Raw genomic sequence first — 115343 nt, 5'->3', positions numbered from 1 at the left:
CGACACGTGGATCGTCCGGCTCCGCCTCGGCGAGCGCGTCGAGCAGCGCGTACGCCTCATGGGCCCGCGCCACGGCCTCGGGACTCCCCAGGGCCTCACCCAACGACGACACGAGCTGCTCCCGTGCCTCGTCCGGCATGGCCGTCTCCAGGAAGGCCATGATCTCGCGATCCTTGGCGGCCATGGGCGAGTCCGACAGCTGCGCCGACCCGGCGAACAACGCCGCCAGCTCCGGCGACACCGGCCCTTCATCCGGCAACCCGCCCTCCGCCTCCAGCAGGATCCGCAACCGCCCCCGCCGCTCCCGGATGGCCTCCTCCTGCCGCGCCAGATCCTCGTCCAGCTCGGTCAGCACCTCGACCAGGTCCTTCCCGGCCTCGTCCGCCAGCACGTCCCGCACCTCGGCGAGCCCGAGCCCCAGCTCGGTCAGCCGCCGGATCCGCGCCAGCACGACGGCGTGCCGCAGCCCGTACTCCCGATATCCGTTGGCCCGCCGCTCCGGTTCGGGCAGCAGGCCCAGCTGGTGGTAATGCCGCACAGCCCGCGTGGTGACGCCGACGGCGCCGGCGAGTTCTCCGATCCGCATGGGACCAGTGAAGACGTTGACGTTGCGGCAAGGTCAAGCTCATGAGCCCTGGACACCGCCGACTTCCTCTGCTCCCCTGTGAGCCGGGGGGTACGAAGTGAGCACACGGCAACGGATACGGGAACAGGCCCGCTGGACCAGAGCACACCTGGGCCGCTCCGGCCCACCCCTGGACCTGCTCACCGCCCACTTCGACCAGCACGTCTACGCGCCGCACGCTCACACCGAATTCACCATCGGCGTCACGGTCGGCGGCTCGGAGGTCATCGCGTACCGAGGGGGCCGCATCCACTCCTACCCCGGCTCGATCGTCGTCCTGGAGCCCGGCGAGATGCACACCGGCGGCCCGGCCGCCTCCGACGGATACGCCTACCAGGCCCTCTACGCCGAGCCGTCCCTGCTCACCGACGGCACCCTCGGCGGCCTCCCGCACTTCCGTGACGCCGTCCTCCACGACCCGGAACTGGCCACCGCCCTCCGCGCCGCCCACACGGACATCAGCGTCTGCCCCGACCCGCTGGAAGCCGAGTCCCGGCTGCCCTGGCTGCTCACGGCCCTGGCCCGCCGCCACTCCACGGCGAGGGCGAGCACCGACGCGATTGCCGGCGCCGACCACATCGCCAGGTCCGTACGCGACCGCCTCGCCGACGAACTGCTGGACCCTCCCTCCCTGGCCGCCCTCGCCACCGACCTCGGCCTCTCCCGCTACCAGCTGCTGCGCGCCTTCCGCACGACGATGGGCGTACCGCCGTACGCCTGGCTCGCCCAGCACCGGGTCGCCAGGGCCCGCGGGCTCCTGGAAACCGGCCTGCGCCCCGCCGAGGTCGCCGGCCTCGTCGGCTTCGCCGACCAGGCACACCTCACCCGCTGGTTCCGCCGGGTCCTGGGGGTGACCCCGGCGGCGTACCGCAACAGCGTTCAAGACACGGCGGGGTGAGACGGCCGAGACTCGCCGCATGACTGCACGCGGCTGGTTCCTGTTCTCCCTGATGGGAGTCGTCTGGGGTGTCCCCTACCTGATGATCAAGGTGGCGGTGGACGAGCTGTCCCCGTCCATGGTGGTGTTCACGCGCTGCGCGCTGGGCGCCGCGCTCCTGCTCCCCTTCGCGATACGCCAGGGCGGCCTGCCCGGCATCGTGCGGACCCACTGGCGCCCGATGCTGGCCTTCGCGTGCATCGAGATCATCGGCCCTTGGTGGACCCTGACCGACGCGGAACGCCACCTCTCCAGCTCGACGGCGGGCCTGCTGATCGCGGGCGTACCGATCGTGGGCGTGGCCTTGGCCCGCTTCTTCGGCGAGACGGAGAAGCTGGGGGTGAGGCGGATGACCGGACTCGGCCTGGGCCTGGCCGGCGTAGGGGTCCTCACGGTCCCGCACCTGACGGGCGGCGACGCGAAGTCGCTGGCCGAGGTACTGGTGACGGTGGTGGGCTACGCGACGGCGCCCCTGATTGCGGCCCGCCATCTGAAGAACGTCCCGACCCTCCAGCTCATCGCCCCCTGCCTGGCCCTCGCGGCGCTGGTCTATGCCCCGGCGGCGGCGATGACCTGGCCGTCGTCCATGCCCTCCCTCACGGTCCTGGCCGCGCTGGCGGCCCTCGGCGTGCTCTGCACGGCGATCGCCTTCGTGGCCTTCCTGGAGCTGATCAAGGAGGCGGGCCCGACCAGGGCGACGGTCTTCACGTACGTCAATCCGGCGGTCGCGGTGGCGGCGGGCGCGATCTTCCTGGACGAGCAGCTGACGGCGGGCATCGTGGCGGCGTTCACGCTGATCCTGGCGGGCTCGATCCTCGCCACCGCCGCCGGTCCACGCCCCCGCTCACGCCCGGTACCATGGTCGACACGGCAGACGAGCCGGGCGGACGGCCGCGTGGAGTCCCCCTGACGGGGAGCTTCCCGAGGAACGTCCGGGCTCCACAGGGCAGGGTGGTGGCTAACGGCCACCCGGGGTGACCCGCGGGACAGTGCCACAGAAAGCAAACCGCCCAGCGCTCAGGTGCTGGGTAAGGGTGAAACGGTGGTGTAAGAGACCACCAGTGCCCAGGGTGACCTGGGCAGCTAGGTAAACCCCACCCGGAGCAAGGTCAAGAGGGGCCGCCTTTTCGGAGGTGTCCCTGCGCGGACGATCGAGGGCTGCCCGCCCGAGTCCGCGGGTAGACCGCACGAGGCCGGCGGCAACGCCGGCCCTAGATGGATGGCCGTCGCCCGGGGCTCCGCGAGGAGCTCCGGGAACAGAACCCGGCGTATAGCCCGACTCGTCTGCCGCTCTCTATTTCCGCAGCTCAGAGACCCGCTTTCTCTGAATACCCGGGCCTCCTGAGGACGGCACCCTCCGGATCACCCCCACGGAATCGCAGCGCCGTGGCCCGCTTGGTGGGCACCCCATGGGACGGCTCCCGGCGGCCGGTGCGGCTGAAGGGCCTCGCCGCCGCTCTGGGCGATCACGGGTGACCGTACGGGAGTTCTTGGGGAGTGCGGCGGGTGTAGAAAACCGTGGGCGTGCGGTGTGACGGATGTCATCCCTAGTCTGGGATCCTCAACCTTCCCTTGCACGATGACGCTCCCGCCGCGCGGTGGAGCGAGGCCGCCCGTGGCGAGCCTCTGTGGCTGTCGCTACGCTCTCTCACCGGCACCTGGTCAGTCCCCCGGCCATGAGGATCTTGGTCTGTGAGAACTCCTTGGAGCCGCCACCGACGAACCCGGCTCGACGTGCCCCGTGTTGATCTGTCCGGACGGAGTGCTTCCAACGCGACGCTCGATCTGCTGGCGGGAATCGCCGCTACCACCGACGAGGTCTCTGTCCTAGCCGCATCGATGACGCCGGATTCGGCGTGGTCCGCCAACTCCTGTCCGTGGCCCCGGCCGAGAGGAGTTGACGCTACGACGTCGATACCTACCTTGTTCACCTCGGCCTGACGAGCAAGTGTCCCTGGAGATCGGCGAGTAGAAGTGGACGCATTCTGCGGCCTCTACGCGGAGCACCGCACCCCGCTCCACGAGTAGGCGCTGCTCACCGACCTGCTCGACGGCCTCTCCCGCCACGCAACTGGCTGACCAGGGCGACGCGCGGACGGCGACTTCCGCAACCACTGCAGGCATGTCGAGTATCAACAGCCGTTATTCGTATGAAAATCTGATCACCATGGGGACTGGTTACGGCACCGAGGACACGGTTCAATGGATCTTGCAGCCGCGCGGCGGGCCTGCCAAGCGAGGCCCTCGGAACTTCGAGCACTCGGTGCGCAAGGGAATCCGACTCGCGGAGTACGAACACGTCCTCGGGAGATACGCGGAGCTGCTGAATCGTATCTTTCCCGACGGAGTGGCGCGGCTGTGGGGAGCGACTCCGGCAGCAGTGCCATGGCACACCAAGGCTGCTGCCATTCGGAATCAGAAGGTCGACGACGAAGTCCTCTTCTACGCCGAAGGGAGATTCATCGCCAAGGCCCGCATCCTCGGACTGATGCACAGCCCCGAGCTGGCTGCAGCCGTATGGGGAGCTGACGAGGGCCAGAAGACTTGGGAGCACATCGTGGCTCTGGGCGACGTAGTGGAGATCGACATACCAGCGGCTCCGCTGCTCACCAAATTGGTCAATCGGCCGGACTTGCGCAGCCTCACCTGCATACCGGCTGACGTACGTCAGCAGCATCTGGCCTTGCTGAACAGTCTGCTGGACGGGCTGACACCTCAGGCGGAGCATCAGCCCTCTGGAGAGAAGTCGACTGCCTCCGTTCCGAGAATGCGGCGCGAAGAGTTGCTGCACGCCCTCGGGACCCTGAATGCCGACACCTCGGACGAACAGCACACACGCGACGCGTCGCTCACGTTTCTGTGGGCTCTCGGCCGACTCGTGTCCGGGCCGAGCGGTCTGGCGCCCCGGGACCTCTACACTAAGGAAGTTGGCCCCCTTCTTCTGGACTTCGGTGCCCAAGACGTGCAGTTCACGTTGGAGTACGCCTTCCGGCATCTTCAGGACTCAGGTCTCTGGCAGACCGAGGGCACGGGCGACGGTGCCACGGTGGGCCTGCAGCAGGACGTCATGAGGCTCCTGCAAAAGCCTCTCGCGCGTGCCGAGGCGGTCGGTCTGCTGTGCAGCTCCTATTTCCAGGATGTCGACCAGGAAGCCCTGCTGGAGCGACTGGGCCTCGCCGGGTACGCGAACGCCGAAGGAGCCGTGGACGGCGCGAACGGGGAACCGACGAAGGGCGGCGAGGCGTCTTCGGCAGGCAGAGGACGCCGACAGGTGAACGGTTCGCGCCCCGACCGCGACCCGCACCTCGCGGAGCAGATCAAGCTGATCTACGGACACCGGTGCCAGGTGTGCGGGGAACGCCTGGAGACACGTTTCAGCCACTACAGCGAGGCGGCGCACATCCAAGGGGTCGGAAGACCGCATGAGGGGCCGGACAAGCTGTCGAACATGCTGTGCCTCTGCCCCAACCACCATGTCCAGTTCGACAAGCTCTTCTTCTTCATCGACGAGGACTGGAACGTGCGCCGAAGCAGGGACGAGAAGCTGATCGGCGCCTTGATACGCCATCCCCAGCACGTCATCGACGAGGAGTGCGTTGAGTACCACCGCGGGCTGTGCGGCCGTAGCCGCTACTGAACCGATCAGGTCACTGTGATCCGACCATGAACTCCGCGATCGCCGCCATTCAGGCCAGGAGGTCCACCGGTTCTCGATCCAGTTCCAGGGCGTGCTGAGTGATGACGACTCCGGCACGCCGCACGTGGTGAGAACCCCGAGGCGAGCGGCCCTTCGCGTACACCAGATGGCCGGATGAAAGACCGAGCGAGGCGCAGTAAGCCAGCATCTGGTAGAGGTCGGAACTCGGAAACCCCTCCTTGTCCTTCTCCGCCTTGTACTTGGCGTCGGCGACCCCGATCGGCCGTCCGGCGTCGTCGTACCAGACCAGATCCGGCTTGAGCAGGACCGCCTCTGCCTCGTCCAGGTGGTGGTGTGCCTGAAACTGACAGCGCCCGCCATACGGCCGCAAGGCTTGCCGTAGAGCCACCGACACGAAGTCCTCGAAGACCTTCGCGAGGTCGAGCAGGAAACCGCTCACCGGCACAGGGGCAAACGCGTCAGAGGTACGGCGGCCGCATTGGCGGCGATGGCGGCGCTCACCGCGTCGCAGGCGCCGGGGGGCGTCCCGGCGCGGGCAGCCGCACCGGCGCCAGGTCGGGCACCTGTCGGGGACGGACCCAGCGTGTCCGGCGACGCGCCGTACAGGACCGAGCTGCCGCCGCTGCGGAGCGTGAAGCGCGCGGGCGGCGGGGCGGCGGCGGAGGTGGGCGGCGCGCTGCCGGCGAGCGTGTTCGCCGCCTACCGGAGGGCCGAGGACCGGCTCGCGCGTGAGGCGCCCGGCTGTCGGCTGCGCTGGCAGCTGCTGGCGGCGATCGGGCAGGTGGAGTCGGGGCAGGCGCGGGGCGGCAGGGTGACGTCGGACGGTACGACCGTGGCGCCGATCCTCGGGCCGCGGCTGGACGGCGTGGCCTTCGCGCTGATCCGGGACACCGACGGAGGTGTCCACGACGGGGACACGGCGTACGACCGCGCGGTCGGGCCGATGCAGTTCATCCCGTCGACCTGGGCCCGCTGGGGTGCGGACGGCAACGGCGACGGGCGTACGGATCCGAACAACGTCTTCGACGCGGCACTCGCCGCCGGAGGGTATCTGTGTGCCGGTGGCCGGGACCTCTCCGTCCCCGCCCAGCTGGACCGGGCGATCCTCGGCTACAACCACTCGACGGATTATCTGCGCACGGTCAGGGCCTGGTACACGTACTTCATGGAAGGGCACCGGGTGGTGCCGGACGGCTCCGCCGGGTCCTCCTCCGCGCGCCCGGAGCCGTCGCGGCCGGCCGCCACACCGAAGCCGTCGCGAACCCCCTCCGCCCGGCCGAGTGCCCCGCCGTCCCGTACTCCGTCGGCCCCCGTCTCCCCGGCCCCGGCCGGAACCGGCCCGGCCACCGAACCCGAGAAGCCGGACGAGCCGCAACTCCCCGTCCCCGAGCCGGACATGGTGCTCCCCGGCGAGAACCTGCTGCCCAGCGGCGCCCCGCTCACCCGTAACAGCGCGGACTCGATGACCGCCGCCCCCTCCACAACCGCCGATACTGGGCGGTAATGTCGCCCCCCGCCGGACAGCAGGAGACCGGTGGGTGAGCGCGAAGGGGCCCCTCATGGCGACGGACATGCCTGCGGACATGCCTGCGGACATGCCCGCAGGGACACCTGCGGAGGTGACCGCGGTCGATGAGCGGTGGCGGCGTATGTGGAGCCACCGCGAGCACCTGCTCAAGGTGGCCCGGCGCAGGTCGATGAGCCCGGAGGACGCCGAGGACGCGGTGCACGAGGCGATGCTGCGCGCCGCCGAGCGGCCCGATCTGGACGAGGAACGGCTCGCGGCCTGGCTGACGACGGTGACGATGCGGCTGTGCGTCGACCGGTACCGGCAGGTGAACCGCGAGGCCGAGGTGCGTACCAGCCCGACGCTCATCGCCCCCGGTCCGGTGCCCGTCGAGGAGGCGGTGTGCGACCGGGCCGAGGCGAAGTGGCTGGCGGTGCGCAGTGGTGAGCTGCCCGCGCGGCAGGCCGAGGCGCTGCGGCTGAAGTCGGAGGACCTGGACGTCGGCCAGGTCGCCGTCCGGATGGGGCTGAGCTATCGGACCGTCGAGTCGCTGCTGGCCCGGGCCCGGCGGACGCTGCGGCAGTCGCTGGCCGCCACGCTCGGGTTCGCGCTGTTCCTGATCGGGTGGGGACGGCCGCGCGGAGTCGGCAGGGCACAGGCCGTGGCGGTCGCCTCGACGGCGGCGTCCCTGGCGGTGGCGGGGTTCGTGCTGCCCTACGCCCTCGACGGCGGTGGAGGTGGGGGCGGGGGTGGTAGGCCGCCTCGGCCCGCCGTTGCCTCTCCGGGTGCCGAGGCGGTGCGGCCGGACGGTGGTGGCGGGGATCGTACGCCTCGGGGGGAGGGCCCCACAGCTGCGGCAGCCGAGCGCGGAGCGGCCGAGTCTCCCGTGGGCGAATCGTTCCTTCCGCTGTCCGTGCCGTCGGTGCCGTCACTGCCGGAGGTCCCGGACGTTCCTGAGGTCCCGGTGTCGCCGCTGCCCGCGTTGTCCGCGCCGGAGGTTCCGCAGATGCCCGACGTCCCGGAGCCCGATGTTCCCGACCTGCCGGTGGAGCCCTCCGACGTGCTGACGGACACGGCGGTCCCGACGGGCACGGAAGCGCCGGAGACTGCGCTCACACCGTCCGCCTCGCTCCCCGAGCCCAGCGTGCGCCCGCTCCCGTAGCGCCCGGAGATCCCACCCGGAAACCCGCCCGAAAAAAATCCGCCACTTGAGCGACGGACCCCCCGCCCCTCCCCGTAGAGCAGATGTCAGAGCTGCTCCAGGGGCACTGCTCCACGGGCTGAAGGGTGGACCGGATGGGTGTCGAGATCTGTGTGGAAGGGCTGACCAAGTCCTTCGGTCACCAGGTCATCTGGCAGGACGTCTCGCTGACGCTGCCCGCCGGGGAGGTCTCGGTCATGCTCGGCCCCTCCGGCACGGGCAAGTCGGTGTTCCTCAAGACGCTCGTCGGACTGCTGAAGCCGGAACGCGGCTCCATCACGATCCAGGGCCGGGACATCACCAAGCTCCGCGAGCACGACCTGTACGAGGTGCGCAAGCTGTTCGGCGTGCTGTTCCAGGACGGCGCGCTCTTCGGCTCGATGAACCTGTACGACAACATCGCCTTCCCGCTGCGCGAGCACACCCGTGAGTCCGAGAGCGAGATCCGGCGCATCGTGCTGGAGAAGATGGACATGGTCGGGCTGATCGGTGCGGAGGGGAAGCTGCCCGGCGAGATCTCCGGCGGGATGCGTAAGCGGGCGGGGTTGGCGCGGGCCCTGGTGCTCGACCCGGAGATCATCCTCTTCGACGAACCCGACTCGGGCCTCGACCCGGTCCGCGTCGCCTACCTCAACCAGCTCATCGTCGATCTCAACGCCCAGATCGACGCGACCTTCCTGATCGTCACGCACGACATCGCCTCGGCCCGCCAGGTGCCGGACAACATCGGGCTGCTGTTCCGCCGCGAGCTGGTGATGTTCGGGCCGCGCGAGGAGCTGCTGGCCAGCGACGAGCCCGTCGTACGGCAGTTCCTGAACGGCCGGATGCAGGGTCCGATCGGTATGGCGGAGGAGAAGGACGCGGCGCAGGTCGAGCAGGAGCTCGCGCAGATCGACGACAGCGCGCGCGTTCACGAGCCGCCGGCTCCACGCCTGCTGCCGGGGCCGGGCATCTCCCGATCACCCCGCTGGGAGGTCATCGCCCGGCGCGAGGCCGCGTTGCACGAGAAGGAGGTGGCCGGCGCGTGAGCCTGTCACCGGTGGGAGCGCTGCGGCACTCGGGCAGCCTCTTCGCGATGGCGCTGGACGTCGTCCGCACGATCCCCCGACGGCCCTTCCAGGCGCGGGAGTTCATCCAGCAGACGTGGTTCGTCGCGAGCGTCACCATCCTGCCGACGGCCCTGGTGTCGATCCCCTTCGGAGCGGTGATCGCGCTGCAGATCGGCAGCCTGACACGGCAGCTCGGCGCCCAGTCTTTCTCCGGGGCCGCCTCCGTCCTCGCCGTGCTGCGCGAGGCCTCGCCGATCGTCACCGCGCTGCTGATCGCGGGTGCCGGAGGCACGGCGATCTGCGCCGACCTCGGAGCGCGGAAGATCCGCGACGAGATCGACGCGATGCAGGTGCTGGGCATCGACCCCATCCACCGGCTGGTCGTTCCCCGCGTGCTGGCGTCGATGCTGGTGGCGGTGCTGCTCAACGGCCTGGTGTCGGTGGTCGGCGTGGCGGGCGGCTACTTCTTCAACGTCGTCCTCCAGAACGGCACTCCCGGCGCCTACCTGGCCTCCTTCACCACGCTCGCCCAGCTCTCCGACCTGTGGGCGGCCGAGGTCAAGGCGCTGGTGTTCGGGGCGATCGCCGGGATCGTCGCCTCCTACAAGGGGCTGACCGCCAAGGGCGGGCCCAAGGGCGTGGGCGACGCGGTGAACCAGTCGGTGGTGATCACCTTCATGTTGCTGTTCGTGACGAACTTCGTGATGACCGCCGTGCACTTCCAAGTCGTTCCCCAGAGGGGCTGAGGCATGGCGCTGTTGAAAGGCCTGGAGGAGCTGGGTGCCCAGCTGTCCTTCTACGGGCGGTCACTGGCCTGGACCGGCCGCACCCTGCGCCGCTACAAGAAGGAGATCCTGCGGCTGCTGGCCGAGGTGAGCTTCGGCCGGGGCGCGCTCGCCGTCGTGGGCGGCACGGTCGGGGTGATCGCCTTCCTGTCGTTCTTCACCGGCACGGAAGTGGGGTTGCAGGGCTACGCCGCGCTCAACCAGCTCGGCACCTCCAACTTCGTGGCGTTCCTCTCGGCGTACTTCAACACCCGGGAGATCGCCCCGCTGGTGGCCGGGCTCGCGCTCTCCGCGACCGTCGGCGCCGGGTTCACCGCGCAGCTCGGCGCGATGCGGATCAGCGAGGAGACCGACGCGCTGGAGGTCATGGGCGTGCCCTCGCTGCCGTTCCTCGTGACGACGCGGATGATCGCCGGGTTCGTGGCCGTCATCCCGCTGTACGTGATCGGCCTGCTGTCCTCGTACCTGGCCGCCCGCACCATCACCACCGGCTACTACGGCCAGTCCACGGGCACGTACGACCACTACTTCCAGCAGTACCTGCCCCCGGTGGACGTCCTGTGGTCCTTCGGGAAGGTGCTGGTCTTCGCCGTCCTGATCATCCTGGTGCACTGCTTCTACGGCTACTACGCGAGCGGCGGCCCGGCGGGCGTCGGCGTCGCGGTGGGCCGCGCGGTGCGGACCTCGATCGTCGCGATCAACGTCCTGGACTTCTTCCTGTCGCTGGCGATCTGGGGCGCCAGCACGACCGTGCGGATCGCGGGGTGAGCCGCCGTATGCGGGTGCTGAGACTGCGGTTGTACGGCGTCGTCTTCATCGCCGTGCTCGCACTGCTGCTGTCCCTGTCCGTCGCCGTCTACCGCCAGGCGTTCACGCCGGTCGTGCGGATCACGCTGGAGGCCGACCGCCTCGGCAACCAGCTCGATCCGCGCGCCGACGTCAAGCTGCGCGGGCTGCTGGTCGGCGAGGTGCGCGAGGTGCGGGCCGACGGGTCGAAGGCGACGCTCGGCATCGCGCTGAAGCCGGAGCACGTCGCCCACATCCCGTCGGACGTGCACGCGCGCCTGCTGCCCAAGACGCTGTTCGGCGAGAAGTACGTCGACCTGGTCCCGCCCGAGCGGTCCTCGGCCCGGCCCATCAGGGCCGGTGACGTCATCGCCCAGGACCGCACCCGCGTCGGCATCGAGGTCCAGCAGCTGATGAACGACCTGCTGCCCCTGCTCCGGACGGTCCAGCCCGGCAAGCTCAACGCCACGCTCTCCGCGTTCGCCACCGCCCTCGACGGCCGCGGCGACCGGATCGGCGACAACCTCACGCGAGTGGAGGCCTACCTGCGCCGCCTCAATCCCCACCTGCCGTCCCTGAAAGAGGACATCGCACGCTTCGCCGACGTCGCCGAGGTCTACGGCGACGCCGCGCCCGACCTGATGGAGATCCTGCGCAACACCGTCACCACCAGCCGCACGATCGTCGAGGAGAAGGACCGGCTGGCCGCGGCGCTGAAGAGCACGGCCACCGTCGCGGGCACCGCCGAGGACTTCCTCGACGCCAACGGCGACCGGCTGATCACCCTCGGCCGGGTCTCCCGCCCCACGCTGGAGCTGTTCGCCCGCTACTCACCCCAGTACCCCTGCCTGCTGGCCGGCCTGGTCCGGCAGGAGAAGGCCTCCGAGGAGGCGTTCCGGGGCGGCAAGATGCACATCACGCTGGAAGTCGTACGGGCGCAGGGTGCGTACGTACCGGGTGAGGAACCGCGCTACGGCGAGCGGTCGGGCCCGGACTGCCGTGATCTGCCGCACCCTCCGGTGCCGGCGCCCGGCGCCCACCTCAACGACGGTTCCAGGAAGGCGGGTTCGGCATCGGGCGGCCCGCACGGCGTCTCCGCCACCCGGGCGGAGCAGCGAGCCGTCGGCTCACTCGTGGCCCCGGTACTGGGCGTGCCCGCGGACGAGGTGCCGCCGGTCGCGACCCTGCTGTTCGGGCCGATGGCGCGCGGGACGGCGGTGAGCGTCGCGTGAGCAGCACAGGAGCCCGGCAGACCGCCGCCCCGCTCATCAAGTTCAGTCTCTTCGCGCTGGTGACGGTGGTGGCCACGGCCCTGCTCGCCGCCACCATCGTGAACATCTCCTTCACCCCCGAGCACGAGTACCGCGCGGTCTTCAGCGACGTCACCGGCCTGGAGGAGGGCGACGACATCCGGGTGGCCGGGGTGCGGGTCGGCGAGGTCGAGGGCATCCGGATCAAGGACCGGACGCTGGCCGAGGTCACCTTCACGGCCAGCCAGGACCGGCCGCTGCTCACCAGCACGGGCGCGGTCATCCGCTACCGCAACCTGGTCGGGCAGCGGTACGTCGCGCTGACCGAGGGCGCCGGCGACGGCACCCGGCTGCGCCCCGGCGGCACGATCCCGCTCGCGCGCACCCAGCCCGCCCTCGACCTGAACGCGCTGCTGAACGGCTTCAAGCCGCTGTTCGCCGCGCTCAGCCCGAAGGACGTCAACCAGCTCGCCACCGAGATCATCAAGACCCTCCAGGGCGAGGGCGGCACCGTCAACAGCCTGCTGACGCACACGGCGTCGCTCACCACGACGCTGGCCGGCCGCGACAAGCTGATCGGCTCGGTGATCGACAACCTCAACACCGTGCTGGAGACGCTCGACAAGCGCGGCGCCCGCTTCTCCGGACTGCTCAAGCAGCTGCGCCGGGTCATCTCGGGCCTGTCCGCCGACCGCAAGCCCATCGGGAAGTCGCTGGTGAGCATCGGCGATCTGACGGAGGCCACGTCGGGCCTGCTGAAGGACGCGCGTCCCCCGCTCAAGGACGACATCGCGGAACTGACCGACCTCACCGGGACGCTGAACGACAACGAGAAGACCGTGGAGGGCGTGCTGAAGCGGCTGCCGAACAAGCTGGGCGAGCTGACGGGGACGGCGTCCTACGGCTCGTGGTTCAACTTCTACCTGTGCGACTTCGACGGCCGGATCGTGCTGCCGAAGACGAAGCAGGTGCTCACGCCCGAGATGCACGTGGCGAGGGCGAGGTGTGGGGCATGAGCCGCAAGCGCCGCCCGGAGCCGCTGGTCAAGGTGCGGGTGGAGCCGCCGAAGCTGCCGCGCGTGCGCCTGCCGGAGGTACGGCTCCTGCCGCGCCGCAGGCCGAGTCCGCAGCCGCTGGTCAAGGTCCGTGTCGAGCCGCCGAAGCTGCCGAAGATACGGCTCCGCCGCCCGCGCCTCGGCCCCTTCCGCGAGCGGAACCCCATCGTCATCGGCGCCGTCGGACTCACCGTCCTCGCGCTGCTGACCGTGGCCGCGTTCAACGCCGACCGGCTGCCGGTGATCGGCGACGGCGAGACGTACAGCGCCGCCTTCGCCGAGGCGGGCGGTCTCAAGCCGGGCGACGAGGTGCGGATCGCCGGGGTCAAGGTCGGCAAGGTCGAGGAGGTCGACCTGGACGGCGACCACGTCAAGGTCACCTTCAAGATCAAGGGGGAGCCGGGGTTCGGCACCGGGACCGGCGCGTCGATCCGGGTCAAGACGATCCTCGGCGCCAAGTACCTCGCCCTGCACCCCAAGGGGCCGGGCCGGTTGGAGCCCGGCAGTGAGATCCCGCTGCGGCGGACCGTGCCCGCGTACGACGTCGTGCAGGCGTTCAGTGATCTCACCACCACGACGGAGAGGGTCGACACCGACCAGCTGGCGAAGGCCCTGGACACCATCTCGACGACCTTCGAGGACTCACCGGAAGAGGTACGGGCGTCCATCAAGGGCCTGTCCAAGATCTCCCGGACGGTGGCCTCGCGCGACAAGGCCCTCAGGGAGCTCCTCGACCACGCGAAGGGCGTGACGGGCGTACTCGCCGACCGGTCGGGCGACTTCACCGCCCTGGTCGAGGACGGCGACAAGCTGTTCAAGGAGATCAGCAAGCGGCGTGCGGCGATCCACAAGCTGCTGAAGACCTCCGCCGCGCTCGGCATCCAGCTCTCCGGCCTGGTCCAGGACAACGAGAAGGAGATCGGGCCCGCGCTCAAGGGTCTCAACACCGTGGTGAAGATGCTCGAACGGAACCAATCAAGCCTGGACCGGAGCATCAAGCTCCTGGCCCCCTACGTGCGGGTCTTCACCAACACCCTCGGCAACGGCCGCTGGTTCGACTCCTACGTCCAGAACCTGGTCGCCGCCCCGGTGGTGCCGCGGACGCGGACGGGAGGCGCGCAGTGAGCAACCGTTGGAAGAAGGGCGCGGCCCTGCTGATCACCCTGACCCTGGTCGCCGCGCTCACCCACGTCCTGTGGCCGCGGACCGAGCCGGCCCGCGTCACGGCGTACTTCCCGCGCACCGTCGGCATCTACCCCGGCTCGGACGTCCGCGTGCTGGGCGTGCGGATCGGCGAGGTCAAGAAGATCACGCCGGAGGGCGGCCGGGTGCGGGTGGAGCTGGAGTACGACGCGGACCGCAAGGTCCCGGCGGACGCGCAGGCCGCGATCATCAACTCCTCGGTGGTCAGCGACCGTTACGTGCAGCTGCTGCCGGTGTACCGGAGCGGTCCGGTGCTGCGGGACGGGGACGAGATCCCCGAGTCGCGTACGGCCGTACCGGTCGAACTGGACCGCGTTTTCGACAGCCTGCACACCACGGCCGAGGCGCTCGGCCCCGAGGGCGCCAACAAGGACGGCGCCCTGTCACGGCTGCTCGGCGTCAGCGCCGACAACCTCGACGGCCAGGGCGCAAACCTCCACCGGACCGTCGAGGACTTGTCGGAGGCCGTCACGACCCTGTCCGACGGCCGTACGGATCTCTTCGGCACGGTCCGCAACCTTCAGGTGTTCACGGCGGCGCTGGCGGCGGACGACAAGAGCGTGCGGTCGTTCAACAGCAGCCTCGCCAAGGTCGCCGAGCAACTCGCGGGCGAGCGCGAGGACCTGGCGGCCGCACTGAAACACCTCGGCACGGCGCTCGGTGACGTGTCCGCCTTCGTGAAGAAGAACAAGAAGTCCCTGACGTCGAACGTGGAGGGCCTGAGCAAGGTGACCAAGGTGCTCGTCACCCAACGGGCGGCACTGGAGGAGCTGCTGGAGGTCGCGCCGACGGGCATGTCGAACCTGAACAACGCCTACAACCCCTCCGCCGGCACCCTCGACACCCGCAACAACCCCGGCCATCCGCAGGATCCGGCGTCCCTGCTGTGCTCGATCCTGAAGACGACCGGGGAGAAGACCGACTGCGGGGACCTGAAGGACCTCTTCGACTCGCTGCCCGAAGTGCCCGAAGTGCCCGACGGCACCGCTGTCACCGGCACGGTCGACCGCACCCTCGGCGGAATCCTGGGGGCGAGCGCATGAGGCCACTGCGCAAGGGCGGTGCCGTCGCCTGGGCGGCCGTCGGGACACTGCTCCTGTCCGGCTGCGAGGTCAACGGCTGGTACGACGTCCCGCTCCCCGGCGGAGCCGCCGCCGACGGCCACGCCTACCGCGTCACCGTCGAGTTCCGCGACGTCCTCGACCTGGTGCCGCAGTCGGCGGTCAAGGTCGACAACGTCACCGTGGGCGCGGTGGAGAAGGTCGAGCTGGAGGGCTGGCACGCGAGGGTCCGCCTCCGGGTCGCCGACTCGGTGAAGCTGCCCGACAACGCCGTCGCCGAACTGCGGCAGACCAGCATGCTCGGCGAGAAGTACGTGGCGCTGTCACGGCCGCCCGAAAGCACACCGGTCGGGCGGCTCCGCGACGGTGATGTGATCCCCCTGTCCCGCAGCGGCCGCAACCCGGAGGTCGAGGAGGTGCTGTCCGCGCTGTCCGCCCTGCTCAACGGCGGCGGCGTCGCCCAGCTCAAGACGATCACCACGGAGCTGAACAAGGCCCTGGCGGGCCGGGAGAACCGGGTCAAGTCCCTGCTCAAGGAGCTCGACACGTTCATCGGCGGCCTGGACGACCAGCGTCAGGACATCGTCCGCGCGCTGAAGGCCGTGGACCGGCTGGCCAAACGGCTGGGCAAGGAGAAGACGACGATCGCCGAGGCCGTCGACGCCATGCCGCCCGCCCTGAAGGTCCTGGCCGACCAGCGCCGTGACCTGACCAGGATGCTCACCGCCCTGTCCAAGCTGGGCAAGACCGGCACCAAGGTGGTCAACGCCTCGCACGACGACACGGTCGCCAACCTCAAGCAGCTGCGGCCGATCCTGCGACAGCTCGACAAGGCGGGCAGCGACCTGCCCAACTCCCTCGAGCTGCTGACGACGTACCCGTTCCCGCGCAACGTGGTGGACGCCATCAAGGGCGACTACGTCAACCTGCACATCACGGCGGACCTCGATCTGGCCGGGATCTACGGCAACCTGACGGGCAAGCCGGGCGGCGGGAACGGCGGAGACACCGGGCCCGGGCTCCCCGAGCCCCCGGACCTGCCGGACGTACCGGACCTCCCGGACGTGCCGGAGCTCCCGGACGTGCCGCGCGTGCCGAAGCCCACCGCGCTGCCGAGCGGTCCGAGCGTGCCGTCGTCCCCGTCGGCCCCCGACAGCGGCGGCGACCCGCTGTGCCCGCCGGTGTGCACCGCCGGATACGGCTCCCACGGATACGGCTCCCACGGCTACCGCACCGGGGGCGACTGGCCCGAGGGGATCGACCTCGAACTCGCCGAGCTGATGCTGAAGGGGGTCCAGCCGTGATCACCCGTACGGTCAAGGCGCAACTGCTCGCCTTCGCCACCCTCACCGCCGTGGGTGTGTCGTACGTCGGCGCCGAGTACACGGGCCTGGTGGACGAGGTCCTGGACCGCGGCTACACCGTGAAGGCCGACTTCGCCGACTCCGGGGGCGTCTTCCCCGGCGCCGAGGTCACGTATCGCGGGGTGCCGGTGGGCAAGGTCGGCGCACTGCGCCTGGCCGGCCCGGACGGGGTCTCGGTCACGCTCGACATCGAGGACGGGGCGCCGCGCATCCCGGCGGACACGCTGGCCGTGGTGGCGAACCGTTCGGCGGTGGGCGAGCAGTACGTCGACCTCCAGCCCCGTACCTCCCACGGCCCGTACCTGCTGGACGGCAGCACGATCCCGCGCGGGAGCACGCGGGTGCCGCTGTCGACGACGGACATGGTCCTCAGCCTGGACCGCCTGGTGAACTCGGTCGGCAAGGACGACCTGCGGGTCACGGTCGACGAGTTGGGCCAGGCCTTCACCGGCACCGGCCCGAACCTGAGCCGCCTGGTGGACTCGGGCAACACCCTGGTCGAGTCGGCGTCCGAGGCGCTGCCGGAGACGATCGCCCTGATCGAGGACTCGCGGAAGGTCCTGAAGACGCAGGCCGACCAGGGCTCGTCGATCAAATCGTTCGCGCGTGATCTGGCGGCGCTCTCGGCTCAGTTGAAGACCAGCGACGGGGATCTGCGCAAGCTGATCGGCAACGCCCGGCCGGCGGGACAGGAGCTGAACTCGCTGCTGAAGTCGACCGGGCCGGAGCTGTCGGTGCTGCTGGCCAACCTGATCAGCGGCGGCCAGGTGACGCTGGCCCGCCTCCCCGGCGTGGAACAGGCCCTGGTCACCTTCCCGCTGATGGTCGCGGGCAGCTACACGGTCGTCCCGGGCGACGGCACCACCCACTTCGGCCTGGTGCTGAACGCCGACGACCCGCCGGCCTGCACCCAGGGCTACGGCACGGCACGCCGCGACCCCGCGGACACCAGCACGCGCGAGGCGAACACCGGCGCCCGCTGCACGCTCCCGCGTGGCAGCCAGTCGTCGGTACGGGGCGCGCAGAACGCCCCGGGCGCGTCGAGCACCGACGGCGGCGCGAACCAGGCGACCTACGTCACCCCGTACGACCCGGAGACCGGCACCACCACCGGCCCGGACGGAAAGAACGTCGAGATCGGCTCGACGGGCGGCCAGCAGGCCGTGTTCGGAAAGGAATCGTGGCAATGGCTGCTCGTCGGCCCCATGGCATGAAGCCGGTGCGACCCACAGTGCTGACGGCGGGACTCGTCGCGGCGACCGTCCTCACCACAGCACTGACACTCTGGCTGGCCCTCACCCTCTACGAACAGCGCGAGGCGGACCACCGACGCCAGGGCATCCTGGCCGCGGCCCGCCAGTCGGCGCTGAACTTCACGTCCCTCGACTACCGGCACTACGACCGCGACAGCGCGAACGTACTGGCGGGCGCGACCGGCGACTTCAAGAAGCAGTTCACCGCACAGACGGACCAGTTGACGCAGCTGGTGGCCCAGAACAAGTCCGTGTCGCAAGGCCAGGTCCTGGAGGCGGGCATCGTCCGCTCCGACGAGGACTCGGCCCGTGTGCTGGTGGTCGCCGACAGCAAGGTGACCAACACCGCCGCGCCCGAGGGGGAGGCGCGCACGTACCGGCTCCAGCTCGACCTCGTACACAAGGACGGCCGCTGGCTGACGTCCGACGTCGAGTTCGTCGGCTGATCCACGGGCCGATCCGCCGACCGACAAGCACCGACGAGGAGTACCACCATGCCGAAGACGACCACCGGCCGCGCCCCCGGTCCCGGCACCCGCCGCACCATGACGGCGGCCGCCCGCGCGGCCGCCAAGCGCGCGGAGCGCGGCCACCGCGCAGCGGGCGCGGCGACGGCCACGGCCACGGCCACCGGCGAGGAGTCCCCGGACCGGGCCGAGCTGCCACTCGCCGGACGCACCGTCCTCATCGAGGCCCCGAAGGACGGCTGGGACGACCCGCCGGAGCCGTCGCCGGAGTCGTTCGAGGAGGACGGCCCGCACGACCGGAGCGAGCGCGGCCCCGGCGGCCGTAGGAGGCTGCTCACCTCGGTCCTGGCCGTCCTGCTCGTCGTCGGCCTGGTCGCGCTCGCCGCCCTGGGATGGCAGTACCGCGACGGCCGCCTGACGGAGACCGCCCGGACCGAGGCGCTCGCGGCCGCGCGGAAAGCGGCGCCGATCGTCCTGTCGTACGACTACCGCCACCTGGACCAGGACTTCTCGACGGCCCGCGCCCACCTGACCGGCGACTTCCGCGACGAGTACGGCAAGACCACGAGGACCGTGGTCGCCCCGACGGCTGAGAAGTACCACGGCGTGGTGAAGGCCACGGTCGCCGCTCCCGCCTCCGGCGCCGCCCCGGCCGCCTCCGTCGTCTCGGCCTCCCCCGACAAGGTCGTGGTCCTGCTCTTCGTCAACCAGGTCACCGAGAGCACCCAGGTCTCGGGGTCCCGAGTGGACCTGAACCGGGTGCGGATGACGATGGAACGTACGGACGAGGGGTGGAAGGTGAGCGCGGTGGACGCCTTGTGAAGGCGGCTCCGACACCTCAGCGAAGGGCAACCCTGCATCCGTTGCGACAGCGCCCCATCAGGGCCCGGCGTCCACCGCCGACCTCAGTGCCTCGGTGAAGGACCTCGCCCAAGCCTCGACGCTCTCGCCGGTGAACAGGTCAGTCGAGTACTCGAAGGTGACCGTGATGCGGTCGGCCTCCGGGGCGATCACCACGTACAGCTCGTTTCGGGCCACGCCATGGACGGGGAGGGCCTGTACGGAAGCCGACACGCCCTGGAGGTCCAGGGCCGGTGGCTCCGTGGTGATCACCGTGAACAGGACCGTCGGGAACAGGCCGCCCTTCAGGTCGGGTGACACCAGGGACACCACGTCCGTCAGGGGGAGTTCCTGGTGGTCGAGGGCCGTGAAGAGGGAGGATCCCAGTTGCGCGACCAGGTCGGCGAAGGTCCCGGCCTCGCCGAGTCGGGCCCGCAGCAACACGGCATCACCCAGGAGGCCCACGATCTCCGAACGGTCGCGCCGCACACGGTTCGCGCTCGACGCCGCCAGGACGATGTCGTTCCCCTCGCCGCACAGGTCGCCCAGCCACCTGGCGAACAGGGCCGCGAGGACCGTGTACGTGGTGGTGCCCAGGCGGGTCGCCGTGTCGGCCAGGAGGGCGGGGGTGTCGTCGGCGATGACCCAGGTGTGCAGGGCGCCCCGGCCGGACAGCGTGCCGGGGTGCGGGTGGTCGTAGGGGAGGGACGGGCGCAGGGGGATGCCTTCGAGTTCCGTGCGCCAGAAGCGTTCCAGGGTCGTTCTGCGTTCGTCCGGGAGTCCGTATTCAGACCGGGCGAAGTCGGTGAACTGAGACACCTCGCCAGGTAGTTGAGGGACCCTTCCCGCCCGCTGGGCGTTGTACAGCTCCGCCAGGTCGCGCCGGATGACGCCCAGGGACCAGCCGTCGCAGACCGCGTGGTGGAAGACCGTCACCAGGATCCAGTGGTCCGGGGCGACCCTCGCCAGGCGGAAGCGGTGCAGCGGGGCCCGGTCCATCGCGAAGGGAGCGGACACCTGCTCCTCGCACCAGCGGTCCACCGTGTCCGCCGACGCCCCGGTGAGGTCGGTGATCGGCAGCGGGACCGGGACCTCCGCCAGGACCTCCACCACGTACTCCCCGTCCTGCCGCCGGACGGAGCGGCTGCGCAGGGCGTGATGACGGGCCACCAGGCCGGTGAGGGCCCGGTGCAGGGTGCCGGGGTCCACCTCGCCGCGCAGGTCCATGCGGTGGGCGATGTTGTAGACGCTCGGGTCGGTGCGCGCGTGGTGGCGGCGCCACAGCCGGCGCAGGGTGGACGGCATCGGTGCGGTGTCCACGACACGGCCACGTGTCGCGTCGCCGCGTGTCGAGATGCCGCGGATGGTCGGATCCAGGAAGAAGCCGGCCATCGTCAGGTCCACGCCGGCCTCGTCCCGCATGCGGTTCAGCAGCCTGATCGCGCTCAGGGAGTGGCCGCCGAGTTCGAAGAACGACGTGGTGACCGGGACCGGGTCCGTGTCCAGCTCCTCGCACCACAGGTCGTGCAGCGTTTTCTCCAGGGCCGTGGCCGGCGTGGCGTCCGGGTCCTCGCCGGAGCCGTCGCCCGGCTCGGGCAGGGCCGTCCGGTCCAGCTTGCCCGAGGCGTTCACCGGGAGGCGGTCCAGGGGCACCCAGCGGCGGGGCACCAGGTGGTCGGGGAGGACGGCTGCCAGTGCCGTTCGTACGGAGTGGCAGGAGGCCTCTTGAACCAGGACCACGTACGCGACCAGTTCCATGTCGCCGTGACGGTCGCGGCGGGCGAGGACCGCCGCGTCCCGGACGGCCGGCAGCGCCGTCAACGCCGCCTGGATCTCGCCGGGTTCGACCCGGTAGCCGCGGATCTTGACCTGGTCGTCCGCCCGGCCCAGGTAGTCCATGGTGCCGTCCGTACGCAGACGGCCCAGGTCGCCCGTGCGGTACAGCACCCCGCCCGTGCCGTCGTCGAGGAAGGCCGCGGCGGTCTCGGCGGGGCGGTCGTGGTAGCCGTACGCCACCGGCGTCCCGCCCACATGGATCTCGCCGACCGCCCCCACCGGCACCGGCCGGCCCGTGCCGTCCAGCAGCAGGACGCGTGCTCCCGGCACCGGGGTGCCGATCGGCGGCCATTCCTCGCCGTCCGGGTCGACGCGGTGCGAGGTGACGATGACCGAGGTCTCCGTGGGGCCGTACTGGTTGTACAGCGCGCAATGCGGGTGCGCGGCGAGGAAGCGGCGGAACGCGGCCGTGAGCTGGAGCGCCTCACCGGCCGAGAACAGCTCGCGCAGGGACGGCAGTTCGGGGGCGGTCTCCATCAGGTACTTCAGCGGGGTGCAGGGCATGAACATCCGCTGCACCTCATGGCGGCGCACCGCCTCGGCCACCGCCGCCGGGTCGTGCCGTACGGCGTCGTCGACGAGGACCAGTGCGGCACCCGAGGCCAGCGTCGTGAAGATCTCCTGCACGCTGACGTCGAACGCCGGTGACGTCCACTGCAGGGTGCGGAGGGCCGGGTGGCGGCTCAGGTGCCCCTGGATCAGGTTCGCCGGGCCCCGGTGGGGGACTATGACGCCCTTCGGGCGGCCGGTCGAGCCCGAGGTGTGGATGCAGTACGCCGGGTCCTCAGGGCGGGCTCCCTCCGGTACGGGCCCGGTGGAGTTGGTGTCGTCCACCAGGGTGTCGTCCACCTGCTCCACCCGCTGGACGGGCAGCCCTGTCGCCAGATCCGGGTGTGCGGTGAGGGCGGCCTCGGAGGTGAGCAGGAGGACAGGGGTGGCGTCGGTGAGCAGCAGTGAGAGACGGGGGGCGGGGAGGGACGGGTCGAGGGGGAGGTACGCCGCCCCGCTCTTGAGCACCGCGAGCAGCGCTGTGATCAGGTGCGGGCCGCGGGGCAGGAGCACCGCCACCCGTTCCCCGCGTGCCGCGCCCCGGGCCCGGAGCTGCCGGGCGAGGCGGTCGGCTGCCGCGTCCAGGTCCGCGTAGGAGAGCCGCTGATCCCCGCTGATCAGCGCCACGGCGTCCGGGGTGTGGCGGGCCTGCCGCTCGAACAGGCCGTGCAGGGTGCCCGGGGACGCCGCGTCGGCCACGCCGGGCGGCTGCTCCCAGCGGGCCAGGGTCTCGCGGTCGGCGGCGGTGAGGGCGGTCAGTTCGGGCAGGGGCGCCTCGGGCGCGGCCAGGGCGCGGCGCAGCACCTGCTCGACGTAGTCCACGAAACGGCGCACCGTGGCCTCGTCGAAGAGGGCCGTGTCGTACTCGACCATGAACCGGACGCCGCCCGCGTAATGGGTGAGGTAGACGCTGAGGTCGAACGGGGCGCGGGCGCTCGGCACGTCGAGCAGCGTGGCCGTCAGACTCGGCGGGTCGAAGAGGGCCTCGCCCTCGTTCTCGTACTCCACCATCACCTGGAACAGCGGATTGCGGCCCGGGTCGCGACGCGGGTTGAGCGCTCCCACCAGCTCGTCGAAGGGGACGCCACTGTGTTCGTACGCCGAGGTGCTGCTCTCGCGGACCCGGTGCAGCAGGGCCGGGAAGTCCGGGTCCCCGGTGAGGTCCAGGCGCAGCGGCACGGTGTCGAGGAACAGGCCCACATGGTCCTCGGCCCCGGCAGGACGCGCGGCGACCGCGGTGCCGATCACCACGTCACGCTGACCGCTGAACCGGCCAAGAACCGCGCCGATCGCGCCGGTCAGCGTCATGAAGAGAGTGGCGCGGTGGCGGGCGGCGAATGTCCGCAGACCGCCTACGAGTTCCCCGTCGAGAGAGTGTGTGAGGCTCGCACCCGCTCCCGACCTGACCGGCGGACGGGGCCGGTCGGTGGGCAGGGCCAGCTCCGGTGCGCCGCCGAGGCGCTGCCGCCAGAAGTCGAGCGAGGCGGGATCCGGCCCGGCGGCCGCCGGCGGTTCGGGCAGCGACCCCGGTGCGGAACCTCCGCCCCGCCGGGCGCGGTAGTACGCGGCCAGGTCGCGGGCCAGTACGGCCGTGGACGACGAGTCGAAGACGATGTGGTGCGCCATGAGGAAGAGCAGGTGGTGGTCCGGGGACAGCCGGAGCAGCCGGGCCGTGACCAGAGGGCCCGAGGCGAGGTCGAGTCCGTGGTCCGCCGCGAGCGTCGCCCGCAGGGCCTCCTCCTGCGTCGATCCCGTGTGGTCCTCCACCGGGCAGTCGAGCGGCATACGGTCGCGTATCTCCTGGTACGGGACACCGGCCGTGTCCCCGAAGACCGTGCGCAGCGCCGGGTGCCGGTCGGCTACGCGGTCCAGCGCCCAGCGCAGCGCCGGTACGTCCAGCGGGCCGTCAAGACGGATCGCCTTGGGCTCGTGGTACATGGCGGTGCCCGGGTGCAGTTGCTCCAGGAACCAGATACGGCGCTGGGCCGGGGTGAGAGGGGTGCGGGGCGTACGGCGGGGCTCGGGCAGGCGGGGCTCGGGCAGGGCCCGCGCCGCCGTCCTGGGCGTGGTCCGCCTCACCCGGTCCAGCACCGGCAGCGCCGCCAGCACCTTCTCCCTCGGTACGCCGAAGTCCACGAAGCAGGCGATCTCGTCCGCTCCGGCCGCCAGCAGCCGCCCCACGGTCTCCGCCGCCGTCCGCTCGTCGCCGATCAGCGCGCGGGAGTCGCAGTAACGCTCGTAGGCGCGCCCGAGGAGGAACTCCACGTCCTCCTCCGGGGTGTTCTCCAGGTCCACCTGGAAGCCGAGACTGTTGGTGACCTGGTCGAAGAGGGAGAGGGAGGACCGCAGATACGACAGGAACGGCCGGTACGCCTCGGCCCGCGCCCGTTCCGCGTCGTCCTCCAGATACGTGTGCACGAGCACCACGACCCGCCCGGCCGCCGGGTCCAGACCGTGCTCGGCACGGCAGCGCCGGTACAGCGCGATGTTCTCGGCCAGTTGCTCCACCGTCTGCGTCATCAGATTGGTGACCACGCCGAGGTCCTCGGCGGCCGCCCGGCGGTAGCTGTCCGGGTTCCCGACGACTGCCACGTACATCGGCGGCCGTTCCTGCACGGGGCGCGGATGCAGGCGGACCTCCACCGGGGTGCCGTCGCCCGCCGTCGTTCGCATCGGCTGCCCCGACCACAGGTGCCGTACGGCCGCCAGGTGCTCGTACATCACCTCACGGTGCCGGCCGAAGTGCTGCGGGGCGAGCGCGAAGTCGGTGGCGTGCCAGCCGCTCGCGAAGCACAGGCCCGTCCGGCCGCCGGAGATGTTGTCGACGACCGACCACTCCTCGGCGACCCGGGCGGGATGGTGCAGCGGCAGCACGACGGAACCGGCGTGCAGCCGGACCCGGCTGGTCCGGGCGGCGAGGGCCGCGGCCAGCACGGAGGGGTTGGGGAAGAGCGCGCCGAAGGAGTTGAAGTGCCGCTCGGGGAACCACAGGGCGTGGAAGCCGTGCTGGTCGGCGAAGTCGGCGGCGGCCATGATCAGGCCGTATTTGTCGTGGTCGGTGTGCTCGGGGTAGTCGCCGAAGAAGTAGAGGCTGAAGTCGAACGTTTCCGAGTGCGAGGGGGAGAGGGAGGGGGCCAGGATGGGCTCGGCCACGGGTACCGGCGGCTGGGCAGGTGCCGTCGTGGTGACGGGCGCCGCCGCGAGTACGTCCAGCTGGCGGGAGATCATGTCGCCGACCTGGTCCACGAGTTGCTCTGCCAGCCGTAGCTGCTGACCGAACAGGGCGTGGAGGTCCGGGGAGACCTCCTGGGGAGCGGCGGGCGCCGCCGGTGGGTCCTCGGCCACAGGCTCCTGTACCGGGGGCGTGTCGCCTCGCAGTCGCGCGACCCGTTCGGCCAGCCGGCGCGGTGTGTCGGCCGAGTCGAACACCTCCCGGACCGGGACGCGGACGCCGTACCGCTGTTCCAGCTCCGTCGTCATGCTCATCAGGGAGAGCGAGTCGGCGCCGAGTTCGAAGAAGGAACTGTCGGGGGTGACGTCGGCGGTCGAGCGGCCCAGCTTGTCCGCCGTCAACTGCCGAATGGCGTCTACGACTTCACCGACTTCACCGACTTCATGGGCTTCATGGGCTTCATCGGCGCGCGGCTCGGGCCTCTCGGGTACTGCCACCGGCGTCTCGGACCGATACGGCACCCTGCTCCGCCGCAGGGGATGCCCGGGGAGCGGTACCCGGCCGGCGTCGTCCCCGAGGAGCGCCCGCCAGTCCAGGTCGGCGCCCCTGCGGTACAGCGAGCCGAGCGCCGTCAGGAAACCGTGCGCCTGTTCGGCGGCCCCGTCCCCTTCGCCCTGTCCGCTCAGCCAGCGACTGTCGGGAACGCAGTGCCGGCCGAGCCCGGTGAGGGTGCGCCCGGCGCCGATCTCCACGAAGTCCCGGAACCCCTGCTCGACGGCCGTGTCCATCGCGAGGTCGAAGCGGACCGGCTGCCGGGCCTGCCGGCAGAGGTAGTCCACGTCGACCGTCCAGCCCGCCGGGCGCGTCTCGCCGTCGGCCGTGGTCACCAAGGGGGTGTGCAGCGGCCGGTACCTCACGTCGCGCGCACGGGTCCGGAACTCGTCCAGGGCGCTGTCGATGTCAGCGGAGTGGAACGCCCGGTCGACGGGCAGCGCACGCCAGCGCAGGCCGTCCAGGTCGAACAGTCGTGCCGCCTCCCTCAGGGCCTGCGGCGGGCCCGAGAGCACCTGGGCGCGCGGGCCGTTGACGGCGGCGAGTTCCGCACCGGCGGTGTCCGCGACCCGTCGGGCGGTGGCCCGGTCGGCCCGGACGGCGAGCATGCCCCCGGCCGGACAGCGGGCCTGCATGAGGCGCCCCCGCCAGGCGGTGAGCCGCAGCCCGTCCTTCAAGGTCAGCGCGCCGGCGGCGTACAGGGCGGCGTACTCGCCGACGCTGTGGCCGAGCAGCAGCCCGGGGCGTATTCCGGCAGCCCGCCAGGCGTCCGCCAGCGCCGCCTGATGGGCGAAGAGGGCGGCCTGCGCGGTCTCGGTGGGCCAGCTGCCGTCTTCCACAGAGGGACCCACGAGAGCGCTGCGACCGGCGAGACCGGGGGCGGACAGCAGGGGTTCCAGCAGACTCCCGCCGAAATCCCCCGCGTACAGCTTCTCGCAGCGGTCGAGCGTGTCCCGCGTGGCCGGGTGCGTGGCGTACAGGCCGCTCGCCATGCCGCGGCGGGCGCTGCCCTGGCCCGCGAAGGCGAAGGCGACCGGAGCGGGACGGGAGGCCTCGGAGATCTCGGGTCGGTCGTCCTCCTCCAGCGCGCGGGCGAGTTCGCCGGCCGTACGGCCGACCACCGCGGTGCGTGCCGCGCGATGCGGCCGGCCGAGCGCCAGGGTGGCGGCCACATCGGCGGCCGGGAGGTCGGGCCGGGCCAGCAGCCGCTCGCGGAGTCCGGCCGTGAGCTCGGCGAGGGCCTCGGTGTCGCGAGCCGACACGGGGACCAGGACCGGCAGTTCCTCGGCGGAACGGGGACGAGCGGGCGGGGCCTCCTCCAGCACCACATGGGCGTTGGTGCCGCCGACGCCCAGCGCGCTGACCCCGGCCCGGCGGGGCACACCGTCCGGCACCGTCCAGGGCCGCAGCTCCGTGGCCAGCGTCAACGGGCTGCCGGCCAGCGGGAGCTCCGGGTTGGGCCGGTTCAGATGCGGTGTCGGCACCAGGGTGCGGTGGCGCAGCATCAGGACCGTCTTGATGAGCCCGGCCATTCCGGCGCAGCTGTCGAGGTGCCCGATGTTCGGCTTCACCGAGCCGACGGCACAACCGCCGGAACGACCCGAGCGCCCCGCGTCCTCGCCCAGCACCCGGGCCAGCGCGGTGAGTTCCACCGGGTCGCCCAGCCGTGTTCCCGTGCCGTGCGCCTCCACGTACGAGATCGTCCCGGCGGGTACGTCGGCCCTGCGCAGGGCCTGCCGTACGACGTCGGCCTGTCCCTCGACCCCGGGGGCGCTGAAGCCGACCTTGGCGGCGCCGTCGTTGTTGACCGCTGAGCCCAGGATCACCGCGTGCACGGTGTCGCCGTCGGCCAGCGCCCGGTCGAGGCGCTTGAGCAGGACGGCGGCCACGCCGTTGCCGCCGACCGTGCCGTCGGCCTCCGCGTCGAAGGCACGGCAGCGTCCGGTGGGGGACAGGATGGAGCCGGGGTGGCTGTGATAGCCGGTCTCCTGGGGCAGATGCACGGCCGCCGCGCCCGCCAGCGCCAGGTCCGTCTCGCCGGTCAGCAGCGCCTGGGCCGCCAGGTGCACCGCGACCAGAGATGTGGAACAGGCCGTCTGCACACCGATGGCCGGGCCGGTGAGACCGAGCCGGTAGGCGACCCGGGTGGCGAGGAAGTCGGGCTCCTGCCCGATGGCCGTCTGCATTCCGGCGGCCGGGTCGGCCGGGTCGTACGGCGAGCCGGTGACGGACGGCTGCTGGTGGTCGTAGAGGTGCATGCCCGAGCCGGCGAACACCCCGATTCTGACGCCCGGCGCGGTCGCCGCGTGGCCGCCGTCCTCCAGCGCCTGGTGGCAGCACTCCAGGAACAGCCGGTGCGCGGGATGCGTGAGCCCGGCCTCCTTGGGGCTCAGCCCGAAGAAGTCCGGGTCGAACTCCTCGACGCCGTCGAGGACTCCGGCGACGGGCACGTGGCCGGATGCCATGGGCTGCGGCGCGCCGAACACCCGGACGCTGTCCACGCCGTCCCGCAGATTGGCCCAGAACTCCTCCGCCGAGTTCGCGCCGGGGAAGCGCAGCGACAGTCCGATGACGGCGATCCGCTGGTCCGGGGAGTCCGGGGAGCCAGGCTTCGTCCTCGGGGCGGCCGCTGCCTGCAAACCGCCCGCGAGATGCGTCCCGAGCGCCCTGGCCGTCGGGTGCTCGAAGAACGCGGTCTGCGCGATCGCAGACCCGAGGCGCTCCGACAGCCGGTTGCGCAGGCGCACCAGCAGTACGGACGTCAGACCGAGTTCGTAGAACGGAACGTCGGCGTCGGCCGGGTGGCCCAGCACCGCGGCCAGTTCCTCCCGCACCGCCCGGGTCACCGCCTCGGTGTCGGGGGCCGCGCTGAAGCCCCCGCCCAGCAGCCGGCTCTGGAGCTCCGCGCGGCGCACCTTGCCCGCCGGGGTGCGCGGGAACTCGTCCGCCGGTACGGGAAGGACGTACGCGGCGGTGAGTCTGAGGCGGGTGAACAGTGCCGCCTTCAGCTCCGCGGTGATCCGCTTGTCCTCGGGGGCGCCGCGGCTGACGAAGAACACGGCGAGTTCCTCCGTGCCCCGCTCCGGGTGCGGGATGCCGCAGGCGGCGATCTCGCCCTGCCGGACGCCGTCGACGGCGGTCGCGGTCTCCTCCACCTCGTGGCAGTACACGTTGTGGCCGTTGAGGATGATCAGGTCCTTGCGCCGGCCCGTGATGACGACCTGGCCGCCGTCGAGGAAGGCCAGATCGCCCGTGTCCAGCCAGTCCCGCCCGGCGGGGTAGGCCGCGGCGTCGGCCTCGGGGTTGTCGACGTAGCCGGGGGTGAGCCGCGCGGGGGAGTGGACCTGCAGCCGGCCGATGCGGCCCGGCGGGGCGAGGTCGCCGTGGTCGTCGACGATGCGCAGGGTGACGCCATGCGCGGGTGAGCCGGAGGCGACGAAGGTGACGCAGTCGGCGTCCGGTGCGTCCGCACCGGCGGGGACCAGGTCCCCGCCCAGGCTGCTCTTGAGCAGGCGGTGCACGGTCCCCGGCCGGTCGAGCCGGCCGTAGGTGACGGCCGTGACCGTCTCGGCCATGCCCCACACCGGGGCGATGTGCTCCTCGCGCACCCCGTACGGGGCCGTGGCGTCGAGGAAGCGGCGCAGCACCGGCAGCACGACCCGCTCGCCCCCGCACAGCAGGGACTTGAGGCCGCTCAGGTCCCAGTGGCCGTCGGGCCGCTCGGCGAGCGCGTCCGCGACCAGCCGGTAGGCGAAGGTGGGCGCCCAGCTGTGCCGCGCCCGGTGTTCGTGCAGGAGGTCCAGCCAGCGCAGCGGGTCGGTGAGCACGTGCTCGGTGGGCGCGTGGACGTTGGTGCAGCCGGTGAAGACCGCGAGCAGGTGGTAGAGCAGGAAGGCGCCGCTGTGGTCGACCGGCAGCCAGTTCACCATGGTGTCGTCCGGGCGGACGTCGAGGATCCGCCGGCTGCTCGCCGCGAAGTCGGCGAGCCCGGCGTGCGTCAGCCGCGCCGCCTTCGGTACGCCGGTGCTGCCCGAGGACAGCATCAGCAGGGCGGTGTCGGACGGGTCCGGCTCGAGAGGGTCGTCGTCGGCGTCCCTGGCCGGGGCGTTCAGGCAGTCCCCGGCGAGGGCGACGCGCGGTGCGTGCGTGGCGTGGGCGAGCACCGCGGCGCCGGGCGCGTCGGTCAGGACCAGCGGCCGGTCGAGTAACGCACAGGCCTGCCGCATGCGTTCGAAGGCCGGGGAGCCCGGCGCGGGATGCTCGGCGATGGCCACCGGCAGGGCACCGCCCAGCACACAGGCCCAGAAGGCGGGGAAGAACTCGGCCAGGGGCAGCCCGCACAGCACCACCGTGTCGCCGCGCCGCAGCCCGTGGGCGCGCAGACCGGCGAGCATACGGCGGGCCGCGTCCAGCAGTTCGGGATACGACCGCGAGGTCGTCGTGCCGTCGGCGGCGACGGTGACGACGGCTCCGCCGGAAGCGGAGCGGGCGGCGCTCAGCAGGGCCCGCACGGCGTCGACCGGATCGGCCTCGGTGCGCTCGGGCTCAGGGCCCCGGCAGAGGGCGTGCCCCTGTAGACGTTCCATGCGTGTCCTCTTCCTTTTCCCCGCTGGTGGACGATCGGTCGGAGTGGTCCTGGTCTCTACGCGCGTCGCGCCGCCGGACGGTGAGCAGCAGCAGGATCAGCGCCCCGCACGCCGCCGCCCCGTGGAAGACGCCCACGACGGCGAGCGCGGGCAGGGCCTCGAGCGCGGCCGCGGCGGCGATGGTGCCCAGGGCGAACCCGGACTGCTCGGCGGTGGCGGACAGTCCGAACAGCCGGCCGCGCTGCCGGTCGGGGGCCGCCTGGAGGCGCGAGGTGTAGACGATCTCGGTCCAGCCGTCCGCGAACCCGGCCGCCACGGCCGCCGCGATCAGGGCCGGGGCGGGCGGTCCGGTGAACGCGGCCACGAAGCACAACGACATCGCGCAGGTGCCGACGGCGAACGCGCGCTCGCCCCAGGACGTCCCGTGCGACCGCCGTTTGAGGACCTGGTGGGCGAGGAGGGTGCCCACCGCCCACGCCGCCCAGAACCGGGCCATGAACACCGCCGGATCGGACGGCTCGGCCGCGTGCGCCGCCAGTGGCAGGGCGACGTTGTGCGACGCGGACGCCAGCGCGTCGAGTCCCCGCAGCGCGATCAGGCCGAGCAACGGGCCCGCGAGGCCCGCCACTCGGCGCCGCAGCCGCCTGCCGGCGCCGGGGGACTGCGGTTCCCCCGACTGCGAATCCCTCGAGAACGAGTCTCTGGAGGGCGAGTCCCCGGAGGGCGGGTCCCCCGAGGGCGGGTCGCCCTCCGCAGGGTCGTCCGTACGCGGCCTCAGCGCCAGCACAGCGACCGCCGACACCGCGAAGCTTGCCGCGTTGACCCCGAACGCGACGCCGAAACCGCCGAGGGAGATGACCGGCGCGGCCGACGCGAAGCCCAGCACCGTGGCGGCGGACCGGGCCGTGACCAGCACCCCGTTCGCCCGGGCGCGGTCGTGCTGCCCGACCATGACCGGAACCGCGCTGCGCAGGGCGACGTTGAAGTAGGTGTTCCCCGCGCCCAGCACGACCACCGCCCCGAGCAGCACCCACAGCGGCGTGCGCGACGCCCAGAGGGCGAGCAGCACCATGGCGAGGGTCTGGGCGAGGTCCGTCGCCACCATGAGGGTCCGGCGCGTGAGCCCGGCGGTCACGGCCCCGGCGGTGAGACCGGCCGTGACACCGGCCAGCAGCCGCACCGCCATCACCGCGCCCACGCCCAGGGCACTACCGGTGACCTCGTACGAGAACAGGCTGAGCGCGATCAGATTCAGGTAGGTCCCGTAGGCCGACACGGCGTGCGCGACCACCAGGGACCGGAACCTTAAGTCCACCCCCGTCACCAACTCCTCAACCCGGCAGTGCCAGGATTCGGCCGCTCGGCATATTCGTTCGAAGCGTAGCCCGACGAAGCGGCGGGGGCGGGGTGTTGTGGAGTATCGGGTGATCAGCCCGGCGAGGCCAGGGACCGCTCCCTCACCCGCTCCAGATGCCGTCCGAACACCTCCCGCGCGTCCGGCGTCAGCGTCCGCAGGGCCATCAGTGCCGTGATGACGACGTCACACAGCTCCGCCTGCACGTCGTCCCACGTGTGCGTGACGCCCTTGCGCGGGTTCTGACCCGTCGCGCCGATCACCGCCTCCGAGACCTCCCCGACCTCCTCGGAGAGCTTCAGGATGCGCAGGAGTACGCCCTCGCGGCCCTCGGCGGGGCGGTTGGTGTCGAGCCACTCCGACAGGGTGTCGATGGTGGCCCACAGGTCGGGCCCGGGCGGTGTCTGGTCACTCATGGGCGCAGCCTGCCACGAGGGTCTGACAACGCCCGGAGTCGTCGCCCTACTCCAGGTACTCCTCGTCGAACAGCGGATCCTGCTCGCCTTCCTGCGCCTTGCGCAGCCGCCTGGTCCGTGCCCCCACGACCAGTGCGGTTCCCGCCGCCGTCGCGGCGAAGGCCGCCGGGATCATCCAGCCGCGGTTCACCGCGTGCCCGAGCGCGTGGTCCAGGGAGAGCCGGCCCGGGCCGGTGACGGCCAGGCCCGCGGCCGTCAGGCCCAGTGTTGCCGCGTACTCGTAGCCGCCGCCCTGGTTGAAGAAGCCGTTCGGGGCGTGCACCGCTGCCGCGCCGGCCATCGCGCCGGCCGCCGCCGCACCTGCGGCGGGCGTGGCCAGGCCCAGGGCCAGCAGCGCGCCGCCGCCGGTCTCCGCGATACCCGCCGCCGTGGCGCTCGCCTTGCCGGGGACGTAGCCGACGGACTCCATGAAGTGGCCGGTTCCCTCGATGCCCCCACCGCCGAACCAGCCGAACAGCTTCTGTGTGCCGTGAGCCGCGAGGGTGCCGCCCATCCCCAGCCGGAGCAGCAGCAGTCCCAGGTCACGTCGGTTGCGCAGCGTCACGTCGTCATCTCCTGGAGCCGGCAGCGGAAACACTCGGAAACTTCCCTTCGTGTTTCCACCGTGGCATCGCTGACCTCCCGCGACACCCGGCGGAGCCGTCCGGGACGCCGTTCGGGTGGCACGGGTGGCGACGTCCGCCGGCCGGTACGAGGCTGACTGGCATGACGATTCAGACCACGCGCCTGAGTGACCCGGCCGTCCGCGCCTTCGTGACCGCCGTGAACAACCACGACCGCGAGGGCTTCATGGAGCTCCTCGCGCCGGGCGCGACCATGGCGGACGACGGCTCCGACCGCGACCTCGCCGACTGGGTGGACCGGGAGATCTTCCTCTCCCACGGCCATATGCGGGTCGACAGCGAGTCCAACGACGGTCGATCCCTCGTCGCCCACTACAACAACGACACCTGGGGCGAGATGCGCACCCGGTGGAGCTTCACGGTCGACGACGACGGCAGGATCTCCCGCTTCGAGACCGGTCAGGCCTGAAGGACATCGCCCCGTTCTTCGCGCCGCGCGCTGTGCGGCAGTCGTTCCACGTACCGGTGCGTACCCCGCGGTCCCACGCGGGGTCCACCCCCACCCGGTGCCGTGGAACGACTGCCGACTCCCCCCTGGATGTGGTCGATGGGTCTGACCTACGGAAGCCTTCTGCTCCAAGTGTGAAGCTTTGGTGTAGAAGAGTTGAGCATAAGCGCCCGACCGGCCGCAATAGTGCGGACGTTGAAATTCCGTTTGTGTAGGTTGACGAGTTGACGACCTCGGGACCGGCGTTCAGCCGCGCCCGATGTACGGCATCGCCGTAGCGAGTACGGTCGCGAACTGCACATTTGCCTCCAGCGGCAGCTCCGCCATGTGCCGCACCGTGCGGGCCACATCGGCTACGTTCATCACCGGCTCCGGCGCCACCTCACCGTTCGCCTGCAGCGCTCCCGTCTGCATACGGGACGTCATGTCGGTCGCCGCGTTGCCGATGTCGATCTGCCCCACCGCGATCCCGTACGGCCGCCCGTCCAGCGACAGCGCCTTGGTCAGGCCGGTCAGCGCGTGCTTCGTCGCCGTGTAGGCCACCGAGTGCGGCCGGGGCGTGTGCGCCGAGATGGACCCGTTGTTGATGATCCGCCCGCCCCGCGGGTCCTGCTCCTTCATCTGCCGGTACGCCGCCTGCGCGCACAGGAACGCCCCGTTGAGGTTGGTGTCCACCACGTGCCGCCAGGCGTCGTAGGGCAGCTCCTCGACCGGCACGCCGCCGGGCCCGAACGTGCCCGCGTTGTTGAACAGCAGGTCGATCCTCCCGAAGCGCCCGACGGTGCCGGCGAACAGGGCGGCCACGTCCTCGGGCCGTGAGACGTCGGTCCGTACGGCGAGAGCCGCGCCCTCGGGCGCCAGGGCCGCCGTCTCCTCCAGCGTCTCGGCGCGCCGGCCCGCCAGCGCCACCGACCAGCCCGCGCGGAGCAGTTCCACGGCGACCGCCCGGCCGATACCGGAACCCGCCCCGGTCACCACCGCGACTGCATTTTCCTTGGCATTCATGGGCCCGCAGCGTACGGGAGGCCCCGCCATCCGGAACTCATCCGTCCGTCACGTGAGTGCGGTGTACACGTCGACCAGGTGTCGACCCCGGCCACTCCAATGCCCCGTGCAGCCATTCGCCAGGGGAGGACCGGATGACACCCGCAGCACGCCCGTCCCAGCACGCCCCCGAACTCCGCGCGGCCGCCCGGCACATCGGACGCCGCGGCTTCCTCACCACCACCGGGGCCGCCGCCGCGCTGGCCTTCGCGACCAATCTGCCCTCGGCCGGAGTCGCGGCCGCCGCCGAACTCGACGCCGCGCGGATCACCAAGGACCCGTTCACGCTGGGCGTCGGCTCCGGCGACCCGCTGCCCGGCTCCGTGATCCTGTGGACCCGCCTCGCACCCGCCCCGTTCCAGGCCGACAGCGGACTGCCCGCCGAACGCGTCACCGTCCAGTGGGAACTGGCCCACGACGAGCGGTTCCGCCGTATCGCCCGGCGCGGCACCGTCACCGCGCACCCCGAGTTCCACCACACCGCCCACGTCGAGGTGAGCGGCCTGGAGGCCGGCCGCGGCTACTACTACCGCTTCCGCGTCGGCCGTTGGGTCAGCCCGGCCGGCCGCACCCGCACCGCCCCGGACCCCGGCAGCCGCGTCCCGGGACTCACCCTCGCCGCCGTCTCCTGCCAGGCCTACCACGACGGCTACTACACGCCGTACGCCCATCTCGCCGCCGACGACGTCGACCTCGTCTTCCACCTCGGCGACTACCTCTACGAGTACGCCGTCAACTCCGCAGGCGGCCAGCGCAAGTACACCGACCGCACCCTGCCCGACCTGTTCAACCGCGAGACGCTGACCCTGGACGACTACCGCCTGCGGTACGCCCTCTACAAGTCCGACCCGGACCTGAGCGCCGCACATGCCGCGCACCCCTTCATCGTCACCTGGGACGACCACGAGACCGAGAACAACTACGCCGACGAGATCCCAGAGAACGACGTCCCGCCGGAGGAGTTCCTGCTGCGCCGCGCCGCCGCCTACCGCGCCTACTGGGAGAATCAGCCGCTGCGCAGCCCGCAGCGCCCCGCCGGACCGGACATGCGGCTCTACCGGCGCCTGACCTGGGGCCGGCTCGCCCAGTTCGACGTCCTGGACACCCGCCAGTACCGCTCCGACCAGGCCTACGGCGACCAGGCGCACGTCCCGGGACCCGAGTCCGACGACCCGGCGCGCACCATGACCGGCGCGACGCAGGAACGGTGGCTGCTCGACGGCTGGCGCTCCTCGCGGGCGCTGTGGAACGTCGTACCGCAGCAGGTCATGTTCGCCCGGCGGCACATGGACGCCACCACCCCGTCACGGGTGTCGATGGACGCCTGGGACGGCTACAGCGCCTCACGCCGGCGCGTCCTCGACGGCGCCAAGGCCGCAGGCGTCGAGAACCTGATGGTGCTCAGCGGCGACGTCCACTCGGCGTACGCCTTCGACATCAAGGACGACTTCGCCGACCAGACCTCGGCCACGCTCGGCACGGAGATCGTGGCCACCTCGATCTCCAGCGGCCGGGACGGCGCCGACAAGCCCCCGACCTGGGACACCTACATGGGCGCCAACCCGCACCTGAAGTTCTTCAACGGGCGGCGCGGCTATGTGACGGTCGCGCTGGGGCAGGAGTCGGCGCGGGCCGACTTCAAGACCGTGCCGTACGTGACCACGCAGGGGGCGCCGATCACTACGGCCGCGTCCTTCGTGACCGAGGTGGGGGAGCAGGGGCTCAAGCCGGCGTGAGGCGCGGCTCGCCCGTCTCATCGGGGGACTCGCCCGTCTCGCCGGGGTAGCGGACGCCGACGCGGTCCCGGATCGCGTCGAGCGTCCGCATCACCGCGAGCGTGCCGTCGAGCGGGACGAGCGGCGACTCGGTCTCACCGGCGCGCAGGGCGCGCATCACCTCGGTGGCCTCGTGGCGCAGGCTGTTGCGCGGCCCGTCCGCCGGATCGGCCGTGAACTCCTCGGCGTCACGGCCGTCCCGGTGCAGCACGAAACGGTCCGGGAAGAAGAAGCCGTCCGGAATGTCGATACGGCCCTGCGAGCCGGTGACCGAGGCGGAGGTCGCCGTACCGCCGACGATGGAGCAGTGCACCGAACCGAGAGCGCCGCTCTCCCAGGAGAGCAGGGCTCCCGTCTGGAGATCGACGCCCTCCTCCGAGAGCACCGCTCGCGCGGCGATGTCCGACGGCTCCCCGAGCAGCAGCTGCGCGAACGACACCGGATACACGCCGAGATCGAGCAGCGCGCCCCCGCCCAGTTCCGGATTCCGCAGCCGGTGCGAGGGCGGGAAAGGACCGGCCAGCCCGAAATCGGCCTGCACACTGCGCACTTCGCCGATGGCGCCGTCGTCCACCAGCGACTTCAGCCGCCGCACCAGCGGATTGCAGTACATCCACATGGCCTCCATCAGGAAGCGCCCGTGCTCCCGCGCCAGCGCGACGAGCTCCTGCGCCTCACCGGCATTCAGCGTGAACGGCTTCTCGCACAGCACGTTCCGCCCGGCCGCCAGACACAGACCGGCGGCGGTCCGGTGCGCGGTGTGCGGCGTGGCGACGTAGACGACATCGATGTCCTCGTCCCGCGCGAGCGCGTTCCAGTCGCCGTACGCCCGGGGTATCCCGAACCGCTCCGCGAACGCCTTCGCCGACTCCTCGGACCGCGACGCCACCGCCACGACCTCCGCGTCCGGCAGGTCGATCAGATCCGCCGTGAAAGCGGCCGCGATCCCACCGGTCGCCAGGATGCCCCACCGCACCGTGTCCGCCGTCATTCCCGCCCCGCCTTCACCTTGTGACCCCGAGCAGTCCGTACGAGCTGAGAGCATAGGGGGCGATCGAATCGAACAGGGAGGGACTCATGCCCGAGGGTGGGGCGTCCATATCGAACACCGCGCAGGGGGCCGCAGCCGGGGCGGAGCGGCCCGACCTCACATCGCACCGTCGCACCGGGCTCCTCGTCACCTTCCTCCTCGGCAGCCTGACGGCCGTACCGCCGCTGGCGATGGACATGTACCTCCCGTCGCTGCCGGAGGTCACCCGCTCCCTGCACGCGCCCGCCGCGACCGTCCAGCTCACGCTCACCGCCTGTCTGGCCGGCATGGCGCTCGGCCAGCTCGTGGTCGGGCCGATGAGCGACCGCTGGGGCCGCCGCCGCCCGCTGCTCGCCGGGCTCGCCGTCTTCGTCGTCGCCACCGTCCTGTGCGCCCTCGCCCCCACCGTCGAACTCCTGGTCGCCTTCCGGCTGGCCCAGGGCCTCGCGGGCGCCGCCGCGATCGTCATCGCCCGGGCCGTCGTCCGCGACCTCTACGACGGCATGGCCATGGCCCGCTTCTTCTCCACCCTCATGCTGATCTCCGGAGTCGCCCCCATCGTGGCGCCGCTGATCGGCGGACAGGTCCTGCGCGTGACGGACTGGCGTGGCGTGTTCGTCGTCCTCACCGGCATCGGCATCGCGATCGGCGTCCTGGTCTGGACGAGGCTGCCCGAGACCCTGCCGCCCGCCGAGCGCCACAGCGGCGGTGTCGGCGAGGCCCTGCGCGCGATGCGCGGCCTGCTCGCCGACCGCTCCTTCGCCGGCTACACCCTCACCGGCGGCTTCGCCTTCGCCTCGCTCTTCGCCTACATCTCGGCGTCCCCGTTCGTCATCCAGGAGATCTACGGCGCCTCCCCGCAGACGTTCAGCCTGCTGTTCGGCGTCAACTCCGTCGGTCTGGTCCTCGTCGGCCAGATCAACGGCAAGATCCTGGTCGGCCGGGTCAGCCTGGACCGGGTGCTGGGCATCGGCCTGACGATCGTCATCACCGCCGCGACCGCGCTGCTGCTGATGTCCACGGGCGTCTTCGGCGAGGTCGGTCTCGCGCCCGTCGCCGCCGCGCTCTTCGTGCTGATGTCCGCGATGGGCATCACGCTGCCCAACACCCAGGCCCTCGCGCTGATGCGCACCAAGCACAACGCGGGCTCCGCGAGCGCCCTGCTCGGCACGTCGTCGTTCCTCATCGGCGCCATCGCCTCCCCGCTCGTCGGCGTCGCCGGCGAGGACACCGCCGTCCCGATGGCCGTCGTCCAACTGGCCGCCGCACTGGTGGCAGTGGCCTGCTTCGTGGGAATGTGCCGACCTTGGAAGGCCTCGAAGGCCGAGAAGGACTCGACGACGCAGAGCACGCGCGTGAGCGTGGAGGGAGAAGAGAGCTGAGCGCACCGAGACTGCGCGACGGCACGCCGGAACGGGCCGGACTCGACCCCGCGGAACTGCGTCAGCTTGTCCGGGAGGTCCACGTCCTCACCACCGGGCGGCGCCCCTGGGCACCGGGCGCGGTCCTGGTCGTCGGGCGCGGTCCCGTGATCGCGGTGGAGGAGGCGACGGGCTGGGCCGTGCGGTACGCGGCCTACGACGAGGACGCCGACGCCGGTGTGGAGCTGCCCGCCGAGGACCGGGTCCCGATGACCGTCGGCACACCCTTCGACCTGGCGTCCCTGACGAAACTGTTCACGTCCGTGGCCGCCGTGCAGCAGATCGAGCGCGGCACGCTGGGCATCGACGCGAAGGTGGGGGCGTACCTGCCCGACTTCACGGCGGCGGCCCGGCACGGTCTCACCGTGCGGCAACTGCTCACCCACACCTCCGGGCTGCGGCCCGAACTTCCGCTGTACGACTGCGCCGACGCCGCGCACCGGCTGGCGATGCTCCAGGCGGAGCCGCCGGTCGGCGTGCCCGGCACGTACTGCTACTCCGACCTGAACATGCTCCTTCTCCAGTACGTCCTGGAACGCGTCACGGGCCGCACCCTCGACGTCCTCGTCCGCGACGGCATCACCCGGCCGCTGGGCATGACGGCGACGGAGTTCGGGCCGTGCCCCGGGGCGGCGGCCACGGAGGACCAGCGGCGGCCGTGGGCCAAGGCGGACCGGGGCATGCTGCGGGGCGAGGTCCACGACGAGAACGCCTGGGCGCTGGGCGGTGTGGCGGGCCACGCGGGCCTGTTCTCCACGGGCCGGGACCTCGCGGTGTTCTGCCGCACCCTCCTGGCCGGCGGCTCCTACGGCCCCGCCCGCATCCTCGGCCCCGACTTCGTCGACCTCCTCTTCACCCCGCCCGGCCTCGGCTTCTCCCTGGACCAGCCATGGTTCATGGGCGACCTGGCCGGCCGGGGCGGGGCGGGCCACACGGGCTTCACCGGCACCTCCCTCGTCCTCGACCCGGCGACGGACACGTTCCTGATCTTCCTGACGAACGCGGTCCACCCACGGCGCCGCCGCCCGGACAACGCACCGAGGGCGGCGGCGGGGACCCGGGTGGCACGAGCGGTGCGGGGGATCTGAGAGCACTGCTCTCTCCCGACCGCTCGGGGCCCTCGTAGAATCGCCGGGTGAACGCCCCCGCAGCCCCGGCCGCCGAAATCCTCCGCACCGCTCTCGCCGGTCTGCTCGACGGGCTGCCGGCCCGGCAGGCCTCGCGGGCGGTCGAGCGGCTGATCGCCAGTTATCGCGGGGCCACGCCCACCGACGCTCCCATCCTCCGGGACCGGGCCGATGTGGCCGCCTACGCGGCCTACCGGATGCCCGCGACCTTCGAGGCGGTGCGGTCCGCGCTGGAGGCGTTCGCGGACGCCGTGCCCGGGTGGGCGCCCGAGGGGCATCTGGACGTCGGCGGAGGCACCGGCGCCGCGGCCTGGGCCGTGGCCTCGACCTGGGACGGGGAGCGGCCCGTCACCGTGCTCGACTGGGCCGAGCCCGCGCTGGCCCTCGGCCGGGAGATCGCCGCGGCCAACCCGGCCCTGAGGGACGTGCGGTGGCAGCGCTCCCGGATCGGAGCGGCGCTCACCCTCGAGAGCACTGATCTCGTCACCGTCTCCTATGTCCTCAACGAGCTGACCGCCCCCGACCGCACCGCCCTCGTCGACGCCGCCGCGGACGCCGCCCGAGCCGTCGTGATCGTCGAACCCGGCACCCCCGACGGCTACGCCCGTGTCATCGAGGCCCGCGACCGGCTGATCGCCGCCGGCTTCCGCATCGCCGCCCCCTGCCCGCACAGCGCGGCCTGCCCCATCGTCCCGGGCACGGACTGGTGCCACTTCTCCGCCCGGGTCAGCCGTTCCTCCCTGCACCGCCAGGTCAAGGGCGGCTCCCTCCCCTACGAGGACGAGAAGTTCAGCTACGTCGCCGCCGCCCGCTTCCCCGTGGAACCGGCTCCCGCACGCGTCGTCCGCAAGCCCCAGACCCGCAAGGGCCAGGTCCTCCTCGACCTCTGCGAGACGGAACCGTCCCTGAACCGCGCCACCGTCACCAAGCGCCACGGCGACCTGTACAAGGCCGCACGCGACGCGGACTGGGGCGACGCCTGGCCGCCCTGCTGAGCCGCTGTCAGAGGTCCTCCTGACCGGCCCAGCGGTACAGCGCCTCCTCCGCCGACGCCCGGTCGGCGGGGGGCAGGTTCGCGATGTCGACGCTGTGATTGCCGCCCGGTACCCACAGGAGCCGCGAGTCGGCACCCCCGGGCCGGAAGTACTCGGCCACGGCCGGGTCCTGGGCGCCGTTGACGAACAGCAGCCGGCTGCCGCGGCGGCGGACCCAGCGGTCGATGTCCGGCATGGCGGCCGTGTCGAACACCATGGGGATGTCCCGGGGGACGAAGTTGCGCGCCGCGATGCCGTCCGGATGGCGCAGCAGGTCCGCCACGTGGGCGGTGGGGATGTCGCCGTATCCCAGCTGCGTGCCGATCTGGTACCAGTACGGGATGTACCGCTGGGCCGCGGTGTCGGCGTACAGGGACAGCCCTGCCCAGTTGTCCAGCCATGCGTACAGCTCGTCGGTCGTCGCCTCCGGGCCGGGGATCCCGGCGACATCGGCCGGCGTCGCGCGCTGCCAGAACATGAACAGCACCCGCAGCACGGCGATTTCGAACGCCTTGTCCGCGCTGCCGATGATCCGGAAGGTGTCGCCGGTGGTGGAGGCCCAGGCCGCGTAGCGGGCGACCAACTCGGTCCGGTGCTCCAGCATCCGGCGCTGGGCGGCCTTGACGGCCTCGCGGCCGGGGGCGGTGCCGACCGTCTCCAGGAAGCGCAGATAGGCGGAGTCCTCGTGGTCGTCGACGTTGTTCGGGGCCGAGTAGACCACCGTGCCGTCCACGTCACCGGGGTGGAAGCGGCGGTGGTAGAGGCTCGCCAGGCCGCCCTTGCTGCCGCCGGTGGAAAGCCATGCGCCGGGGTAGATCCGGCGGAAGAGTCGGACGACGCGGTGATGGTCGTCGGCGGCCTGGCGGATGGTGAGGTGGGCATAGCCGGGTCCGGCCGGGCGGGAGGTGCCGAAGTAACGGTGTTCGACCTGGAGTTGGTTGGCGCCCAGCAGTGTCGCCGGTTCCGTCCGCCGGGGGGTGAGGACCGCGTGGTAGCCGGTGCTGAACAGCACCGTGGGCCGGTCTGCGGCGGTGTGCAGCAGGGTGAGGCGCTGCTCGAAGGTGCCGGCCGCGGGGTCGGTGTGGTCCACCGGCTGGCGCAGGCCCAGGACGAAATGCCGGTAGCCCGGCTCGGCGTCCTGCCGCTCCTCGATCAGCCGCACTCCGGGCAGTGCCCGCAGGGTGTCCGCGATGTCGGCGTCCCCCGGCCGGGGCCTTGCGCCCGCCGCCCGCGCGGGTACGGCCGCCGTGGCGGCGAGGCCCGCCGCCGAGACCGCCGAGGTGAGCAGCCGTCGTCTCGTCCACACGCCCATCGTGTTTCCTCCCGGGTGTCCGTCGGTCGCCGTTTCGGCCGTGGTGTCACGACCGCTTCAGTACATCCGCCGGACGTCCCGGGAGGATCCCGCGCGCGAGGGGACGGTCTCCCCCGGGCGGGGGAGGCTCACGACGACCGGTCGGTCGTACCGCCCTCCTGTCCTTCGCGCTGTTGCTGTCGCTTCTCCTGAAGCTTGCGCAGCAGCTCGCGCTTCTGGGCCTGCGGGTCGAGACCGCCGCCTATCCGGCCGTCCCGGCCGCCGCCGCGCAGCGCCTTGCGGCCGAGGTTCTTGCGCGATCCGCCGACACCCAGCATGTTTCCGGCTCCGCCTCGGGTCATGTCGAGGCTCCTCTCCTGAATGCGATTCCTGAATGCGATGATGCGACGAGACGTTTCGTCTCGCACTGACCTCAACACTGTCCGACGAGACGCACCGTCTTGTCAACCTGATAAATTCGAGCCATGAGCCTGAAGAAGTCCGCGCAGCCCGCCCCCGACTCCACCCGGCGCAGCGAGAGGTCCCGCCGCGCCATCTACGACGCCGCCCTCACGCTGGTCGCGGAGGTCGGCTACCCCAAGACCACCATCGAGGGCATCGCCGCCCGGGCCGGTGTCGGCAAGCAGACGATCTACCGGTGGTGGTCCTCCAAGGCCGACGTCCTGCTGGAGGCCTTCCTCGACCTGAGCGAACAGGCGTCCCGGGACGCGGGCCCGGAGTACGAGTTCGCCATCCCGGACACCGGCGACCTCGCCGCCGACCTCAAGACCGTCCTGCGCCTCACCGTCGACCAGCTCCGGGACCCCCGCTTCGAGGGGCCGTCCCGCGCCCTGGCCGCCGAGGGCGTGGTCGACGAGCAGCTGGGCCGCGTCATGGTGGGCAAGCTCCTCGAACCGTCGCTCCAGATGTACGCCGACCGGGTCCGCTCCGCGCAGGAGTCCGGCCAGGTCCGCCCGGACGTCGACCCGCGCATCGCCCTCGAACTCTGGGTCTCCCCCCTCGCCCAGCGCTGGCTCCAGCACACCGGCCCGATCTCCTACGAGTACACCGACACCCTCGTCGACTACGCCCTTCACGGCCTCGTGCCCCGCTGAAGGGCCCTCCGCGCGTCCCGCTGGGCGTAGTCCCGGGCCTCCCGGGTCTGCCAGGCCTGCCGCTCGGCGATGCGCGCCAGCCGCCCCGGCGCGTCCGTGATCACCCCGGTGCACCCCAGCTCCAGCACCCGGTCCCGCTGCGCGTCCGTCACCACCGTGTGCGCCCACACCCGCGCGATCCCCGAGTTCACCGCCCGCACCAGGTCCGCGTCGCGCGCCCGGTGGTCCACGTCCAGCAGATCGACGTACGACCGCCAGCGCTCCGGGCGGTCCGTGCGCAGTTGCCGCGCCGAGCGCCACACCTGTGTGAGCAGGCCGAGGCGGTGGGCGCGCCGGGCCACGCCGGGGTCGTTGGAGTTCACGAAGACCGAGCGGGTCAGGCCACGGGCCCGGATCAGGCCGGCCAGCCGGTCCAGACTCCGCGGATCCTTCGCCTCCAGCATCAGCACGATCCGCCCGCCGAAACGGTCCAGGACCTCCGCCACCGTCGGCGGCCGCTCCGACCGCCAGCTCCCGGGCAGCACGTCCCTCGGGCGCAGCCGTACGCCCTGCCACTCCCCGGCGTCCAGGCCGCGGACCGCGCCGCCCAGGTAGGTGGTGCGGTTCAGGGTCTCGTCGTGGAACACCACCGGCGTGCCGTCGCGCAGCAGCCGTGTGTCGAAGTCCAGCACCTGCGCCGTACCGCGCCGGTAGGCGGTCATCAGCCCCGACATGCTGTTCTCGGGGACCTCGTGGGCGCCGCCGCGGTGTGCGACGTACGTGATCCGGGGGAGTGCCGCCACCGTCAGCGGGCCGGTGCCCCACTCCAGCGGCATCGGGGCGGTGCCGTGTCCCGCGAGGGTCAGCGCGGCCACGGAAGCCGCGGTGGCCAGGCCCGTCAGCGCGATCGTTGTGACCATGGCGATACGGTAGGGCGCCATATCGGGTCAAAGCCGTCAATGACACCGATCTTGGTGTGGCATATGCCTCGCTCGCCCCACCGGTACCTGTCTCATAGCTCCTGCCCCGGATGTGGGCACTGGCCCCCCGGTGCGCGGGAAGATGGGACCATAGGGCATGCTGTTCCGCACGACGGCGAGGCGAGGGGATAGATGAGCGCGGAGTTCGGCGGCCGGACCGGCCTGCAGGGCAAACTCACCCAGTGGCTGCGCGCCGGGCGCCGGCCGAAGGAGACCGCCGGGGACGGCGGCCGTGAGGCCCTGCTGCTCGCCGCCGCCGGCGCGGGACTGCCCCTGGCGCCCGCCGCCCACCCGGCCGGCTACCGCTGCTCCTGCGACCGCGTCGGCTGTCCCACCCCGGCCCGGCACCCCGTGTCCTTCGCCTGGCAGACGCAGTCCACCACCGACCGCGCCCAGATCGAGCGCTGGGCCCGCCATCAGCCCGAAGCCAACTTCATCACCGCGACCGGCATGGTGCACGACGTCCTCGACGTGCCCCTGGATGCCGGTCGCGACGCGTTGGAGCGGCTGCTCGCGCAGGGGGTCGAGGTCGGGCCGGTCGCCGAGAGCGACGACGGCCGCATGCTCTTCTTCACCCTCACCCGCGGTACGCCCGAGGACGAGGACGAGTGGTGGCCGTGCGAACTGGACTGCCACCCCGAGACGGCGGACGAGCACCCCGGGCTGCGCTGGCACTGCCGGGGTTCCTACGTCCTCGTGCCGCCGGCCCGGCTGCCCGGCGACGGCCGGGCGGTGCGGTGGGTGCGCGGGCCCGAGCACGCGCTGCCGGACCCGTTGAGCCTGCTGGAGGTGCTCACCGAGGTCGGCGGCCGGTACGCCGACGCCGACTCCTCGGGGTCGGCGTGGCCCTCGCGGCGCTGAGGCCCTGAGCCGGCCGAGGCCTGAGCCGGCCGAGGCCTGAGCTACGAGCCCTCCGCCGAGGTCATTCCCTGGATCCGGCCCAGGATCGTCACCTTGCCCTGGCCCTTCGGATCCAGCGCCACCTCGTTGGAGACGAACTCCAGCGTGAGGGACTGCTTGATCTCGCCCTTCGTCAGGGCGAGCACGTCCTTGTTGGGGGCCGGGAACGTGGTGCCCGCGTAGGCCGTCTGCTTCTCGTAGTGCCGGGTGGTGAAGAACACCAGCGCACCGCCGTCCGCCGTGCGCAGCGCCAGCGGCCCGTAGTCGCCGTTCGTCAGCGGCTCGTCGATGTACTGGGTGACCAGGCCCGGCCTCTTGGTGTTCTTCTCGCGCAGGGCACGCCACTGGCTGGTGTGCGCGCCGTCCGCGAAGACGGTCCCGCCGTTCTTCAGATACGCCGTGTAGGTCTGGCTCAGGTCGCCGGGGTTCGCCGCCAGGCCGGTCGAGTTCACCGGGACCGCCTCGGCCCAGCCGTCCGCGTCCTTCTTGAACTCCGGGACCTTGCCGGGGGCGACGAGGGTCAGGTACGCGACCTGGAACGGGTCGTCGAGGCTGCTGCGGGTGAACACGAGCAGCCAGCGTGCCGTGCCGCCCTTGTTGCCGGCGGCGTCGACGACGAACCAGCGGGGCCAGCCGGCCTTCTTCGGGATCGTGAACTTCGCGTCCGTCAGCTTCAGCGGCGTGTGGTTCGGGTTGCCGCCCGGGTTGTTCTTCTGGCCGGCCTTCAGACGGGCCGAGTCGATGTCGGCGAGGGCGCCGGTGGTGTGCTCGGCGTCCAGGGAGGCGTCGTAGGCCTTGTCGGCGTCGTTGTACGCGGTCGTGAACTCCTGGAGGGCCTTGGCGGCTTCGGCGCGGGTGGTCGACGGGAGGATCTCCCGTTCGCCGTGCACGACGACGCATCCGCTCGCCGTCAACGACAAAGCGGTCACCGAGGCCGATATGAGGGTCCTCCGGCCAAGCGTGCGGAGTGTTCGAGGGTCGCGATCCCTGATCATCGGGTGCCTTCACCTTCCCCTTTCCGGAGGCGAACCCTACCGGGTGCCTCCGGCGGTCGGGGCGGGGTGGGTGCGCCTCAGCTGTCCCGGGCCGGGGCAGTCGTCGTCCGGCGTTGGCCGAGGCCGGCCGGTGCCAGGAACAGGGCCAGCGTCGGGATCAGGTACAGCAGCCACACCGTCACCTGGAGGACCGTCGGGTCGGGCTGGAAGTTGAAGACGCCCTTGAGGAGGGTGCCGTACCAGCTGTCCGGAGGGATCGTGCCGGAGATGTCGAAGGCCTTGTCCGTGAGGCCGGGCAGGAAGTCGGCCTCCTGGAGGTCGTGGAAGCCGTACGCCAGGACGCCCGCGGCCACGACCACGAGCATGCCGCCGGTCCAGGTGAAGAACCTGGCCAGGTTGATGCGCAGCGCGCCACGATAGAACAGCCAGCCCAGAGCGACCGCTGTCGCCAGACCCAGACCCACGCCCACCAGAGGCCGCGGTGTGCCGTCGCTCGCCGCGTGGACCGAGGCCCAGACGAACAGGGCCGTCTCCAGGCCCTCCCGGCCCACGGCCAGGAACGCCGTGGCGACCAGCGCCCCCGTGCCCATCGCCAGTGCCGCGTCCAGCCTGCCGTGCAGCTCCGCCTTGAGATGGCGGGCGGTGCGGCGCATCCAGAACACCATCCACGTCACCAGGCCGACCGCGACGATCGACAGGGAGCCGCCGAGCGCCTCCTGGGCCTGGAACGTCAGCTCCTGGGAGCCGAATTCGAGCGCGCAGCCGAAGCCGAGCGCGAGGGCCACCGCCACGCCGATGCCGATCCAGATCGGCTTCAGGGCGTCCCTGCGGTCCGTCTTGACCAGGTAGGCGATGAGGATGCAGACGACCAGGCTCGCCTCCAGGCCCTCGCGCAGACCGATCAGGTAGTTGGAGAACATCGGGTCTACGCCTCCCCGGAGAACAGCGTCCGGCCCCACCAGTCGTCCTTGTCACGGACGCCCGGCGGGATCGCGAAGAGCGCCGAACCCACGTGCTGGATGTACTCGTTGAGCGCGTCCGTCGCCAGATTGCGCTGGATCGGGATGAAGCCCTCGCGGACGTCCCGCTGGTAGGCCAGGAAGAACAGGCCCGCGTCCAGGCGGCCCAGGCCGTCCGTGCCGTCGGTGAAGGAGTAGCCGCGGCGCAGGATCGTCGCTCCCCGGTTGGAGTCGGGGTGCGCCAGCCGGACGTGCGCGTCGGGCTTCATCGCCTTCAGGAACGGCTCGTCGCGTTCCTTGGCCTTGCCGACCGGGGCGCCCTCGCCCTTGTCGCGGCCGAAGATGTCCTCCTGCTCCTGGAGCGAGGTGCGGTCCCAGGGCTCGATGTGCATGCGGATGCGCCGGGCGACGAGGTAGGAGCCGCCCGTCATCCAGGCCGGGCCGCCGTCCTTCCCGTCCACCCATACGAACTTCCGCAGGCGGTCCGTCTCCGTGCCCGCGATGTTGCGCGTGCCGTCCTTGAAGCCCATCAGGTTGCGCGGGGTCTGCGCCTCGGGCGTCGTCGAGGACGTCTTGCCGAAGCCGAGCTGCGACCAGCGGATTACCACGGTGCCCATGCCGATGCGGGCCAGGTTGCGGATCGCGTGCACGGCGACCTGGGGGTCGTCCGCGCAGGCCTGGACGCACAGGTCGCCGCCGCTACGGGCCTCGTCCAGGTTGTCGCCGGCGAACTTCGGCAGGTCGACCAGGGCTTCGGGCCGGTGGTCCGCGAGGCCGAACCTCTCGAACAGGGCCGGGCCGAAGCCGACCGTGAGCGTCAGGCGGGAGGGCTTGAGGCCCAGGGCCTCGCCCGTGTCGTCCGGGGGCGCCTCGGGCAGGCCACCGAAGGCGCCCTCGCCCACCGGGTGCCCGGCCGTCATCCGCCGGGCGGCCTGCGTCCAGTCCTTCAGCAACCGGACGAGCTGCGCGCGGTCCTCCGTCGTCACGTCGAAGGCGGCGAAGTGCAGGCGGTCCTGTACCGGGGTGGCGATGCCGGCCTGGTGCGCGCCGTGGAAGGGAACCGCGGCTCCGGCGCCGGCCGGGGCTTCGTCGTCGCCGCGGGCCATCGCGACCGCTCCGCCGGCCGCGGCGGCGCCGAGGGCCAGGCCCGCGCCGCCCCAGCCGAGCAGGGAACGCCGGGAGGGAGAGCGTGTCTCGTCGTCCGTCATGGGCGCTTCCCCCTACTTCGCGACGGCGGCGGCGAGCTTGGACAGCGGCTCCGCCAGGGCGTTCACCGCGTCCGAGAGCTCCTTGCGGTCCGCCTTGCCGACCTTGTCGTACGAGGTGAAGTCGTACGACGTGGTGTTCGGGCGGTACTTGTCGAGCAGGGTGTTCAACGCCGTGAACTGCTTGTCCAGTTCGGTGACGAGGGCCGCGTCGTTCTCCTTCGCGACCGGCTTCAGCAGCTCGTACGACTGCTGCGCGCCCTCGACGTTGGCCTTGAAGTCGACCAGGTCGGTGTGCGAGTAGCGCTCCTCCTCGCCGGTGACCTTGCCGGTGGCGACCTCGTCGAGGAGTTCCTTGGCGCCGTTGGCCATGGAGGTGGGGGTGATCTCGGCCTTGCCGACCCGCTTCTGCCAGTCCTTCAGGTCGGTGATGAGCGTGCCGGCGAGTTCCTTCTCGCGGTCGCCGATCTTCTTGTCCTGCCAGAGGGCCTTCTCCAGGCGGTGCCAGCCGGTCCAGTCGGTGGCCGGATCCTGACCGTCCTCCAGGCCGTCCTCACGGACATCGACCTTCGGGTCGATGTCGCCGAAGGACTCGGCGACCGGCTCGGTGCGCTCCCAGCCGATGCGGGAGGGGGCGTAGGCCTTCTTCGCGGCTTCGAGGTCACCGTCCTTGACGGCCTGGGCGAACGTCTCGGCCTTGGGCAACGTCTCGTCGGCCTGGGCCTGGACGTAGGCGCGGTAGGCCGCCACCGCCTTGTCCAGGCGCGGGTCGCGCTGGACGGCCTTGCCGCCGGTGACCTTGACGGCCTGGCGGATGCCCTTGCCCTTCATGCCCGGCTTGCAGGCGATCTGGTAGTCGCCGGCCTTCACCTCGGCGGTGACGCGCTGCTTGGTGCCGGGGCCTATGTTCTCCCGCTCGGTGACCACCCGGTCGTCGGGGAAGAGGACATAGACCTCGGTGACCTTGGAGCCCTTGTTCTCGACGGCCAGTTCGACGTGCCCGGCCGGGAACTCCTTCTTCGACACCTCGCACTTGTCGTCCGTCGCCGTGACGTGGACGACGTGGTCGCCGTCCTTGGCGTTGCTCTTCTCGGTGCAGCCGGTGACGGCGGTGAGGGCCGCCGCGACGGCGATCGCGAGGGTAGCGGGGCTGGCGGGTCGCATGAGGGCTCCAGGGAAGGGAAGGTGAGGCTCACCTAAGGGCCACATAAGGATGGCTTGTGTGGCTCAAAATCGCCCTCATGAATGAGTCAAGAGGGAGTCAAGGCTCGCGCCGGGGGGTCACCAGGAGTGCTCCCGTCCTGGGGTGCGGGAGGACCTCGACTCGCTGGTCGTAGACCTCGGTCAGCAGCCCTTCGGTGAAGACCTCGGCGGGCGGGCCGTCCGCCGCGACGCGACCGGCGCACAGGAGCGCGACCCGATGCGCGTAGGCCGCGGCGAGTCCCAGGTCGTGCACCACCACGACCACCGCGTCACCGGCGTGCGCCCTTGACCGGCACAGCCGCAGCACCAGTTCCTGGTGCCGCAGGTCCAGCGCCGCGGTCGGTTCGTCGAGCAGGAGGAGCGGGGCGTGCTGGGCGAGGACCCGGGCCAGCGCCACCCGGGCCCGCTCGCCGCCGCTGAGCGCGGAGAACGGGCGCGTGGCGAAATCGGTCACCTCGGTGGCGGCCATGGCCTCGGCGACGGCCCGGTCGTCGTCGGCGGGGGACGTGGCGGGGGACGCGGCGTGCGGGGCCCGGCCCATGCGGACGACCTCCTCGACCGTGAAGGGGAACGAGAGCGCCGCGGACTGCGGCAGGACCGCCCGGCGCAGGGCCAGATCGGGCGCGGGCCAGTCCGCCGCCGGGCGGCCGTGGACGCGCACCACCCCCTCGGCGGCCAGGACGTCGGCGGCCAGGGCGCTCAACAGGGTCGACTTTCCCGCCCCGTTGGGGCCGACCAGGGCGAGGACCTCACCGGCGCGCACCGTCAGGTCGACCCCCCTCAGCACCTCGCGGGCCCCGAGCCGGACCCACAGGCCCCGTGTCTCGGCCAGGACGTCGCCGGGTGCGGGCCGGGCCGGAGGAGTGGGACGTCGGGTACGCAGGCGGATCACGCCCAGCCTCCTTGTCGGCGCCGGGTGCGGCGCAGCAGCCAGAAGAAGAACGGGCTGCCGAGCAGAGCCGTCAGCACCCCGAGGGGGAGTTCGGCGGGCGCGGCGACCGTACGGGCCGTCAGATCCGCCGCCAGCAGGACGAGCGCGCCGAGCAGCGCGCTGCCCGGGATCAGGAACCGGTGTCCGGGGCCGGCGAGCATGCGCAGCAGGTGCGGGACCACCAGGCCCACGAACCCGATGATCCCGCAGACGCTCACCGCCGCCGCGGTCAGCAGCGCGATGACGAGGACCAGCACGATCCGCAGCCGCTCCACGTCCACGCCCAGATGCCGCGCGGGCCGCTCGCCGAGGGCCAGGAGGTCCAGGCGGCGGGAGTACAGGGGCGCGACCGCCAGGCCGAGTGCCGCACACGGCAGGACCGCCAGCACCTTCGGCCAGGTCGCCTGGGAGAGCGAGCCGAGCTGCCAGAAGGTGATCTGGTTGACCGCGGCGGTGTCCGCGAAGAAGAGGAACAGGCCGATCAGCGCCCCCGCGAAGGCGTTCACCGCGATGCCGGTGAGGATCAGCGTCACCACCTCCGTACGGCCGCCCGAACGCGACATCGCGTAGACGAGCAGCACGGTCACCAGACCGGAGGCGAAGGCGAAGACGGACACCGTCCAGGTGCCGAGGACGTTCACGCCCAGGGCGATCGCGCCGACCGCGCCGACCGCGGCGCCGGAGGAGACGCCGATGACGCCCGGCTCGGCGAGCGGGTTGCCGAACACGCCCTGCATCAGCGCGCCCGCGCAGCCCAGCGAGGCGCCGACCAGCAGGGCCAGCACGATCCGCGGGAACCGTACGTTCCACAGCACCGATTCGGCCACCCGGTCCAGCTCCCCGCCGCCCAGTCCCAGCCGGTGCTGCACGGAGGCGAGGACGTCACCGACCGGGACGGGATAGGCGCCCGTGCCCGCGGCGACCGGGACCAGGATGAGAAGAGCGGCGACCAGTCCGGCGGCCAGCAGCCATGCCGTCGTACGGCGTCTTCGGGGCGGACTCCCGGCCGGTGCGCTCGTGGCGGGCCTCTCCAGTACGGTCATCCAGCCTTACCTGCGCTCTCTGTCGGTCGTCCCGGCGGTGGAAAGGTTCAAGGCAGAATTGCCCTCGTGACTGACTACGACGTACTCCGTGTCTTCTGCGGGCCGCGCGGTGGATACGGCAATGAACTCGGGGTCGTCCGCGAGGGTTCGGTGCTGCCCGAGGAGCGCGACCGGCAGGAGTTCGCCGCGAAACTCGGCTTCAGCGAGACCGTGTTCGTCGACGATCCCGAGCGCGGCGTGATCGACATCTACACGCCGACCCTGCGGCTGCCCTTCGCCGGGCATCCCTGTGTCGGGACGGCGTGGCTGCTCGACGTGCCCGAACTGGTCGTCCCCGCCGGAGTGGTCGGTGCCCGGCAGGACGGGGAGTTCTGCTGGATCGAGGCACGGGCGGAGTGGGTGCCGCCGCGCACCCTGCGGCAGTACGGCAGCGCCGCCGAGGTCGACGACCTGGCCGTACCGCCGCCGGGGGAGTGGGTCTACGCCTGGGCCTGGGAGGACGAGCCCGCCGGCCGGGTCCGCGCCCGGGCCTTCCCCGGCCGCGGTGACGGCATCGACGAGGACGAGGCCACCGGGGCGGCCGCCCTGCTGCTCACCGACCGGCTGGGCCGGGCCCTCAACATCACCCAGGGGGCAGGCTCCCAGCTGCTGACCGCGCCCCAGCCGGGCGGCTGGACCGAGGTCGGCGGCCGGGTGCACCTCGAGCGCTGAACCAGGCGGTGGCCGCCGGGCTCACGCCGACAGCGGGAACTCCTCGCCCAGCGCCTGGAACACCGCGTTGTTCAGCGCGTACGCCCGCTTGCACTCGGCCACGGCCCGCTGCCGCTCCAGCTCGTCCCCGGGCACCGCGTCCAGCAGCGCGCAGTAACTCCGCTTGAAGGCGGCCGGGTTGGGGATCTGCTCGAAGACGTAGAAGCGGACCCCGTCACCCTTCTTCGTGAAACCCCACGCCTTCTCGGCCGTGTCGCGGATGATCTGCCCGCCGGAGAGGTCGCCGAGGTAGCGGGTGTAGTGGTGCGCGACATAGCCGGCCGGCCAGGCGCGGGCGCACTCGGTGATCCGCTCCGCGTACTCCAGGGTGGCGGGCAGCGCGCTGATGCCCGAGCGCCAGCCGGGGCCGCGCAGATACTCCAGATCCTGCTCCAGCGAGGCCATGCGGAACAGCTCCGGGCGGACGAACGGGCCGGCCACCGGGTCCGCCGCCAGCCGCGCGGCCCCCGACTCCAGCGCCCCGTACACGAACCACAGCTGCTCCGTGTAGCGAGCGAACGCGTCGACGCCCAGTTTGCGCCCCAGCAGGTCGCTCATGAAGGTCGAGCCCCTGACCTCCTCGTGCTGCTCTCGGGAAGCGGTCCGAATGAGGGTCGAGAAGGATTCCATGGCGACACTTTCTATGGTTAGGCTAACCTAAGTCAATAGCCTTGCCGACCTGTTGTCGGTAAACTTCCCGACGCGGCGTCGGTAAAAACCCGCGGGACATGAGAAACGGCCCGCCCTCCAGGAGAGCGGGCCGTTCGACGGTGTACGGGCGAGCGGTGCTAGGGCAGCGTGAGGATCTCCGCGCCCGTGTCCGTCACCACCAGCGTGTGCTCGAACTGGGCCGTCCGCTTGCGGTCCTTGGTGACGACCGTCCAGCCGTCGTCCCACATGTCGTACTCGTGCGTCCCGAGCGTCAGCATCGGCTCGATCGTGAAGGTCATCCCGGGCTGGATGACGGTCGTCGCGTGCGGGCTGTCGTAGTGCGGGATGATCAGGCCCGAGTGGAACGAGCTGTTGATGCCGTGGCCGGTGAAGTCCCGCACCACCCCGTACCCGAACCGCTTCGCGTACGACTCGATGACGCGCCCGATGATGTTGATCTGCCGGCCCGGCCGGACCGCCTTGATGGCACGCTCGAGGGACTCCCGCGTCCGCTCCACCAGCAGCCGCGACTCCTCGTCGACCTCGCCCACCAGGTACGTCGCGTTGTTGTCGCCGTGCACGCCGCCGATGTACGCCGTCACGTCGAGGTTGATGATGTCGCCGTCGCGCAGGACGGTGGAGTCCGGGATGCCGTGGCAGATGACCTCGTTGACCGAGCTGCACAGCGACTTCGGGAAGCCGCGGTAGCCCAGCGTCGAGGGGTAGGCGCCGTGGTCGCACATGTACGCGTGCGCCACCTTGTCCAGCTCGTCCGTGGTCACCCCGGGGGCGATCAGCTTCGCGGCCTCCGCCATCGCCCGGGCGGCGATCCGGCCGGCGACGCGCATCGCCTCGATCGTCTCGGGGGTCTGCACCTCCGGTCCGGTGTACGGCGTCGGCGCGGGCTTGCCGACGTACTCGGGGCGGCGGATGTTTCCGGGCACGGGGCGGGTGGGGGACAGCTCCCCCGGGACGAGCAGTGACTGGCCAGACATGCCAGCGAGTCTAACCAGCGCCCATGGGGGAACATGTCGATGGCGAGAGGAGCTGGTCATGGCCCTGTTCAAGAAGCGCACGGTCGGCAAGCCGGGTGAGTGGTACTACTGCCTGGAGCACAAGAAGGTCGAGGAGGGGCCGGAGTGCCCCAACAAGGACCGTTTCGGGCCGTACGCCTCCCGCACGGAGGCCGAACACGCGATGGCGACCGCCCGCGAGCGCAATCTCCAGTGGGAGAACGACCCCAAGTGGCACGACGCCCCGACGGGCGGCCGCGAGGACACCGCCTGAGCACGTACACCGGCGTCCGGGGGCGGCTGCTCGTGCCGTCCCCGGACCATCGTGAGGTTCCGGCCGGGCACCGACCGCACGGCACACCCTCCATCCACCGGCTCCGGCTGCCGGCCGCGGGCCGGGTGGTTCGCCGGCTCCCAAGGCGGCGCCCGACGGTGTTCTCCGCGACAGATGAGCAGGAAGCGGCCGTGCGGCGCGGCCGGCCCGAGGCGGCACGACTGACCGCGCGCGTCGCACCCGGGACGCCCCCGGGCCCCGGCTCACCAGCGCGCGGGCGGTGGGGCCGTCAGGTGTTCCGCCAGTCTTGACACTCTGTCCCGGAAGCGGCGGCGGCCCCGGGGGGTCGGGAGGGCGTTCTCTCCGGCGGCCGCGCTGACCAGGTGCTGGACGGTGTCCAGGTCCAGTTCGGAGCCGGTGGGGACGGCCAGGGACTCGTGGGACATCGCCGGCAGTTCCCCCGCGCCGGGGCCGAGGGCCAGGACCGTCGCCCCCGCACGCCGGGCGTCGGACACCCGTTCAAGGAGTGGCGCGGCAGGTCCCTCGGGAGACACCACCAGGAGCGTCTCGCCCCGCCGGGCCGCCTCCAGCCGTCCCAGGCCGACCGCGAGGTGCGCCGGGTCGCAGGGGCGCGCGTCGTGCCGTACCAGCGTCGGGGCCAGCTCCGGGGTGCCCGACCACGCGGCCTCGTCCACCAGGTGCGCGGCCAGATGCCACGGCTCGTACTCCGGCGTGCCGACGAGCAGCAGCCCGCCACCGTGCGACACCACCGAACCCCGCAGCGCCCCGGCGAACCGCCGCGTGGCGCCCAGCCACTCGGTCCCGGCGAGCACTTCCCGCAGCAGCGCGACCCGTACGGCATCCATGGGACCGCACCCTGCCCGAACCGGACACTCGTGATGTGGAGTTCACCCCGCATTCGCCCGGCTTGGGTAGACCGCCCGGTCACCCGTTCCGTCCTCGAACGACCGGAGGCACCCGCCGATGACCGAGACCAGCGTCCCCTTCCGCGCCGGCCGCGAGGGATACGCCAGCTTCCGGATCCCCGCCGTCGTCGCCACCGTCCCCCACTCTCGGCTCCGCTCGAGCGGGGGCACCCCCATCGGCACCCTGCTCGCCTTCTGCGAGGGCCGGGTCGGCTCCCGGGACGACTACGGGCACATCGACGTCGTCCTCAAACGCTCCACGGACGGCGGCCGCACCTGGGGTCCGCTCCAGATCGCCGCGGAGAACGGCGACGCCCTCGCCGGCAACCCGGCCCCCGTCGTCCTCGACACCGGCCGCGTCCTGCTCGTGCACGTCCGCAACGCGGCCCTCGCCACCGAGGACGCCATCCGGCGCGGCAAGGTCAGCGCGGCGGACGGGCGCCGCGTCTGGGTACGGCACAGCGACGACGAGGGCCTCACCTGGTCCGCGCCGAAGGAGATCACCCAGCAGACCAAGAAGCCGCAGTGGCGCTGGTACGCCACCACCCCCGGCCACGCCATCCAGCTCAGCACCGGCCGGATCGTCGTCCCCGCCAACCACTCCCTGCCGCCCACCGGCACGGACAACGGCACCGAGGGCCGGTACAACGGCGGCCACTGCCTGCTCAGCGACGACCGCGGCACGACCTGGCGCATCGGGTACGTCGACGACGACACCGACGGCTACATCAACGCCAACGAGACCACCGCCGCCGAACTCCCCGACGGCCGCGTCTACTTCAACACCCGCAACGACTCCACCTCACCCGGCACCCGCGCCGACGCCCACTCCGCGGACGGCGGACTGACCCTGGTGAAGCCCTTCCGCCCGCAGGCCGGTCTCGCCGCCCCGGTCTGCGAGGCGAGCGTCCTGCAACTCCGCGACCCCGATGTGCTCCTGTACTCCGGACCCGCCGACCCGGGCTTCCGCGCCTTGATGACGATCCGCGCCTCCACCGACGGCGGCACCACCTGGCGCCCGGCGTTCACGGTGGACGGCCTGCCCGCCGCGTACTCGGATCTGGTCCGCGTCGATCCGGACACCGTGGGGCTGTTGTACGAGACCGGCGACTTCGGCGCCTACGAGACGATCACCTTCCGGCGGGTGCCCGTGACTGAGCTGACCTGAGCCGCCCGGGGCACCGGCGCGGACGTAGAGTCGGGGCCATGACCTCTACCGACAGTGCTGCCACCGACAACGCCCAGAAGGCCCCCGCCAAGGACCCCTGGGACCTGCCCGACGTCTCCGGACTCGTCGTCGGAGTGCTCGGCGGAACCGGGCCCCAGGGCAAGGGCCTCGCCTACCGGCTCGCCCGGGCCGGCCAGAAGGTGATCATCGGCTCGCGGGCCGCCGAGCGCGCCCAGGCGGCGGCCGGGGAACTCGGGTACGGCGTCGAGGGCGCCGACAACGCCGAGACCGCGCGCCGCAGCGACATCGTGATCGTCGCCGTGCCGTGGGACGGCCACGGCAAGACCCTCGAATCCCTGAGCGCGGAACTGGCCGGCAAGCTGGTCGTCGACTGCGTCAACCCGCTCGGCTTCGACAAGAAGGGCGCCTACGCCCTCAAGCCCGAGGAGGGCAGCGCCGCCGAGCAGGCCGCCGCCCTGCTGCCGGACTCCCGGGTCACCGCCGCCTTCCACCACCTGTCGGCCGTGCTGCTCCAGGACCCGGAGATCGAGGAGATCGACACCGATGTGATGGTGCTCGGCGAGGTGCGGGCGGACGTCGAGATCGTCCAGGCGCTGGCCGGCCGTATCCCCGGTATGCGCGGCATCTTCGCGGGGCGGCTGCGCAACGCCCACCAGGTGGAGTCACTGGTGGCGAACCTGATCTCCGTGAACCGCCGCTACAAGGCACACGCGGGGCTGCGCGTCACCGACGTGTGAGCGGGTGAGGTGTATGGGGGACACTGGACGGCACCAGCAGTGTCCCCCGACAGGAGCCGACCGACATGCCCCGCCTCGCCGTCTACGCCTTGATCGTCTGCGTCCTCTCCGTGGCCGCGGCCGTGGTCTCCTTCGTGGAGGGCAGCTGGCTGGGGATCGTCTGGGTCCTGCTGGCCGGACTGTCGTCCAACATGGCCTGGTACTACCTCAAGCGCGCCAGGGCTCAGAAGTCGGTCACGCACTGACCGCTTCCGTCACGGAGCCGCCTGGCAGAACTCGTTGCCGCCCTGCCAGAAGCGGTACAGCTCCTGACCGCAGTACGTCTCGAAGTCGCTGATCCCCAGGGACTTCAGGATCGCGTCGATCACGTCGAAGAACACGCCGTTCACCGCGGGCAGCCACAGCAGCGCGAACACGAACAGGAGGCCGAACGGCGCGAACGGCTCCACCTGGCGCCGGATCTTGTACGACAGCCACGGCTCGATCACGCCGTAGCCGTCCAGGCCCGGCACCGGCAGGAAGTTCAGCAGCGCCGCCGTCACCTGGAGCAGGGCGAGGAAGGCCAGCGCGAACCGGAAGTCGCTCGGCACGCCGTCCAGCGCGTCCAGCCAGAACGGAGCCGTGCAGACGATCGCGAACAGCACGTTCGTCAGCGGACCCGCCGCCGAGATCAGACTGTGCCGCCAGCGTCCCTGGATCCGCCCCCGCTCGATGAAGACCGCGCCGCCGGGCAGGCCGATCCCGCCCATGATCACGAAGATCACCGGGAGCACGATGCTCAGCAGCGCGTGCGTGTACTTCAGCGGGTTCAGGGTCAGATAGCCCTTCGCGCCGACCGAGATGTCGCCGCTGTGCAGGGCGGTGCGCGCGTGCGCGTACTCGTGCAGACACAGGGAGACGATCCAGGCCGCCGTCACGAACAGGAACACGGCGACGCCGGGCTGCTCCGCGAAACCGGTCCAGGTCGCCCATCCCGTGACCGCCGTCACGGCCATGATCCCGACGAACACGGGACTGATCCGCCGCTCGCTGTGGCGGCTGGTGGCGGTGGTCATGGGGCTCCCTGCACTCTTCGGACACGCGATGGGACTGCCCGACCGTACCGGGCGCACGGGGAAAACGTCTCGCGCGGGGCGTTCGGTTCCGGAGAGGGTGGGCGCATGGGGCTCTGGCACGTGTTCTACGCGGACTGGCAGATGGAGTGCTGCGGCACGCCGTTCTCGGTGGGGGACGAGGTGAGCTGGCCCCTGCTGCTCCTGGACGCGGACGACGCGTACGGCGGCGGCTGGCACGACCAGCTCACCGAGGTCGCCGGGCCGGTGGAGCATGTGGGCGGCGTCCGGGTGGTGCGGGAGGAGACGGGCCTCACGGTGGGACTGGCCGGGGAGCCCCAGGGGTGGATCCGGTCGGTCGGGCTGCTCTCCGTCGAGCGGCACGGCACGTCCTGGCCCCAGGTCACCGGGCGGGTACGGGCCGTGCAGGTGCTGTCCCAGGGCTACGCCGAGGCCCCGCCCGGCTCGCGCTCCTGGGAGCCGGTTCCGGGGGAACGGAGTCTGAGGGCGGTCGACCGATGCCCGAAGTGGTTCGCCGACGATGCCGCGGAGCAGGGGCGCCGGCGGCGGGAGTCGGGGGTGGTGGTGACCCTGGAGGTGCCGGGCACGGACTCCTGGCTCTCGCACGCCGTCCGCGAGGCCCTGGGCCTGCCCCAGCAGGGCACCGAGCCCGGGGCGGAGACGGAAGGCGTCCCGGCGGAGGCGCTGTCGGCGCTGCTGCACTCGCTGAGCACGGTCGCGGCGCCACGGAGGGCGCGGGGTGCGGGGCGCCGGGGCTGAGGCCGGGTGGGCCCGCAGCCCGGCGGAGCGGGGTGCCGCCGCTGCGCCCACCCGTGCCGTCCCTGGCGGAACGCATGCCCGCGGCCGGATGACCGACCCCGGCCCGGTCGCCCGCCGCGCCGAAGAAACCTCGTGACCCGTCCTCGTACCACCGGAGACAATGGACCCCGTGCGCTACCGCATCCTCGGCACCACGCAGGCGCTCCGCACCGACGGCACGGTCGTTCCGGTGGGCGGGGCGCGGTTGCGTGCGCTGCTGACCGTGCTCGCTCTGCGGGCCGGCCGTACCGTGCCTGTGGGGCTGCTCGTCGACGAGGTGTGGGACGGTGCCCCGCCCGCCGACGGGCCGGCCGCGCTGCAGGCGCTGGTCGGGCGGTTGCGGCGGGCGCTCGGGGCCGGCGCTGTCCTCTCCGCCGAAGGCGGGTACCGGCTGGCCGCCGCGCCCGACGACGTCGATCTGCACCGGTTCGAGCGGCTGGCAGGCGAGGGACTGCGGGCCCTGGCCGACGGCGACCCCGCCAAGGCCGCCGTGATCCTCGACGACGCCCTCGCCCTGTGGCGCGGCCCGGCTCTCGCCGACCTCCCCGACCGCACCGCCGAGGCGTCCCGCCGGGACACCCGCCGCCTGGACGTCCTGCGCGCCCGCCACACCGCCTCCCTCGCCCTCGGCCAGGCCGAGCAGTCCCTGCCGGAGCTGACCGCCCTGTGTGACAGCCACCCCCTGGACGAGCCCCTCCAGACCCTGCGCCTGCGTGCCCTGCGTGACGCGGGCCGCACGGCGGAGGCGCTGGACGCCTACGAGGAGGTCCGGCGGCTGCTCGCCGACCGGCTGGGGGCCGACCCGGGGCCGGAACTGCGGTCCCTGCACGCGGAGTTGCTGAGCCTGGGGGACAGGCCCGTAGCCGCGCCCGCCGTCGTGCCTCAGTCCGTCGGCAACCTGCGGGCCCGGCTCACCTCATTCATCGGCCGCGAGAGCGACATCGAGACCATCCGGGGCGATCTCACCGCGGCCCGCCTGGTCACCCTGCTCGGACCCGGCGGGGCCGGCAAGACACGGCTGTCGCAGGAGGCCGCCGAGACCCTGCGGCACGCCATGCCGGGCGGGGTGTGGCTGGCCGAACTCGCCCCGGTCGACGACCCGGCCGCCGTACCGGAAGCCGTGCTCACCGCCGTCGGCGCCCGCGAGACCGTGCTGTACGGCGCCGGCGCCGAGGGCATCCGGGCCGCCGTGGCCGACCGGCTCGACGACCCCGTCGAGCGGCTCGCCGAGCACTGCTCCCGATCCCGCATGCTGCTGATCCTCGACAACTGCGAGCACGTCGCCGACGCCGCCGCCCGGCTCACCGAGGAACTGCTGGAGCGCTGCCCCGGCCTGACCGTCCTCGCCACCAGCCGCGAACCCCTCGGCGTGCCCGGGGAGTTGCTGCGGCCCGTGGATCCGCTGCCCGAGCCGGTCGCGCTGCGGCTGCTCGCCGACCGGGGCGCGGCGGCCCGGCCCGGCTTCCGGATCGAAGACGACCTCGAGGCGTGCGCGGAGATCTGCCGGCGCCTCGACGGCCTGCCGCTGGCCATCGAACTGGCCGCCGCCCGGCTGCGGATGCTGACGCCACGCCAGATCGCCGACAGGCTCGACGACCGCTTCCGTCTCCTCACCTCCGGCAGCCGGACCGTCCTGCCCCGCCAGCAGACCCTCAGAGCCGTCGTCGACTGGTCCTGGGACCTGCTCGACGAGGACGAACGGGACGTCCTGCGACGGCTGTCGGTGTTCGCGGGCGGCTGCGACCTGCCCGCCGCCGAGGCCGTGTGCGGGCCGGTCGCTCTGGAGACGCTCGGCTCGCTCGTCGACCGCTCCCTGGTCGTCGCCACACCGCCCGGCGAGTCGGCCGACGGCGAGATGCGCTACCGGCTGCTGGAGACCGTCGCCGAGTACGCCGCCGAGCGGCTGGACGAGTCCGGGCAACGCGCCGAGGCCGAGCGCGCCCACCTGACGTACTTCCGTGAACTCGCCCGCACCACCGACCCGTTGCTGCGCGGCCGGGGTCAGCTCGCCGCGATCGGCCGACTGGAGCGGGAGTACGAGAACCTGCGCACCGCCCTGCGCCACGCCGTCGCCCTGCGCGACGAGCAGGAGGCGCTCTGCCTGGCGCTGTCCCTCGTCTGGTACTGGCAGATGCGCGACCTGCGCATCGAGGCCCGCAACTGGTGCTCCGAGGTCATGGCCCTCGGCCCCGACCCCTTCACCGAGCCTGTCCGCCGCGCCGCCCCGGTGCGGCAGCGCTGCACCGATGCCCCGCCCCCGATGACCGGCGAGGTCCTCCAGGAGGCCCGGCGCGGGATCCACCTGGCCCATCTCGCCTGCATGGACACCGAGCTGGACGCCTGGCAGAACCCCGAGTCCCAGCGGAAGCTGCGGACCATCGCCCAGACCTACGAGCCCGGCCTGCCGCAGACCTGCCGGCTCCCCGGCCTGCTCTGGTTCTTCGCCGTGATGCTGACCGGTGACATGGAACGGCTGCGCGTCATCATCGACGCGTCCATCCGCACCTGCCGGGAGACCCCCGGCTTCGACTGGGAGCTGGCCGCCGGCCTCCAGATGCGGGCCAACTTCCTCGCCAACCGCACCGACTGGGCGGGCGACGCCGCCCGCGACGCCGACGAGTCGCTGGAGATTTACCAGCGCCTCGGTGACACCTGGGGCACCGCCGATGCCCTCTCCGCGCGCGCCGAGGCCCGCGAACGCAAGGGCGACTACGCGAGGGCCGCCGCCGACTACGAGGCGGCCATCGGGCACGCCGAACGGCTCGGAGCCCGCGCCCAGGCGGCCGTCCTCAGCGCCCGGCTGGCCGGCGCGCTGCTGGAGGCGGGCGAGGGCGAACGCGGCGAGCGGCTGCTGCGCGAGGTGATCGCACAGCGCGAGGACACGCACAGCGAGGCCATGCCCGCCGCCCGTCTGTTCCTGGCCGGCTGGCTCGGCATGACCGGCCGCGTACCCGAGGCCCGCGAGCACCTGCGGCGGCTGCGCCAGGACTTCCGTATCGCCAACTTCATCGTCTTCGACGCGTTCATCCTCGGCGCGGAGGCCTGGCTGGACGCCACGGAGGGACGGTACGAGGAGTGCCTGGACCGGATCCGCAAGGCGATGGAGCGGGCCGCCGACCCGCTGACCGAGGCCATCGCGCCCCATATGCGCTCGGGCTACCTGATCATCGGTGCCTCGGCCCTGGCAGCCCTCGACGGCGGGCGGCGCGCCGTGGACGCGGCCCGCTGCCTGGGCGCCTTCGACTCCCTGCTGCCGTCCGGCCACGTCGCCCAGCGGCAGGAGCGCCAGACCCGCGAGTGGGCGGAGCGGCAGGCCCGTGCGCTGCTCGGCGACCAGGCGTACGAGACCGCGTACGCGGAGGGCGGCGGCCTCTCCCTGGAGGAGGCCACCGCCCTGCTCTGACGCGGACCAGGGAGCGCTCGGTCAGCTCTTGGTGCGGAACTTGTGGATCGCGATGGGCGCCATCACCGCCGTGATCGCCACCGACCAGCCGAGCGTCACGCCAAGATCGTGCGCGACCGGCCCGCCCACCATCAGACCGCGCGCGGCGTCCGCCAGCGTGGACAGCGGGTTGTAGTCGGTGAAGGCCTGCAGCCAGCCGGGCATCGAGGTCGTCGGCGCGAAGATCGACGAGCCGAACTGGAGCGGGAACAGCACCAGGAAGCCCATCGCCTGCACGGACTGCGCGTTCTTCATGATCACGCCCAGGGTGAGGAACACCCACATGATCGACGAGGCGAACGCGGTGGACAGGGCCAGGGTCGCGAACAGACCGGGCCAGTTGGTGATCTCGAACCCGACCGCGACGGCGACGATCATCAGCACGGCGGTCGCGAACAGCATCCGCAGCAGCTCCACCGAGATCTTCGCGAAGAGCACCGAGCCCCGCCCGATCGGCAGGGACCGGAAGCGGTCCATGACACCGGAGTTGAAGTCCTGGCTGAAGCCCGTGCCGACGCCCTGGGACAGCGTCATGCTCATCATCGCGATCATGCCGGGGATCACGTACTGCACGTACTGGTCCTGCCCGCCGCCCAGCGCCTGCCCGATCGAGCCGCCGAACACGTACACGAACAGCAGGGTGAAGATGACCGGCATCAGCAGCGCGTCGGCCATCGACTCCGGGTCCTTGCGGATCCACAGCAGATTGCGGCGTACCAGGGCCCCGGTGTGGCGCAGGTGCGCGCGCGGCGAGATACGGGCGTCCGCCTCGCCTTCGTGGAGGGCTGCGGTGGCGGCGCTCATACGGCGACCTCCTGACGGTCGTCGGCGGGCACGGTGTCCTGCGGGGCACTGGCGCGGTGGCCGGTGAGGGACAGGAACACCTCGTCCAGGCTGGGCAGTTCGGTGGTGATGGAGGAGAGCGTGATGCCGCGCGAGGTGACGGCGCCGACCACGGCGGTGAGCTGCTCGTCGCTGAGGATCGGCACGAGGACGTCGCCCCGGTCGGTGTCCACGGTCGTGGTGGCGAGCCCGGTGATCCCCAGCTCGTCCAGCGCGGCGGCGAGGGGCCGCAGGTGCTCCGGATCGGCCGGGCGTATCCGCAGCGCGCGGCCGCCGACCTTCGCCTTCAGCTCCTCGATGGCACCGCCCGCGATGACCTGTCCGCGGTCGACGACCGTCAGCTCGGTGGCGAGCTGCTCGGCCTCCTCCATGTACTGGGTGGTGAGCAGCACGGTGACGCCGTCGCCGACCATGCGCTTGACCTCGTCCCACACCTCGTTGCGGGTGCGCGGGTCGAGTCCGGTGGTCGGCTCGTCCAGGAAGAGCACGGCCGGCCGGCCGATCATCGACGCGGCCAGGTCCAGCCGTCGCCGCATGCCTCCGGAGTACGTCGCCGCGGGCCGCTTGGCGGCCTCGGTGAGCGAGAAGCGCTCCAGCAGTTCGTCGGCCCGGCCCCGGGCGCTCTTGCGGGGCAGATCGAGCAGCCGCCCGATCATGTACAGGTTCTCCCAGCCCGAGAGCTTCTCGTCCACGGAGGCGTACTGCCCGGTGAGCCCGATCACCCGGCGCAGATGCCGGGGCTGCCGTACGACGTCGTAGCCGACGACGGTGGCCTGGCCGCTGTCGGGGGCGAGCAGCGTGGACAGGATCCGCACCAGGGTCGTCTTCCCGGCCCCGTTCGGGCCGAGCACCCCCATGACGGTGCCCTCCCGCACGTCCAGGTCGACCCCGTCCAGTGCCTTGGTCTCGCCGTAGTGCTTCACCAGCCCCCGCACGGTGACCGCGGCGCCGCCGGCGTGTGTGTCGATTCGCGTCATGAGACAGACGATCTCAGGGCCCACCGACAAACCACCGACAAGCGGCCGACAGACCGGTGCCGGGGCCCCGACACGGGAACGGCCCGCCGACTGGGGGAAGATCGGCGGGCCGCCCGTGGTACCGCTGTGGCTCTAGTGGACGGAGTGCTCCTCCTGCGGGAACGTTCCGCCGACCACGTCCTCGGCGAACGCCTTCACCGCGCTGCCCATGACCTCACGCAGGTCGGCGTACCGCTTCACGAACTTGGGAACGCGCCCGCCGGTCAGACCCAGCATGTCGGTCCACACCAGCACCTGCGCGTCGGTCTCGGGGCCGGCCCCGATCCCCACCGTCGGAATGTGCAGCACCCGCGTCACCTCGGCCGCCAGCTCCGCCGGGACCAGCTCCAGCACCACCGCGAAAGCGCCCGCGTCCTGCACGGCCTTCGCGTCCCGCAGCAGCTGCTGGGCCGCCTCCTCGCCCCGCCCCTGCACGCGGTAGCCCATCGCGTTGACGGACTGCGGGGTCAGGCCGATGTGCGCCATGACCGGGATGCCGGACTCGACGAGCAGCCGGATCTGCTCGTGCGACCGCTCGCCCCCTTCCAGCTTCACGGCCTGCACGCCCGCCTCCTTCACCAGCCGGGTCGCCGAGCGCAGCGCCTGCACGGGACCCTCCTGGTAGGAGCCGAAGGGCAGGTCGCCGACGATCAGGGCGCGCGAGGTGCCCCGTACGACCGCCGCCGACAGCATGGTCATCTCGTCGAGGGTGACGGGCACGGTCGACTCGTACCCCAGGTGGCAGTTGCCCGCCGAGTCGCCGACGAGCATGACCGGGATGCCGGCCTCGTCGAAGACGGACGCGGTCATCGCGTCGTAGGCGGTGAGCATGGGCCACTTCTCGCCCCGCTCCTTGGCGGCGGCGATGTCGCGCACGGTGATACGGCGGGTGCCCTTGCCTCCGTACAGCGCCTTGCCGCCGTCGGAGGGCTTCGTCCGCTCGTTCTGGGCAGCCGAAAGCTGCGTCATTGCACGGCTCCTCACACGTCATCTCGAGGCGCCCTGACGGCGTCCCCGGACCACGTCCATGGTGGCACCTCGTGCCAGTCAGGGCTAGGGGAGCCCTTGTGAGTTCCGACCCGGCGTCCCGAGCACAGGGCGCGTAAGAGCTCGGTAAAGGTATTCCAATACGAGACGGTCTCGTATCGAAATGGTTCTACGCTCGGCGGCATGACTACTCCTGCCGACCGCGCCGCCCCCACCGGCCCCCGGATACCGGAAGCGGTGCACCGGCGCCGCTGGGCGATCCTCGGTGTGCTGATGCTCAGCCTGCTGATCGTCGTCCTCGACAACTCGATCCTGAACGTCGCCATCAAGACGATCTCCACCCCGGCCCCGACCGGCCTGGGCGCCACGCAGAGCGAGCTGGAGTGGGCGATCAACGCCTACACCCTCGTCTTCGCGGGCCTGCTGTTCACCGCCGGGCTGCTCGGCGACCGGCTGGGCCGCAAGAAGGTGCTGCTCGGCGGCCTCGCCGTGTTCGGCATCGGCTCCGCGCTCGCCGCGTTCTCCGGCTCGCCCGGGGAGCTGATCGCCTTCCGGGCCGTGATGGGCCTGGGTGCCGCGTTCGTCATGCCCGCCACCCTCGCCGTCCTCATGAACGTCTTCGAACGCGAGGAGCAACCGAAGGCCATAGGCATCTGGGCGGGTGGCGTCGGCCTCGCCATCGCCATCGGCCCGATCACCGGCGGTGTCCTGCTGGACCACTTCTGGTGGGGCTCGGTCTTCCTCATCAACGTGCCGATCGTGCTGCTCGCCCTCGCGCTGATGCTGTGGCTGGTGCCCGACTCCCGCGACCCGAACCCGGGCCGTGTCGACCCCGTCGGCGTCGTGCTCTCCGTCGTCGGCCTGGTCCTGCTCGTCTACGGCATCATCAAGGGCGGCCAGCTCGCCGACTTCACCGACGCCACCGTGCTGTCCACGATCGGCGCGGGCCTCGCCGTCCTCGTCGCCTTCGTCGTGTTCGAGAAGCGCAGCGACCACCCGTCCATCGACGTCACGTACTTCAAGGACAAGGTCTTCTCGGCCGCCATCGCCGCCATCGCGCTGGTCTTCTTCGCGCTGATGGGCGTGACCTTCTTCTCCGTCTTCTACACGCAGAGCGTGCGCGGCTACTCGCCCCTGCAGACCGGCCTGCTGATGCTGCCGCTGGCCGCCGCCCAGCTGATCTTCGCGCCCCGGGCCCGGCTGCTGGTCGACCGCTTCGGCAACAAGGCCACCACGACCGCCGGAATGCTGGTCATCGCCGCGATGCTGGCCGCCTTCGCCACCCTCGACGCGGATACGCCCATCTGGATCCTGGAGGTCATCTTCTTCCTCATGGGCACCGGCATGGCGCACATCATGACCCCGGTCAGCGTCGTCATCATGCAGGCCCTGCCCCGCGAGAAGGCCGGTTCGGCCTCCGCGCTCAGCAACACCTTCCGGCAGGTCGGCGGCGCCCTCGGCATCGCCGTCCTCGGCTCGGTGCTGTCCACGGCGTACCGCACCGGCATCGACGACAAGCTCGGCGTGCTGCCGCCCGCCGTGCGCCACACCGCGGGCGAATCCATCGAGGCCACGCTCGGCGTCGCGGCGAAGCTCGGCCCCGAGGGCAAGGCCCTCGTCACCCCCGCCTACGACGCCTTCCTGCACGCGATGCACATCACCGCCCTGTGGGGCGCGGGCGTCGCCCTGATCGGCACGGTCGTCGTGGCGCTGTTCCTGCCCGGGAAACCCCCGGCACCCGAGCAGGGGGACGAGAAGAAGGAGTTGTCCGACGCGCGGTCGTGACCCTGCGCGACACTGCATCTCACCAGCCAGCAAAGGACGGAGCGACGTGAGCCTCGCCGAACGGCACCCCCCGAACGACGGCCCCCCGAGGGGCCGCCCCAGAAGCGAGGCCGTCGAACGCGCCATCATCGAGGGCGTGATGAGGCTCCTGGAGGAGGGCGTGCCCCTCGCCGAGCTGTCCATCGAGCGCGTCGCCCGCACCGCCGGTGTCGGCAAGGCCACCATCTACCGCCGCTGGAGCGGTAAGGAGGCACTCTTCGTCGACGTCGTGCGCGCCGCCGAACCCCCCGACCCGCCGCTCCCCGGCACCTCCATGCGCGACGACCTCGTGGTCCTGCTGGAGCAGGTGCGGCGACGCGGCCTGGCCAACCGCTCGTCGGCGCTTCTGCACAGCGTGCACGCCCAGATGAAGAGCAGCCCGAGGATCTGGGCGGCGTACCACGCCACCGTCATCGAGCCCCGCCGCCGGCTCGGCCTGGAGGTGCTGCGCCGCGGCCAGGAGAACGGCGAACTGCGCGCGGACGTCGACCTCGACCTGCTCAACGACCTGTTCGTCGGCCCCCTGCTCCTGCGCGCCGTCCTGCACCCGGACGCCGACCTGCCGGAGGGACTCGCGGAGCAGGTCGTCGACACACTGCTCGAAGGGCTCCGTCCCGGTGGCTCACCGTCCGTCAGTTCGGTCCCGCGGCCGTCCTAGTGTGCGCGTTTCGTCACAGAGGGCGCTTTCACAGCCGGTGACCGGAACTCGCCGCGCGGACTCGTTCGTCCTCGCCCCCGTACGGCCGTCGACGGACGGCGGGAACGGAACGGATCATCCCCTAGGGTCGGTAATGACACGGGGGCGATGGTGTGCACGGCAGGCAGTGAGGCGACGGTATGGCGCAGCAGGCGTACATGACGGAGACGGACAACGGCGGCTCGGGGCCCGAGCGCCGGGGAAACCGGCTTCGCCGCCTGTTCGACCGTATGACCGGCGGCCGGCGTGGCGACCCGAGGATGTGGCGGCGCGGTCTGTTCGTGGCCCTCTGCGCGGTGCTGCTGGCCGTGGTCATGCTGGTGCACTCGCACATCCCCAACAGCATCGGCAACCTGGGCAGCCTCATCGAGACGTTCCTGCCCTGGCTGGGGCTCCTCGTCCCGGTGCTGCTCCTGCTCGCCGTCATCCGCAAGTCGGCGACCGCGCTGATCGCGCTGCTGCTGCCGTCGCTGGTCTGGCTGAACCTCTTCGGCGGCCAGCTCAGCGACAAGACCGTCACCGGCGGCGACCTCACCGTGGCCACGCACAACGTCAACGCCGACAACCCGGACCCGGCCGGCACCGCCCGTGACGTGGCCGCCTCCGGCGCGGACGTACTGGCCCTGGAGGAACTGACGGCCTCCGCCGTCCCGACGTACGAGAAGGCGCTGGCGTCGACCTACCGCTACCACTCGGTGGAGGGCACGGTCGGGGTGTGGAGCAAGTACCCGCTGACCGGTGTGCGGGCCGTCGACATCGACCTGGGCTGGACCCGCGCGATGCGCGCCACCGTGACCGCCCCGGCCGGGCAGGTCGCGGTCTACGTCGCCCACCTGCCGTCGGTGCGCGTCAAGATGGAGGCCGGCTTCACGGCCCGGCAGCGCGACCGGAGCGCGGACGCCCTCGGCGAAGCCATCTCCCACGAGCCGCTGAAGAACGTCGTGCTCCTCGGCGACCTGAACGGCACCATGAACGACCGCGCGCTCAACGCCGTCACCTCCCAGATGCGCTCCACGCAGGGCGCGGCCGGCAACGGCTTCGGGTTCAGCTGGCCGGCGTCGTTCCCGATGGCGCGCATCGACCAGATCATGGTCAGGGGCCTGGACCCGGAGAGCTCCTGGACCCTGCCGGAGACGGGCAGTGACCATCTGCCGATCGCGGCCCGTGTGAGGGTCGCCACAGACGGCTGAGGAGGGCCGTAGGCGGAATAGCAGGCCTGAGAGACTTTGTTCCGTACTTGAACATACGAAGTACGGATCCCCAGCAAGACTCGAAAGGCTTCCTCATGCCCCTGGCCCTGCTCGCCCTCGCCGTGGGCGCCTTCGGCATCGGTACCACCGAGTTCGTGATGATGGGGCTGCTGCCCGATGTCGCGGACGACCTGCACATCTCGATACCCAGCGCCGGCCACTTGGTGTCGGCGTACGCGCTGGGCGTCGTCATCGGCGCTCCGCTGCTGGCCGCGGTCACGGCCCGGATGTCCCGCCGCACGGTCCTGATCAGCCTGATGGGACTGTTCGTCGTGGGCAACGCCCTGTCGGCCCTGGCACCCGACAACGGCTGGCTGCTGGCGGCCCGCTTCCTGAGCGGCCTGCCGCACGGCGCCTTCTTCGGTGTGGGCGCCGTCGTCGCGACGAACATGGTCGCCCCGGAGCGCAAGGCGCGCTCGGTCTCCCTGATGTTCCTCGGCCTGACGGTCGCGAACGTCGCGGGCGTGCCCGTGGCGACCCTGATGGGCCAGAACCTCGGCTGGAGGGCCACCTTCCTCGGCGTCAGCGCCATCGGCCTGGCGGCGATCGCCGCGCTCGCGTTCCTCATCCCGCACGACCACGAGCACACCACCGCCAAGGGCCTGCGCGGCGAACTCGCCGCCCTGCGCTCCCTCCCGGTCTGGCTGTCGCTCGGCACGACGGTCGCCGGCTTCGGCGCCCTCTTCTCGGCGTACAGCTACATCACGCCGATGCTCACGGACGCCGCCGGCTACGCCGGCGCCAGTGTGACCCTGCTGCTGGCGCTGTTCGGCGTCGGCGCGACCGCCGGCAACCTGCTCGGTGGCCGGCTGGCCGACCACTCCCTGCGGGGCACACTGTTCGGCGGCCTGGCGTCCCTCGTGGTGGTGCTGGCGCTCTTCCCGCTGCTGATGCGTACGGAGCTGACCGCTGCCGTCGCCGTGATCCTGCTCGGCATGGCGGCCTTCGCCACCGGCTCCCCGCTGCAGCTGATGGTCATGGAGAAGGCCGCCTCGGCACCGTCCCTGGCCTCCTCCGCCAACCAGGCCGCCTTCAACCTGGCCAACGCGGGCGGCGCCTGGATCGGCGGCCTCGCCCTGGCCGCGGGCTTCGGGGTCACCTCCCCGGCCCTGGCGGGCGCGGCACTGGCCGTCCTCGGCCTGGCCGTGGCGGCGGCGGCGTACACGGTGGACAGGCGCCGGGCGCCGGCCGCCGGGCGCGAGCGGATCGTGGCGAGCCACGTCCCGCAGGAGGCGGAAGCGGTGCACCACTGATCGTTGCCGGTACGCCGGTGAGGTGACTCGGGCGGCAGTCCGTGGGGCGGTCCCACGGGCTGCCGCTCTGTTTCATCGGCTCGGTGTCAGCGCGCCGACCAGTGGATCGAGTCCGTCGAACCGCCCGTCGAAGTCGTCGGAGCTCGTCGGCGGATCCCCGGCCGGCCGGCGGACGTAGGCGGTCCGCATGCCCGCCGCCCGCGCTCCCCGCAGGTCCCAGGCGTGCGCGGCCACCATGAGGACGCGCTCCGGTGGGCATCCGGCGGTGTCCAGGGCGAGCCGGTAGACCTCCGGTGCGGGCTTGTAGGCGTGGACGGCCTCGGCGGACAGGGCCTGATGCCAGCGCAGCCCCGCATGCGCGTTGAGCCGCGTCAGGGCCGTGCGACTGGCGCTGGAGAGCGCGACCACGGGAAACCGCTGCGCGAGCCGGTCCAGCCCGGCGACGGAGTCGTCCCACGGGGGCAGGCGCTGTCCGGCCGTGGCCAGCCGGGCGACGGCCGCCGGATCGGTGATCCCGGCCCGCTCGGCGACGTACCGGGCGGCCTCCGCGTCGATGACCTCGGTGTTGACGTACGCGCGGTGCCCTCGCCGGATGCGTTGCTGCTCGCGCTCGCAGTGGCTCTGCCACAGGCCGGCCCACTCGTCGAGGGCCGCCTCGCCGGATGCGGGGGCCGCTTCGCGGATGGCCGCCCGAAGCCCACTGGACTCATCGACGAGCGTTCCGAGGACATCGAAGACGACGACCTCGATATCGCGGATCCCCTTCATGTGTCCTCCTGCCCTCGGCCTGCCGTCACCACTTCAACTGGTGACGATATTGCCCAGCGGTCTCGTCACCGGTCAAGATGGTGACGTGGACTTCACCTTCGTGAGCGGCGACCCGGCCCTGGACCTGACCGGAACCGTGCTGAGCCGCCGGGACGAGCCCGTCGACCTCCTGACCACGCCCGCGGAGCTCGAACGGTGGGTGGCCGCGTGTGACGGGCTGCCCGACCGGGTCACCGCCGACGGGCAGACCTTCGCGTCGGCACTGTCCTTGCGAGAGGCGCTCTACCGACTGGCCCTCGACCGCGTGCTCGACCGCCCCTTCGACCCGGACAGTCTCGACATCGTCAACGGCACGGCCGCCGGGCCGCCGTGCGCGATCGAGCTCGGCGACGCGGGCCTGCACACATCGGGGGACCTCCCCGCGGCACTCTCCCAACTGGCCCGAAGCGCAATCACCTTGCTGGCAGACCCCCACGCCTGCCTCAAGGAGTGCGGCCGCCCCGGCTGCACCCGTATCTACCTCGACCGCTCACGCGGTGCGCGGCGGGCCTGGTGCGGGATGGAGGAGTGCGGCAATCGCGTCAAGGCGGCGGCTTATCGGGCGCGGAGGCGGGGGGCTGTCTAGGCGCGGCGCCAGCGTGCGGTGGAGAGTCAGCCCGGAGTGAAAGTTCGCGGCAGCACGCTGACCAGGGGGCCGTTCGCCCCCTGTCAGATCTCTGGCTCCGCGCCCGCCGGTGCCGGCTTGGCGGTCGTCCGGACCGGCGGGCGGGGCGACGTCACGCAGGGACGCCGAGCGGCGGGTGCTCGAGCACGCGGGGCCTGTACTCGACCAGCTGGATGCGGCCGTCGAAGGTGCGGTGCTCGATCATCTCGAGGGCAACGTCCGGATAGCCGTCGTAGATGCGTTCTTCGCCCGTGGCCCCGGTGATCACCGGGAACATCACGACCCGGAAGCGGTCGACGAGTCCGGCTCGCAGCAGGGACCGGCACAGGCTGAGGCTGCCGATCGTGCTGAGGAGCCCCGAGCCACCCGACTTCATGGCGCGGACCGTCTCGACGGCGTCGTCGCGGACGAGCGTGCAGTTGGCCCACGTCAGTGGCTCCTCGAGCGAGGAGGAGAACACCACCTTGGACGCTTGCGTGAGCTCGTCGACGGACGCCTCTTCCTCGGGCCTGAACTCGTCCTGGCCATCCGGGACCTCGCCCGCGGCGAAGCCCGACATCAGGCGGTAGGTCTTCGCTCCCATCAGGTAGGTGACCTCGGGCTGCTCGCCGAGCCATGCGAGGTACTCCGGGCCCTCCAGGCCCCAGAACCCGGGCCATCCCTCTCCCGATGCGTAGCCGTCGAGGGTGGTGATGAAGTCGACGAGAAGCTCCGACATGGCGGTGTCCTTTCCTGGGGTGTCACGAGCTTGGACCGGCCGGGAGCCACGAATTCATCGGTCGGACGAGATATCGGCTTCTTCACGAGATCGGATGAGGCGCTGCGAGCCAGACGGCCCGGAGCGCCACAGAGGCAGTGAGACGCGACGGGGCCGACGGTCATGGACCGTCGGCCCCATCCGCCGAATCAGCGGGAGACTACCTCTGACCAGCTCCTACAGCGCCGGCAGGTTCTTCCGCAGCTCGAACGCGGTCACCTCGCTGCGGTACTCCTCCCACTCCTGCCGCTTGTTGCGCAGGAAGAAGTCGAAGACGTGCTCGCCGAGGGTCTCGGCGACCAGGTCGCTGCGCTCCATCAGGGTCAGGGCCTCGCCGAGGTTCTGCGGGAGCGGCTCGATGCCCATCGCGCGGCGCTCGGCGTCGGAGAGGGCCCAGACGTCGTCCTCGGCGCCCGGCGGGAGCTCGTAGCCCTCCTCGATGCCCTTGAGGCCGGCGGCGAGGAGGAGCGCGTAGGCCAGGTAGGGGTTCGCGCCCGAGTCCAGGGAGCGGACCTCCACCCGCGCCGAGCCGGTCTTGCCGGGCTTGTACATCGGCACCCGGACCAGCGCCGAGCGGTTGTTGTGGCCCCAGCAGATGTACGACGGGGCCTCGCCGCCCGCGCCCGCCGTGCGCTCCGCGCCGCCCCAGATGCGCTTGTAGGAGTTGACCCACTGGTTGGTGACCGCGGAGATCTCCGCCGCGTGCCGCAGCAGGCCCGCGATGAAGGAGCGGCCCACCTTCGACAGCTGGTACTCCGAGCCCGACTCGTAGAAGGCGTTGCGGTCGCCCTCGAAGAGCGACAGGTGCGTGTGCATGCCGCTGCCCGGGTGCTCGGAGAACGGCTTCGGCATGAAGGTCGCCTGGACGCCCTGCTCCAGCGCCACCTGCTTCATCACCAGGCGGAAGGTCATGATGTTGTCGGCCGTGGAGAGCGCGTCGGCGTACCGCAGGTCGATCTCCTGCTGGCCCGGGGCGCCCTCGTGGTGGGAGAACTCGACCGAGATGCCCATCGACTCCAGCATGGTGATCGCCTGGCGGCGGAAGTCCATGCCGACGTTGGTCGGGGTGTGGTCGAAGTAGCCGGAGTTGTCGGCGGGCGTCGGACGGCTGCCGTCCAGGGGCCGGTCCTTCAGCAGGAAGAACTCGATCTCCGGGTGGGTGTAGAACGTGAAGCCCAGGTCGGAGGTGCGGGCCAGGGCGCGCTTGAGGACGTAGCGCGGGTCGGCGAAGGACGGGGAGCCGTCCGGCATGAGGATGTCGCAGAACATGCGGGCCGTGCCCGGGGCCTCCGCACGCCAGGGCAGGATCTGGAAGGTCGACGGGTCCGGCTTGGCGATCATGTCGGACTCGTAGACCCGGGCGAAGCCCTCGATCGCGGAGCCGTCGAAGCCGATGCCCTCGTCGAAGGCCTGTTCCAGTTCGGCCGGGGCCACGGCGACGGACTTGAGGAAGCCCAGCACGTCCGTGAACCACAGGCGTACGAACCGGATGTCGCGCTCCTCCAAGGTCCGGAGCACGAACTCCTGCTGCTTGTCCATCTTCCGCTTCCCCATCCTTGCTGGTCAGGCCGCCTTCTCTTCCGTACCACGGGAGGCGGTCGGGCACCTGAGCATCCCACCACACCACCATTTCGTACGCGTTGCGCACCATGATCGCCCGGCCGGCCCGGGGCCGAACGCCTCACGTACGGCAGGTGAACTGCTCTTCCGCCCATAGTGCCTGCTGGCGGCGACATCCGTAACGGCCGGTCCGCCCGGCTGCCCCGTCCACTTAATTTGCATCTCAGATGCAACTTTAAATATCGTGCGCACAGCCGAGCACCCGAGGAGCCCCCGATGCTGTCCGAGCAGTCCGCCGCCACCGTCCGCGCCACACTCCCCGCCGTCGGCGCGGCCCTGGGTGAGATCACCGAGCGCTTCTACGCCGGCCTCTTCGCGGCCCGCCCCGAGCTGCTGCGGGACCTGTTCAACCGGGGCAACCAGGCCGCCGGCACCCAGCGGCAGGCGCTCGCCGGCTCCATCGCCGCCTTCGCGAAGCATCTGCTGGACCGCCCGGACCAGCGGCCGGACGCGATGCTGCAGCGCATCGCCCACAAGCACGCCTCGCTCGGCGTCACGCCCGAGCAGTACGACCTCGTCCACGAGCACCTGTTCGCCGCCATCGCCGAGGTGCTCGGCGACGCCGTGACGCCCGAGGTCGCAGCCGCCTGGGACGAGGTCTACTGGCTGATGGCGAACGCCCTGATCGCCGTGGAGAAGCGGCTGCGCGAGGAGAGCGGCGGGCCTGCCTGGCGGACCTGGGAGGTCGTCGAGCGCGTCACCGAGACCGCGGACGTCGTCACCTTCCGGCTGCGGCCCGCCGACGGCGGCCCGGTACGGGACTTCCTCGCGGGCCAGTACGTCTCCGTCCGCGTCGCCCTCCCGGACGGCGCCCGGCAGATACGGCAGTACAGCCTCTCCGGTGCGCCCGGTCCGCTGCTCCGGCAGATCAGCGTGAAGCGCGTGCACGGGGACGGCGCTCCCGACGGCGAGGTCTCGAACCACCTCCACGCGCGCGTGCGGGAAGGTGACCTCCTCGAACTGTCGGACCCCTACGGCGACCTGGTCCTGGACGCCGGCCCCGGCACACCGCTGCTGCTGGCCTCGGCGGGCATCGGCGTCACCCCGATGACCGCGATGCTGGCGCACCTCGCCGGCTCGGGGCACCACGCCCCGGTCACCGTCGTGCACGGCGACCGCTCACCCGCCACCCACGCCCTGCGCGCCGACCACGAGGCCTACGCGGCCAAGCTTCCGGAGTCGGCCGTCCACCTCTGGTATGAGCAGGACGCCCCGGCGGGCACCCACTGCGGACTGGTCGACCTCACCGGAGTCCCGGTCGCGCCGGGCACGCGCGCGTACCTGTGCGGGCCGCTGCCGTTCATGCGGGCGGTACGGGCCCAGCTCATCGCGAAGGGCGTGGCTCCGGCCGACATCCACTACGAGGTGTTCGGGCCGGACCTGTGGCTGGCGGGGCAGGGCTGAACGCCGTAGCCGGCTAGCGGGCCCGCGAGATCCCCAGCAGGAGCGCCCCGGTCGGCTCCGCCACGATGTCCCGGACCGTCACCGGGTCCAGCGAGGAGAAGAACGCCTCCTGGGCCCGGCGCAGGGCGCCTCGCAGCCGGCAGGCGGAGTTCAGGGGGCAGGGGGTGGAGCCCTCGCAGTCGACGACGTCGCCGTCGCCCTCGAAGGCGCGGACCACGGCTCCCACCGACGCGGTGCGGCCCTGCTCCGTCAGGGTGAGGCCGCCGCCGCGGCCGCGGCGGGCCTCGAGCAGCCCCATGTGCTGGAGCTCGGCGACGACCTTCGCCAGGTGGGTGTACGGCACGTCCATGCCGTCCGCGACCTCCCGGGTCGTCGGACTCGACTCGCCCGCGACGGCGAGCCGCATGAGGACCCGCAGGGCGAGGTCGGTGGAGCGCAGCAGCCGCATACACGCAGCGTAGGTAATGGGAATCTGCGGTTCAAATTATCCGGGCCCCGAATCTCCGGAGCTTCCGTACCGAAGCTTCCGAAGTTTGCGGACCGAAGCTTCCGAAGCTGTCGGGCACCTGTCGGTGCCGTATCGATTCAGCCCATTCCTGCGGGCGCCCTACGAGGCGCCCCGTCTCCCCCATTACGATCAGGCCACCCGACCGTCCCACCTTTCCCACGAAGGACACCTCATGGGCTCCGCCAACAAGAGCAGCACGGCACGCAAAGCGCGGATAGAGGAGATGCGGCGCGCCGAGCAGTCCCGTGAGCGCCGCAACCGGATCCTCGTCATCGCGGCCAGCGTGGTGGTCGTGTGCGGTCTCGTCGGCGGCGGTGTCGTGCTTGTGCGGTCCCAGTCCGGCGACGGCGGCAGTGACACCGCCGCCGCGAAGGACACCTCGGGCAAGGGCAAGTTCGTCACCGGCAAGGACGGCGTGAAGACCTGGGAAGGGAAGCTGGCCCGCAACCATGTCACCAAGGCCGTGAAGTACGCCTCCGAACCGCCGGTCGGCGGCGACCACAACCAGGCGTGGATGAACTGCAACGGGGACGTCTACACCAAGGAACTCGACAACACCAACGCCGTGCACTCGCTGGAGCACGGCGCGGTGTGGGTGACGTACAACGCCGCCGCGAAGAAGGCCGACATCGACGCGCTCGCGGCGAAGGTGAAGAAGACGCCGTACACGCTGATGAGCCCGATGGACGACCAGAAGGACCCGATCATGCTCTCGGCGTGGGGCCACCAGCGCACGGTGACCGGTGCGAGCGACCCGAACGTGGACAAGTTCTTCGAGAAGTTCGTCCAGGGCGAGCAGACGCCCGAGCCGGGTGCCGCCTGCACGAACGGGCTGTCGCAGTGAGGCACGCCGGTCTGATCGCCGGGGCCGCGGTGACGGCGCTCGTCGCGGCCGGCGCGATCACCTACGCCGTCGCAGGGGACGACGGCAGCAGCCGGACGCCCTCCGCCGGGTCCGCGGACGCCGGGTTCGCGCGGGACATGGCGGTGCACCATCAGCAGGCCGTGGAGATGTCGTACATCGTGCGCGACCGCACCGAGGACGAGGACGTGCGGCGCCTCGCGTACGACATCGCGCAGACGCAGGCCAACCAGCGCGGCATGATGATCGGCTGGCTCGATCTGTGGGGCCTGCCCAAGGTGTCCTCCGAACCGATGGCCTGGATGGACATGGGTGGCATGGCCTCCGGCAAGGACGGCGCGCTGATGCCGGGCATGGCCACCAACACCGAGCTGAAGAAGCTCGGCACGCTGAACGGCAAGCAGGCGGAGATCTTCTACCTCCAGCTGATGACGGACCATCACAAGGGCGGTGTCCACATGGCCGAGGGCTGTGTGGACAGGTGCACGGTCGGGGTGGAGAAGCGCCTCGCCCAGGGCATGGTGGAAGCGCAGCAGTCGGAGATCGGCCTGATGGCGGACATGCTGAAGGAGCGGGGCGCCGCACCGCGCTCCTAGGTCCTCTCCGGCGCGGGGCTCCCCTTGGGGCGTAAGCCTCAAATCGCCCTGTCTTACGGCGCCTTGGGCACTTCTTGGCCTGCCCAGGGCGCTTCTTGGGTTTCGCATTCCCCTGACATGAACGGTTCGTCGCGAGAGTGGCGACCGTCGAGTGATCACTCGCGACGAACCGCACAGGGGGTTCCATGAGATCCAACCGCGCCAAGGCGCGCACTGGAGTGAGCATCGCGGCGACACTGCCGATGCTCGCCGGTGCGCTGGCGCTCGGCATACCCGCGGCGCACGCCGCCGGCCAGCCGCTCCGCGACCCGCTGGCCGGGACCCGGCCCGCGTGGGCCACGGCCAAGGCGGACAAGGGCGCCACCTCCGACGGCACTCAGTTGTCCGCCCGCGTATATCTCCGGGGCCGCGACGCCACCGGCCTCGCCGCGTACGCGAAGGCCGTGTCCGACCCGGCGTCGGCTTTGTACGGCAAGTACCTGACCGCGAAGAAGACGCAGGCCCGCTTCGGTGCGACCAAGGCCCAGGTGACCGCCGTGAAGGCGTGGCTGACGGCCGCCGGACTGAAGGTCACGGGCGTCACGCGGCACTACGTCTCCGTGACGGGTGACGTGGCCGCCGCCGAGCAGGCGTTCGGCACCCAGCTCCACGACTTCGCCAAGGGCGCGAAGACCTACCGCGCCCCGGCGAGCACCGCCTCCGTGCCCGGGGGCCTGGCCGACGCCGTACTGACCGTCACCGGCCTGGACGACGCGCCGCACATGGTCACGCACGACGACCGGTTGCCGCCGCCGGACACCGTGTTCCGCAACGCCGGGCCGTTCTCCTCGTACTACGGCTCCAAGACCGCGAGCACGCTCCCGGACGCCTACGGCACGAAGATCCCGTACGCGGTCAAGGGCTACACCGGCAAGCAGCTGCGGGCCGCCTACGGCGCGGGCAAGCGCACCGGCAAGGGCGTCCGGGTCGCCATCACGGACGCGTACGCCTCACCGACCATCGCCTACGACGCGGCCACCTACGCCAAGCGCAACGGCGACGCGGCGTGGAAGACCGGCCAGCTGCACCAGGTGCTGCCCAAGAAGTACACGAACACCAAGGACTGCTCGGCCTCCGGCTGGTACGGCGAGGAGACCCTGGACGTCGAGGCCGTGCACGCGGTCGCGCCGGCCTCGGACGTCACCTACGTGGGCGCCGCGTCCTGCACCGACGCCGACCTGCTCGACGCGCTCGGCAAGGTCGTCGACAACCACCTGGCCGACATCGTGTCCAACTCCTGGGGCGAGGTCGAGGCCGCGCAGACGCCCGACATCGCGGCGGCCTACGACCAGGTCTTCCAGCTGGGCGCGGTCGAGGGCATCGGCTTCTACTTCTCCTCCGGCGACGACGGCGACGAGGTCGCGAGCTCCGGGACGAAGCAGGTCGACTCCCCGGCCAACTCGGCGTGGGTCACCGCCGTCGGCGGCACCTCGCTGGCCGTCGGCAAGGACGACCAGTACCTGTGGGAGACCGGCTGGGGCACCGAGAAGGCCGGCCTGTCGGCCGACGGCAAGAGCTGGACGGACTTCCCCGGCGCCTTCACCTCCGGCGCCGGCGGCGGCACCAGCAAGACGGTGGCGGAGCCGCCCTACCAGCAGGGGGTCGTACCGGACGGGCTGGCCGAGGCCAACAACGCGGCCGGCAACCGGGTCGTCCCGGACATCGCGGCGATCGCCGACCCGAACACCGGGTTCCTGGTCGGCCAGACGCAGACCCAGCCGGACGGGAAGACGCAGGCGTACAGCGAGTACCGCATCGGCGGCACCTCGCTCGCCGCGCCGACCGTCGCGGCCGTCCAGGCCCTGGCCCAGGAGGCCCGGGGCGGCGAGCCGATCGGCTTCGCCAACCCGGCGATCTACGCCAAGGCCGGCTCGAAGGTCTACCACGACGTCACCGACAATCCGACCGGCTCCGGCCTCGCCGTGGCCCGCGTCGACTTCGTGAACGGCTACGACGCCACGGACGGTCTGGCCACGTCCGTGCGCAGCCTGGGCAAGGACAGCTCGCTCGCGGCCGTGAAGGGCTACGACGACGTCACCGGTGTGGGCACACCCGCGAACGGCTACGTCGAGTCATACCGGCGCCGCTGAGCCCCGCAAGGGATCGGGGTGGCCTGGGGTGACCCAGGCCACCCCATTGTGTCGCTCTGACGATTACACTGGGCCCGTGCCTCAACTACGTCTCGCCCTGAACCAGATCGATTCGAGCGTCGGCGACCTCGCCGGGAACACCGAGTCGGTCGTCCGCTGGACCCGGCACTCCGCCGAGCAGGGAGCGCATCTCGTGGCGTTCCCCGAGATGGTGCTGACCGGGTATCCCGTCGAGGACCTGGCCCTCAGGTCGTCCTTCGTGGAGGCCTCCCGGGCGGCGCTGCGCGGTCTCGCCACCCGTCTGGCCGACGAGGGCTTCGGCGAGCTGCCGGTGATCGTCGGCTATCTCGACCGCAGCGCGACCGCCCAGCCGAAGTACGGCCAGCCGGCCGGTGCGCCGCAGAACGCGGGGGCGGTGCTGTACGGCGGCGAGGTGGTCCTGAACTACGCCAAGCACCACCTGCCGAACTACGGCGTCTTCGACGAGTTCCGCTACTTCGTGCCCGGCGACAGCATGCCGGTGCTGCGGGTCCACGGGGTGGATGTCGCCCTGGCCATCTGCGAGGACCTCTGGCAGGACGGCGGCCGGGTCCCGGCGGCGCGCTCGGCGCGGGCGGGTTTGCTCGTGTCGATCAACGCCTCCCCCTATGAGCGCAACAAGGACGACACGCGCCTGGAGCTGGTCCGCAAGCGGGCGCAGGAGGCCGGCTGCACGACCGCGTACCTGGCCATGATCGGCGGCCAGGACGAGCTGGTGTTCGACGGTGACTCGATCGTCGTGGACAAGGACGGCGAGGTCGTGGCGCGGGCGCCGCAGTTCGCCGAGGGCTGCGTGGTCCTGGACCTGGACCTGCCGGCGGCGTCGCAGGACGCGCCGACGGGCGTGGTGGACGACGGCCTGCGCATCGACCGGGTCGTGCTGTCGGAGGACCCGCTGCCCCGGTACGAGCCGGAGCTCACGGGCGGCTACGCGGACCGCCTGGACGACGACGAGGAGGTCTACTCGGCGCTGGTCGTGGGCCTGCGGGCGTACGTCGCGAAGAACGGCTTCAAGTCGGTCCTGATCGGCATGTCGGGCGGCATCGACTCGGCGCTGGTCGCGGCGATCGCGTGCGACGCGGTCGGCGCGCAGAACGTGTACGGCGTGTCGATGCCGTCGAAGTACTCCTCGGACCACTCCAAGGACGACGCGGCGGAGATGGCCCACCGCACGGGCCTGAACTTCCGCACCGTGCCCATCGAGCCGATGTTCGACGCGTACATGGGTTCGCTGGGCCTGACGGACCTGGCCGAGGAGAACCTCCAGTCGCGCCTGCGCGGCACGCTCCTCATGGCCATCTCCAACCAGGAGGGCCACATCGTCCTGGCCCCCGGCAACAAGTCGGAGCTGGCGGTGGGCTACTCGACGCTCTACGGCGACTCCGTCGGCGCGTACGGCCCCATCAAGGACGTGTACAAGACGTCGGTCTTCCGCCTGGCCGAGTGGCGCAACCGGGCCGCCCGGGAGCGCGGCCAGACCCCGCCGATCCCCGAGAACTCCATCACCAAGCCCCCGAGCGCGGAACTCCGCCCGGGCCAGGTCGACACGGACTCGCTCCCCGACTATCCGGTGCTGGACGCGATCCTCGACCTGTACGTCGACCACGACAAGGGCGCGGACGAGATCGTGGCGGCCGGCTACGACCGGGAACTGGTCACGAAGACGCTGCGCATGGTCGACACGGCGGAGTACAAGCGCCGACAGTACCCGCCGGGCACGAAGATCTCGGCGAAGGGCTTCGGCAAGGACCGCCGGCTGCCGATCACGAACGGATGGCGGGAGTCGGTCTGAGGCTGCCGCCTCGAACACCTCGTGGGAGTCCGGACCGCACAGGCCGGACTCCCACCGTGTGAACTCCGCATGCACGGCCCCGTGCCGCAAGCCCAGGCCGTTCCACGAGCAGGAGTGTACGTTCGTACATTCTCGAAGGTACGATCGTACGCATGACGACGGACTACTTCGCGAACGACCCGCGCACCAACCTGGAGCGGATGCTAGCGGGCGATCTCTACATCGCCGACGACCCCGAGATCGCCCGGCGGCAGCAGCGGGCGATGTGGCTCGCCGCGCGGTATCTGGCCGCGTACACCGAGGACGCCGAGATGGCCCGTCCGATGCTCGGCGAGCTGCTCGGCTCGGTGGGGGAGGGGGCCGACCTGCGGCCGCCGCTGTACGTCGACTACGGCACCAACATCTCCATCGGGGCCCGCACCTTCGTCAACTACAACCTGACCGCGCTGGACGTCGCCCGGATCACCATCGGCGAGGACTGCCAGATCGGGCCCAACGTCCAGCTCCTCACGCCCACCCACCCCGTGGAGCCCGAACCGCGCCGGGACAAGCTGGAGGCCGCCCGGCCCATCGTCATCGGGGACAACGTCTGGCTCGGCGGCGGAGTCATCGTGTGTCCTGGAGTGACCATCGGCGACAACGCGGTGATCGGCGCGGGGGCAGTGGTCACCAGAGACGTACCGGCCAATGTCGTGGCCGTCGGCAACCCCGCCCGCCCCGTCCGCAACTTCTGACCGGCGCCCGCCCATGGCCACCGGACACACGGACCCGCAGCGGCGCGACCGCATTCTCGCCGCCACGCTCGACCACATCGCCGACGAGGGAGTCGCCGGCGTCTCCCACCGCAAGATCGCCGTCCGGGCCGGGGTGCCGCTCGGCTCGATGACCTACCACTTCACCGGCATCGACGACCTGCTGCGCGAGGCCTTCACCCGCTTCGCCGACCACATCGTGGCCGTCTTCGAGCGGCATCTCGGCAGCGCCGGGACCGCCGAAGAGGCCCGAGAGGCCGTCACGGACCTCATGCACACCCTCTCCGAGGGGCCCCGCCGCGATTTCGTCCTCGTCCACGAGCTGTACACGCTGGCCGCCCGGCGCCCGGAGTACCGCGAACTCACCCATGCGTGGATGCGCCGCAGCCGCCTGCTCCTGGAGCAGCACTTCGACGCGGACACCGCCCGTCAGCTCGACGCGCTCATCGAGGGCCTGACCCTGCACCGCGCCCTCGACGCCGAGCCGCAGAGCCGCGAGCTGACGCGGCTGGCGGTCACGCGCCTCACGACCGCCGCGGTCACGCCCCCTGTCGCTTGAGGTCCGCCAGCAGCTGGTGCAGGGGCTCCGTCGCCCGGCGGCGGTACTCCTGGACCGCCCAGCCGTTGCCGTCCGGGTCGGTGAAGTGCATGAAGGTGGCACCGTCGTCCGGCGCGTACTGGACCGGCTCCGAGACGTCGAGGCCGCGTTCGACGAGCTCCGCGTGGGCCGCCTTGATGTCGGCGACGCACAGTTGCAGGCCCTGGTACGAGCCGGGGGCCGGGGTGGGGCCCGGAGTCATCTCCCAGATGGACTCGCCCAGGGCGATCGAGCAGCCGGAACCCGGAGGGGTCAGCTGGACGATCCGCATCCCGGGCATGACCTCCTGGTCGATGTCGACGTGGAAGCCGACCTTGTCCCGGTAGAAGTCCCGGGCGCGGTCGATGTCGGTGACGGGCAGCGGGATCACTTCGAGAGTGAAGTCCATGGCGTGACTCCTTCGTCAGGCATCCGTCGGGCTTTGGACCACGGCTCAGGCGAACCGCCACCGCGTCTGGCTGAACGGCTCCCCCTTACCGAAGCCGAAAACCGTGCGCGGCGCCACCGCGTAGACGGCCGCGTGCCCCGCGCCGTGGTGGAAATAGCCCTCCCGTACCTCGAAGTGCCAGAAACTGCCGTACTTGGCCTCCCACCCGGCGGCCAGTTCGCGTAGCCGGATGTCGTCGGTCACGCGCCGCGCCTCGCCCTCCACCACCAGGTCGTAGCCCTGGTCCCACGTGTTCGTGCCGGTGGTGAGCACGACGTGCGGGTTCCCGGCGAGGTTCCTCGCCTTGCGCTCCTCCGGGCCCGTGCAGAAGTGCAGGGCGCCGTCCGACCAGATCGCGGGCAGCGGGGTGACATGGGGGCGCCCGTCCGGTCGTACCGTCGTGATCCAGAACAGCTCCGCCGCCGTGAGCCGCGCTTCGGCCTCCCGCCAGTCGGTCGCGGTGGCCCTCTCGTCGCTGTAGCGGCGGTCCAGCCTGGTCTCGGGGTGCATGGTGGTCATGAGTGTCCTCCCGGCCTCTCGCTCCACAGGGCAGACCCCGTCCGCCCACCGAACTCATCGGGGCCCGCCCCGGAGTCTGCGGTTAGGCTCAAAGCCGTACGACCTTGATCCGAAGAAGATCGAAGAAGTCCGAGGCGAGTCCGAGGGAGGCCCGGGATGACGGCGGCGCCGGGGCGCAGGAGCAGTACCTTCACACGGCTGCTGCGGCACGGCTTCACCGACGCCTCCGCCGCCGAACGGCTCCTGGACAGTGCCGAACTCGTGCCCCTGCGCGACGACCCGGTGCTGCTCGAAGCGCTGGGCGGGACCGCCGACCCCGATCTCGCCCTGCTCGGGCTCGTCCGGCTGCTGGAGGCCCAGCCGAACCCCGGCGCCCGCCGGGAACTGCTCGACACGCTGATCGCGGCCAAGCCGCTGCGCGACCGCCTGCTCGGCGTGCTCGGCGCCTCCACCGCCCTCGCCGACCACCTCGCCCGGCACCCCGGCGACTGGCAGGCGCTCGTCATGTACGAGGCGTACGACCTGCACCCCGGGGTGGAGGAGTTCGAGGCGGGCCTCGCGGAGGCCACCGACCCGGTCTCCCTGCGCGTCGCCTACCGGCGCTGTCTGCTGTCCATCGCCGCCCGGGACGTGTGCGGCACGACCGGCGTCGCCGAGTCCGCCGCCGAGCTCGCCGACCTCGCCACCGCCACCCTGCGCGCCGCCCTCGGGCTCGCCGAGGCCGCCGCACCCGAGGACGCCGCCCTGTGCCGGCTCGCCGTCGTCGCGATGGGCAAGTGTGGCGGCCACGAGCTGAACTACGTCTCCGACGTGGACGTCATCTTCGTGGGGGAGGCCATCGAGGGGGCCGACGAGACCAAGGCCGTGCGGGCCGCGACCCGGCTCGCCTCGCACATGATGCGGATCTGCTCGGAGACCACGGTCGAGGGCTCCATCTGGCCCGTGGACGCCAACCTCCGGCCCGAGGGCAGAAACGGTCCGCTCGTGCGGACCCTCTCCAGCCACCTCGCCTACTACCAGCGCTGGGCCAAGACCTGGGAGTTCCAGGCGCTGCTCAAGGCCCGCCCGGTGGCCGGCGACCTCGACCTCGGCGAGGAGTACGTCGCCGCCGTCCAGCCCCTGGTGTGGAAAGCCGCCGAGCGTGAGAACTTCGTCCCCGACGTGCAGAAGATGCGCCGCCGGGTCGTGGAGAACATCCCCGTCGCCGAGGTCGACCGCCAGCTCAAGCTGGGCCCCGGCGGCCTCAGGGACGTCGAGTTCGCCGTGCAGCTGCTCCAGCTCGTGCACGGCCGGACCGACGCCTCGCTGCGCAGCGGCACCACCCTCGACGCGCTCAAGGCCCTCGCCTCGGGCGGCTACGTCGGCCGCGCGGACGCCGCCCAGCTCGACGAGGCCTACCGCTTCCTGCGCTCCATGGAGCACCGGATCCAGCTCTTCCGGCTGCGGCGGACCCACCTCGTCCCCGAGGACGAGGCCGAGCTGCGCCGCATCGGCCGCTCCCTCGGCCTGCGCGCCGACCCGGTCGCCGACCTGCACCGCGAGTGGCGGCGGCACGCCACCGTCGTCCGCCGGCTGCACGAGAAGCTGTTCTACCGGCCGCTGCTCGACGCGGTCGCCCAACTCGCTTCCGGAGAGGCCCGGCTCCGGCCCGAGGCGGCCCGGGAGCGGATGGTCGCCCTCGGCTACGCCGACCCGGCCGCCGCCCTGCGGCACCTGGAGGCGCTGGCCTCCGGCGTCACCCGCAAGGCCGCCATCCAGCGCACCCTGCTGCCCGTCCTGCTGGGCTGGTTCGCCGACTCCGCCGACCCGGACGCGGGCCTGCTCAACTTCCGCAAGGTGTCGGACGCCCTCGGCAAGACACCCTGGTACCTGCGGCTGCTGCGGGACGAGGGCGCCGCCGCGCAGAACCTCGCCCGGGTGCTGTCCGCCGGGCGGCTCGCGCCCGACCTGCTGATGCGCGCCCCGGAGGCGGTGGCGCTGCTCGGCGACGGGGACGGCGGCGGTCTTGAACCGCGCTCCCGCACCCATCTGGAGCAGGAGATACTCGCCGCTGTGAAGCGGGCCGACGGGGCCGCCCAGGCGGTCACCGCCGCACGCGGGGTGCGCCGCCGCGAGCTGTTCCGTACGGCCGCCGTCGACATCGTCGGCTCCTACGGCACCGAGGAGCAGCCCGCCGAGGCCGACCAGGGCGCGCTGGTGGACCAGGTCGGCGGCGCGGTGTCGGACCTGACGGCGGCGACGCTCGCCGGCACGCTGCGGGCCGTGGTGCGGGAAGGCTGGGGCGACAGTCTGCCCACCCGGTTCGCGATCATCGGCATGGGCCGTTTCGGCGGGCACGAGCTGGGCTACGGCTCCGACGCGGACGTGCTGTTCGTGCACGAGCCGCGTGACGGCGTCGACGAGCAGGAGGCCGGGCAGGCCGCCGGCAAGGTCGTCTCCGAGATGCGCCGCCTGCTCCAGATCCCCAGCGCCGACCCGCCCCTCCTCATCGACGCCGACCTGCGCCCCGAGGGCAAGTCCGGGCCGCTCGTACGGACCCTCAAGTCCTACGAGGCGTACTACCGCCGGTGGTCCCTGACGTGGGAGTCGCACGCGCTGCTGCGGGCCGAGCCCGTCGCCGGGGACGAGGACCTGGGTCGCCGGTTCATCGAGCTGATCGACCCGCTGCGCTACCGGGCGGACGGGCTCGACGACGAGGCCGTACGCGAGATCCGGCGGCTCAAGGCCCGGATGGAGTCCGAGCGGCTGCCGCGCGGCGCCGACCCCAAACTCCACGCCAAGCTGGGGCCGGGCGGTCTGTCCGACGTGGAGTGGACCGTGCAGCTGCTGCAACTGCGCCACGGCTCGGCGGAGCCGGGCCTGCGCACCACCCGCACCCGGGAGGCCCTGGCCGCCGCGCGCACGGCCGGGCTGATCACGGAGGAGGACGCCGCGACGCTGGACGAGGCCTGGGTCCTCGCGACCCGCGTCCGCAACGCGGTGATGCTGGTCCGCGGCCGGGCCGGCGACACGTTCCCCACCGAGCCCCGCGAACTCGCGGCCGTCGGCCGCTACCTGGGATACGGCCCCGGCCACGCGGGCGACATGCTCGACGCCTACCGCCGCACCGCGCGCAGGGCACGGAGCGTGGTGGAGGAACTCTTCTACGGGGCGGCGGAGCGCTAGACCGGCGGGCCTGTCCCCGGGCCCCGGGAGCGGGGTGCCGGGCGGGAAGTGAGCCCCAGGCCCTCGGGCAGGGGTCAGGGTCTCGCCGGTACCAGGCGCGGCAGCGCGTACGGCTGGGTGCCGTACCAGAGCCTCGCCACCGTGAATCCGAAGGCGAGGCAGAGCATGCCGCCCACCGCGTCCAGCCAGAAGTGGTTCGCGGTGGCGACGATGACCACCAAGGTCAGCGTCGGGTACAGCAGGCCCAGCACCCGCACCCAGGGGATCGACGCCAGCGCGAAGATCGTCAGGCCGCACCACAGGGACCAGCCGATGTGCATCGAGGGCATCGCGGCGTACTGGTTGGACATGTGCTTCAGGTCGCCGGAGGCCATCGATCCCCAGGTCTGGTGGACCATGACGGTGTCGATGAAGTCGCTGCCGTTCATCAGGCGCGGGGGCGCCAGGGGATACAGGTAGTAGCCGACCAGGGCGACGGCGGTGGTCGCGAACAGCACCAGCCGGGTCGCCGCGTACCGGCCGGGATGCCGACGGAACAGCCACACGAGCACACCCAGCGTGACCACGAAGTGGAGCGTCGCGTAGTAGTAGTTCATGCCGATGATCAGCCAAGTCACGGCGTTCACGGCGTGATTGACCGACTCCTCCACGGCGATGCCCAGCTGGTGCTCGGCCTTCCAGATCCAGTCGGCGTTGCGCAGCGCCTCGGCCTTCTGCTCGGGCACGGCGTTGCGGATCAGCGAGTACGTCCAGTAACTCACCGCGATCAGCAGGATCTCCAACCAGAACCGGGGCCGGCGAGGGGCCCGCGGCCGGCGTGACGAACCCGGGCCGCTCTCGGCCGCGACGGTCTGCGGAAGGGCCGATTCCCGGCCTTCCGGCTTCGTCACGGTCGTATCACCCATAGGCGCAAAGTCTGCCAGAAAAGGACTTCCCCACCGATCATCCCCCGGCCGGGCCCGGACCGCATGTTCTCCCAACGGCGAGATCAGGCCACGACGTCAGGAGCGACCGCGATCCCCGGGCGCGGACGCGGTCGAACCGCGCACCACCAGTTCCGGCATGAACACGAACTCGCTGTGCGGGGCCGGGGTCCCGCCGATCTCCTCCAGCAGCGTCCGGACGGCGGCCTGGCCCATCGCCGGGACCGGCTTGCGGATGGTGGTCAGCGGCGGATCGGTGAAGGCGATCAGCGGCGAGTCGTCGAAACCGACCACCGAGATGTCCTTCGGCACGTCCAGGCCCAGCTGCCGGGCCGCCCTGATCGCTCCCAGTGCCATCATGTCGCTGGCGCACACCACGGCCGTGCAGTTCCGCTCGATCAACGCCGTGGTCGCGGCCTGACCGCCCTCCAGGGTGTACAGGGAGTGCTGGACCAGCTCCGACTCGACGGCCTCGGCGCCCAGGCCCAACTGGTCCTGCATCGTGCGCACGAACCCCTCGATCTTGCGCTGCACGGGCACGAACCGCTTCGGCCCCAGCGCCAGGCCGATCCGCTGGTGCCCCAGGGACACCAGGTGCGTGACCGCCAGGCTCATCGCGGCACGGTCGTCGGGGGAGATGAACGGCGCCTGCACCTTCGGCGAGAAGCCGTCGACCAGCACGTACGGCACGCCCTGCGCGCGCAGCCGGTCGTAGCGCTGCATGTCGGCGGTGGTGTCCGCGTGCAGCCCGGAGACGTAGATGATGCCGGCGACCCCCCGGTCGACGAGCATCTCCGTGAGCTCGTCCTCCGTGGAACCGCCCGGCGTCTGGGTGGCGAGGACGGGGGTGTAGCCCTGCCTCGTCAGCGCCTGGCCGATGACCTGCGCCAGGGCCGGGAAGATCGGGTTCTCCAGCTCCGGGGTGATCAGGCCCACCAGGCCCTCGCTGCGCTGGCGCAGGCGCACCGGGCGTTCGTAGCCCAGCACGTCGAGGGCGGCCAGCACGGACTGGCGGGTGGTGGCGGCGACGCCCGGCTTCCCGTTGAGGACGCGGCTGACAGTCGCTTCACTCACCCCCGCCTGGGCGGCGATGTCGGCAAGCCGTGTGGTCACAGCACTGGACTGTAGCGGCCGGGGATCTCCTTGCACACCGACGGGACGCCTGGTGCGTGCCGTCCCACGGCCGGCTGCGGGTTGCTGGGTCATCGCGGTCCCCAAAGGTCGAGAAGAGGTCGTGGCCGGCGTCCGATCCGCAACGGATGATTCCCCCGACGGAAACGGATGGCAAGTGCTTGCAGAGTCTTGCACAACTGTCCGACTCCCCGCCGAGCAGCCGGAAATCAAGGCTGCGGGGCAGTCGGGAGGAGGTCACGGCGGGATAACCTTCCGCATCGCTTGCAACTTTTTGCTGCAAGGTCTTTCGCAAGTCCTTGAAGCGCGGCTAATCTCACCGACGCCCGGCGGCCAACGGCGCAGTCGGCAGCACGAACGGGCTGACCCTCAAGGAGAACTCATGCGGCGTGGCATAGCGGCCACCGCGCTGGTGGCGTCCCTCGCCCTGGCGGCGACGGCGTGCGGCGGAAGCGACAGCGGCGACGAGGCCGACGGCCCGGTCACCATCACCTGGTGGGACACCTCCAACGCCACCAACGAGGCGCCGACGTACCAGGCCCTCGTCAAGGAGTTCGAGGCCGCCCACAAGGACATCAAGGTCAACTACGTCAACGTCCCCTTCGACCAGGCGCAGAACAAGTTCGACACCGCCGCCGGTTCCAAGGGCGCCCCCGACGTGCTGCGCTCCGAGGTCGGCTGGACCCCCGCCTTCGCCAAGAAGGGCTTCTTCGCACCGCTCGACGGCACCGAGGCCCTCGCCGAGCAGGACAAGTTCCAGCCCAGCCTGATCGAGCAGGCCAAGTACGAGGGCAAGACCTACGGCGTCCCCTTCACCACGGACACCCTCGCCCTCGTCTACAACAAGGCCCTGTTCAAGAAGGCCGGCGTCGAGGCCCCCAAGACCTGGGACGACCTGAAGAAGGCCGCCGCCACCGTCAAGGACAAGACCGGCGTCGACGGCTACTGGGGCTCCACCCAGGCCTACTACGCGCAGAGCTTCCTCTACGGCGAGGGCACCGACACCGTCGACGCCGACGCCAAGAAGATCACCGTCACCTCGCCCGCGGCCAAGAAGGCCTACGGCACCTGGCAGGGCCTGTTCAAGGGCAAGGGCCTGCACAAGGCCGACACCACCGCGGACGCCTACGCCCACATCCAGGAGGCCTTCGTCAGCGGCAAGGTCGCCTCGATCATCCAGGGCCCGTGGGAGATCACGAACTTCTACAAGGGCTCCGCCTTCAAGGACAAGAACAACCTCGGTATCGCCACCGTCCCGGCCGGCTCCACCGGCAAGGCGGGCGCCCCGACCGGCGGCCACAACCTCTCCGTGTACGCGGGCTCGGACAAGGCCCACCAGGAGGCCTCGCTGAAGTTCGTGAAGTTCATGACCTCGGCGAAGGCCCAGGAGACCATCGCGCTGAAGAACTCCACGCTCCCCACCCGCGAGGACGCCTACACCGCAGAGGTCAAGGCCGACCCCGGCATCGCGGGTTACCAGGGTGTGCTGTCCTCCGCCCAGCCGCGCCCGGCGCTGCCCGAGTACAGCTCCCTGTGGGGCCCGCTGGACGACGAGCTGATCGAGATCGCAGGCGGCAAGGAGTCCCTGGACAAGGGCCTCGGCGACGCCGAGACCGCCATCACCAAGCTGGTGCCGGACTTCTCCAAGTGAGTGCCGGGTGGCCGCCGGATCCCCCGGGGGGAGGGGATCCGGCGGCCACCGTCCGCGCCTGCGCCTGAGCCCGGGCAGCTCCCCTTGGCCTCCCTGACCTCCTTGAACCTCCAGAAGGTGTCGAACCATGACAGTCGTCATCGACCGAGCGACCGGCAAGCGGCGCGGTGAGCGGGAACCGCGCCCCGGGCCGGCCCAGCGGCTGAAGAACGGCTTCCACAAGCACTGGTACGCCTACGCGATGGTCACCCCGGTGGTGATCGTCCTCGGGGTGCTCGTGCTGTACCCGCTGGCGTACGGCCTGTACCTCACGCTCACCGACGCCACCAGCCTCAACACCGCCCGCACGATCGGCGTCAACGAGATCGACGCCACCTACAAGTTCATCGGCCTGGACAACTACGCCGACATCCTGTGGGGCCCGACGGCGTACGACCGCTTCTGGTCGCACTTCCTGTGGACGGTCTTCTGGACGGCGGCCTGTGTCGCCCTGCACTACGGCATCGGCCTCGGGCTCGCGCTGCTGCTCAACCAGAAGCTGCGCGGCCGCACCCTCTACCGGATGATCCTGGTGCTGCCCTGGGCGGTGCCGACCTTCGTCACCGTCTTCGGCTGGCGGTTCATGCTCGCCGACGGCGGCATCATCAACTCCGGTCTGGAACTGCTGCACCTGCCGACGCCGTCGTGGCTGGAGGACACCTTCTGGCAGCGGTTCGCCGCGATCATGGTCAACACCTGGTGCGGTGTGCCGTTCATGATGGTCTCGCTGCTCGGCGGACTGCAGTCGATCGACGCGAGCCTGTACGAGGCCTCCGAGATGGACGGTGCCAACGCCTGGCAGCGGTTCCGCTACGTCACCCTGCCCGGCCTGAGGTCCGTCAGCACCACGGTCGTCCTCCTCGGCGTGATCTGGACCTTCAATCAGTTCGCCATCATCTTCCTGCTGTTCGGCAACACGGCCCCCGACGCCCAGATCCTCGTGACCTGGGCCTACCAGCTGGGCTTCGGGCAGCAGCCGCGCGACTACGCCCAGTCCGCCGCGTACGGAATCCTGCTCCTGTCCCTCCTGATCGTCTTCACCTCGTTCTACCGCCGCTGGCTTAACCGCAACGAGCAGCAGCTCGCGATCTGAGGCAGGAGTTCCCATGAGCACGACGAGTACGACCACCGTCGAGACCCCCGCCGCGGCCGGCGAGCGGCGCCCCGGGGGCGACCCGCGGGGGGCCCGCCGCCGTGGCGAGAACAGCCGCGCGGCCTCCCTCGCCTCACACGCCGTGCTGATCGGCGCGAGCCTGACCGCGCTCTTCCCGATCGCCTGGCTGGTCTTCCTGTCCCTCGGCCCGGACAAGGACGACTACCTCCACCCCGGGCGCATCTGGAGCAAGATGACGCTCGACAACTACGCGTTCGTCCTCCAGGACACGAGCTTCTTCGACTGGCTGACGAGCACACTGGTCGTGGTGCTGGGCACGACGCTCATCGGCGTCGTCGTCGCGGCGTCCACCGGCTACGCGGTCTCCCGCATGCGCTTCCCCGGGTACCGGAAGCTGATGTGGGTGCTGCTGGTCACCCAGATGTTCCCGATCGCGGTACTGATCGTGCCGATGTACCAGATCCTCTCGGATCTCCAGCTCATCGACAGCTACCTTGGTCTCATCCTTGTCAACTGCACCACGATCGTGCCGTACTGCGCCTGGCTGATGAAGGGCTATTTCGACACCATCCCGTTCGAGATCGACGAGGCCGGGCGCGTCGACGGGCTGACCCCCTTCGGCACGTTCGCACGGCTGATCCTGCCGCTCGCGAAGCCCGGCCTCGCGGTCGCGGCCTTCTACAGCTTCCTCACGGCCTTCGGTGAGGTCGCGTTCGCCTCGACGTTCATGCTGAGCGACGACAAGTACACGTTTGCCGTCGGTCTGCAGACCTTTGTGAGCGAGCATGACGCTCAGCGGAACCTGATGGCCGCGACGGCTGTGCTGATCGCGATACCGGCCGCCATCTTCTTCTACCTCGTGCAGAAGAACCTGGTGACCGGGCTTACCGCCGGTGGCACCAAGGGGTGACGGTTTGTCGAGTGATCGGCTGCGGCGCCGTCGTGGCTGGTCGCGCCCACGCGGCGGAGCCGCAGATCGATACAGCCCCGCGCCCCTGTCGGGGCACGGACCGGGCGGCCGTGGTGCCCATCCGACCCCGCTGTGCCACGGCCGCCCCAACAACCCCGCCCACGCCTTCCATGACCGACATCCTGTTACGCATCAAGGACGACATGAGCCAGCAGCACTCCGCCGCCCCTGCCATGACCCCCACCGTCGTCAAGCGCCGCGACTGGTGGCGGGACGCGGTGATCTACCAGGTGTACCCGCGCAGCTTCGCCGACAGCAACGGCGACGGCATGGGTGACCTGGAAGGTGTCCGCACCCGTCTGCCGTATCTGCGCGACCTCGGCGTGGACGCCGTGTGGCTCAGCCCCTTCTACGCCTCGCCGCAGGCCGACGCCGGCTACGACGTCGCCGACTACCGGGCCGTCGACCCCATGTTCGGCAACCTCCTGGACGCCGACGCGCTGATCCGCGACGCCCACGAGCTGAGCCTCAGGATCATCGTCGACCTGGTCCCGAACCACTCCTCCGACCAGCACGAGTGGTTCAAGCGGGCCGTCGCCGAGGGCCCGGGCTCCCCGCTGCGGGAGCGCTACTACTTCCGCCCTGGCAAGGGGGAGAACGGCGAGCTGCCGCCCAACGACTGGGAGTCGATCTTCGGCGGCCCGGCGTGGACCCGGGTCACCGAACCCGACGGCTCGCCCGGTGAGTGGTACCTGCACCTCTTCGCCCCCGAGCAGCCCGACTTCAACTGGGAGCACCCGGCGGTCGGCGACGAGTTCCGCTCCATCCTGCGCTTCTGGCTGGACATGGGTGTCGACGGCTTCCGGATCGATGTCGCCCACGGTCTGGTGAAGGCGGAAGGGCTGCCCGACCTTGGATCCCACGACCAGGTGAAGCTGCTGGGCAACGATGTCATGCCGTTCTTCGACCAGGAGGGCGTGCACGAGATCTACCGGCAGTGGCGGCTGATCCTCGACGAGTACGCGGGGGAGAGGATCTTCGTCGCCGAGGCCTGGACTCCGACCATCGAGCGCACCGCCCACTACGTCCGCCCGGACGAGCTGCACCAGGCGTTCAACTTCCAGTACCTCAGCACCCACTGGGACGCCGCGGAGATGCGCGAGGTCATCGACCGCACCCTGGACGCCATGCGCCCGGTCGGCGCCCCCGCCACCTGGGTGCTGTCCAACCACGACGTGACCCGGCACGCCACCCGCTTCGCCAACCCGGCAGGCCTCGGCACTCAGATCCGGCTGGCCGGCGACCGGGAACTGGGGCTGCGCAGGGCCCGGGCCGCGAGCCTGCTCATGCTGGCGCTGCCCGGCTCGGCCTACGTCTACCAGGGCGAGGAGCTCGGCCTGCCCGACGTCGTCGACCTGCCGGACGAGGTGCGTCAGGACCCGGCCTACTTCCGGGGCGCCGGCCAGGACGGCTTCCGCGACGGGTGCCGGGTGCCGATCCCGTGGACCCGGACCGGATCGTCGTACGGCTTCGGCGACGGCGGCAGCTGGCTGCCGCAGCCGGACGGGTGGGGCGAGCTGAGCGTCGAGGCGCAGACCGGGGAGCCGGGCTCGACCCTGGAGCTGTACCGGGCCGCGCTCGCCGTGCGCCGCGAGCAGCCCGACCTCGGCGCCGGCACGTCCGTGGAGTGGCTGCGGGCGCCCGAGGGCGTGCTCGCCTTCCGGCGCGGGGAGTTCGTCTGCGTCGCGAACACCACCGGGGAGTCGGTGGCGATGCCGGCCTACGGCCGGGTGCTGGTCGCGAGCGGGGAGATCCTCGAGGTGGACGACGAGGCGAAGGTGCCCGCCGACACCACGGTGTGGTGGACCACCGCGGTCACCGCCTGATTTTCCTTTGAATTTCGTACGGCCCGCTGCCCTTTCGGGTGGCGGGCCTTTAACATCTGCGTCACCGTAAGGTTTCTGAACCTTGCAGCAAGAACCTTCAACGACGAAGGAAACCCCACATGGCACGCAGATACCTCGCCTCCGCCGCCGCGCTCGCCGCGGCTGCGGTTGTCATGAACCCGACCAGTGCGCAGGCCTCCCCACCTGGCACCAAGGACGTCACCGCCGTCCTCTTCGAGTGGAACTTCGCCTCCGTCGCCCGCGAGTGCACCAACACCCTCGGGCCCGCCGGCTACGGCTACGTCCAGGTCTCGCCGCCCGCCGAGCACATACAGGGCTCGCAGTGGTGGACGTCGTACCAGCCGGTCAGCTACAAGATCGCCGGCCGGCTCGGCGACCGCACGGCCTTCCGGAACATGGTGAACACCTGCCACGCGGCCGGTGTGAAGGTCGTCGCCGACACGGTCATCAACCACATGGCGGCGGGCAACGGCACCGGCACCGGCGGCTCGTCGTACACGAAGTACAACTACCCGGGCCTGTACTCCGCGCCCGACTTCGACGACTGCACGGGCCAGATCAGCAACTACCAGGACCGCTGGAACGTCCAGCACTGCGAACTGGTCGGCCTCTCCGACCTCGACACCGGCGAGAACCACGTCCGCGGGGCGATCGCCGGGTACATGAACGACCTGCTCTCCCTCGGCGTCGACGGCTTCCGTATCGACGCGGCCAAGCACATGGACACGGCCGATCTGGCGAACATCAAGTCCCGGCTGAGCAACCCGTCGGTGTACTGGAAGCAGGAGGTCATCCACGGCTCCGGCGAGGCCGTCCAGCCCACCGAGTACACGAGTAACGGTGACGTCCAGGAGTTCCGCTACGCCTACGACCTCAAGCGGGTCTTCAACAACGAGAACCTCGCCTATCTGAAGAACTACGGCGAGGGCTGGGGCTACATGAACAGCGGCGTCTCCGGCGTCTTCGTCGACAACCACGACACCGAGCGCAACGGCTCGACCCTCAGCTACAAGGACAACGCCAACTACACCCTGGCCAACGTCTTCATGCTCGCCTGGCCCTACGGCGCCCCGGACATCAACTCCGGCTACGAGTTCTCCGACCACGACGCCGGCCCGCCCGGCGGCGGCCAGGTGAACGCCTGCTGGCAGGACGGCTGGAAGTGCCAGCACAACTGGCCGGAGATCAAGTCGATGGTCGCCTTCCGCAACGCCACGCGGGGCGAGGCCGTCACGAACTGGTGGGACAACGGGGGCGACGCCATCGCGTTCGGGCGGGGCAGCAAGGGCTTCGTGGCCATCAACCACGAGTCGGGCTCGCTGAGCCGGACCTACCAGACCTCGCTGCCTGCGGGGACGTACTGCAACGTGCAGAACAGCACCACGGTGACCGTGAACTCCAGTGGGCAGTTCACCGCCACCCTTGGCGCGAACACCGCTCTCGCCCTCCACTCGGGCCGGTCGAACTGCTGAGCGCGAGCGCCTCGGTGCGGTGCGTGAGGGATTGACGCTTCCGGAACGCTGTCCTACGTTCCCTCCACACTGGCAACTCCCTGAACACTGTTCAGCATCTCGAACAATCGCCCCTCGGAAACCCCGGGGGGCGACCTCATACCACTGGGAGCGCTCCCATGACGGGACGGATCACGCTGCGCAGGCTCAGAACGTGGACGGTCACCTCCCTAGCGGTGCTGCTCGCGACCGCCGGAGTCACCGCCGAGGCGGCACCCACCAGGACGGACGCCACCGCCACCATCGACGGGTCCACCCGGCACCAGCCCATCGACGGCTTCGGCATCTCCGAGCACTTCGGCCGGGCCGAGATCATGCGCGGCTCGCAGGGTCTGCCCGCCCAGCGCCAACGCGAGATCCTCGACCTGCTGTTCAGCCGCAGCACCGGCGTCGGGCTGAGCATCCTGCGGCTCGGCATCGACTCGGGTATCCAGCCGACCGACCCCGGCGGGCCGAACGCGACCCCCAAGTACGTGTGGGACCGCAACGACAAGGGCCAGGTCTGGCTCGCCCAGCAGGCCAAGGCGTACGGCGTGAACCGCTTCTACGCCGACGCCTGGACAGCCCCCGGATACATGAAGACCAACGGCACCGACGCGAACGGCGGCACCCTGTGCGGCCTCGCGGGCGCGAGCTGCGCGAGTGGCGACTGGCGCAAGGCGTACGCGAACTTCCTGGTCCAGTACGCCAAGTTCTACGCACGGGAGGGCATCAGGATCAACGACCTCGGGTTCACCAACGAGCCCGACTGGACGGCCACCTACGACTCCATGCGGCTCACGCCCGCCCAGGCGGTCGAGTTCACCAAGGTCTTCGGACCGGTGGCGAGGGCGGGCGGCTACCAGGTCGTCTGCTGCGACTCCTTCGGCTGGAACCAGCAGAAGAACTACACCAGCGCCATCGAGGCCGACGCTACGGCCCGCGGCTTCGTCGACACCCACGCCGGCCACACGTACGCCAGCAAGATCGACGGGCCGCTGCCGACCGGCAAGCGGACCTGGATGTCGGAGTGGTCGCCCGACGGCACCACCTGGAACGAGGCCTGGGACGACGGCAGCGGCTATGACGGTTTCACCGTCGCCTCCGCCGTGCACGACGCCCTGACCAAGGGCAACACCAGCGGCTACGTGTACTGGTACGGCGCCTCGACCGGCGCCACCCGTGGGCTGATCCAGATGGACGGCGCGAACTACCACGTCTCCAAGCGCCTGTGGGCCCTCGCGAACTACAGCCGCTTCATCCGGCCCGGGGCCACCCGCATCGGCGCCGCCACCTCCGACGGCAACCTCAGACTGTCGGCGTTCCGCAACACCGACGGCACGGTCACGGTCGTGGCGCTCAACGCGGCGTCCAGTGCCACCCCGGTGTCCTTCGGCCTCCAGAACATCGGGTTCACCACCGGAACGGCGACCCCGTACCTGACCAACGGCTCCCAGAGCACAGCCCGGCAGCCGGCCGTGCCGGTCACCGGCGGCTCGCTGAAGGCCACCGTTCCGGCTCGCTCGCTCGTCACCTACACCATCAAGTGATAGGAGACGCGATGCGCCTGACGCGGGCCAACTCGACCTGCTGACGGCCCTGCTGAAATTTCTTTCCAACAGTTTCAGGACTCTTGCTGTAAGTGTTTCGGCGGCGATACGGTCACGCCGGGGTCGGACCCGTGAGAGCCGCAATCGCAAGGAGTCCACGTCAGTGATACCGAGATGGCGTGCGCCCTCAAGGCGCCGAACCTCCCGTGCCGGACGGGTCGCTGCGGTCACCGCCACCGCGCTGGCCGCAGCACTCGTCCAGCCTCTCGCCGCCGGAGCGGCCACCCCGCCGGCGCCCCCGTCCGACGCGAAGCTCGCCGCCGAGCCCGCCCGGCACGACGCGACCCGTGAGCAGTTCTACTTCGTCCTGCCGGACCGCTTCGCCAACGGCGACCCGCGCAACGACAAGGGCGGCCTGACCGGCTCCCGCCTGTCCACCGGCTACGACCCCACCGACAAGGGCTTCTACCAGGGCGGCGACCTCAAGGGCCTGACCAAGCGGCTCGACTACATCAAGGGCCTGGGCACCACCGCCCTGTGGATGGCCCCGATCTTCAAGAACCAGCCCGTACAGGGGACGGGAGCGAACGCCTCCGCCGGCTACCACGGTTACTGGATCACTGACTTCACCCAGGTCGACCCGCACTTCGGCACCAACAAGGACCTCGAGACCCTCATCGACAAGGCCCACGCCAAGGGCATGAAGGTCTTCTTCGACGTCATCACCAACCACACGGCCGATGTCGTCGACTACGAGGAGAAGTCGTACGACTACCTCTCCAAGGGCGCCTTCCCGTACCTGACGAAGGACGGCGAGCCCTTCGACGACGCGGACTACGCGGACGGGCGGCGGGATTTCCCCGAGGTCGACCGCGACTCCTTCCCACGCACACCCAAGGTCGTCAAGAACAACAAGGTCCCGTCGTGGCTCAACGACCCGACGATGTACCACAACCGGGGCGACTCCACCTTCGCCGGTGAGAGTTCCACCCACGGCGACTTCTCCGGGCTAGACGACCTGTGGACAGAGCGGCCCGAGGTCGTCGAGGGCATGGAGCGGATCTACCAGCGCTGGGTGCGGGACTTCGACATCGACGGCTTCCGGATCGACACCGTGAAGCACGTCAACATGGAGTTCTGGACCCAGTGGGCCACCGCCCTGGACGCGTACGCCGCCAAGCAGGGCCGCGACGACTTCTTCATGTTCGGCGAGGTGTACTCGGCCGACACCGCCGTCACCTCCCCGTACGTCACCCAGGGCCGCCTCGACGCCACGCTGGACTTCCCCTTCCAGGAGGCGGCCCGCCAGTACGCCTCGCAGGGCGGCAGCGCGCGGAAGCTCGCGGGCGTCTTCGGCGACGACTACAAGTACACGACCGGCAAAGCGAACGCGTACGAGCAGGTCACCTTCCTCGGCAACCACGACATGGGCCGGATCGGGACCTTCCTCAAGCAGGACAACCCCAAGGCCACCGACGACCAAATCCTCGCCAAGGACCGGCTCGCCAACGAGCTGATGTTCCTCAGCCGCGGCAACCCCGTCGTGTACTACGGCGACGAGCAGGGCTTCACGGGCGCGGGAGGCGACAAGGACGCCCGGCAGAGCATGTTCGCCTCGCGCACCGCCGACTACCTCGACGACGAGCAGATCGGCACCGACCGCACCCACGCCGAGGACGCCTACGACACGAGAGCACCGCTCTACCGCCAGATCAGTGCTCTCGCGAAGCTCCGCAAGGCCAACCCGGCCCTCACCGACGGCGTCCAGCAGGAGCGCTACGCGGCCGACGGCCCGGGGGTGTACGCCTTCTCCCGTACGGACGCGCGCACCGGCACCGAGTACGTCGTCGCCTTCAACAACGCCGCCGGCAAGCAGACCGCGACCTTCGCCACCGGCTCGGCCGACATGGCCTTCAAGGGCGTCTACGGCACCGACGCCTCCCTGAGGAGCGACGGCGACAAGAAGCTCACCGTCACCGTCCCGGCCGGCTCGGCGATCGTCCTCAAGGCGGCCGGCAAGCTCGCCCCGCCCGCCACCGAGCCGACGATCACCCTGAAGGCCCCGGCGGCCGGCGCCACCGGCACCGTGGAACTCTCCGCTGGCGTCGACGGGGGCCGGCTCAACCGGGTCGTCTTCGCTGCCCAGACCGGCAACGGCAAGTGGGAGACCCTCGGCTCCGCCGACCACGCCCCGTACAAGGTCACACACACCGTCGCCAAGGACGTACCGCCCGGCACCGCCCTGCGCTACAAGGCGGTCGTGGTCGACTCGGCCGGCCGCACCGCGAGCGCCCTGGCCGCCTCCACCACCGGCACCCCGCCCGTCGAGGAACCGCCCAGCGCCTCCTCCCGTGACCACGCGATCGTCCACTACAAGCGCGCCGACGGGAACTACGCCGACTGGGGCCTGTACGCCTGGGGCGACCTCGCCGACGGCGAGGCCACTCAATGGCCCGCCAGCCACCCCTTCACCGGCCGTGACGCCTACGGCGCCTTCGCCTACGTCAAGCTCAAGCCCGGCGCCTCGACCGTCAACTTCCTCGTCATCGACAAGGACGGCGACAAGGACGTCTCAGCCGACCGCACGATCGACGTCACGAAGACCGGCGAGGTCTGGATCGAGCAGGGCGAGGAGACCGTCCGCACGGAGAAGCCGGCCGCCGACTACCCGGCCCCGGACAGGACCAAGGCCGTCCTGCACTACCATCGCGCCGACGGGAACTACGACGGCTGGGGCCTGCACGTCTGGACCGGCGCCGCGAACCCCACCGACTGGTCGAACCCCCTCGAGCCGGTCAAGACTGATACCTATGGTGCGGTCTTCGAGGTACCGCTCACCGACGGTGCCACCAGCCTCAGCTACATCCTCCACAAGGGCGACGAGAAGGACCTGCCCTCCGACCAGTCACTGGACCTCAAGGCGAGCGGCCACGAGGTGTGGCTGTTGAGCGGCCAGGAGAAGTACCTGCTCCCGCAGCCGGCCGGTGCGGCGGCCGCGCTCGACCTGACCACGTCCAAGGCGGTCTGGATCGACCGGAACACCCTCGCCTGGAACGGCTCCGACGCGGCCGCCTCCACCCAGCTGCTCTACGCCCGCGACGGCTCGATCGTCGTCAAGGACGGCGCCCTGACCGGTGACGCCAAGTGGCTGCGCCTGTCGAAGACCGAACTCACCGACGCCCAGAAGGCCAGGTTCCCGCACCTGAAGGCGTACGACGCCTGGACCGTCGACCCGCGCGACCGCGACCGGGTCCGCGAGGCCCTGCGCGGCCAGGTCGTCGCCACGCGGCACGCCGCGAACGGTGCCGTGCTCGCGGCGACCGGCGTCCAGATCGCCGGTGTCCTCGACGACCTGTACGACGCCACGAAGGCCGACCTGGGGCCGACGTTCTCCCGGGGCCGCCCCACGCTCTCCGTCTGGGCACCGACCGCGCAACAGGTGTCACTGGAGATCGGCGACGCCACCGTGCCGATGAAACGCGACGCCACCACCGGCGTCTGGTCCGTCACCGGCCCGAAGTCCTGGAAGGGCAAGCCCTACCGGTACGTCGTCGAGGTCTGGGCCCCCGGCGTCCGCAAGGTCGTCACCAACAAGGTCACCGACCCCTACTCCCTGGCCCTCACCGCCGACTCGGAGCGCAGCCTCGTCGTCGACCTGGACGACAAGGCCCTCAAGCCCTCCGGCTGGTCGGCCTACACCAAGCCCAAGGCCGTACCGCTCCGGGACGCCCAGATCCAGGAGCTGCACATCCGGGACTTCTCCGTCGAGGACCGCACGGCGAAGCACCCCGGCAGCTACCTCGCCTTCACCGACAAGGACAGCGACGGCTCCAAGCACCTGCGCGAGCTGGCGAAGGCGGGCACCTCGTACGTCCACCTGCTGCCCGCCTTCGACATCGCCACCGTCCCGGAGCGCAAGGCCGACCAGGCGAGCGTCGACTGCGACCTCGCCTCCTACCCGGCCGACTCCGACAAGCAACAGGAGTGCGTCGGGAAGATCGCCGCGAAAGACGCCTACAACTGGGGCTACGACCCGTACCACTACACGGTCCCCGAAGGCTCCTACGCCACCGATCCCGACGGCACGGCCCGCACGGTCGAGTTCCGCAAGATGGTGAAGGCCCTGAACGACGACGGACTGCGGGTCGTCATGGACGTCGTCTACAACCACACCGCCGCGAGCGGCCAGGAGCGGACGAGCGTCCTCGACCGGATCGTGCCCGGCTACTACCAGCGGCTGCTCGCCGACGGCTCGGTCGCGAACAGCACCTGTTGCGCCAACACGGCCACCGAGAACGCCATGATGGGCAAGCTCGTCGTCGACTCGATCGTCACCTGGGCCAGGCAGTACAAGGTCGACGGCTTCCGCTTCGACCTCATGGGCCACCACCCGAAGGCCAACATCCTCGCGGTCCGCGAGGCCCTCGACGCGCTCACCGTGGAGAAGGACGGCGTCGACGGCAAGAAGATCATCCTCTACGGCGAGGGCTGGAACTTCGGCGAGATCGCCGACGACGCCCGGTTCGAGCAGGCCACGCAGAAGAACATGGCCGGCACCGGCATCGCCACCTTCTCCGACCGCGCCCGCGACGCCGTGCGCGGCGGCGGCCCCTTCGACGAGGACCCCGGCGTCCAGGGCTTCGCGTCCGGCCTGTACACCGACCCCAACTCCTCGGAGAACAACGGCACTCCGGCCGAACAGAAGGCGCGCCTGCTGCACTACCAGGACCTCATCAAGGTCGGGCTCTCCGGAAACCTCGCCGGCTACCGCTTCACCGACACCGACGGCAAGGAGGTCACCGGCGCCGACGTCGACTACAACGGCGCGCCCGCCGGCTACGCGGACGCCCCAGGAGACGCCCTCGCCTACGCCGACGCGCACGACAACGAGTCCCTCTTCGACGCCCTCGCCTTCAAACTGCCCGCCACGACGAGCGCGTCCGACCGCGCCCGTATGCAGGTCCTCGCCATGGCGACGGCCACCCTCTCCCAGGGCCCGGCCCTCTCCCAGGCGGGCACCGACCTGCTGCGCTCCAAGTCCCTGGACCGCAACTCCTACGACAGCGGCGACTGGTTCAACGCCGTCCACTGGAACTGCGCCGACGGCAACGGCTTCGGCCGCGGCCTGCCCATGGCGGCCGACAACAAGGACAAGTGGCCTTACGGCAAGCCCCTGTTGAGCGCGATCGAGGTCGGCTGCGAGCAGATCGAGGGCACCTCGGCCGCGTACCAGGATCTGCTGAAGATCCGTTCGGGGGAGCGGGCGTTCTCCCTCTCCACGGCGGGCCAGGTGCAGTCGAAGCTCTCCTTCCCGCTGTCCGGCAAGGACGAGACCCCCGGCGTGATCACCATGCGGCTCGGCGATCTCGTCGTCGTCTTCAACGCCACACCCGAGCGGCAGGAACAGCGGGTCACCGCGGTCGCCGGAACCGGCTACCGACTGCACCCGGTGCAGGCGGCGGGGGCGGACCCTACCGTCAAGTCGTCCTCCTACGCGGCTGAATCGGGCACGTTCGCCGTTCCGGGGCGCACGGTCGCCGTCTTCACCCGGGCCGCCGAATAGCGCACTACGTTGGGTGAGGCGGGCCGCGACCGACGGTCCGCCCCACCCAGGTACGGCCCGAGGTGCTCCTCGAGATGGACGGCAACGGCACGCAGCACACCCCCGGCACCACCGTGCTGGTCGTGGACGACGTCGCGGCCAGCCGGTACGCCATGGGCGCGGTGCTGAGCCGGGCCGGCCACCAGGTCGTGCCCGTCGCCAGCGGCGGCGAGGCGCTCGTCGAACTCGACGTCCGGCTCCGCGACGGCACTCTGCCCGACGTGGCCCTCGTCGACGTGGGCCTGCCCGACATGAGCGGCTACGAGCTGTGCCGGCGGCTCCGGGCCCTGCCGCCCATGGCCACCCTGCCCGTCGTGCACTTCTCGGCCGCCGCCACCGCACCCGGCGACCGGTGCCGAGGGCTGGACGCGGGCGGCGACGCCTATCTGACCGTGCCCGCCGAACCGCAGGAGATCCAGGCCGTCGTCCGGGCCGCCGTACGCGGAGCGCGCCGCACCGCGGGCGCCGAGACCGTCGTCCACCGGCTGACCCTGCTGTCCGAGGCCATCATCACGGTGCAGACGGCGCGCTGCCCCCGGGAACTCGCCACTGCGGCCGCCGACGGCACCGCACGCCTCACCGGCTCGCCCGCCGTGGTGTTCGTCATCGCCCCGGACGGCGAACCCCACCTGGGCACGGCCCGAAGCCGCCCCGCCCCGGCGGACAACGGCGCGCACCAGGCGGCGGCACGCCTGGCCGGCCGGCTCGCGGAGGGCCGTACGGGAGTGCACAGCACCGTCGTCCCCGCACCGCTGTGGCCGGCCGGGATCTTCCGGCCGGGCGTCGAGGAGGACGCCCTCCTGACCGTGGCGACGGCCCAGGACGGCCGCACGGCCGTGTGCCTGGCCACGCCCGTACGGCGCGCGGCGATCACCGGCCCCGCGGACGACGGGCTGCTGGCCCGGCTCGCCCAGGCCGCCGCGCTGGCCGCCGAACCGCTGCTGCTGTACCAGGTGGAGCGGCACGTCGCCCTCACCCTCCAGCGCAGTTTCCTGCCCCGGCCGCACAAGCTGCCCCATCTGCCCGGCGTCGACATCGAGGTCCGCTATGTGCCCGCCTCCCGGCAGACCGAGATCGGCGGCGACTTCTACGCCGCCCTGCGCACCGCCGACGGGGTGCTCACCGCGGTCGGGGACGTGGTCGGGCACTCGCTGGACGCCGCCACCGTCATGGTCGAGATACGGCACGCGCTGCGCGCCTACTGCGTGGACGAGAGCGACCCGGTCGTACTGGCCGCGCGGCTCGACCGGATGCTCCAGCGGTACCACCCCGATATCACGGCCACCGTGTGCCTTGCCCTGGTCGACCCCGGCAGCGGCCGGGTGCGGATCGCCAACGCCGGTCACATCCCACCGCTGATCCTGCGCGACGGGGGCGGCGCGCAGTACGCCGACGCGTGCGGTCCGCTGCTCGGCCTGGGCCTGGAACGCCCCCCGGCGACCGAGCACCGCCTGACCCCCGCCGACCGTCTGCTCATGGTCACCGACGGCCTCATCGAGACCCGCGGCATCCCCCTGGAGACCTCCATGGAACAGCTCCGCACAGCCGCCGCCGACGCCCCCACCGGCCTGGACACCCTCTGCGACGTGCTCCTCGGCTGCTTCGGCCACGACCGTGAGGACGACATCGCGATGCTGGCCCTGCGGTTAGGGTGACCCCGTTGGTCGCCCCGGCCACGCGCCCAGAAGGAGTACTGATGCCGCAGATCACCATCGACTATTCCGCCGACCTCGCGGACGGCTTCGACCGGCCCGGATTCGCCAAGGCGCTGCACGAGGCGACCGTCGACATCGCGGCCGCCAAGCCGCCGGCGTGCAAGAGCCGGTTCCGTCCCACCGAGGACATCGTGGTCGGACCCGACACCGAGGGACACGCCCATGTGCACGTCCACATCGCGCTGCTCGCCGGCCGCACCGAGGACACCAAGGCCCGGCTCACCGAAGCCGCGCTGGAGTTGCTGCGCAGGTATCTGAAGACCGCCGACGGGATCGTGCTGCACGCCTCCGCCGAGGTGCGCGACCTGGACGCCTCCTACCGGAAATTCGAAGGCTGAGCGGGCTCAGGTGGCCAGCGTCAGGAGCCGGCCTGCCAAGTCGGCGAACGGGCCGTCGGCCGGCTCCTCCTTGAAGATGCGGCCCAGCAGGGCGCCCATCTCCTCGTCGTAGGCGGCGCTCACGGAGGCCAGCGCGGCGAAGTCCTGCACGAGCTGGCTCTCCAGCTCCTCCCGGGGGATGCGCCGGCCGTCCAGCCAGATCAGCGCCGTCGACTCGGCGAGCGAGATCCAGGACCGGACGACCAGTTCCAGACGCGCGGGCGGATCGGTCACGCCCAGGTGCGAAAGAATCTGGACATACGCGGCCTGCCGCACGGAGTCGACGAGCGCGTTGGTCGTCGAGGAGCCGACCGCGGGTCCGCCGCGCATGAGGGCGGAGAAACCCGGCCCGTGCTCGTCCACGAAGTCGAAGTAGCGGCCCATCACGCGATGCAGCCGCGCCCCCAGCGGACCCTCGTGCGGCTCCACGAACCGCGCCGCGAGATCGTCCGCCGCCCGCTGCAAAGCCGCCTCGTACAGGCTGAGTTTGCCGGGAAAGTAGTGATAGACCAACGGGCGCGAAATGCCCGCGGCCGACGCTATCTCGTCGATGGAGACCTCGTCGGGCGAGCGGCGGCTGAACAGTTCGAGGGCGACGCCGATCAACTGCTGCCGCCGCTCCTCGACTCCCAATCTGCGGCGAACCCCGGTAGTCATGCCGAACACTTTACCGATCGATTCCAGCCTTGAACGGACCGGATCGATCGCGGAAGTTCACTCGAGTGCACCGGGCGGGCACGAGAACGGTCCTGTCAGCGCAGCCCGCCGAGCGAACGCCCGTCCCGCAGCGTCCCCTTCAGCTCGGCCCGCGCCCCTTGTTCGCCCGGCACGGTCAGCAGACTGCCCCGCGCCGACCCGCTGATCCCGCCCGTCGCCCGGATCGACTCGGTCCGGCGGCTGCCCGCGGCCAGCAGGTACCAGGTGCCCGCCTCCGACTTCCACAGCACCCCGGCCAGCACATGCGGGTCACGCGCCCCGCACGCCGGGACGTTCTCGGCCTTAGCCGCCACCGCCCCGTACTTCCCGCCCGGTGTGTGGAACTGCGCCAGCACCCGCGCCCCGCCGCCCCGCCAGGTCTCGGCCCGCGTGCACACCCACGCCGCCGACCCGCTCGCGTCCGGCAGCGGCTGCTCGTTGAACGCCCAGGCGTTGACGGTCCGCACGCCCGCCGAGCGCACCGAGCCCAGCGAGCAGGCGTACGGCTGCCAGGTGCGCAGCGCCGCCGCGCCGGACGCCTCTCCCGGTGAGCCGGGCGGGCCGCTGGTGAGCCGGGCCGGGACCAGTTCGCCGAGGTCGCTCAGCAGCCGGGTCCGCTTGCCGTCGGCCAGTTGCAGCACGTTCCACGACGTGCACGGACCGGACCTGAGGGCCGGGCTGGCCAGCGGCGCGGTCACCCCGTCGGTGAGGGCGAGGTCCATCGCCCCGGAGCCCGGCTTCACCAGATCCCGCTCGCCCGCCTTCGACACCCAAGGGGCCGTCAGATAGCGGACGTTGCCGTCGGCCCGGCCCAGGACCACCGCGCTCGCCTCGGCCCGGCCGGCGCCGTCGACCCGGGCGAAGTCGAGGGCGGCGCCCTGTGTGCCGTCCTCGGGCTCGGCGTAGCGGGCGATGCGCAGACCGTCGTAGAGGATCACCACGCGCGCGGCGTCGACCTTCCCCGCGTACAGCAGCTGGGGCGGTCCGGCCGGGCCGCCGGAGGGGGTGCCGGGCGTCGCCGACACCTGGACGCTCTCACCGGGGCGGGCCCAGACGGCCAGGGCGCGGCGCAGCAGCGCCGAGTCGCCGGTGAGGCCGCCGCGGGCCGGCCACACGGAGAAGTCGGTGCGCGCCGAGCTCTGCCACGCGGCGGGATCGACCCGGGTCAGCTTCGCCGGGTCGAGGGCGGCCTGGGCGGCCGGATTGCGCGCGTACGGAGGTGCGGCGGCGCCGTCGGGGCCCCAGCCCTCGCCGGGCAGACCGAGCAGCGCCCCGCACACCAGCAGCGCCGCCCCCGCGGCCAGCGCGGCCTTCAGGTGCTGGCGGCGCCGCATCAGGTCGGTCGGGCGTGCCTGGAGCGAGCAGGGGTCGAACTCGGGGGAGTCGAGCAGTCCGTACTGCGCGGGAACCCCGCCGGCCTCCAGCAGCGCGCCGTCCGCGTCGGCGACACCCGCCGCCGTGAGCACCTCGCGCGTCTCGTCGTCCGTGAGCCGCTCCAGGCCGCGCAGCGCGTAGGCGGCCCGGGCCGGCCCGGACAGGGTGGACAGCCGCTGGTCCAGAGCGAGTTCGTCGGCGCCGCCGGACCGCGGGAACAGCTTCAGGCCCCACACCTGCGGCAGCAGCGGCGGCAGCTGGGACCGCTTGGGCCATGCCTTGCGCCGCAGCGGCAGCCCCGCCTCCAGCGCCGTACGCAGCACCTGGAGGCGGACCAGCGCGTAGCCCGGGTCGCCGTCACGGCCGGTCGACTGGGCCGGGATGACCGGTGCCGGTGTGCGGTTGCGGGGGAGTGCGCGCTGGGTGAGGGCGTGTGCGGTCACGACCCGCCTGCTGCGGCCCAGGCCCGGTGGCAGCACCAGATAGGCGAGCCGCACGAGCCGTGGGTAGTGCTCGACGAGCGCGGCCTCCGCCTGCTCGACGTCGACGACCGGGCCGGCGGGGGAGGAGGCTGCGGGGCGCTGGGCGACATCCTGTGACTGCACGTTCAGCAGAACGAGCGAATGGTCGGATGGTCACCTGACCGCGGAGCGTCACGCCCGCGGCTGCTCCTCCGGCTCCACGAGCAGCCGGGCGTAGTTCGCCATCGACCGCTGGTAGCGGGGCAGGTGCGGGGCCAGGGCGCCGAGGGCCAACGACAACGCCTCGCGGTCCCGGCCCAGGCTGGACAGGCACAGAGCGAGACAGGCACGCACCGGGTCGTCCAGCTCGTCGGACGGGGCGAGCAGCTCGGGCGTCAGCAGCGCGACGCCCTCCTCGGCTCGGCCGATGTTCCGCAGCGAACTGGCCAGCTGGATCTTGGTCCGGCGGGCCTTGTAGGGGCTGACCTCGGCGAGACCGCGCCGCAGCGCCTCCTGGTACAGCGGGACCGCCCGGTCCGAGCGGCCCGTGGAGTCCCAGGCGCAGGCCTGCTCGAACGGCCCGAGCGGGCTGCCGTCCGGCAACTCGGCGACGAGGGCGTCGACCTCGGCGCGGAAGCGCGCCTCGTCAGCCTCCTCTTCGGCGTAGTCGTCGAAACGGGCCCACAGAGCGGCTACGCGATCTTCCCAGTCCTGGTTCACCGGGTCACCCTCGCACAGGGGCGCCTGCGGAGGCAGCGGAATTTGAGTGCTACGGGCTCCGCAGCCGTATCGAAGGCGAGAGCCCTTGCCGGGGCTCCGTGCGGCATGCGTCCGGACCGTGCCGTGACAAGGACCGGAGGAACAGATGAGGGTGACCCGACCGATGCTCGCGCTGAGCGGCGCGGTGGCGATACTGGCGCTGGCCGGCTGCGGATCCGGCGGCAAGGACGAGGCGGCCGTGCCGAAAGAGGTGACCGGCAGCCTGGAGCACATCGCGGCCGAGGCCAAGTGCAAGCCGAACATGCAGACCGACGCCGACACCATCCGCCAGGCCCTCTGCAAGAAGGGCAAGGAGAAGTACGTCCTCGCGACCTTCTCCACCGACCGCGGCCAGCGCGAGTGGCTGAACGGCGCGAAGGACTACGGCGGCTACTACCTGGTCGGCCGCAAATGGGTCGCCGTGGGCCAGCAGAAGACGGTCACGGCGCTGCAGAGCACCCTCGGCGGGACCATGGAGGAGGGGTCCGAGCACATGAACCCCGGCGGCAGCCACAACAAGGGCGGTCACGACGGTGGCAGCAGCCACCACGGCTGAGCCTCGCGGGCCCGGACGGACGAGAAAAGACAGACAGAACAGACGAGAAAGCCGGCGGTGGGAATTCCCACCGCCGGCTTTCTGCTGGCTGAGTACTACTGCCCGAGCACTACTGGCAGTTCTCGCCGTTGTTGATGCACTGGACCATCTCGTTCATCACGTTCTCGTCGAAGAAGTTGATGAAGTCGTTGTGGTCGGTGATCGGCTTGTGCAGCTGCTCCGGGAAGGAGTCGACCGCGAACGCGTTCTGCACCTGCCCGTCCTGGATCTGCGGCGCCTGCACGTCGTAGACCAGGCGGACCTGGAGCTGCGGAATGGCCTGGAAGCCGTTCGAGCAGCTGCCGTCCGCCTCCACGAAGTCCACGTGGGTGCGGTGGTTGGCACTGTCGATGTTCTGGCCGTCCCAGCAGCTCTGGAAGTTGGACAGCCGGACCATGCTGCTGCCGTCGGGGCAGATCGGGTACTTGTCCGTCACCTGACGGTCCTCGAAGCCCGTGCAGGTCCAGGACGTGTTGGCGTTGTTCAGGCCGTTGGTGAAGGACTTCGCGTCACCGGTGATGATCCGCAGGGCCTTCGGCATGGCGACGACGTCGCTCGTGCGGTTGCCCACGAACTTCAGCTCCGCCTGCGAGGGCTCGACGATCTTGCCGACGTTGCCGTCCTGGCCGCCGCCGGGCTGACCCGCGTCGATGTCGTCCGAACCGTCCTGGATCCGGATGACCGGCCAGAAGTACGTGGACTTGTCGCCCTGGTTCTGGCAGCTCGTCTCGCCGTTCTCCAGGTCCTCGTCGCTCGCGAAGGCGTTGTTGGCCTGGTTGCCGACGTAGTCGTGCTGGTGCTGGGCACCGTTGGACACGCCGGGCGCCACGATCACGTTGTCCGAGTTGCGGTTCTCGTTCTCGTTGGTGCCGCACTGCGTGGTGAAGGTGCCCGTGGAGCCGCCGTCACCGTTCGCCGCGAGACCGTTCGGCAGGTTGCGGGAGTTGGGCTGGACGTCCTCGATGTTGATGAAGTCCGCGGCTACCGGGCCGTTGCCGCCCTGGCCGCCGTTGCCGCCCTGACCCTGGTCCTGGCCGCCGTCCTGTCCCTGGTCCTGACCGTCCTGGTTCTGGTCCTGACCGTCCTGGTTCTGGTCCTGACCGTCCTGGTTCTGGCCGTCCTGGTTCTGATCGCCACCGGCCTGGCCGTCGTTGGTGTTCGCGTCGGCGGCCATGCCCTGGCACTCGGCCATCTGGGCGAGGTTGTCGGGAGCCTGGCCACCGACACGCTTGATGTTGATGCCGATCCGGTCGATGGCGGCGGTCCGCTTCGACTTCAGCGGGCCGAGGATGGCGTTGTTGACGAAGCCGGAGTCACCGGCCTGGGCCTGACGCGTGGAGGCGAGCCGGGTGTAGGCCTCGCTGATCTGCTTGTCGAGGTTCGCCAGCTCCTTGTCCACGCCCTGGCGCGCGCCGTCCGGCACGTCGGTCAGGCTCTGTCCTACGTCCGGGCACTGGATCGTGGCGACCTGCGCACCCGCGGACTTCGTCTGGTTCGCCGAGTTCTCCTCATGCGCCGAGGCATAGAAGTTTGCCCAGATCAGCCCGCCCCCACCGAGCGCTAGGGCCGCCGATGCGGCTATGGCCTTGGTGGCCATCGGCGTCCGGCGTTTTCTTGTGTTGCGTCCCATGGAACTCCTCTGACTTCCTTTTTCGGGGGCATCGAGGCGCCCGACAGGAGTGAAGCGGCTCCCTTCCATACGGAGGTGGTCCCAGGGGTGTTCAGATGTCTCTGAAATTGATGCGAGATTCGTGAGGGCTCTGTGTTCTCAACAGCCCCGCACATACCAGGAGTTGCTGATCCCCCACAGTCGGTGAACCGGCGGGTCCGCTTTCACCGGCCGTGGTCGAGATACGCCAGAACCGCCAGCACGCGGCGGTTGTCGTCGTCCGAGACCTCCAGTCCCAGTTTGGCGAAGATGTTCGCGGTGTGCTTGGCGATGGCCCGTTCCGTCACCACCAGCCGGCCGGCGATCGCCGCGTTGGTCCGGCCCTGCGCCATCAGCTCCAGCACCTCCCGCTCCCGGGGCGTCAGCCGCGCCAGCGGCCGGTCGTCGCCCGACCGGCGCGCCAGCAACTGCTGGATGACCTGCGGATCCATCGCCGTACCCCCGGCGGCGACCCGCCGTACGGCGTCCACGAACTGCTCGGCGTCGAACACCCGGTCCTTCAGCAGATAGCCGATCCCGCCGCTGCCGTCGGCCAGCAGCTCACGCGCGTACAGCTGCTCCACGTGCTGGGAGAGCACCAGCACCGGCAGGCCGGGCCGCTTGCGGCGGGCGTCGAGCGCGCACTGGAGCCCCTCGTCGGTGTGCGTGGGCGGCAGGCGTACGTCGACCACGGCGACGTCCGGTTCCAGCTCGGCCAGGGCGGCGGCCAGTTCGGGACCGGACTCGACGGCCGCCGCGATCTCGAAGTCGTGCGCCTGGAGCAGCCGGACGAGTCCGTCGCGCAGCAGGAAGAGGTCTTCGGCTAGGACAACGCGCAAGGGATCTCCATGGTGACCATGGTGGGACCGCCCGCGGGGCTGCTGACGGCCAGGACGCCGTCGAATGTACCGAGCCGCCGCTCGACTCCGGAGAGTCCGGAACCGGCGCCGATCACCGCACCTCCCTTGCCGTTGTCGGTGACGGACACCCGCAGCATCCCGTCGGCGTGGTGCAGGTCGGCCCAGATCCGGTCGGCTTCCGAGTGCTTCACCGCGTTGGTGAGCACCTCGCTGACGGCGAAGTAGGCGGCGGACTCCACGGGCGCCTCCGCCCGCCCGGGCAGGTCCACGCTCACCTCGGTGGTCACCGGCAGCCGCAGCGCCAGCGCCCGTACCGCGTCGCCGAGACCGCGCTCGGCGAGGACCGGGGGATGGATGCCGCGCACCAGCTCGCGCAGTTCGGCCAGGGCCTCGACGGACGACGTACGGGCCTGCGCGATCAGTTCCTTGGCCTTGGCCGGGTCCTTGTCGAGGAGCGCCTCGATGGTGCCGAGGTCCATGCCCACCGCGACCAGCCGGGCCTGTGCCCCGTCGTGCAGGTCCCGTTCGATGCGCCGCAGCTCGGCCGCGGAGGTGTCGAGGGCGTCGCGCCGCGTCTCGGTCAGGACCCGCACCCGCTCGGCCAGTTCGCCCTGGCCGGAGCCCAGGACGGCCTGGGTGAGCCGGAAGTGGACGTCCATCAGCCGTGTGGTGAGGAAGTGCGCCAAGAACAGGACGACCAGGCCGAGAAGGGCGGCACCGAGCGCGGACACCTGCCCGGTGACCTTGACGAACCCGTACCAGTACCCGTCGGGGAAGACCCGCCACAGCCCGGCCCCGAGCGCGAAGCCCTCCAGCGGGTACAGCCACAGCGCGGCCGGCAGCAGCGCGGTGAGGAACCCGGCCGTCATGTCGACCGGCAGCCACATCAGGTCCCGCCAGGTCGCCGGGTCGCGCAGCATCCCGAACGTGGCCGCCCACGGGTTGGCGTCCTTCGGCAGCGGCCGGTACGCCGGCGGGATCCGCACCCCGCCCCACTCCGCCGCGAGCACCCGCCGCCAGTTCGCGAACGCCCGCACGCCCTTCAGTACGTACGGCGTGGTGACGAGCCCGACGCCGATCGGGATGAGCGCCATGGACACCAGCGACAGGGTGAAGCACAACACCGCCCCCGGCAACGAGACGAGGGCCACCCCCAGCCCCCGTATCGCGGCGAGCGCGACGCCCCGCCCCTTGGCTCCCCGGTACCCGCTCTTCGTGTCGATGGTCATGGCGTCAGTCTCGCCGAGCGCGGGTACGGGGTCACTGGGCCGGAACACCCGGTCAGGGGGTGGTGCTACATACACCCCACGAGGCGCGGTGGTGCGAGGTCGTTCACACGCCTCCGTCGCCCGCGAGCACCTTCGCCTCCACCTCCGGGTCGAGCCCCGAGCGCGGCCGGTCCGGCCGCTGCGGGGCCGTGCCGCCGATGGCCTGGAGCCAGCTCCAGGTGTCGGCCACGGTCTCGGCGACGGGCCGGCAGCTCAGCCCCGCCGCCACCGCCCGGGAGACGTCAGCGCTGTGCAGGGCGTCGTGCAGGTCGCTGCCCGGTGGTACCCACACCGGCAGCTGCGTCCACGGCTCGATGCCCGCCTCCAGGATCACCTCGGGCTCGGTCCACCGCGGTTCGGCACCGCCGCCGGTGACCCGTACGCACGCCTCCAGCAGTTCGCCGATCGTGGCGTGCCCCTGCGGACTCGCCAGGTTGTACGGTCCGCTCAGCTCCCGCTCGGCCGCGTGCAGGATCCACTCGGCCAGGTCCCGGACGTCCACGTACTGCAGGGGCAGCTCGCGCGGGCCCGGGGCGAGTACCGGACCCCCGCGCGCCATGCGGCCCAGCCACCACGGCAGCCGGCCGATGTTCTCGTACGGGCCGAGGATCAGCCCGGCCCGGACGAGCACCGACCGGTCCTCGCCGAAGGCGTCCAGCACGGCCAGTTCACCGCCGCGCTTGTCCTGCGGGTACGCGGTCTGCTCCGCGTCGGCCGCGGCGCCCTCCACCAGGGGCGCGTCCTCGTCGTACCCGGCGGGCGGGGCCCAGGCGTACACCGAGCAGCTCGACACGTACACGTACCGGCGGGCGCGGCCCCGCAGCAGCCGCGCCGTGTCCCGTACCGCCCGGGGCGCCGCCGACCAGGTGTCGACGACGACGTCCCACTCGCCCGGGTCGTCGGCGAGGGCGGCGAGACCCTCGGGCGCGGTGCGGTCGCCGAGCAGCGACCGCGCGCCCGAGGGGGCCTCGTGCCGTCCCCGGTGGAAGACGGTCACCTCCCAGCCCCGGCGCAGGGCCGCCTCCACGACGGCCCGCCCCGCGAACTCCGTACCACCCAGCATCAGTAGCCTCATGCCGCTGACTCTGCCCGGTGGGGCGGCGGGACGGAAAGGGGATCTGCCGTCAGCAGACGGACCGGGGCCGGCGGCTCAGTGACTCACCGGAGGCACGTACTTGTATCCGACGCGGCGCACCGTCCGGATCGTGTCACGGTGCTCCGCGCCCAGCTTGCGGCGCAGCCGGGCGACATGGACGTCGACCGTGCGGCCGTCGCCCACGTGCCCGTAGCCCCACACCGTGCCGACCAGCTGGTCACGGGTGTGCACCCGGCCCGGGTGCGCCACCAGGTGGGCGAGCAGCTCGAACTCCAGGTAGGTGAGGTCGAGCGGCCGGCCGGCCACCTGGGCGGTGCGCTGCACGGTGTCGACGCGGATCAGCGGCTCGCCGCCCGGCTCCGGGCCGGCCTCGGGGGCGGCGGGCTCCGGACGGTCCGGCACGGCCACCGGGAACGGCGGCTGCTGGTCGGCCGGCACGAGCACCAGATAGCCGATCATCGGCGGCCGGCCCGGCAGCGTGGGCAGCGTGTGCTGCGGCGCCGGAAGCCAGGTGGCACCCGGCGGCAGCAGATCCGCGACGGTCACCACCTCGTCCCGGTCGACGGCACGCAGCCGATGCCGGGCGCTGTTCGCCGGAGCGGTGTCGAGGGTGGCGGTGGACAGAGAACGAGTGGTCGCCATGAGAGGTCAGCTCTTTCGCGCGCGAGGTCCGTCGGGAATACGTACGTCGTTTCGCGCTGGCCGAAGGCCGGAAGGTTACGGCTTTACAGGGCCCGCGCGTTCACCGCGCGGCAACACACCCGGTCGAAGTCGTAGTCCTGACGAGACGGCCAGAAGGGCTCGAGGTCATGACGACCCGTCGAGGTGCACTTCTGGTGGCTGGCCATGACTCCATTGAAGCAGAGCTGATCCCGCGAGGGGACCCTCCTCTCACTGCTTGGACACCTGCCCCGTCAGGGGCGCGGGGAACTGCGCGACAAGCCACGACGCCGCGGCAGACGCACAGACGGCGCGGCAGACGCACAGAAGCGCCCACCGCGAACGGTGAGCGCCTCGGGGAGCGTGCGGGACAGGTCAGACCTGTCCGGCCTTCTCCAGCGCCGAGCAGCACGTGTCGACGAGCAGACGCGTCACCACGTACGGGTCGACGTTGGCGTTCGGACGGCGGTCCTCGATGTAGCCCTTGCCGTCCTTCTCGACCTGCCAGGGGATACGGACCGAGGCGCCGCGGTTGGAGACGCCGTAGGAGTACTCGTTCCACGGGGCGGTCTCGTGCAGACCGGTCAGGCGGTCGTCGATGCCGGCGCCGTAGTTCTTGACGTGGTCGAGCGGCTTGGAGCCCTCGCCGAGCGACTCGGCCGCGGTGATGATCGCGTCGTAGGACTCGCGCATCGCCTTGGTGGAGAAGTTGGTGTGCGCGCCGGCGCCGTTCCAGTCGCCCTTGACCGGCTTCGGGTCGAGGGTGGCGGCGATGTCGAAGTCCTCGGCGGTGCGGTAGAGCAGCCAGCGGGCCACCCACAGGTGGTCGGAGACCTCCAGCGGGGAGACCGGGCCGACCTGGAACTCCCACTGGCCGGGCATGACCTCGGCGTTGATGCCGGAGATGGCGAGACCGGCCTTCAGGCAGTTGTCCAGGTGCGCCTCGACGACGTCACGGCCGAAGATCTCGTCCGCGCCGACACCGCAGTAGTAGCCGCCCTGCGGGGCCGGGAAGCCGCCCTTGGGGAAGCCGAGCGGGTAGCCGTCCTGGAAGAAGGTGTACTCCTGCTCGATGCCGAAGATCGGCTCCTGCGCGGCGAACTTCTCCGCGACCTCGGCCAGCGCGGCACGGGTGTTGCTGGCGTGCGGGGTGAGGTCGATGTTCAGGACCTCGCAGAGCACCAGGATGTCGTCGCCGCCGCGGATCGGGTCCGGGCAGGTGAAGACCGGCTTGAGGACGCAGTCCGAGGCGTGGCCCTCGGCCTGGTTGGTGGACGACCCGTCGAAGCCCCAGATCGGCAGTGCGTCGAGACCGGCGGGCGAGCCCGCGATGATCTTGGTCTTGGAACGCAGTTTGGCCGTCGGCTCGGTGCCGTCGATCCAGATGTACTCAGCCTTGAAGGTCACGGGCCACATCCTTCGGGGTGTGTCTGGGCGCGTATCGCGGGTGCTGCGGCGCTGCGGCACCGGTGCGCCGCGTCAACTGTCCGGCAGACTGTCAACGGGCGATTTCCCGGCCATTGCTC

The 115343-nt window shown here is 71.3% G+C and carries 91 protein-coding genes, 1 other RNA gene and 3 pseudogenes (1 of these 95 cut by a window edge); 54 read left to right on the top strand and 41 right to left on the bottom strand.

The features are described from left to right. Positions 1-586 carry the 5' portion of a MerR family transcriptional regulator gene (locus AC07DF_RS23165; protein ID WP_478974355.1) on the bottom strand. The gene continues 170 nt to the left of window position 1, outside the view, so only the first 586 of its 756 coding nucleotides appear in the window; it begins with the start codon at positions 584-586; its stop codon lies beyond the left edge, outside the window. Positions 587-683: 97 nt separating this feature from the next. On the opposite strand from AC07DF_RS23165, the gene AC07DF_RS23160 reads away from it, so the two are divergent. The 4 genes and pseudogenes from AC07DF_RS23160 (at position 684) to AC07DF_RS23145 (ending at position 5199) form a co-directional block, all read left to right on the top strand. Further along, on the top strand, positions 684-1523 hold the full coding sequence (locus AC07DF_RS23160; RefSeq protein ID WP_478974352.1) for an AraC family transcriptional regulator: 840 nt from the start codon (positions 684-686) through the stop codon (positions 1521-1523). Between the two features lie 19 nt (positions 1524-1542). Then, positions 1543-2322, top strand: a pseudogene (locus tag AC07DF_RS23155) (DMT family transporter); the annotation flags it as partial. Positions 2323-2437: 115 nt separating this feature from the next. Then, an RNA gene (gene rnpB / locus AC07DF_RS23150) (RNase P RNA component class A) lies at positions 2438-2849 on the top strand. 835 nt (positions 2850-3684) lie between these two features. Continuing rightward, complete coding sequence (locus tag AC07DF_RS23145; protein WP_478974349.1) at positions 3685-5199, top strand: HNH endonuclease; 1515 nt, start codon at positions 3685-3687, stop codon at positions 5197-5199. Positions 5200-5248: 49 nt separating this feature from the next. On the opposite strand, the gene AC07DF_RS23140 is transcribed toward AC07DF_RS23145, so the two are convergent. Beyond that, positions 5249-5659: a 5-methylcytosine restriction system specificity protein McrC gene (locus tag AC07DF_RS23140; protein WP_478974346.1), complete on the bottom strand. Its 411-nt coding sequence runs from the start codon at positions 5657-5659 to the stop codon at positions 5249-5251. 48 nt (positions 5660-5707) lie between these two features. Between AC07DF_RS23140 and AC07DF_RS23135 the strand changes: the two genes are divergently transcribed. The 13 genes from AC07DF_RS23135 to AC07DF_RS23075 all read left to right on the top strand — a co-directional run bounded on the left by AC07DF_RS23135 (position 5708) and on the right by AC07DF_RS23075 (position 19022). Further along, on the top strand, positions 5708-6724 hold the full coding sequence (locus tag AC07DF_RS23135; protein WP_478974343.1) for a lytic transglycosylase domain-containing protein: 1017 nt from the start codon (positions 5708-5710) through the stop codon (positions 6722-6724). Positions 6725-6839: 115 nt separating this feature from the next. Further along, entirely contained in the window at positions 6840-7889 is a 1050-nt protein-coding gene (locus AC07DF_RS23130; protein ID WP_478974340.1) for an RNA polymerase sigma factor, read from the top strand. Positions 7890-8023: 134 nt separating this feature from the next. Next, a complete protein-coding gene (locus AC07DF_RS23125) occupies positions 8024-8956 on the top strand; it encodes an ABC transporter ATP-binding protein (protein WP_478974337.1) in 933 nt (310 codons plus the stop codon). Further along, positions 8953-9723 (top strand): MlaE family ABC transporter permease, encoded by a 771-nt coding sequence (locus tag AC07DF_RS23120; RefSeq protein WP_478974334.1) that lies wholly within the window; start codon positions 8953-8955, stop codon positions 9721-9723. The genes AC07DF_RS23125 and AC07DF_RS23120 overlap by 4 nt, the downstream gene beginning before the upstream one ends. 3 nt (positions 9724-9726) lie before the next feature. Next, positions 9727-10530, top strand: coding sequence for an MlaE family ABC transporter permease (locus tag AC07DF_RS23115; RefSeq protein ID WP_328338145.1), 804 nt, complete (start codon positions 9727-9729; stop codon positions 10528-10530). Positions 10531-10538: 8 nt separating this feature from the next. Next, a complete protein-coding gene (locus AC07DF_RS23110; RefSeq protein WP_478974329.1) occupies positions 10539-11780 on the top strand; it encodes an MCE family protein in 1242 nt (413 codons plus the stop codon). Beyond that, positions 11777-12814 carry an MCE family protein gene (locus AC07DF_RS23105; protein WP_478974327.1) on the top strand — a complete coding sequence of 346 codons (1038 nt, stop codon included), beginning with the start codon at positions 11777-11779 and terminating at the stop codon, positions 12812-12814. Before AC07DF_RS23110 ends, AC07DF_RS23105 begins: the two co-directional genes overlap by 4 nt. Further along, positions 12811-13977, top strand: a complete 1167-nt coding sequence (locus AC07DF_RS23100; RefSeq protein ID WP_478974324.1) for an MCE family protein — start codon at positions 12811-12813, stop codon at positions 13975-13977. Before AC07DF_RS23105 ends, AC07DF_RS23100 begins: the two co-directional genes overlap by 4 nt. Beyond that, positions 13974-15098: an MCE family protein gene (locus AC07DF_RS23095; protein WP_478974321.1), complete on the top strand. Its 1125-nt coding sequence runs from the start codon at positions 13974-13976 to the stop codon at positions 15096-15098. The genes AC07DF_RS23100 and AC07DF_RS23095 overlap by 4 nt, the downstream gene beginning before the upstream one ends. Next, positions 15095-16420, top strand: coding sequence for an MCE family protein (locus tag AC07DF_RS23090; protein WP_478974318.1), 1326 nt, complete (start codon positions 15095-15097; stop codon positions 16418-16420). Before AC07DF_RS23095 ends, AC07DF_RS23090 begins: the two co-directional genes overlap by 4 nt. After that, positions 16417-17694 (top strand): MCE family protein, encoded by a 1278-nt coding sequence (locus tag AC07DF_RS23085; protein WP_478974315.1) that lies wholly within the window; start codon positions 16417-16419, stop codon positions 17692-17694. Before AC07DF_RS23090 ends, AC07DF_RS23085 begins: the two co-directional genes overlap by 4 nt. Beyond that, entirely contained in the window at positions 17691-18179 is a 489-nt protein-coding gene (locus AC07DF_RS23080) for a hypothetical protein (protein WP_478974671.1), read from the top strand. Before AC07DF_RS23085 ends, AC07DF_RS23080 begins: the two co-directional genes overlap by 4 nt. A gap of 48 nt (positions 18180-18227) precedes the next feature. Next, positions 18228-19022: a hypothetical protein gene (locus AC07DF_RS23075; protein WP_478974313.1), complete on the top strand. Its 795-nt coding sequence runs from the start codon at positions 18228-18230 to the stop codon at positions 19020-19022. 57 nt (positions 19023-19079) lie between these two features. Here AC07DF_RS23075 and AC07DF_RS23070 read toward each other — a convergent pair whose 3' ends face one another. From AC07DF_RS23070 to AC07DF_RS23055, 4 genes are all read right to left on the bottom strand, one after another. Continuing rightward, complete coding sequence (locus AC07DF_RS23070) at positions 19080-29735, bottom strand: amino acid adenylation domain-containing protein (protein WP_478974310.1); 10656 nt, start codon at positions 29733-29735, stop codon at positions 19080-19082. Continuing rightward, a complete protein-coding gene (locus AC07DF_RS23065) occupies positions 29695-31050 on the bottom strand; it encodes an MFS transporter (RefSeq protein WP_478974307.1) in 1356 nt (451 codons plus the stop codon). The genes AC07DF_RS23070 and AC07DF_RS23065 overlap by 41 nt, the downstream gene beginning before the upstream one ends. A 113-nt stretch (positions 31051-31163) precedes the next feature. After that, positions 31164-31505: a MazG-like family protein gene (locus AC07DF_RS23060; RefSeq protein ID WP_478974304.1), complete on the bottom strand. Its 342-nt coding sequence runs from the start codon at positions 31503-31505 to the stop codon at positions 31164-31166. 46 nt (positions 31506-31551) lie between these two features. Continuing rightward, positions 31552-32109 (bottom strand): DoxX family protein, encoded by a 558-nt coding sequence (locus AC07DF_RS23055; RefSeq protein WP_478974301.1) that lies wholly within the window; start codon positions 32107-32109, stop codon positions 31552-31554. Between the two features lie 161 nt (positions 32110-32270). On the opposite strand from AC07DF_RS23055, the gene AC07DF_RS23050 reads away from it, so the two are divergent. Further along, positions 32271-32597, top strand: coding sequence for a nuclear transport factor 2 family protein (locus AC07DF_RS23050; RefSeq protein WP_478974298.1), 327 nt, complete (start codon positions 32271-32273; stop codon positions 32595-32597). 285 nt (positions 32598-32882) lie between these two features. On the opposite strand, the gene AC07DF_RS23045 is transcribed toward AC07DF_RS23050, so the two are convergent. Next, positions 32883-33641, bottom strand: coding sequence for an SDR family oxidoreductase (locus AC07DF_RS23045; protein WP_478974295.1), 759 nt, complete (start codon positions 33639-33641; stop codon positions 32883-32885). 134 nt (positions 33642-33775) lie between these two features. On the opposite strand from AC07DF_RS23045, the gene AC07DF_RS23040 reads away from it, so the two are divergent. After that, entirely contained in the window at positions 33776-35416 is a 1641-nt protein-coding gene (locus tag AC07DF_RS23040; protein ID WP_478974292.1) for an alkaline phosphatase D family protein, read from the top strand. On the opposite strand, the gene AC07DF_RS23035 is transcribed toward AC07DF_RS23040, so the two are convergent. Beyond that, positions 35403-36446, bottom strand: a complete 1044-nt coding sequence (locus AC07DF_RS23035) for a Gfo/Idh/MocA family protein (protein ID WP_478974289.1) — start codon at positions 36444-36446, stop codon at positions 35403-35405. The genes AC07DF_RS23040 and AC07DF_RS23035 overlap by 14 nt on opposite strands. An 86-nt stretch (positions 36447-36532) precedes the next feature. On the opposite strand from AC07DF_RS23035, the gene AC07DF_RS23030 reads away from it, so the two are divergent. Genes AC07DF_RS23030 through AC07DF_RS23020 form a run of 3 tightly spaced genes read left to right on the top strand, consistent with a single transcriptional unit; the run spans position 36533 to position 40028 of the window. Further along, positions 36533-37867, top strand: a complete 1335-nt coding sequence (locus AC07DF_RS23030; protein ID WP_478974286.1) for a multidrug effflux MFS transporter — start codon at positions 36533-36535, stop codon at positions 37865-37867. Beyond that, entirely contained in the window at positions 37792-38994 is a 1203-nt protein-coding gene (locus AC07DF_RS23025; RefSeq protein ID WP_478974283.1) for a serine hydrolase domain-containing protein, read from the top strand. Before AC07DF_RS23030 ends, AC07DF_RS23025 begins: the two co-directional genes overlap by 76 nt. Positions 38995-39041: 47 nt before the next feature. Then, a complete protein-coding gene (locus tag AC07DF_RS23020; RefSeq protein ID WP_478974280.1) occupies positions 39042-40028 on the top strand; it encodes a small ribosomal subunit Rsm22 family protein in 987 nt (328 codons plus the stop codon). Between the two features lie 7 nt (positions 40029-40035). On the opposite strand, the gene AC07DF_RS23015 is transcribed toward AC07DF_RS23020, so the two are convergent. Together AC07DF_RS23015 and AC07DF_RS23010 are read right to left on the bottom strand one after the other, a co-directional pair. Next, a complete protein-coding gene (locus tag AC07DF_RS23015; RefSeq protein ID WP_478974277.1) occupies positions 40036-41379 on the bottom strand; it encodes a S28 family serine protease in 1344 nt (447 codons plus the stop codon). A 128-nt stretch (positions 41380-41507) separates the two neighbouring features. Next, positions 41508-41720, bottom strand: a complete 213-nt coding sequence (locus tag AC07DF_RS23010; RefSeq protein ID WP_478974273.1) for a DUF6243 family protein — start codon at positions 41718-41720, stop codon at positions 41508-41510. A 123-nt stretch (positions 41721-41843) separates the two neighbouring features. Between AC07DF_RS23010 and AC07DF_RS23005 the strand changes: the two genes are divergently transcribed. Beyond that, on the top strand, positions 41844-42473 hold the full coding sequence (locus AC07DF_RS23005; protein ID WP_478974270.1) for a TetR/AcrR family transcriptional regulator: 630 nt from the start codon (positions 41844-41846) through the stop codon (positions 42471-42473). Here AC07DF_RS23005 and AC07DF_RS23000 read toward each other — a convergent pair. Next, complete coding sequence (locus AC07DF_RS23000; RefSeq protein WP_478974267.1) at positions 42452-43372, bottom strand: glycerophosphodiester phosphodiesterase; 921 nt, start codon at positions 43370-43372, stop codon at positions 42452-42454. The two genes, AC07DF_RS23005 and AC07DF_RS23000, sit on opposite strands and share 22 nt — an antisense overlap. Before the next feature lie 192 nt (positions 43373-43564). On the opposite strand from AC07DF_RS23000, the gene AC07DF_RS22995 reads away from it, so the two are divergent. Next, positions 43565-44293 carry a bifunctional DNA primase/polymerase gene (locus AC07DF_RS22995; RefSeq protein ID WP_478974264.1) on the top strand — a complete coding sequence of 243 codons (729 nt, stop codon included), beginning with the start codon at positions 43565-43567 and terminating at the stop codon, positions 44291-44293. Between the two features lie 41 nt (positions 44294-44334). Here the strand turns inward: AC07DF_RS22995 and AC07DF_RS22990 are convergent, their stop codons facing one another. The 6 genes and pseudogenes from AC07DF_RS22990 to AC07DF_RS22965 form a co-directional block, all read right to left on the bottom strand. Then, positions 44335-45327 (bottom strand): SCO2278 family lipoprotein, encoded by a 993-nt coding sequence (locus AC07DF_RS22990; protein WP_478974261.1) that lies wholly within the window; start codon positions 45325-45327, stop codon positions 44335-44337. Further along, positions 45290-46247, bottom strand: a pseudogene (gene efeU / locus AC07DF_RS22985) (iron uptake transporter permease EfeU); the annotation flags it as partial. The gene AC07DF_RS22990 and the pseudogene efeU, both read right to left, overlap by 38 nt. Positions 46248-46252: 5 nt before the next feature. Beyond that, positions 46253-47494, bottom strand: coding sequence for an iron uptake transporter deferrochelatase/peroxidase subunit (gene efeB, locus AC07DF_RS22980; RefSeq protein WP_478974258.1), 1242 nt, complete (start codon positions 47492-47494; stop codon positions 46253-46255). Between the two features lie 12 nt (positions 47495-47506). Beyond that, positions 47507-48655 (bottom strand): iron uptake system protein EfeO, encoded by a 1149-nt coding sequence (efeO, locus tag AC07DF_RS22975; protein ID WP_478974255.1) that lies wholly within the window; start codon positions 48653-48655, stop codon positions 47507-47509. Positions 48656-48752: 97 nt separating this feature from the next. Then, complete coding sequence (locus tag AC07DF_RS22970) at positions 48753-49583, bottom strand: heme ABC transporter ATP-binding protein (protein ID WP_478974668.1); 831 nt, start codon at positions 49581-49583, stop codon at positions 48753-48755. Further along, positions 49583-50668, bottom strand: coding sequence for a FecCD family ABC transporter permease (locus tag AC07DF_RS22965; RefSeq protein ID WP_478974252.1), 1086 nt, complete (start codon positions 50666-50668; stop codon positions 49583-49585). The genes AC07DF_RS22970 and AC07DF_RS22965 overlap by 1 nt, the downstream gene beginning before the upstream one ends. Before the next feature lie 66 nt (positions 50669-50734). Between AC07DF_RS22965 and AC07DF_RS22960 the strand changes: the two genes are divergently transcribed. Beyond that, the gene (locus tag AC07DF_RS22960) at positions 50735-51379 is read left to right on the top strand and encodes a PhzF family phenazine biosynthesis protein (RefSeq protein WP_478974249.1); all 645 of its coding nucleotides are present in this window, start codon (positions 50735-50737) and stop codon (positions 51377-51379) included. Positions 51380-51400: 21 nt separating this feature from the next. On the opposite strand, the gene AC07DF_RS22955 is transcribed toward AC07DF_RS22960, so the two are convergent. Both AC07DF_RS22955 and map read right to left on the bottom strand, forming a co-directional pair. Further along, complete coding sequence (locus AC07DF_RS22955; RefSeq protein WP_478974246.1) at positions 51401-52048, bottom strand: biliverdin-producing heme oxygenase; 648 nt, start codon at positions 52046-52048, stop codon at positions 51401-51403. Positions 52049-52206: 158 nt separating this feature from the next. After that, positions 52207-53064: a type I methionyl aminopeptidase gene (gene map, locus AC07DF_RS22950; RefSeq protein ID WP_478974243.1), complete on the bottom strand. Its 858-nt coding sequence runs from the start codon at positions 53062-53064 to the stop codon at positions 52207-52209. A gap of 58 nt (positions 53065-53122) precedes the next feature. Here map and AC07DF_RS22945 point away from each other — a divergent pair, with 58 nt between their 5' ends. Next, positions 53123-53356, top strand: coding sequence for a hypothetical protein (locus AC07DF_RS22945; protein WP_478974240.1), 234 nt, complete (start codon positions 53123-53125; stop codon positions 53354-53356). A gap of 263 nt (positions 53357-53619) precedes the next feature. Here AC07DF_RS22945 and AC07DF_RS22940 read toward each other — a convergent pair whose 3' ends face one another. Beyond that, positions 53620-54222: a hypothetical protein gene (locus tag AC07DF_RS22940; RefSeq protein WP_478974237.1), complete on the bottom strand. Its 603-nt coding sequence runs from the start codon at positions 54220-54222 to the stop codon at positions 53620-53622. Between the two features lie 118 nt (positions 54223-54340). Here AC07DF_RS22940 and AC07DF_RS22935 point away from each other — a divergent pair, with 118 nt between their 5' ends. From AC07DF_RS22935 to AC07DF_RS22925, 3 genes and pseudogenes are all read left to right on the top strand, one after another. Then, entirely contained in the window at positions 54341-55450 is a 1110-nt protein-coding gene (locus AC07DF_RS22935; protein ID WP_478974234.1) for a sialidase family protein, read from the top strand. Positions 55451-55488: 38 nt separating this feature from the next. Next, positions 55489-56208, top strand: a complete 720-nt coding sequence (npdG, locus tag AC07DF_RS22930; RefSeq protein ID WP_478974231.1) for an NADPH-dependent F420 reductase — start codon at positions 55489-55491, stop codon at positions 56206-56208. Positions 56209-56221: 13 nt separating this feature from the next. Then, positions 56222-56453: pseudogene (locus AC07DF_RS22925) on the top strand (hypothetical protein). A gap of 9 nt (positions 56454-56462) precedes the next feature. On the opposite strand, the gene AC07DF_RS22920 reads toward AC07DF_RS22925, so the two are convergent. Beyond that, positions 56463-57263, bottom strand: a complete 801-nt coding sequence (locus AC07DF_RS22920; RefSeq protein ID WP_478974228.1) for a site-2 protease family protein — start codon at positions 57261-57263, stop codon at positions 56463-56465. A gap of 105 nt (positions 57264-57368) precedes the next feature. Between AC07DF_RS22920 and AC07DF_RS22915 the strand changes: the two genes are divergently transcribed. Both AC07DF_RS22915 and AC07DF_RS22910 read left to right on the top strand, forming a co-directional pair. Beyond that, positions 57369-58040, top strand: coding sequence for a DUF6578 domain-containing protein (locus AC07DF_RS22915; RefSeq protein ID WP_478974225.1), 672 nt, complete (start codon positions 57369-57371; stop codon positions 58038-58040). A 160-nt stretch (positions 58041-58200) separates the two neighbouring features. Continuing rightward, positions 58201-61482, top strand: coding sequence for a BTAD domain-containing putative transcriptional regulator (locus tag AC07DF_RS22910; protein ID WP_478974222.1), 3282 nt, complete (start codon positions 58201-58203; stop codon positions 61480-61482). A 21-nt stretch (positions 61483-61503) separates the two neighbouring features. Here AC07DF_RS22910 and AC07DF_RS22905 read toward each other — a convergent pair whose 3' ends face one another. The 3 genes from AC07DF_RS22905 to panB form a co-directional block, all read right to left on the bottom strand. Then, complete coding sequence (locus AC07DF_RS22905; RefSeq protein WP_478974219.1) at positions 61504-62325, bottom strand: ABC transporter permease; 822 nt, start codon at positions 62323-62325, stop codon at positions 61504-61506. After that, the gene (locus tag AC07DF_RS22900; RefSeq protein WP_478974216.1) at positions 62322-63341 is read right to left on the bottom strand and encodes an ATP-binding cassette domain-containing protein; all 1020 of its coding nucleotides are present in this window, start codon (positions 63339-63341) and stop codon (positions 62322-62324) included. Before AC07DF_RS22900 ends, AC07DF_RS22905 begins: the two co-directional genes overlap by 4 nt. A 132-nt stretch (positions 63342-63473) precedes the next feature. Further along, entirely contained in the window at positions 63474-64349 is an 876-nt protein-coding gene (gene panB / locus AC07DF_RS22895; RefSeq protein WP_478974213.1) for a 3-methyl-2-oxobutanoate hydroxymethyltransferase, read from the bottom strand. Between the two features lie 201 nt (positions 64350-64550). Here panB and AC07DF_RS22890 point away from each other — a divergent pair, with 201 nt between their 5' ends. The 4 genes from AC07DF_RS22890 (at position 64551) to AC07DF_RS22875 (ending at position 69391) form a co-directional block, all read left to right on the top strand. After that, positions 64551-66152 carry an MFS transporter gene (locus AC07DF_RS22890; RefSeq protein ID WP_478974210.1) on the top strand — a complete coding sequence of 534 codons (1602 nt, stop codon included), beginning with the start codon at positions 64551-64553 and terminating at the stop codon, positions 66150-66152. A 46-nt stretch (positions 66153-66198) separates the two neighbouring features. Further along, positions 66199-66849 (top strand): TetR/AcrR family transcriptional regulator, encoded by a 651-nt coding sequence (locus AC07DF_RS22885; RefSeq protein WP_478974207.1) that lies wholly within the window; start codon positions 66199-66201, stop codon positions 66847-66849. Positions 66850-67118: 269 nt separating this feature from the next. Beyond that, a complete protein-coding gene (locus AC07DF_RS22880) occupies positions 67119-68078 on the top strand; it encodes an endonuclease/exonuclease/phosphatase family protein (RefSeq protein WP_478974665.1) in 960 nt (319 codons plus the stop codon). 95 nt (positions 68079-68173) lie between these two features. Beyond that, complete coding sequence (locus tag AC07DF_RS22875; protein ID WP_478974204.1) at positions 68174-69391, top strand: MFS transporter; 1218 nt, start codon at positions 68174-68176, stop codon at positions 69389-69391. Positions 69392-69463: 72 nt separating this feature from the next. Here AC07DF_RS22875 and AC07DF_RS22870 read toward each other — a convergent pair whose 3' ends face one another. Next, positions 69464-70159 carry a haloacid dehalogenase type II gene (locus AC07DF_RS22870; protein WP_478974201.1) on the bottom strand — a complete coding sequence of 232 codons (696 nt, stop codon included), beginning with the start codon at positions 70157-70159 and terminating at the stop codon, positions 69464-69466. 85 nt (positions 70160-70244) lie between these two features. On the opposite strand from AC07DF_RS22870, the gene AC07DF_RS22865 reads away from it, so the two are divergent. Further along, positions 70245-70784: a CGNR zinc finger domain-containing protein gene (locus tag AC07DF_RS22865; RefSeq protein ID WP_478974198.1), complete on the top strand. Its 540-nt coding sequence runs from the start codon at positions 70245-70247 to the stop codon at positions 70782-70784. Between the two features lie 151 nt (positions 70785-70935). On the opposite strand, the gene AC07DF_RS22860 is transcribed toward AC07DF_RS22865, so the two are convergent. Together AC07DF_RS22860 and glnA are read right to left on the bottom strand one after the other, a co-directional pair. After that, a complete protein-coding gene (locus AC07DF_RS22860; protein WP_478974195.1) occupies positions 70936-71541 on the bottom strand; it encodes a dihydrofolate reductase family protein in 606 nt (201 codons plus the stop codon). 216 nt (positions 71542-71757) lie between these two features. After that, positions 71758-73119, bottom strand: coding sequence for a type I glutamate--ammonia ligase (glnA, locus tag AC07DF_RS22855; protein WP_184596240.1), 1362 nt, complete (start codon positions 73117-73119; stop codon positions 71758-71760). A 297-nt stretch (positions 73120-73416) separates the two neighbouring features. Between glnA and AC07DF_RS22850 the strand changes: the two genes are divergently transcribed. Beyond that, a complete protein-coding gene (locus AC07DF_RS22850) occupies positions 73417-74604 on the top strand; it encodes a globin domain-containing protein (RefSeq protein ID WP_478974192.1) in 1188 nt (395 codons plus the stop codon). A gap of 13 nt (positions 74605-74617) precedes the next feature. On the opposite strand, the gene AC07DF_RS22845 is transcribed toward AC07DF_RS22850, so the two are convergent. Continuing rightward, a complete protein-coding gene (locus AC07DF_RS22845; RefSeq protein WP_478974190.1) occupies positions 74618-75052 on the bottom strand; it encodes an RrF2 family transcriptional regulator in 435 nt (144 codons plus the stop codon). Between the two features lie 232 nt (positions 75053-75284). Between AC07DF_RS22845 and AC07DF_RS22840 the strand changes: the two genes are divergently transcribed. From AC07DF_RS22840 to AC07DF_RS22815, 6 genes are all read left to right on the top strand, one after another. Then, a complete protein-coding gene (locus tag AC07DF_RS22840) occupies positions 75285-75956 on the top strand; it encodes a DUF3105 domain-containing protein (protein ID WP_478974187.1) in 672 nt (223 codons plus the stop codon). Then, positions 75953-76570 carry a DUF305 domain-containing protein gene (locus AC07DF_RS22835; protein ID WP_478974184.1) on the top strand — a complete coding sequence of 206 codons (618 nt, stop codon included), beginning with the start codon at positions 75953-75955 and terminating at the stop codon, positions 76568-76570. The genes AC07DF_RS22840 and AC07DF_RS22835 overlap by 4 nt, the downstream gene beginning before the upstream one ends. A gap of 185 nt (positions 76571-76755) precedes the next feature. Then, positions 76756-78699, top strand: a complete 1944-nt coding sequence (locus AC07DF_RS22830) for a S53 family peptidase (RefSeq protein ID WP_478974181.1) — start codon at positions 76756-76758, stop codon at positions 78697-78699. A gap of 76 nt (positions 78700-78775) precedes the next feature. Beyond that, positions 78776-80530, top strand: a complete 1755-nt coding sequence (locus AC07DF_RS22825) for an NAD+ synthase (RefSeq protein ID WP_478974178.1) — start codon at positions 78776-78778, stop codon at positions 80528-80530. Between the two features lie 152 nt (positions 80531-80682). Continuing rightward, on the top strand, positions 80683-81264 hold the full coding sequence (locus tag AC07DF_RS22820; RefSeq protein WP_478974176.1) for a sugar O-acetyltransferase: 582 nt from the start codon (positions 80683-80685) through the stop codon (positions 81262-81264). Between the two features lie 13 nt (positions 81265-81277). Then, a complete protein-coding gene (locus AC07DF_RS22815) occupies positions 81278-81841 on the top strand; it encodes a TetR/AcrR family transcriptional regulator (RefSeq protein ID WP_478974173.1) in 564 nt (187 codons plus the stop codon). Here AC07DF_RS22815 and AC07DF_RS22810 read toward each other — a convergent pair. Both AC07DF_RS22810 and AC07DF_RS22805 read right to left on the bottom strand, forming a co-directional pair. Continuing rightward, positions 81822-82268, bottom strand: coding sequence for a VOC family protein (locus AC07DF_RS22810; protein WP_189724672.1), 447 nt, complete (start codon positions 82266-82268; stop codon positions 81822-81824). The genes AC07DF_RS22815 and AC07DF_RS22810 overlap by 20 nt on opposite strands. A 45-nt stretch (positions 82269-82313) precedes the next feature. Further along, on the bottom strand, positions 82314-82826 hold the full coding sequence (locus tag AC07DF_RS22805) for a pyridoxamine 5'-phosphate oxidase family protein (RefSeq protein ID WP_478974169.1): 513 nt from the start codon (positions 82824-82826) through the stop codon (positions 82314-82316). Between the two features lie 156 nt (positions 82827-82982). Between AC07DF_RS22805 and AC07DF_RS22800 the strand changes: the two genes are divergently transcribed. Further along, a complete protein-coding gene (locus AC07DF_RS22800) occupies positions 82983-85991 on the top strand; it encodes a bifunctional [glutamine synthetase] adenylyltransferase/[glutamine synthetase]-adenylyl-L-tyrosine phosphorylase (protein ID WP_478974166.1) in 3009 nt (1002 codons plus the stop codon). A gap of 74 nt (positions 85992-86065) precedes the next feature. Here the strand turns inward: AC07DF_RS22800 and AC07DF_RS22795 are convergent, their stop codons facing one another. After that, positions 86066-86896 carry a phosphatase PAP2 family protein gene (locus AC07DF_RS22795; RefSeq protein ID WP_478974163.1) on the bottom strand — a complete coding sequence of 277 codons (831 nt, stop codon included), beginning with the start codon at positions 86894-86896 and terminating at the stop codon, positions 86066-86068. A gap of 96 nt (positions 86897-86992) precedes the next feature. Continuing rightward, the gene (locus AC07DF_RS22790; RefSeq protein WP_193477606.1) at positions 86993-88027 is read right to left on the bottom strand and encodes a LacI family DNA-binding transcriptional regulator; all 1035 of its coding nucleotides are present in this window, start codon (positions 88025-88027) and stop codon (positions 86993-86995) included. Between the two features lie 400 nt (positions 88028-88427). Between AC07DF_RS22790 and AC07DF_RS22785 the strand changes: the two genes are divergently transcribed. From AC07DF_RS22785 to AC07DF_RS22745, 9 genes are all read left to right on the top strand, one after another. Continuing rightward, the gene (locus AC07DF_RS22785) at positions 88428-89696 is read left to right on the top strand and encodes an extracellular solute-binding protein (protein ID WP_478974159.1); all 1269 of its coding nucleotides are present in this window, start codon (positions 88428-88430) and stop codon (positions 89694-89696) included. A gap of 127 nt (positions 89697-89823) precedes the next feature. Further along, the gene (locus AC07DF_RS22780) at positions 89824-90828 is read left to right on the top strand and encodes a carbohydrate ABC transporter permease (RefSeq protein ID WP_478974156.1); all 1005 of its coding nucleotides are present in this window, start codon (positions 89824-89826) and stop codon (positions 90826-90828) included. 13 nt (positions 90829-90841) lie between these two features. Beyond that, positions 90842-91759: a sugar ABC transporter permease gene (locus AC07DF_RS22775; protein WP_478974153.1), complete on the top strand. Its 918-nt coding sequence runs from the start codon at positions 90842-90844 to the stop codon at positions 91757-91759. A 203-nt stretch (positions 91760-91962) separates the two neighbouring features. Beyond that, positions 91963-93645 carry a glycoside hydrolase family 13 protein gene (locus AC07DF_RS22770; RefSeq protein ID WP_478974662.1) on the top strand — a complete coding sequence of 561 codons (1683 nt, stop codon included), beginning with the start codon at positions 91963-91965 and terminating at the stop codon, positions 93643-93645. A gap of 119 nt (positions 93646-93764) precedes the next feature. Beyond that, positions 93765-95138, top strand: a complete 1374-nt coding sequence (locus tag AC07DF_RS22765; protein WP_478974150.1) for an alpha-amylase — start codon at positions 93765-93767, stop codon at positions 95136-95138. A gap of 158 nt (positions 95139-95296) precedes the next feature. Next, entirely contained in the window at positions 95297-96706 is a 1410-nt protein-coding gene (locus AC07DF_RS22760) for a glycoside hydrolase family 30 protein (RefSeq protein ID WP_478974147.1), read from the top strand. A gap of 163 nt (positions 96707-96869) precedes the next feature. Continuing rightward, positions 96870-102269: a pullulanase-type alpha-1,6-glucosidase gene (gene pulA / locus AC07DF_RS22755; protein ID WP_478974144.1), complete on the top strand. Its 5400-nt coding sequence runs from the start codon at positions 96870-96872 to the stop codon at positions 102267-102269. A gap of 74 nt (positions 102270-102343) precedes the next feature. After that, entirely contained in the window at positions 102344-103963 is a 1620-nt protein-coding gene (locus tag AC07DF_RS22750) for a SpoIIE family protein phosphatase (protein ID WP_478974659.1), read from the top strand. A 41-nt stretch (positions 103964-104004) separates the two neighbouring features. Beyond that, entirely contained in the window at positions 104005-104361 is a 357-nt protein-coding gene (locus AC07DF_RS22745) for a 5-carboxymethyl-2-hydroxymuconate Delta-isomerase (RefSeq protein ID WP_478974141.1), read from the top strand. A gap of 6 nt (positions 104362-104367) precedes the next feature. Here AC07DF_RS22745 and AC07DF_RS22740 read toward each other — a convergent pair whose 3' ends face one another. The 3 genes from AC07DF_RS22740 to AC07DF_RS22730 form a co-directional block, all read right to left on the bottom strand. Next, the gene (locus tag AC07DF_RS22740) at positions 104368-105057 is read right to left on the bottom strand and encodes a TetR/AcrR family transcriptional regulator (RefSeq protein ID WP_478974139.1); all 690 of its coding nucleotides are present in this window, start codon (positions 105055-105057) and stop codon (positions 104368-104370) included. Between the two features lie 95 nt (positions 105058-105152). Next, positions 105153-107075 (bottom strand): hypothetical protein, encoded by a 1923-nt coding sequence (locus AC07DF_RS22735; RefSeq protein WP_478974136.1) that lies wholly within the window; start codon positions 107073-107075, stop codon positions 105153-105155. Positions 107076-107123: 48 nt separating this feature from the next. Next, the gene (locus AC07DF_RS22730; RefSeq protein ID WP_478974133.1) at positions 107124-107651 is read right to left on the bottom strand and encodes a tetratricopeptide repeat protein; all 528 of its coding nucleotides are present in this window, start codon (positions 107649-107651) and stop codon (positions 107124-107126) included. A 145-nt stretch (positions 107652-107796) separates the two neighbouring features. Between AC07DF_RS22730 and AC07DF_RS22725 the strand changes: the two genes are divergently transcribed. Next, complete coding sequence (locus tag AC07DF_RS22725; protein WP_399019338.1) at positions 107797-108246, top strand: hypothetical protein; 450 nt, start codon at positions 107797-107799, stop codon at positions 108244-108246. Between the two features lie 109 nt (positions 108247-108355). On the opposite strand, the gene AC07DF_RS22720 is transcribed toward AC07DF_RS22725, so the two are convergent. From AC07DF_RS22720 to glnII, 6 genes are all read right to left on the bottom strand, one after another. Further along, positions 108356-109915: a DUF1996 domain-containing protein gene (locus AC07DF_RS22720; protein WP_478974130.1), complete on the bottom strand. Its 1560-nt coding sequence runs from the start codon at positions 109913-109915 to the stop codon at positions 108356-108358. Between the two features lie 203 nt (positions 109916-110118). Beyond that, positions 110119-110772, bottom strand: coding sequence for a LuxR C-terminal-related transcriptional regulator (locus AC07DF_RS22715; protein ID WP_478974127.1), 654 nt, complete (start codon positions 110770-110772; stop codon positions 110119-110121). Further along, positions 110757-112022: a sensor histidine kinase gene (locus AC07DF_RS22710; protein WP_478974124.1), complete on the bottom strand. Its 1266-nt coding sequence runs from the start codon at positions 112020-112022 to the stop codon at positions 110757-110759. The genes AC07DF_RS22715 and AC07DF_RS22710 overlap by 16 nt, the downstream gene beginning before the upstream one ends. Before the next feature lie 103 nt (positions 112023-112125). Continuing rightward, positions 112126-113136, bottom strand: a complete 1011-nt coding sequence (locus AC07DF_RS22705) for an NAD-dependent epimerase/dehydratase family protein (RefSeq protein WP_478974121.1) — start codon at positions 113134-113136, stop codon at positions 112126-112128. Between the two features lie 75 nt (positions 113137-113211). Beyond that, on the bottom strand, positions 113212-113799 hold the full coding sequence (locus AC07DF_RS22700; protein WP_478974118.1) for a winged helix-turn-helix domain-containing protein: 588 nt from the start codon (positions 113797-113799) through the stop codon (positions 113212-113214). Positions 113800-114192: 393 nt separating this feature from the next. Next, complete coding sequence (glnII, locus tag AC07DF_RS22695) at positions 114193-115224, bottom strand: glutamine synthetase (protein WP_478974115.1); 1032 nt, start codon at positions 115222-115224, stop codon at positions 114193-114195. Positions 115225-115343 lie beyond the last annotated feature (119 nt).

Source organism: Streptomyces sp. NPDC044719 (assembly GCF_056433405.1).
This window is presented reverse-complemented; position numbering and strand designations above follow the sequence as displayed.

Excerpts from the sequence above, each read along its gene's own strand:
- AC07DF_RS22750 (WP_478974659.1), top strand. The coding sequence starts at position 102,344 with ATGGACGGCAACGGCACGCAGCACACCCCCGGCACCACCGTGCTGGTC.
- AC07DF_RS23080 (WP_478974671.1), top strand. The coding sequence starts at position 17,691 with ATGAAGCCGGTGCGACCCACAGTGCTGACGGCGGGACTCGTCGCGGCG.
- AC07DF_RS23015 (WP_478974277.1), bottom strand. The coding sequence starts at position 41,379 with ATGGGCGTGTGGACGAGACGACGGCTGCTCACCTCGGCGGTCTCGGCG.
- AC07DF_RS22880 (WP_478974665.1), top strand. The coding sequence starts at position 67,119 with ATGACCGGCGGCCGGCGTGGCGACCCGAGGATGTGGCGGCGCGGTCTG.
- AC07DF_RS22770 (WP_478974662.1), top strand. The coding sequence starts at position 91,963 with ATGAGCCAGCAGCACTCCGCCGCCCCTGCCATGACCCCCACCGTCGTC.
- AC07DF_RS22700 (WP_478974118.1), bottom strand. The coding sequence starts at position 113,799 with ATGGCGACCACTCGTTCTCTGTCCACCGCCACCCTCGACACCGCTCCG.
- AC07DF_RS22830 (WP_478974181.1), top strand. The coding sequence starts at position 76,756 with ATGAGATCCAACCGCGCCAAGGCGCGCACTGGAGTGAGCATCGCGGCG.
- panB (WP_478974213.1), bottom strand. The coding sequence starts at position 64,349 with ATGACGCAGCTTTCGGCTGCCCAGAACGAGCGGACGAAGCCCTCCGAC.
- AC07DF_RS23040 (WP_478974292.1), top strand. The coding sequence starts at position 33,776 with ATGACACCCGCAGCACGCCCGTCCCAGCACGCCCCCGAACTCCGCGCG.
- AC07DF_RS22850 (WP_478974192.1), top strand. The coding sequence starts at position 73,417 with ATGCTGTCCGAGCAGTCCGCCGCCACCGTCCGCGCCACACTCCCCGCC.
- AC07DF_RS22995 (WP_478974264.1), top strand. The coding sequence starts at position 43,565 with ATGAGCGCGGAGTTCGGCGGCCGGACCGGCCTGCAGGGCAAACTCACC.
- AC07DF_RS22795 (WP_478974163.1), bottom strand. The coding sequence starts at position 86,896 with ATGGGTGATACGACCGTGACGAAGCCGGAAGGCCGGGAATCGGCCCTT.
- AC07DF_RS23145 (WP_478974349.1), top strand. The coding sequence starts at position 3,685 with ATGTCGAGTATCAACAGCCGTTATTCGTATGAAAATCTGATCACCATG.
- AC07DF_RS22820 (WP_478974176.1), top strand. The coding sequence starts at position 80,683 with ATGACGACGGACTACTTCGCGAACGACCCGCGCACCAACCTGGAGCGG.
- AC07DF_RS22875 (WP_478974204.1), top strand. The coding sequence starts at position 68,174 with ATGCCCCTGGCCCTGCTCGCCCTCGCCGTGGGCGCCTTCGGCATCGGT.
- AC07DF_RS23135 (WP_478974343.1), top strand. The coding sequence starts at position 5,708 with ATGGCGGCGCTCACCGCGTCGCAGGCGCCGGGGGGCGTCCCGGCGCGG.
- AC07DF_RS22740 (WP_478974139.1), bottom strand. The coding sequence starts at position 105,057 with ATGACTACCGGGGTTCGCCGCAGATTGGGAGTCGAGGAGCGGCGGCAG.
- AC07DF_RS22800 (WP_478974166.1), top strand. The coding sequence starts at position 82,983 with ATGACGGCGGCGCCGGGGCGCAGGAGCAGTACCTTCACACGGCTGCTG.
- AC07DF_RS22890 (WP_478974210.1), top strand. The coding sequence starts at position 64,551 with ATGACTACTCCTGCCGACCGCGCCGCCCCCACCGGCCCCCGGATACCG.
- AC07DF_RS22905 (WP_478974219.1), bottom strand. The coding sequence starts at position 62,325 with ATGAGCGCCGCCACCGCAGCCCTCCACGAAGGCGAGGCGGACGCCCGT.
- AC07DF_RS22990 (WP_478974261.1), bottom strand. The coding sequence starts at position 45,327 with ATGATCAGGGATCGCGACCCTCGAACACTCCGCACGCTTGGCCGGAGG.
- AC07DF_RS23010 (WP_478974273.1), bottom strand. The coding sequence starts at position 41,720 with ATGACCCGAGGCGGAGCCGGAAACATGCTGGGTGTCGGCGGATCGCGC.
- AC07DF_RS23070 (WP_478974310.1), bottom strand. The coding sequence starts at position 29,735 with ATGGAACGTCTACAGGGGCACGCCCTCTGCCGGGGCCCTGAGCCCGAG.
- AC07DF_RS22955 (WP_478974246.1), bottom strand. The coding sequence starts at position 52,048 with ATGGAATCCTTCTCGACCCTCATTCGGACCGCTTCCCGAGAGCAGCAC.
- AC07DF_RS23035 (WP_478974289.1), bottom strand. The coding sequence starts at position 36,446 with ATGACGGCGGACACGGTGCGGTGGGGCATCCTGGCGACCGGTGGGATC.
- efeO (WP_478974255.1), bottom strand. The coding sequence starts at position 48,655 with ATGCGACCCGCCAGCCCCGCTACCCTCGCGATCGCCGTCGCGGCGGCC.
- AC07DF_RS23110 (WP_478974329.1), top strand. The coding sequence starts at position 10,539 with ATGCGGGTGCTGAGACTGCGGTTGTACGGCGTCGTCTTCATCGCCGTG.
- AC07DF_RS22860 (WP_478974195.1), bottom strand. The coding sequence starts at position 71,541 with ATGTCGGAGCTTCTCGTCGACTTCATCACCACCCTCGACGGCTACGCA.
- AC07DF_RS23050 (WP_478974298.1), top strand. The coding sequence starts at position 32,271 with ATGACGATTCAGACCACGCGCCTGAGTGACCCGGCCGTCCGCGCCTTC.
- AC07DF_RS22810 (WP_189724672.1), bottom strand. The coding sequence starts at position 82,268 with ATGGACTTCACTCTCGAAGTGATCCCGCTGCCCGTCACCGACATCGAC.
- AC07DF_RS23075 (WP_478974313.1), top strand. The coding sequence starts at position 18,228 with ATGCCGAAGACGACCACCGGCCGCGCCCCCGGTCCCGGCACCCGCCGC.
- AC07DF_RS22840 (WP_478974187.1), top strand. The coding sequence starts at position 75,285 with ATGGGCTCCGCCAACAAGAGCAGCACGGCACGCAAAGCGCGGATAGAG.
- AC07DF_RS22785 (WP_478974159.1), top strand. The coding sequence starts at position 88,428 with ATGCGGCGTGGCATAGCGGCCACCGCGCTGGTGGCGTCCCTCGCCCTG.
- AC07DF_RS22725 (WP_399019338.1), top strand. The coding sequence starts at position 107,797 with ATGAGGGTGACCCGACCGATGCTCGCGCTGAGCGGCGCGGTGGCGATA.
- AC07DF_RS22900 (WP_478974216.1), bottom strand. The coding sequence starts at position 63,341 with ATGACGCGAATCGACACACACGCCGGCGGCGCCGCGGTCACCGTGCGG.
- AC07DF_RS22705 (WP_478974121.1), bottom strand. The coding sequence starts at position 113,136 with ATGAGGCTACTGATGCTGGGTGGTACGGAGTTCGCGGGGCGGGCCGTC.
- AC07DF_RS22815 (WP_478974173.1), top strand. The coding sequence starts at position 81,278 with ATGGCCACCGGACACACGGACCCGCAGCGGCGCGACCGCATTCTCGCC.
- efeB (WP_478974258.1), bottom strand. The coding sequence starts at position 47,494 with ATGACGGACGACGAGACACGCTCTCCCTCCCGGCGTTCCCTGCTCGGC.
- AC07DF_RS22965 (WP_478974252.1), bottom strand. The coding sequence starts at position 50,668 with ATGACCGTACTGGAGAGGCCCGCCACGAGCGCACCGGCCGGGAGTCCG.
- AC07DF_RS22765 (WP_478974150.1), top strand. The coding sequence starts at position 93,765 with ATGGCACGCAGATACCTCGCCTCCGCCGCCGCGCTCGCCGCGGCTGCG.
- AC07DF_RS22805 (WP_478974169.1), bottom strand. The coding sequence starts at position 82,826 with ATGACCACCATGCACCCCGAGACCAGGCTGGACCGCCGCTACAGCGAC.
- AC07DF_RS22775 (WP_478974153.1), top strand. The coding sequence starts at position 90,842 with ATGAGCACGACGAGTACGACCACCGTCGAGACCCCCGCCGCGGCCGGC.
- AC07DF_RS22720 (WP_478974130.1), bottom strand. The coding sequence starts at position 109,915 with ATGGGACGCAACACAAGAAAACGCCGGACGCCGATGGCCACCAAGGCC.
- AC07DF_RS23125 (WP_478974337.1), top strand. The coding sequence starts at position 8,024 with ATGGGTGTCGAGATCTGTGTGGAAGGGCTGACCAAGTCCTTCGGTCAC.
- AC07DF_RS23100 (WP_478974324.1), top strand. The coding sequence starts at position 12,811 with ATGAGCCGCAAGCGCCGCCCGGAGCCGCTGGTCAAGGTGCGGGTGGAG.
- AC07DF_RS22940 (WP_478974237.1), bottom strand. The coding sequence starts at position 54,222 with ATGGATGCCGTACGGGTCGCGCTGCTGCGGGAAGTGCTCGCCGGGACC.
- npdG (WP_478974231.1), top strand. The coding sequence starts at position 55,489 with ATGACCTCTACCGACAGTGCTGCCACCGACAACGCCCAGAAGGCCCCC.
- AC07DF_RS22780 (WP_478974156.1), top strand. The coding sequence starts at position 89,824 with ATGACAGTCGTCATCGACCGAGCGACCGGCAAGCGGCGCGGTGAGCGG.
- AC07DF_RS23045 (WP_478974295.1), bottom strand. The coding sequence starts at position 33,641 with ATGAATGCCAAGGAAAATGCAGTCGCGGTGGTGACCGGGGCGGGTTCC.
- AC07DF_RS22915 (WP_478974225.1), top strand. The coding sequence starts at position 57,369 with ATGGGGCTCTGGCACGTGTTCTACGCGGACTGGCAGATGGAGTGCTGC.
- AC07DF_RS23030 (WP_478974286.1), top strand. The coding sequence starts at position 36,533 with ATGCCCGAGGGTGGGGCGTCCATATCGAACACCGCGCAGGGGGCCGCA.
- AC07DF_RS22920 (WP_478974228.1), bottom strand. The coding sequence starts at position 57,263 with ATGACCACCGCCACCAGCCGCCACAGCGAGCGGCGGATCAGTCCCGTG.
- glnA (WP_184596240.1), bottom strand. The coding sequence starts at position 73,119 with ATGGACAAGCAGCAGGAGTTCGTGCTCCGGACCTTGGAGGAGCGCGAC.
- AC07DF_RS22910 (WP_478974222.1), top strand. The coding sequence starts at position 58,201 with ATGGACCCCGTGCGCTACCGCATCCTCGGCACCACGCAGGCGCTCCGC.
- map (WP_478974243.1), bottom strand. The coding sequence starts at position 53,064 with ATGTCTGGCCAGTCACTGCTCGTCCCGGGGGAGCTGTCCCCCACCCGC.
- AC07DF_RS23000 (WP_478974267.1), bottom strand. The coding sequence starts at position 43,372 with ATGGTCACAACGATCGCGCTGACGGGCCTGGCCACCGCGGCTTCCGTG.
- AC07DF_RS23060 (WP_478974304.1), bottom strand. The coding sequence starts at position 31,505 with ATGAGTGACCAGACACCGCCCGGGCCCGACCTGTGGGCCACCATCGAC.
- AC07DF_RS22745 (WP_478974141.1), top strand. The coding sequence starts at position 104,005 with ATGCCGCAGATCACCATCGACTATTCCGCCGACCTCGCGGACGGCTTC.
- AC07DF_RS22845 (WP_478974190.1), bottom strand. The coding sequence starts at position 75,052 with ATGCGGCTGCTGCGCTCCACCGACCTCGCCCTGCGGGTCCTCATGCGG.
- AC07DF_RS22870 (WP_478974201.1), bottom strand. The coding sequence starts at position 70,159 with ATGAAGGGGATCCGCGATATCGAGGTCGTCGTCTTCGATGTCCTCGGA.
- AC07DF_RS23115 (WP_328338145.1), top strand. The coding sequence starts at position 9,727 with ATGGCGCTGTTGAAAGGCCTGGAGGAGCTGGGTGCCCAGCTGTCCTTC.
- AC07DF_RS23090 (WP_478974318.1), top strand. The coding sequence starts at position 15,095 with ATGAGGCCACTGCGCAAGGGCGGTGCCGTCGCCTGGGCGGCCGTCGGG.
- AC07DF_RS23005 (WP_478974270.1), top strand. The coding sequence starts at position 41,844 with ATGAGCCTGAAGAAGTCCGCGCAGCCCGCCCCCGACTCCACCCGGCGC.
- AC07DF_RS22710 (WP_478974124.1), bottom strand. The coding sequence starts at position 112,022 with ATGACCATCGACACGAAGAGCGGGTACCGGGGAGCCAAGGGGCGGGGC.
- AC07DF_RS22945 (WP_478974240.1), top strand. The coding sequence starts at position 53,123 with ATGGCCCTGTTCAAGAAGCGCACGGTCGGCAAGCCGGGTGAGTGGTAC.
- AC07DF_RS22760 (WP_478974147.1), top strand. The coding sequence starts at position 95,297 with ATGACGGGACGGATCACGCTGCGCAGGCTCAGAACGTGGACGGTCACC.
- AC07DF_RS22935 (WP_478974234.1), top strand. The coding sequence starts at position 54,341 with ATGACCGAGACCAGCGTCCCCTTCCGCGCCGGCCGCGAGGGATACGCC.